Source organism: Flavobacterium sp. (assembly GCF_031422135.1).
Taxonomy (GTDB): domain Bacteria; phylum Bacteroidota; class Bacteroidia; order Flavobacteriales; family Flavobacteriaceae; genus Flavobacterium.
Window position 1 is genome coordinate 1 of sequence record NZ_JANOQD010000068.1, and the last position, 92,634, is coordinate 92,634.

General features: G+C 31.6%; 83 protein-coding genes. 17 read left to right on the plus strand and 66 right to left on the minus strand.

Annotated elements, in window-relative coordinates; translation table 11 throughout:
* The 6 genes from RMO70_RS09370 to RMO70_RS09395 form a co-directional block, all read left to right on the plus strand.
* The coding region (locus RMO70_RS09370) for a T9SS type A sorting domain-containing protein (protein WP_310556177.1) at positions 1 to 4,540 on the plus strand (4,540 nt) is incomplete at its 5' end.
* A 160-nt stretch (positions 4,541 to 4,700) separates the two neighbouring features.
* A complete protein-coding gene (locus RMO70_RS09375; RefSeq protein ID WP_310556178.1) occupies positions 4,701 to 7,163 on the plus strand; it encodes a LamG-like jellyroll fold domain-containing protein in 2,463 nt (820 codons plus the stop codon).
* A gap of 20 nt (positions 7,164 to 7,183) precedes the next feature.
* Positions 7,184 to 7,696 (plus strand): hypothetical protein, encoded by a 513-nt coding sequence (locus RMO70_RS09380; RefSeq protein ID WP_310556179.1) that lies wholly within the window; start codon positions 7,184 to 7,186, stop codon positions 7,694 to 7,696.
* Between the two features lie 30 nt (positions 7,697 to 7,726).
* The gene (locus RMO70_RS09385; RefSeq protein ID WP_310556180.1) at positions 7,727 to 9,979 is read left to right on the plus strand and encodes a T9SS type A sorting domain-containing protein; all 2,253 of its coding nucleotides are present in this window, start codon (positions 7,727 to 7,729) and stop codon (positions 9,977 to 9,979) included.
* A gap of 269 nt (positions 9,980 to 10,248) precedes the next feature.
* The gene (locus tag RMO70_RS09390) at positions 10,249 to 11,370 is read left to right on the plus strand and encodes an ATP-binding protein (RefSeq protein ID WP_310556181.1); all 1,122 of its coding nucleotides are present in this window, start codon (positions 10,249 to 10,251) and stop codon (positions 11,368 to 11,370) included.
* Between the two features lie 36 nt (positions 11,371 to 11,406).
* Entirely contained in the window at positions 11,407 to 11,649 is a 243-nt protein-coding gene (locus RMO70_RS09395; RefSeq protein WP_310556182.1) for a hypothetical protein, read from the plus strand.
* On the opposite strand, the gene RMO70_RS09400 is transcribed toward RMO70_RS09395, so the two are convergent.
* Together RMO70_RS09400 and recQ are read right to left on the minus strand one after the other, a co-directional pair.
* The gene (locus RMO70_RS09400) at positions 11,646 to 11,825 is read right to left on the minus strand and encodes a hypothetical protein (RefSeq protein ID WP_310556183.1); all 180 of its coding nucleotides are present in this window, start codon (positions 11,823 to 11,825) and stop codon (positions 11,646 to 11,648) included. The genes RMO70_RS09395 and RMO70_RS09400 overlap by 4 nt on opposite strands.
* A gap of 12 nt (positions 11,826 to 11,837) precedes the next feature.
* Complete coding sequence (gene recQ / locus RMO70_RS09405) at positions 11,838 to 14,033, minus strand: DNA helicase RecQ (RefSeq protein ID WP_310556184.1); 2,196 nt, start codon at positions 14,031 to 14,033, stop codon at positions 11,838 to 11,840.
* 85 nt (positions 14,034 to 14,118) lie between these two features.
* Between recQ and RMO70_RS09410 the strand changes: the two genes are divergently transcribed.
* The 4 genes from RMO70_RS09410 (at position 14,119) to lptB (ending at position 17,061) form a co-directional block, all read left to right on the plus strand.
* Positions 14,119 to 15,084: a KpsF/GutQ family sugar-phosphate isomerase gene (locus RMO70_RS09410; protein WP_310556185.1), complete on the plus strand. Its 966-nt coding sequence runs from the start codon at positions 14,119 to 14,121 to the stop codon at positions 15,082 to 15,084.
* On the plus strand, positions 15,084 to 15,896 hold the full coding sequence (gene tatC / locus RMO70_RS09415) for a twin-arginine translocase subunit TatC (protein WP_310556186.1): 813 nt from the start codon (positions 15,084 to 15,086) through the stop codon (positions 15,894 to 15,896). Before RMO70_RS09410 ends, tatC begins: the two co-directional genes overlap by 1 nt.
* Entirely contained in the window at positions 15,889 to 16,236 is a 348-nt protein-coding gene (locus RMO70_RS09420) for a carboxymuconolactone decarboxylase family protein (protein WP_310556187.1), read from the plus strand. The genes tatC and RMO70_RS09420 overlap by 8 nt, the downstream gene beginning before the upstream one ends.
* Before the next feature lie 84 nt (positions 16,237 to 16,320).
* On the plus strand, positions 16,321 to 17,061 hold the full coding sequence (gene lptB, locus RMO70_RS09425; protein WP_310556188.1) for an LPS export ABC transporter ATP-binding protein: 741 nt from the start codon (positions 16,321 to 16,323) through the stop codon (positions 17,059 to 17,061).
* A gap of 138 nt (positions 17,062 to 17,199) precedes the next feature.
* On the opposite strand, the gene RMO70_RS09430 is transcribed toward lptB, so the two are convergent.
* The gene (locus RMO70_RS09430; protein ID WP_310556189.1) at positions 17,200 to 18,024 is read right to left on the minus strand and encodes a glycoside hydrolase family 25 protein; all 825 of its coding nucleotides are present in this window, start codon (positions 18,022 to 18,024) and stop codon (positions 17,200 to 17,202) included.
* Positions 18,025 to 18,050: 26 nt separating this feature from the next.
* On the minus strand, positions 18,051 to 18,761 hold the full coding sequence (locus tag RMO70_RS09435; RefSeq protein WP_310556190.1) for a CDP-alcohol phosphatidyltransferase family protein: 711 nt from the start codon (positions 18,759 to 18,761) through the stop codon (positions 18,051 to 18,053).
* A 196-nt stretch (positions 18,762 to 18,957) separates the two neighbouring features.
* Between RMO70_RS09435 and RMO70_RS09440 the strand changes: the two genes are divergently transcribed.
* Both RMO70_RS09440 and RMO70_RS09445 read left to right on the plus strand, forming a co-directional pair.
* Positions 18,958 to 19,950: a PorV/PorQ family protein gene (locus tag RMO70_RS09440; protein ID WP_310556258.1), complete on the plus strand. Its 993-nt coding sequence runs from the start codon at positions 18,958 to 18,960 to the stop codon at positions 19,948 to 19,950.
* Positions 19,951 to 19,961: 11 nt separating this feature from the next.
* Positions 19,962 to 21,068, plus strand: coding sequence for a DUF4105 domain-containing protein (locus RMO70_RS09445; protein ID WP_310556191.1), 1,107 nt, complete (start codon positions 19,962 to 19,964; stop codon positions 21,066 to 21,068).
* Between the two features lie 10 nt (positions 21,069 to 21,078).
* On the opposite strand, the gene RMO70_RS09450 is transcribed toward RMO70_RS09445, so the two are convergent.
* From RMO70_RS09450 to RMO70_RS09565, 24 genes are all read right to left on the minus strand, one after another.
* The gene (locus RMO70_RS09450; RefSeq protein ID WP_310556192.1) at positions 21,079 to 22,473 is read right to left on the minus strand and encodes an exopolysaccharide biosynthesis polyprenyl glycosylphosphotransferase; all 1,395 of its coding nucleotides are present in this window, start codon (positions 22,471 to 22,473) and stop codon (positions 21,079 to 21,081) included.
* A gap of 32 nt (positions 22,474 to 22,505) precedes the next feature.
* The gene (locus tag RMO70_RS09455; RefSeq protein ID WP_310556193.1) at positions 22,506 to 23,441 is read right to left on the minus strand and encodes a glycosyltransferase; all 936 of its coding nucleotides are present in this window, start codon (positions 23,439 to 23,441) and stop codon (positions 22,506 to 22,508) included.
* Positions 23,441 to 24,847, minus strand: a complete 1,407-nt coding sequence (locus tag RMO70_RS09460) for a DUF6056 family protein (RefSeq protein WP_310556194.1) — start codon at positions 24,845 to 24,847, stop codon at positions 23,441 to 23,443. Before RMO70_RS09460 ends, RMO70_RS09455 begins: the two co-directional genes overlap by 1 nt.
* A gap of 15 nt (positions 24,848 to 24,862) precedes the next feature.
* Positions 24,863 to 26,206, minus strand: coding sequence for an O-antigen ligase family protein (locus RMO70_RS09465; protein ID WP_310556195.1), 1,344 nt, complete (start codon positions 26,204 to 26,206; stop codon positions 24,863 to 24,865).
* Entirely contained in the window at positions 26,203 to 27,279 is a 1,077-nt protein-coding gene (locus RMO70_RS09470) for a glycosyltransferase family 4 protein (protein ID WP_310556196.1), read from the minus strand. The genes RMO70_RS09465 and RMO70_RS09470 overlap by 4 nt, the downstream gene beginning before the upstream one ends.
* The gene (locus tag RMO70_RS09475; protein WP_310556197.1) at positions 27,276 to 28,394 is read right to left on the minus strand and encodes a glycosyltransferase; all 1,119 of its coding nucleotides are present in this window, start codon (positions 28,392 to 28,394) and stop codon (positions 27,276 to 27,278) included. Before RMO70_RS09475 ends, RMO70_RS09470 begins: the two co-directional genes overlap by 4 nt.
* 1 nt (position 28,395) lies before the next feature.
* Complete coding sequence (locus tag RMO70_RS09480) at positions 28,396 to 28,950, minus strand: serine acetyltransferase (protein ID WP_310556198.1); 555 nt, start codon at positions 28,948 to 28,950, stop codon at positions 28,396 to 28,398.
* A 103-nt stretch (positions 28,951 to 29,053) separates the two neighbouring features.
* Positions 29,054 to 30,196, minus strand: a complete 1,143-nt coding sequence (locus tag RMO70_RS09485) for a glycosyltransferase family 4 protein (protein WP_310556199.1) — start codon at positions 30,194 to 30,196, stop codon at positions 29,054 to 29,056.
* Between the two features lie 3 nt (positions 30,197 to 30,199).
* A complete protein-coding gene (locus tag RMO70_RS09490) occupies positions 30,200 to 31,585 on the minus strand; it encodes a CDP-glycerol glycerophosphotransferase family protein (protein ID WP_310556200.1) in 1,386 nt (461 codons plus the stop codon).
* 31 nt (positions 31,586 to 31,616) lie between these two features.
* The gene (gene rffA, locus RMO70_RS09495; RefSeq protein ID WP_310556201.1) at positions 31,617 to 32,732 is read right to left on the minus strand and encodes a dTDP-4-amino-4,6-dideoxygalactose transaminase; all 1,116 of its coding nucleotides are present in this window, start codon (positions 32,730 to 32,732) and stop codon (positions 31,617 to 31,619) included.
* Positions 32,732 to 33,529: a hypothetical protein gene (locus RMO70_RS09500; protein WP_310556202.1), complete on the minus strand. Its 798-nt coding sequence runs from the start codon at positions 33,527 to 33,529 to the stop codon at positions 32,732 to 32,734. Before RMO70_RS09500 ends, rffA begins: the two co-directional genes overlap by 1 nt.
* Positions 33,529 to 34,461, minus strand: coding sequence for a glycosyltransferase family 2 protein (locus tag RMO70_RS09505; RefSeq protein WP_310556203.1), 933 nt, complete (start codon positions 34,459 to 34,461; stop codon positions 33,529 to 33,531). The genes RMO70_RS09500 and RMO70_RS09505 overlap by 1 nt, the downstream gene beginning before the upstream one ends.
* Before the next feature lie 63 nt (positions 34,462 to 34,524).
* Entirely contained in the window at positions 34,525 to 35,739 is a 1,215-nt protein-coding gene (locus tag RMO70_RS09510) for a hypothetical protein (RefSeq protein WP_310556204.1), read from the minus strand.
* 42 nt (positions 35,740 to 35,781) lie between these two features.
* The gene (neuC, locus tag RMO70_RS09515; protein ID WP_310556205.1) at positions 35,782 to 36,903 is read right to left on the minus strand and encodes a UDP-N-acetylglucosamine 2-epimerase; all 1,122 of its coding nucleotides are present in this window, start codon (positions 36,901 to 36,903) and stop codon (positions 35,782 to 35,784) included.
* 166 nt (positions 36,904 to 37,069) lie between these two features.
* Positions 37,070 to 38,110 carry an N-acetylneuraminate synthase family protein gene (locus tag RMO70_RS09520; RefSeq protein ID WP_310556206.1) on the minus strand — a complete coding sequence of 347 codons (1,041 nt, stop codon included), beginning with the start codon at positions 38,108 to 38,110 and terminating at the stop codon, positions 37,070 to 37,072.
* 5 nt (positions 38,111 to 38,115) lie between these two features.
* Complete coding sequence (locus tag RMO70_RS09525; protein ID WP_310556207.1) at positions 38,116 to 38,772, minus strand: acylneuraminate cytidylyltransferase family protein; 657 nt, start codon at positions 38,770 to 38,772, stop codon at positions 38,116 to 38,118.
* Positions 38,773 to 38,778: 6 nt separating this feature from the next.
* Positions 38,779 to 40,158: a hypothetical protein gene (locus RMO70_RS09530; protein ID WP_310556208.1), complete on the minus strand. Its 1,380-nt coding sequence runs from the start codon at positions 40,156 to 40,158 to the stop codon at positions 38,779 to 38,781.
* A gap of 2 nt (positions 40,159 to 40,160) precedes the next feature.
* Positions 40,161 to 41,159, minus strand: a complete 999-nt coding sequence (locus RMO70_RS09535; RefSeq protein ID WP_310556209.1) for a glycosyltransferase family A protein — start codon at positions 41,157 to 41,159, stop codon at positions 40,161 to 40,163.
* Entirely contained in the window at positions 41,143 to 42,075 is a 933-nt protein-coding gene (locus RMO70_RS09540) for an NAD-dependent epimerase/dehydratase family protein (RefSeq protein WP_310556210.1), read from the minus strand. Before RMO70_RS09540 ends, RMO70_RS09535 begins: the two co-directional genes overlap by 17 nt.
* Positions 42,076 to 42,984, minus strand: a complete 909-nt coding sequence (locus RMO70_RS09545; RefSeq protein WP_310556211.1) for a glycosyltransferase family A protein — start codon at positions 42,982 to 42,984, stop codon at positions 42,076 to 42,078.
* Positions 42,975 to 43,907 carry a glycosyltransferase gene (locus RMO70_RS09550; RefSeq protein ID WP_310556212.1) on the minus strand — a complete coding sequence of 311 codons (933 nt, stop codon included), beginning with the start codon at positions 43,905 to 43,907 and terminating at the stop codon, positions 42,975 to 42,977. Before RMO70_RS09550 ends, RMO70_RS09545 begins: the two co-directional genes overlap by 10 nt.
* Positions 43,908 to 45,008 carry a glycosyltransferase gene (locus tag RMO70_RS09555; RefSeq protein ID WP_310556213.1) on the minus strand — a complete coding sequence of 367 codons (1,101 nt, stop codon included), beginning with the start codon at positions 45,006 to 45,008 and terminating at the stop codon, positions 43,908 to 43,910.
* Position 45,009: 1 nt separating this feature from the next.
* Entirely contained in the window at positions 45,010 to 46,272 is a 1,263-nt protein-coding gene (locus RMO70_RS09560; RefSeq protein ID WP_310556214.1) for an ABC transporter ATP-binding protein, read from the minus strand.
* Positions 46,273 to 46,274: 2 nt separating this feature from the next.
* Entirely contained in the window at positions 46,275 to 47,150 is an 876-nt protein-coding gene (locus tag RMO70_RS09565; RefSeq protein ID WP_310556215.1) for an ABC transporter permease, read from the minus strand.
* A 140-nt stretch (positions 47,151 to 47,290) separates the two neighbouring features.
* Between RMO70_RS09565 and RMO70_RS09570 the strand changes: the two genes are divergently transcribed.
* Entirely contained in the window at positions 47,291 to 48,028 is a 738-nt protein-coding gene (locus RMO70_RS09570; protein WP_310556216.1) for a CpsB/CapC family capsule biosynthesis tyrosine phosphatase, read from the plus strand.
* Between the two features lie 33 nt (positions 48,029 to 48,061).
* Here RMO70_RS09570 and RMO70_RS09575 read toward each other — a convergent pair whose 3' ends face one another.
* The 34 genes from RMO70_RS09575 to recR all read right to left on the minus strand — a co-directional run bounded on the left by RMO70_RS09575 (position 48,062) and on the right by recR (position 84,441).
* Positions 48,062 to 50,428: a polysaccharide biosynthesis tyrosine autokinase gene (locus RMO70_RS09575; RefSeq protein WP_310556217.1), complete on the minus strand. Its 2,367-nt coding sequence runs from the start codon at positions 50,426 to 50,428 to the stop codon at positions 48,062 to 48,064.
* A gap of 6 nt (positions 50,429 to 50,434) precedes the next feature.
* The gene (locus RMO70_RS09580) at positions 50,435 to 51,232 is read right to left on the minus strand and encodes a polysaccharide biosynthesis/export family protein (RefSeq protein WP_310556218.1); all 798 of its coding nucleotides are present in this window, start codon (positions 51,230 to 51,232) and stop codon (positions 50,435 to 50,437) included.
* A 60-nt stretch (positions 51,233 to 51,292) separates the two neighbouring features.
* Positions 51,293 to 53,206 (minus strand): nucleoside-diphosphate sugar epimerase/dehydratase, encoded by a 1,914-nt coding sequence (locus RMO70_RS09585; RefSeq protein ID WP_310556219.1) that lies wholly within the window; start codon positions 53,204 to 53,206, stop codon positions 51,293 to 51,295.
* A gap of 126 nt (positions 53,207 to 53,332) precedes the next feature.
* The gene (locus RMO70_RS09590; protein ID WP_310556220.1) at positions 53,333 to 54,469 is read right to left on the minus strand and encodes a DegT/DnrJ/EryC1/StrS family aminotransferase; all 1,137 of its coding nucleotides are present in this window, start codon (positions 54,467 to 54,469) and stop codon (positions 53,333 to 53,335) included.
* Between the two features lies 1 nt (position 54,470).
* On the minus strand, positions 54,471 to 55,121 hold the full coding sequence (locus RMO70_RS09595) for a NeuD/PglB/VioB family sugar acetyltransferase (RefSeq protein ID WP_310556221.1): 651 nt from the start codon (positions 55,119 to 55,121) through the stop codon (positions 54,471 to 54,473).
* Positions 55,099 to 55,827: an SDR family oxidoreductase gene (locus RMO70_RS09600; RefSeq protein WP_310556222.1), complete on the minus strand. Its 729-nt coding sequence runs from the start codon at positions 55,825 to 55,827 to the stop codon at positions 55,099 to 55,101. The genes RMO70_RS09595 and RMO70_RS09600 overlap by 23 nt, the downstream gene beginning before the upstream one ends.
* The gene (locus RMO70_RS09605; RefSeq protein WP_310556223.1) at positions 55,824 to 56,909 is read right to left on the minus strand and encodes an SRPBCC family protein; all 1,086 of its coding nucleotides are present in this window, start codon (positions 56,907 to 56,909) and stop codon (positions 55,824 to 55,826) included. The genes RMO70_RS09600 and RMO70_RS09605 overlap by 4 nt, the downstream gene beginning before the upstream one ends.
* 3 nt (positions 56,910 to 56,912) lie before the next feature.
* The gene (locus tag RMO70_RS09610) at positions 56,913 to 57,965 is read right to left on the minus strand and encodes a ketoacyl-ACP synthase III (RefSeq protein ID WP_310556224.1); all 1,053 of its coding nucleotides are present in this window, start codon (positions 57,963 to 57,965) and stop codon (positions 56,913 to 56,915) included.
* Between the two features lie 2 nt (positions 57,966 to 57,967).
* Positions 57,968 to 58,198 carry a phosphopantetheine-binding protein gene (locus RMO70_RS09615; RefSeq protein WP_310556225.1) on the minus strand — a complete coding sequence of 77 codons (231 nt, stop codon included), beginning with the start codon at positions 58,196 to 58,198 and terminating at the stop codon, positions 57,968 to 57,970.
* Positions 58,199 to 58,210: 12 nt separating this feature from the next.
* On the minus strand, positions 58,211 to 59,215 hold the full coding sequence (locus RMO70_RS09620; RefSeq protein ID WP_310556226.1) for a ketoacyl-ACP synthase III: 1,005 nt from the start codon (positions 59,213 to 59,215) through the stop codon (positions 58,211 to 58,213).
* Position 59,216: 1 nt separating this feature from the next.
* Positions 59,217 to 59,819: a sugar transferase gene (locus RMO70_RS09625; RefSeq protein ID WP_310556227.1), complete on the minus strand. Its 603-nt coding sequence runs from the start codon at positions 59,817 to 59,819 to the stop codon at positions 59,217 to 59,219.
* Positions 59,809 to 61,011 carry a glycosyltransferase family 4 protein gene (locus tag RMO70_RS09630; protein WP_310556228.1) on the minus strand — a complete coding sequence of 401 codons (1,203 nt, stop codon included), beginning with the start codon at positions 61,009 to 61,011 and terminating at the stop codon, positions 59,809 to 59,811. The genes RMO70_RS09625 and RMO70_RS09630 overlap by 11 nt, the downstream gene beginning before the upstream one ends.
* 2 nt (positions 61,012 to 61,013) lie before the next feature.
* Positions 61,014 to 62,153 carry a non-hydrolyzing UDP-N-acetylglucosamine 2-epimerase gene (wecB, locus tag RMO70_RS09635; protein ID WP_310556229.1) on the minus strand — a complete coding sequence of 380 codons (1,140 nt, stop codon included), beginning with the start codon at positions 62,151 to 62,153 and terminating at the stop codon, positions 61,014 to 61,016.
* A 6-nt stretch (positions 62,154 to 62,159) separates the two neighbouring features.
* Positions 62,160 to 63,278, minus strand: coding sequence for an NAD-dependent epimerase/dehydratase family protein (locus tag RMO70_RS09640; protein ID WP_310556230.1), 1,119 nt, complete (start codon positions 63,276 to 63,278; stop codon positions 62,160 to 62,162).
* A gap of 6 nt (positions 63,279 to 63,284) precedes the next feature.
* Positions 63,285 to 63,710 (minus strand): WxcM-like domain-containing protein, encoded by a 426-nt coding sequence (locus RMO70_RS09645; protein ID WP_310556231.1) that lies wholly within the window; start codon positions 63,708 to 63,710, stop codon positions 63,285 to 63,287.
* A gap of 2 nt (positions 63,711 to 63,712) precedes the next feature.
* Entirely contained in the window at positions 63,713 to 64,750 is a 1,038-nt protein-coding gene (locus RMO70_RS09650) for a polysaccharide biosynthesis protein (RefSeq protein ID WP_310556232.1), read from the minus strand.
* Positions 64,751 to 64,788: 38 nt separating this feature from the next.
* Entirely contained in the window at positions 64,789 to 65,793 is a 1,005-nt protein-coding gene (locus RMO70_RS09655) for a ketoacyl-ACP synthase III (protein ID WP_310556233.1), read from the minus strand.
* Positions 65,794 to 65,805: 12 nt separating this feature from the next.
* Positions 65,806 to 66,045: a hypothetical protein gene (locus RMO70_RS09660; protein ID WP_310556234.1), complete on the minus strand. Its 240-nt coding sequence runs from the start codon at positions 66,043 to 66,045 to the stop codon at positions 65,806 to 65,808.
* 4 nt (positions 66,046 to 66,049) lie between these two features.
* On the minus strand, positions 66,050 to 67,150 hold the full coding sequence (locus tag RMO70_RS09665; RefSeq protein ID WP_310556235.1) for a hypothetical protein: 1,101 nt from the start codon (positions 67,148 to 67,150) through the stop codon (positions 66,050 to 66,052).
* A complete protein-coding gene (locus RMO70_RS09670; protein WP_310556236.1) occupies positions 67,141 to 68,088 on the minus strand; it encodes an AAC(3) family N-acetyltransferase in 948 nt (315 codons plus the stop codon). The genes RMO70_RS09665 and RMO70_RS09670 overlap by 10 nt, the downstream gene beginning before the upstream one ends.
* Before the next feature lie 21 nt (positions 68,089 to 68,109).
* Positions 68,110 to 68,934, minus strand: a complete 825-nt coding sequence (locus tag RMO70_RS09675; protein ID WP_310556237.1) for a glycosyltransferase — start codon at positions 68,932 to 68,934, stop codon at positions 68,110 to 68,112.
* A gap of 3 nt (positions 68,935 to 68,937) precedes the next feature.
* On the minus strand, positions 68,938 to 70,218 hold the full coding sequence (locus RMO70_RS09680; protein ID WP_310556238.1) for a glycosyl hydrolase family 28-related protein: 1,281 nt from the start codon (positions 70,216 to 70,218) through the stop codon (positions 68,938 to 68,940).
* Positions 70,219 to 70,229: 11 nt separating this feature from the next.
* Entirely contained in the window at positions 70,230 to 71,030 is an 801-nt protein-coding gene (locus RMO70_RS09685) for a glycosyltransferase (protein ID WP_310556239.1), read from the minus strand.
* A complete protein-coding gene (locus tag RMO70_RS09690; RefSeq protein WP_310556240.1) occupies positions 70,990 to 72,183 on the minus strand; it encodes a hypothetical protein in 1,194 nt (397 codons plus the stop codon). The genes RMO70_RS09685 and RMO70_RS09690 overlap by 41 nt, the downstream gene beginning before the upstream one ends.
* 100 nt (positions 72,184 to 72,283) lie before the next feature.
* Positions 72,284 to 73,711, minus strand: coding sequence for a lipopolysaccharide biosynthesis protein (locus tag RMO70_RS09695; RefSeq protein WP_310556241.1), 1,428 nt, complete (start codon positions 73,709 to 73,711; stop codon positions 72,284 to 72,286).
* Between the two features lie 31 nt (positions 73,712 to 73,742).
* Positions 73,743 to 74,783, minus strand: coding sequence for an EpsG family protein (locus tag RMO70_RS16920; RefSeq protein WP_409025077.1), 1,041 nt, complete (start codon positions 74,781 to 74,783; stop codon positions 73,743 to 73,745).
* A 40-nt stretch (positions 74,784 to 74,823) separates the two neighbouring features.
* Positions 74,824 to 75,696 carry a glucose-1-phosphate thymidylyltransferase RfbA gene (rfbA, locus tag RMO70_RS09700; protein ID WP_310556242.1) on the minus strand — a complete coding sequence of 291 codons (873 nt, stop codon included), beginning with the start codon at positions 75,694 to 75,696 and terminating at the stop codon, positions 74,824 to 74,826.
* Positions 75,697 to 75,769: 73 nt separating this feature from the next.
* On the minus strand, positions 75,770 to 76,816 hold the full coding sequence (rfbB, locus tag RMO70_RS09705; RefSeq protein ID WP_310556243.1) for a dTDP-glucose 4,6-dehydratase: 1,047 nt from the start codon (positions 76,814 to 76,816) through the stop codon (positions 75,770 to 75,772).
* Between the two features lie 14 nt (positions 76,817 to 76,830).
* Positions 76,831 to 78,210: a UDP-glucose 6-dehydrogenase gene (locus RMO70_RS09710; protein WP_310556244.1), complete on the minus strand. Its 1,380-nt coding sequence runs from the start codon at positions 78,208 to 78,210 to the stop codon at positions 76,831 to 76,833.
* A gap of 29 nt (positions 78,211 to 78,239) precedes the next feature.
* Positions 78,240 to 79,511 (minus strand): nucleotide sugar dehydrogenase, encoded by a 1,272-nt coding sequence (locus RMO70_RS09715; RefSeq protein WP_310556245.1) that lies wholly within the window; start codon positions 79,509 to 79,511, stop codon positions 78,240 to 78,242.
* A gap of 4 nt (positions 79,512 to 79,515) precedes the next feature.
* On the minus strand, positions 79,516 to 80,496 hold the full coding sequence (locus RMO70_RS09720) for an SDR family oxidoreductase (RefSeq protein ID WP_310556246.1): 981 nt from the start codon (positions 80,494 to 80,496) through the stop codon (positions 79,516 to 79,518).
* Positions 80,496 to 82,946 carry a polysaccharide biosynthesis tyrosine autokinase gene (locus RMO70_RS09725; protein ID WP_310556247.1) on the minus strand — a complete coding sequence of 817 codons (2,451 nt, stop codon included), beginning with the start codon at positions 82,944 to 82,946 and terminating at the stop codon, positions 80,496 to 80,498. Before RMO70_RS09725 ends, RMO70_RS09720 begins: the two co-directional genes overlap by 1 nt.
* Before the next feature lie 8 nt (positions 82,947 to 82,954).
* A complete protein-coding gene (locus tag RMO70_RS09730; protein ID WP_310556248.1) occupies positions 82,955 to 83,746 on the minus strand; it encodes a polysaccharide biosynthesis/export family protein in 792 nt (263 codons plus the stop codon).
* Between the two features lie 74 nt (positions 83,747 to 83,820).
* Positions 83,821 to 84,441: a recombination mediator RecR gene (recR, locus tag RMO70_RS09735; protein ID WP_310556249.1), complete on the minus strand. Its 621-nt coding sequence runs from the start codon at positions 84,439 to 84,441 to the stop codon at positions 83,821 to 83,823.
* 146 nt (positions 84,442 to 84,587) lie between these two features.
* Here recR and RMO70_RS09740 point away from each other — a divergent pair, with 146 nt between their 5' ends.
* Positions 84,588 to 86,084, plus strand: coding sequence for a sodium:solute symporter (locus RMO70_RS09740; RefSeq protein WP_310556250.1), 1,497 nt, complete (start codon positions 84,588 to 84,590; stop codon positions 86,082 to 86,084).
* Positions 86,085 to 86,211: 127 nt separating this feature from the next.
* On the opposite strand, the gene RMO70_RS09745 is transcribed toward RMO70_RS09740, so the two are convergent.
* On the minus strand, positions 86,212 to 86,577 hold the full coding sequence (locus RMO70_RS09745; protein ID WP_310556251.1) for a CoA-binding protein: 366 nt from the start codon (positions 86,575 to 86,577) through the stop codon (positions 86,212 to 86,214).
* 106 nt (positions 86,578 to 86,683) lie between these two features.
* Here RMO70_RS09745 and RMO70_RS09750 point away from each other — a divergent pair, with 106 nt between their 5' ends.
* The 3 genes from RMO70_RS09750 to RMO70_RS09760 all read left to right on the plus strand — a co-directional run bounded on the left by RMO70_RS09750 (position 86,684) and on the right by RMO70_RS09760 (position 89,723).
* The gene (locus tag RMO70_RS09750) at positions 86,684 to 87,307 is read left to right on the plus strand and encodes a MarC family NAAT transporter (protein ID WP_310556252.1); all 624 of its coding nucleotides are present in this window, start codon (positions 86,684 to 86,686) and stop codon (positions 87,305 to 87,307) included.
* Positions 87,308 to 87,452: 145 nt separating this feature from the next.
* The gene (locus RMO70_RS09755) at positions 87,453 to 88,883 is read left to right on the plus strand and encodes an SDR family oxidoreductase (RefSeq protein WP_310556253.1); all 1,431 of its coding nucleotides are present in this window, start codon (positions 87,453 to 87,455) and stop codon (positions 88,881 to 88,883) included.
* 15 nt (positions 88,884 to 88,898) lie between these two features.
* Positions 88,899 to 89,723 carry a chromophore lyase CpcT/CpeT gene (locus RMO70_RS09760; RefSeq protein ID WP_310556254.1) on the plus strand — a complete coding sequence of 275 codons (825 nt, stop codon included), beginning with the start codon at positions 88,899 to 88,901 and terminating at the stop codon, positions 89,721 to 89,723.
* 34 nt (positions 89,724 to 89,757) lie between these two features.
* On the opposite strand, the gene ctlX is transcribed toward RMO70_RS09760, so the two are convergent.
* The 3 genes from ctlX to RMO70_RS09775 form a co-directional block, all read right to left on the minus strand.
* A complete protein-coding gene (gene ctlX, locus RMO70_RS09765) occupies positions 89,758 to 90,699 on the minus strand; it encodes a citrulline utilization hydrolase CtlX (RefSeq protein WP_310556255.1) in 942 nt (313 codons plus the stop codon).
* Between the two features lie 66 nt (positions 90,700 to 90,765).
* Positions 90,766 to 91,680: an arginine deiminase family protein gene (locus RMO70_RS09770; protein WP_310556256.1), complete on the minus strand. Its 915-nt coding sequence runs from the start codon at positions 91,678 to 91,680 to the stop codon at positions 90,766 to 90,768.
* An 80-nt stretch (positions 91,681 to 91,760) separates the two neighbouring features.
* Positions 91,761 to 92,634, minus strand: an 874-nt coding sequence (locus tag RMO70_RS09775; RefSeq protein WP_310556257.1) for a citrate/2-methylcitrate synthase, incomplete at its 5' end; no start/stop codon positions are given.

The window sequence follows — 92,634 nt, forward strand, 5'->3', positions numbered from 1 at the left end:
TGGAAACACAATCAGAGGTGGAATGCATGGTATGAATTTAACTGGATATGCCGACCTAACAGCCCCATATACTTTTGCTGATAAAGGTAATTTCATAGGTTTTTTTAATTATCCAAATATTATAGAAAATTTTGGAACCGATGGTGCTGCGAATCCAGTTTCCTATGGTATATTTGCTGGTAATCAACATGATGTTAAAATAGAATATAATAATATCAATAATAACAATGGAACGGGTGTTAATCACCTTTATAATTTATACGGAATTCAATTGCTTGGAAGTATATCAACGAATCCCTTAATTTCCAATAATCAAATTAAACTACAAAGCGGTAGTAATAATTTTCAATTACAAGGTATTGTTAATTCTTCCGGTACTAATAGCACAGTAAACATCAACAACAATAACATTCAGTTTGCTTATCCAAACGGCGTAACACCTGCAGCAGTAGGGATACGCGGTATAAATAATGCGTCAATTCCAACGACACTTAACATTAACAACAATATAATTGAAGGTATTACAGGTGTGCCCATTGCTGGAACTAGTGAAACCAATTTTATCATAAATAATACTACAACTGCAACAGCAAATGTGAATACAAATAACAATATCATTAGAAATTTTGAAAGAACAGGCGCAAGCGGTACTATGTACGGTATTAGAATTTTTGCAAACAACTGGACTGCGAATGGCAATACCATTGACAATTTAAAATGGTCAAATGTTACTGCCACTGGGGAAACAGTAGCCATTCTAAATTTTGGTGCTAGTACAGCCAATACTTATACTAATAATATAATAAACAATCTTACAACTGCTACCACAGGTGCAATAGTGGGTATTCGTGATTTTTTTGCTGGAGCGAAAACCGTTAATGGTAACACCATTTCAAATTTCACTAAAGTAGCAGGAACCGCCGATGGTGGAACCTTTGTAGGCATACTATTAGGTGGAACAACCAATTCTATATTTGGTAATAATATTTTTGGATTTACAGGTAACTTTATTAACGTATCTGGCATTCTTGCAACTTCGTCAGCTGGCGGTAACACAGGTATTCGTGAAAACAAAATTTATGATTTGTCAAGTACTGCAATAAATGCAATAGAAGTTATAGGTATTAGACAAGATGGTGATGCAACAGCAGCAATTTGGAATAATGTAATTTCTGGACTGACCGCTCCCAATGTAAATTCAACCGCTTTTACCCTAAATGGTATCTCTATATCTGCTAACACGCCAGCATTGGTTTATTATAACACTGTTTTAATTTCGGGTACAAGTTCAGGAGCCAATTTTAGTTCAAGCGCCTTTACCTCGGGAAGTATGGCCAATCTTGTTCTAAGAAACAATATTTTTATAAACAATGCTGTTCCAAAAGGTACTGGTCGTGCGGCTGCTTATTTTAGAAACGGTACAGCTTTAACCAGTTACGATGCTGTTTCTAATAATAATTTATTGGCAGGAACTAGTATTTTTTATGATGGTACAAACACTGATGCAACTCTAGCAGCCTTCAAAACCAGAATGGCAACGCGTGATCAAGCATCAGTTTCTGAAACATCAACACCTTTTACAAGTACTGTGGGATCTAGTTTAGATTTTTTACGTTTAGCAAATGGTGTAGTTTCAGTTGCTAACAATAATGCTTTGCCAATTACATCACCAGCTATTACATTGGATTATTTTGGTGTAACCAGAAGTACTACAACACCAGACATTGGAGCGTCAGAATTTAATGGTTTGGTTTGTACTGCACCAACTGTTTATGCAGTATCTGGTGGTGGTAATGGTTGCGGAACCACAGGTGTTCCTGTAGGATTGGTCAATTCTCAAACAGGTGTTAATTACCAATTAAAATTAAATGGTACAGCTACAGGCAGTTTGGTAGCGGGAACTGGAACCTCATTTTCTTTTGGAAATCAAACAGTTGCTGGAACGTATACTGTGGATGCAATAAGTAATGTGGCTGGTTGCACTACGCCAGTTGCTATGTCAGGAAGTGCTGTTGTGACTACTAGTCCAGCCGTAACGGCCACTATTAGCGGAACTAATGTTTCATGTTTTGGAGGTGCCAATGGTACAGCTACTATTGCAGCATCTGGCGGAACACCACCTTTTACCTATTCTTGGTCACCATCTGGAGGAACAAATGCTACAACAACTGCAAGAACAGCAGGAAACTACACCTGTACTATTACTGATGCGGTAGGTTGTTCTATAACAAGAAACATCACAATATCACAACCAACTTTACTAGCATTTGCAGGTGCATCGCAAAATAATGTTGCTTGCAACGGAGGCTCAACAGGGGCTGCAAGTATTACTGTAAATGGTGGAACAACGCCGTATACTTATCTATGGTCTAATGGTGCTACTACGCAATCCATAACAGGTTTAGTAGCTGGTGCATATACCGTTACCGTTACTGATGCGAATAGTTGTACTTTTACAAGAAATTTTACAATTTCACAACCAGCTTCGGCATTAAATGGAACTACTGTGGTGATCAATGTGGCTTGTAATGGCGGTTCAAACGGAGCAATAAATTTAACGCCATCTGGCGGAACTTCACCTTACACATTCAATTGGGGCGGAGGAATTACCACAGAAGACAGAACAGGATTAGCTGCTGGAACGTATTCGGTAACTATTACTGATGTTAATGGATGTCCTCGAACTGTAGGTGGTATTACGGTTACTCAACCTACAACCGCAGTAAACGGAACTACAGTGGTAAACAATGTATCTTGTAATGGCGGTTCAAACGGAGCTATTAACTTAACACCAACAGGTGGTACAGGACCTTACACTTATGTTTGGGCAGGTGGAGTTACGACCGAAGATAGAACGGGGCTTGTTGCCGGAACATATTCTGTCACTATTACGGATTCTAATGGATGTACAGGTACTGTAAGTGGTATTAGTGTTACGCAACCTACAACTGCACTTTCTGGAACAGCGACAATTACGGATGTTACCTGCAATGGTGGTAACAACGGAGCAATTAATTTGACACCCGCAGGTGGAACGGCACCTTATACATACTCTTGGATTGGGGGAATAACCACTGAAGATCGAACAGGCTTGGTTTCTGGAAATTATTTTGTAACAATTACTGATGCAAACGGTTGTCCGAGAGGACTCAATTTCTTTGTTCCACAACCAACAACACTTGGAGGTACATTAAATAGAACTAATGCAACTTGCTTTGGAGGTAATAACGGAACTCTGAATTTAACGCCAAGTGGAGGAACTGCACCTTACACATACCTCTGGGCTGATGGAGTTACTACTGAAGATAGAACAAACTTAATTGCAGGAAATTATTCGGTAGTAGTTACAGATTTAAATGGTTGCACAGTAACCTTAAATCAAATTGTATCGCAACCCGCATCAGCAGTGTCTGGAACAGCGACAATTACGACTGTTACCTGCAATGGTGGTAACAACGGAGCAATTAATTTGACACCAACAGGTGGTACAGGACCATACACTTATGTTTGGGCAGGTGGAGTCACCACCGAAGATAGAACTGGGCTTCCTGCTGGTGCATATTCTGTAACTATTACAGATGCTAATGGATGTACAGGTAATGTAACTATTGGTGTGTTTCAACCAGCAGCAGTAAACGGAACTACAGTGGTAAACAATGTATCTTGTAATGGCGGTTCAAACGGAGCTATTAACTTAACACCAACAGGTGGTACAGGACCTTACGCTTATGTTTGGGCAGGTGGAGTCACCACCGAAGATAGAACTGGGCTTCCTGCTGGTGCATATTCTGTAACTATTACAGATGCTAATGGATGTACAGGCACTGTAATTATTGGTGTGTTTCAACCCACAGTAATTTCTACTTCTGTAGGTTCACAAACTAATGTTTCTTGTTTTGGTGGTGCAACTGGTGCTGCGAGTGTTTCTTCATCTGGTGGAACTTCTCCATACACATATGCTTGGTCTAATGGCGCGGTAACGTCTTCAATAACTGGTTTATCTGCAAATACTTATACTTGCACTGTAACCGATGCAAATTTTTGTACTGCAACTCGTAGTTTTACAATTACGCAGCCAGCGGCTGTAAATAACGCAGTTTCACAAGCCTTAGGTGTTTTAACAGCTAATCAAAATGGTGCTACTTACCAATGGTTTCAATGTCCTAGTTCGTTACTTTCTGGAGAAACTAACCAGAATTATACACCAACAGCAGCTGGAGATTACAAAGTAGACGTCACACTTTTTGGTTGTACAGTAACTTCAAGTTGCGTTACTGTGACTACTTTAGGAAATCAAAGTTTTAGTTTTAATTCTAAACTATCAATATATCCAAATCCATCAAGAGATGTATTTTTTATAAATAGTGATTCTCGCGGTAGCTTGGTTGTTTACGATTTGATCGGAAAAATTATAAAAACTGAAAACATAGATTTAGGTACATCAAAATTAGATTTAAGTAACTATCCAAACGGAATTTATTTAATGAAAGTAACTAATGAGAATAATCAAACAAAAACCATAAAATTGATTAAACAATAGTTTTAAATGAATTAAGGCTTCCAAGATATCTTTGGAAGCCTTTTATATTTATAAAATGATGAGGTTTCCCTCGTACGATTTCATTTTCTAATTCGGTGACTTTTTAATCAATACTTAAATGATAAATTCAAAAACGAAATAATTTTAAAAACCAATTTTTATGAACAAACATTTACTCAAAAAACAGAACAATACCTTTACTAAAGGAAAATTTTGGACCAAAACACTAGCCACGCTACTATTTTTAACAATGCTAAGCGTTACAAAAACGCAAGCACAAAATCCTGATTTAAAATGGGCAAAAGCCATGGGTGGTGCGTTTTCAGACGATTCAAAAAGTGTTGTTGTAGATGCCGCAGGTAATATCTATACTACAGGTTCCTTTCAAGACACGGTAGATTTTGACCCCAACGCGGGGGTTTTCAACCTTACTTCTGCTGGAAGTTTTGATATTTTTGTTTCTAAACTAGACGCCACAGGTAACTTAGTTTGGGCAAAAGCCATGGGTGGTACTAGTGCGGAAATTGCATATAAAATATCATTAGATGCTACCGGCAACGTCTATACTGCAGGTTATTTTTCAGATACTGCAGATTTTGACCCCAATATCGGGGATTCGAATCTGACTAGTGCAGGTAGTACAGATATTTTTATTTCCAAACTGGATGCATCAGGCAATTTTGTTTGGGCAAAAAAAATGGGTGGTCTTAGCACAGATCTTGCATTTAGTATTTTCACAGATACTGCCGGGAATGTTTACACTACAGGTTATTTTCAAGGAATAGCAGATTTTGATCCCAGTACAAGTGTTTTAAATCTGACAAGTAATGGCGGAAGTTATGATATTTTTGTTTCCAAACTGGATACGTCAGGAAATTTGGTTTGGGCTAAAGCAATGGGTAGTACTGGTAATGATATTGGGTATGATGTCAGTGCAGATGCCGCTGGAAACGTACATACGACAGGTTATTTTAATGGAACAGTAGATTTTGACCCAAATATAGGTGTTTCAAATCTCACTTCTTCGGGTGGTCAAGATATTTTTGTTTCTAAATTGGACGCATCAGGTAATTTGGTTTGGGCAAAAAAAATGGGTGGTGGAACAGGAGATTTAGGATTATCAATTATTGTAGATAACGCTGGAAACGTTTATACTACTGGTTATTTTCAAGGAACTGCAGATTTTGACCCTAATGCAGCGGTTTCTAGTCTTACAGCTTCCGGAAGTGCAGATATTTTTATTTCCAAACTAGACACCACCGGTAACATAGTTTGGGCAAAAGCTATGGGCGGAACGCTTACAGACATTGGATACGACGTAGATGTCGATGCAACTGGCAATGTGTACACCACAGGTTATTTTCAAGGAACAGCAGATTTTAACCCCAGTGCGGGAATTACAAACCTAACTACGGCAGGCGGTCAAGATATTTTTGTTTCTAAACTTGACGTTGCTGGAAATTTGGTTTGGGCAAAAGCTATCGGTGGAAGTAGTAATGATGTTGGAAATGGCATCCGAGTTGATGCTTCTGGCAATGTTTACACCACTGGTTATTTTCAAGGAACTGTAGATTTTGACCCTAATTCAGGAACTTCTAACATAACATCTGTAGGTGGTCAAGATATTTTTGTACACAAAATGAATGTTGCAGGAGCTGCTCTAAATTTTGATGGAATTAACGATAGAGTCACTATTCCAACACAACCTCTTTCAAACCTTACAAATTTTACTATTGAAGCTTGGGTATATTCAACAAATACAAGTTCTTATCAAACTATATATGCAGAAGGTAATACATTAGACAATAACCCTATGTTTTCTTTAACTAAAATGGCAGGTACAACTGGTTTTGAGATTGTTTTGCGTAACAGTTCAAGCGTTGGTCTTGTCGTATCGAGTACTGCTGGTCTAGTACCATTGAATACTTGGACTCATGTTGCATTTTCAAGAACTAGTGCAACAGAAGCGAGATTATATATAAATGGATTAAATACAGACTATTTTGTATTTGCTAATCCAGGAAGTATTGCAGTAAATTCGGCCAACATTGGTGTGCGTCAACGAGTTAGTTTTGATGGTTTTTTTAACGGTTCTATAGACGAAGTTCGAATTTGGAACCGTGCTTTACCGCAAGCCGAAATTGCAAATAATATTTATTGCGAGTTGGCTGCTGGACAAACAGGTTTAGTTTCATATTACAAGTTTAACCAAGGAATAGATAGTGTCAATAATAGTGGTAATACTACTTTAATAGATGCTAGTGGCAATAGTAATACGGGAACATTAACGAATTTTTCACTTACAAGTACAACTTCTAATTGGGTCGCACCAGGTGGCGTAAATACAGGCAGTACTTGTGGAACATTTTTAAGCACTAGTAATTTCGATTTTTCATCAAAAATATCAGTGTATCCTAATCCGTCAAGAAATGTCTTTTCTATAAACTCTGATGCTAGCGGAACATTTGTGATTTATGACATAATGGGTAAAATAATTAAAACTGAAAGCTTGAGTTTAGGCACAACGAAATTAGATTTAAGTAAGTACCCAAGCGGAATTTATTTGTTTAAAGTGACTAACGATAGTAATCAAACTAAAATCATGAAGTTGATTAAGCAGTAATCTAATTACCCTTAAATAAAATGAAAACAAAAATCAAGAACAAAAACCTATTTTTTATCGCATTATCGCTTTGTTTATTTATGCAAAATGTGTCTTTAGCACAAGTTATCGGTACAGATTGGCAAAGTGTTGCACAAGGTCAAAATTTTGCATATCGATCCGTTGTTTACGGCAACGGTTTGTATGTTGCTGTGGCAAATGATGGAGTGGGAAAACGCGTTATAACGAGTCCCGATGGAATAACCTGGACAAACAGAAATTCTGCAGTAGATAATCTTTGGGAATCTATTACATACGGCAATGGTCTTTTTGTTGCTGTAGCACTTTCAGGAACGGGAAATCGCGTGATGACCAGTCCCGATGGGATTACTTGGACCAGTAGAACTTCAGTTTCTGATAATCAATGGAGCAGTGTAACATTCGGTAATGGAATATTTGTTGCGATTTCTTATTCAGGAATAGGAAATAGAGTAATGACCAGTTACGATGGAATTACTTGGACCAGTAGAACTTCTGCAGCCGATAATGCATAGCGGTCTGTAGTTTATTCTTATGATTATAATTTGTTTGTAGCTGTAGCATCTACTGGTATAGGAAATCAAATAATGACGAGTACTAACGGAATTACTTGGACTATTAGAACAACACCTGTTGATAATGCTTGGTTTGATATAACTTATGGTAATGGACTTTTTGTTGCTGTATCTATTTCAGGAACAGGTAATCGTGTGATGACAAGTCCTAACGGAATAAACTGGACTATTAGAACTTCTGCTAATGACAAATTTTGGCGTTCGGTAGTGTACGGCAATGGACTGTTTGTTGCGGTAGGGGAATCTGGAACAGGATCTATAATGACAAGTACCGATGGTATCACTTGGACAAGTAGAAACCCTGCTGCAAATAATGCATGGCAATCTGTTACCTTTGCCAATGGTTTATTTGTTGCAGTATCTGATTCAGGAACGGGAAATAGAGTCATGACAAGTCCCGATGGAATTACATGGACGAGTAGCACTTCACCATCAGACCAATCATGGCGATCTGTTGTATATGCTAATGGATTGTTCGTTGCTGTTTCAGCCACAACTGCAGGAAATCGAGTCATGACAACTCCTGATGGTATTAATTGGACAGATAGGGCTTCAGCAGCTAATAACACTTGGCGTTCCATAGTTTATGGTAATGGGTTGTTTGTAGCAGTATCAGATTCAGGAATTGGAAATCGCGTGATGACAAGTCCTGATGGTATTACTTGGTCCAGCAGAACTTCTGCATCAGATAATAATTGGTTTTCGGTAACCTACGGTAATGGACTTTTTGTAGCTGTTTCCTATTCAGGTGTAGGTAATCGTGTGATGACAAGTCCAGACGGTATTACTTGGACTAGTAGAACTTCTGCAATCGATAACTCTTGGAGTAGTATAACCTACGGCAATGGTCTATTTGTTGCAGTATCTCAAACAGGAACTGGAGATCGTGTGATGACGAGCCCTGACGGTATAATTTGGACCAGTAGAACTTCTCCTGCTGATAATCAATGGTTTTCAGTAACGTACGGCAAGGGTCTTTTTGTAGCCGTTTCATTTGATGGCGTTGGAAACCGAGTAATGACTAGTCCCGATGGAATTACCTGGACTATTAGAACTTCTGCCATTGATAATAATTGGCAATCTGTAACGTATGCAGACAATCAATTTGTTGCGGTTTCTCAAACAGGAGTCGGAAATCGGGTGATGACCAGTTTAGATGGTATAACATGGACTAGTAGAACTTCTGCAGCTAATAATCAATGGCGTTCTGTAACTTATGGTAATGGTATTTTTGTTGCAGTTGCGGTTTCAGGATTGGGAAATCGCGTTATGATATCTTTTTGTAACAGACCAAATGTTTCTAATCCCATAAGTGCCTCTCGATGCGGCGCAGGAAGTATTACTATCTCTGCAACCCCAAGTGTAGGTTCCATAAAATGGTATGACGCACTGGTAGATGGAAATGAAATTGTTACTGGTGGGAATTTCTCTGTAACGGGTAATAGCTTAGCTATTAATAATTTAGCCGCTACCACTACCTATTATGCGCAATCAGTTGATGGAACTTGTGCGAGCGTAAATAGAATTGCTGTAACGGCAAATATAAACACTGTAGCACCAACCGCAAACGCACAACAATTTTGCAACGCTGCAACAGTGGCAAATTTGGTAGCAACTGGAACAAATATTAAATGGTATGCTACAAATACAGGTGGAACAGCTTTGGCTTCTACAGCTTCTTTAGCTTCTGGAGATTATTTTGCCTCACAAACTATTAATGGATGTGAAAGTGTTTCTAGAACTTTAGCTACAGTAACAGTTCCAATTATTGACCAAAATATTACAGAAGCATTAGGAGTTATTGCTTCAAATCAAAATGGTGCATCTTACCAGTGGTTTCAATGTCCAAATACTTTACTTTCTGGAGAAACCAATCAAAACTTTACGCCAGTTGTGGCTGGTGATTATAAAGTGGATGTAACACTTTCAGGTTGTACGGTAACATCTAGCTGTATAACAGTGACTACTTTAGGGAATCAAAATTTTGCTTTTTCTTCTACATTATCGGTTTATCCTAATCCGTCAAGCGATGTGTTTTTTATAAATAGTGATGCTCGCGGAACAATTGTGATTTATGATATCATGGGTAAAATAATCAAAACGGAAACTATCGATTTAGGTATTACAAAATTAGATTTAAGTAACTATCCAAGTGGAATTTATTTAATGAAAGTAATTAACGAGAATAATGAAACTAAAACGATTAAAATTGTAAAACAGTAGTAGTAGATTTTTTTACAATTAACAAAAGTCGGTTTTGGTAAAACGAAATCGGCTTTTTTGTTTTTATTAGTAATTTTGCCTTATGAGACAAATAAAACTAATCTGGGATTTTCTTTTAAAATAAGGGTGAAATTTAAACTAATCTTATCAAAATAATTAAGCAATAAAAAGGTTTTTATATCACTTATTCTGATTGTATTCCAAAAAAAGAGTTGTTTTTTCATAATGCATTCCAAAAAAGTTGTATTTTTGATAAAAAAAATTAACTTATGGTTATTCGATTTTTAGAAAGCACAATTTCTTCCAGTTTGTTTAAAAACAAAGTGATTTTATTATTAGGAGCAAGACAAACTGGTAAAACTACTTTATTAAAAAAAATTGCATCACAAAATGAAAATGTTTTGTGGCTCAATGGCGATGAATATGACATACAAGAACGATTCAAAAATGCAACCTCAACACAACTAAAAGCTTTAATTGGCAATAACAAAATGCTGATAATTGATGAAGCGCAAAGAATAGAAAATATTGGTTTGAGTTTAAAAATCATACACGATACCTATCCAGAAATTCAAATTATTGCAACTGGCTCATCAGCATTTGAATTAAAAAATAAAACCAATGAACCCTTAACAGGACGCAAATTTGAGTACCAACTATTCCCTATTTCCTATGCAGAAATGGCAAATCATCATAGCGAACTAATAGAAACTCGGTATATAAAAACCCGTTTGATTTTTGGTTATTATCCAGAAATTATCAACAATGAAGGTAATGAAATTGATATACTAAAGTTTCTTGCAGACAGTTATCTTTTTAAAGATATATTAATGCTAGACACTATTAAAAAACCTGAAAAATTAGTTAAACTATTACAAGCATTAGCTTTTCAATTAGGCTCTGAAGTTTCGTATAATGAAATCGGAAATTTAATTGGTCTAGATAGCAAAACGGTAGAAACGTATATCAATTTACTAGAGAAATCATTTATTGTATTTAAACTCAATTCACTAAACAGAAATTTGAGAAATGAATTGAAAATGGCAAAAAAAATATATTTTTATGACAATGGTATTCGAAATGCACTAATTTCAAATTATCAAATTATTGAAGCAAGACAAGATGCGGGAGCATTATTTGAAAATTTGCTAGTTTCAGAGAGAATGAAACGCAATCATTATGCAAAAAATTATGCAAACACTTATTTTTGGCGCACCAAAGAACAACAAGAAATAGATTATATAGAAGATAAAGATGGTCAAATTGATGCTTTTGAATTTAAATGGAATAATAACAAAAAAGTGAAATTCACTAAAACATTTACAAATGCTTATCCAAATGCAACCACTCAATTAATAAATAGTGAGAATTTCGCATCATTTTTAATTTGATTTTCAAAAATAATCAACTTTAAACCTTTATAAATAATGGAGAGAAAAATAAAACTAATCTGGGATTTTCGTGGTCCAGCAGCTTCAAAAACGGCGGAACATCATGAAATTCATCTTAAAGAATTTATAATTTCAGAAAAATTACCATTAAACATTACTGGTTTTGAAATTCTAAACGATATGCACACCATTGCTTTTATGGTTGTAACTGATGATTACATGATTTCTGTAAGAGACGCATTGAAACCACATCGAGGGGAAGTTTACAGTATAGATTAGTTTCTGTTTTTAAACATAGTTACCATTTCTTTAATTAATAAAGCTGACAATGCTCCTATTGCAAAAATGGAAAGGAACTGAACTGTTCTGATATTTTCATTTCCAATTATTCTACTGTAATTTCCTATGCTTATGATTAGCAAAACAGCCAATAGTATTCTTTTTCTTTTTTCCATTTTTAAAATATTTTAATTTGCCACTTCGCTTATAAACTTTATACGCATCAATCGCAATTCTTCGGTATCATAATCACCATCAAATGCTGCAAGAGCATCCTCTATTCTATCTGATTCTGATTCCATAAAATAATCGTGAATTTCTTCTTGCTGATCCTCGTCCAACATATCGTCTACCCAGTATTTTATATTTAATTTGGTTCCAGCATATACAATTTGCTCCATTTCTTTGAGTAAAGTATCCATATCCAATCCTTTTCCTCTAGCTATATCTTTTAGAGACAATTTCTTGTCAATATTTTGAATAATATAAAGTTTATTAAGAGAATTTGCACCAGTAGATTTGACAACTAAATCGTCTGGACGAATAACATCGTTATCGTCAACATATCGAAAAATTAATTCGATAAAATCGGCTCCATATTTTTTAGCTTTTCCTTCCCCAACGCCGTGAATATTAGTCAATTCTTCAATAGAAATAGGATATTTCAATGCCATATCTTCGAGTGAAGGATCTTGAAAAACTACAAAAGGTGGAACATTGAGTTTCTTGGCTACTTTTTTGCGTAAATCACGCAGCATCGACATTAGAACCTCGTCAGCCGTTCCAGACGATTTTGCAGCAGTAACTATTGCTTCATCTTCGATTTCACTATATTCATGATCTTCAGACATTAGAAAAGATTGTGGATTTTTGATAAAATCCAATCCTTTTGGAGTCACTTTAATAATTCCATAAGTTTCTATGTCTTTTGACAACAATCCATCAACTAAAGCCAATCTTAAAACTGCCATCCAGTACCGTTCATCGTAATCTTTTCCAGATCCGAAAAGTTTTTGCGCGTCTGTTCTGTGCGCTTTAATCATTGCGTTTATTTTACCCATAAGAGTGTATACAACTTCTTTGGACTTATATATGTGCTTTGTATCACGAATAACCTCTATCAGCTTCACCACTTGATCTTTGGCTTCTACTTGTACTTTTGGGTTACGCATGTTGTCGTCCATATCGCCACCTTCTCCCGTTTCAGAGTCAAATTCCTCTCCAAAATAATGCAATAAAAACTTACGCCGTGACATTGACGTTTCTGCATAAGCAACAACTTCTTGAAGCAAAGCAAACCCTACTTCTTGCTCTGCAACAGGCTTTCCAGACATAAATTTTTCGAGTTTCTCAACGTCTTTATAGGAATAGTATGCTAAACAATGTCCTTCGCCTCCATCACGTCCAGCGCGACCTGTTTCTTGATAGTAGCTTTCTAATGATTTTGGAATATCGTGATGAATTACAAATCGAACGTCGGGCTTGTCAATTCCCATTCCGAAAGCTATTGTTGCCACCACAACCTCAACATCTTCCATAAGAAACATATCTTGATGTTTTGCTCTTGTCTTAGCATCTAAACCAGCGTGGTATGGAACTGCAGAAATACCATTTACTTGTAAAACTTGAGCGATTTCCTCTACTTTTTTTCGAGACAAACAATATATAATCCCAGATTTCCCTTTGTGTTGTTTTATAAAACGAATAATATCTGACTGAACATTCTTGGTTTTAGTTCGTACTTCGTAATATAGATTTGGTCGGTTGAACGATGCTTTAAAAGTATTAGCATCTGACATATCCAAATTTTTGAGAATGTCTTCTTGTACTTTTGGGGTTGCTGTAGCGGTTAATCCAATAATTGGAACATCTCCTAAAAGTTTAATAATATTTTTTAAATTTCGGTATTCAGGTCTAAAATCATGCCCCCATTCTGAAATACAATGCGCTTCATCGATAGCTACAAAAGAGATTTTTTCCTTTTTGAGAAACGTGATATACTCTTCTTTTGTCAGAGATTCTGGCGCAACATATAATAATTTTGTTAATCCCGAAGAAATATCTTTTTTAACTTGTGCTATTTCTGTTTTAGTGAGCGACGAATTTAAAACGTGAGCAATACCATATTCTGAAGACAAACTTCGAATAGCGTCTACTTGATTTTTCATCAAGGCTATTAGAGGCGAAACTACTATAGCAAAGCCATCTTGTATCAATGCAGGTAACTGATAGCACAAAGATTTGCCACCACCAGTAGGCATTATCACAAAACTATTGTGTTGTGTAATAATACTTTTTACGACCTGTTCCTGTAATCCTTTGAATTGATTGAATCCAAAATATTTTTTTAACTCTTTGTGTATATCTATTTCGTGTGAATTCATTCTTTATTAATAGTATTTTATCTAAATTTGCACAACATAAAGATACAAATTTCTTTTACAAATACAAATTTAAAAATATTCTGTTTTGATATCAAAAGAAAATATTTTGGCTTCGGCCAAAAAAACCATTCTTTCCGAAAGTGCTTCTATTGCAAAATTAAGCGATTTCCTAACGGATGATTTTGCAAAATCTGTTGAAATTATTTTTAATTGCAAAGGAAGATTAGTGGTTACAGGAATTGGCAAAAGTGCTATTATTGCTCAAAAAATGGTTGCAAGCTTCAACTCTACTGGAACTCCATCACTATTTTTACACGCAGCTGAAGCCATTCACGGCGATTTAGGAATGGTACAGCCTAACGATGTTACCATTTGCATTTCAAAAAGCGGCAATAGCCCAGAGATTAAAGCTCTGGTTCCATTACTAAAAAGATTCGGCAATCCATTAATTGGAATGACTGCAAACCTAACTTCTTATTTAGGTAAAGAATCCGATTATATTTTGAACGCACACGTGGACGAAGAATCGTGTCCAAACAATTTAGCTCCAACCAATAGTACAACAGCGCAATTGGTTTTGGGCGACGCATTAGCAGTTTGTTTGATGGAAATACGAGATTTTAAAAGTGAAGATTTTGCCAAATACCACCCTGGTGGCGCATTAGGGAAAAAATTATTACTACGTGTTGGCGATATGCTTGATATGAGCCACAAACCGATGGTTACATCAGACAGTTCAATCAAAAAAGTAATTTTTGAAATCTCTGAAAAACGTTTAGGAGTTACTGCTGTTATTGAAAATGAAAAACTAATTGGAATTATTACTGATGGTGATATTCGAAGAATGCTAAACAACAACGATACTTTTACACATTTATCTGCTAAGGACATAATGACTAAAAATCCGAAAACAATCGAATTAAAATCGATGGTAGTCGATGCATTTAATATCCTTGAAGACAATTCGATAACACAATTAGTAGTAGTAGACCAAGGGAAATATGCAGGAATATTACACTTACACGATATTTTAAAAGAAGGAATCATATAATGGCAAAAAAGAACAAATCTGAAATGTCATTTCTAGACCATCTGGAAGAATTGCGCTGGTTACTCGTAAGAAGTACTATTGCTATAATAGTTATGGCTTTTGTAGTTTATTTTGTGAGTGATTATGTTTTTGACACCATTATTTTCGGCCCTACCAATCCAGATTTTGTAACCTATCGGTTTTTTTGTGATGTTTCTAATTATTTAGGCTTCGCCGAAAATATTTGTATTACCGAACTCCCGTTTAGCATACAAAATACAAGTATGGAAGGACAAGTAAATGTATTTGTTTGGACGTGCATCACGGCTGGATTTATACTTTCGTTTCCTATAATATTATGGGAATTATGGAAATTTATTAGTCCCGCTTTATATGAAAACGAGCGCAAAAACGCTAAGCTATTTATTTCCGTAGCCTCAATATTGTTTTTTTTAGGTGTTTTGTTTGGGTATTTTGTTATTGTTCCAATGTCCATCAATTTTGTAGCGACATTCAAAGTAAGTGATATAGTAAAAAACGAATTCAATCTTGAATCCTATATTGGAATGATTAAAACTTCGGTTATTGCTTGTGGTCTATTTTTTGAATTGCCCATTTTAATTTATTTTTTAACCAAATTAGGATTGGTAACACCTACATTTTTAAGAAATTCAAGAAAGTATGCCATTGTAATTTTGCTAATACTTTCAGCTATTGTAACACCTCCCGATGTAATCAGTCAAATTACAGTGGCAATTCCAATGTTATTAATATACGAAGCCAGTATTTTCATATCGGCATTTGTACTAAAAAAAGAAAAGAAAAATGAGTAATTTAGTCAATGAATTCAACGATTATCGTTCGAAAATGAACGAAAAATTATTAAACGACAACAATAAAGTTATCAAGAGGATTTTTAATCTTGATACCAATACCTATGCAGAAGGCGCACTAGATGTTCGCACCAAAGAACTTTTAGGATTGGTCGCATCTGCCGTTTTGCGATGTGACGATTGTATCAAATACCATTTAGAAACGAGTTATAAACTAGGCGTTACTAAAGAGGAAATGATGGAAACAATGTCAGTTGCAACATTAGTTGGTGGAACGATAGTAATTCCGCATTTGCGAAGAGCTTACGAGTTTTGGGAAGCATTGGAAGAAACTAAATAATTGTTAATGTGTTGATCTGGTTATTTGTTTATTCGTTAATTTGTCGAATAATCGAATAACCGAATAACCGAATAACCGTAACGAATGATTTTAAGAGCAGAAAATTTAGTAAAAACCTATAAGGGACGTAGTGTTGTAAAAGGCATTTCGGTAGAAGTAAACCAAGGTGAAATTGTAGGGCTTTTGGGACCAAATGGCGCAGGAAAAACAACTTCTTTTTATATGATTGTAGGTTTGGTAAAACCAAATTCTGGAAACATATACCTAGACGATTTGAATATTACTGATTTTCCGATGTACAAAAGAGCTCAAAACGGAATAGGTTATCTGGCTCAAGAAGCATCGGTTTTTAGAAAATTGAGTATTGAAGACAACATTTTGAGTGTTTTACAATTGACCAATTTATCCAAAGCGGAGCAAGAAGCCAAAATGGAATCACTTATTGATGAGTTTAGCTTGCAACACATTCGTACCAATCGTGGTGATTTGTTGTCGGGTGGCGAGCGTCGAAGAACTGAAATTGCACGCTGTTTAGCAACTGATCCTAAATTTATATTGCTTGACGAACCGTTTGCAGGCGTTGATCCTGTTGCCGTAGAAGACATTCAAAGAATTGTAGCTCAATTAAAAAACAAAAATATTGGTATCTTAATTACCGATCATAATGTTCAAGAAACTTTAGCCATTACTGACAAAACGTATTTAATGTTTGAAGGCGGAATCCTAAAAGCAGGAATTCCTGAAGAATTAGTAGAAGACGAAATGGTTCGTAGGGTTTATTTGGGACAAAATTTTGAGTTAAGGAGAAAGAAGCTGGAGTTTTAGTAAAGCAATAAGTCAAAGTTAGAAAGCAAAATTAGTATATCTAGTATTTTTAATGCTATCGTTTGGCTACTAGAAGATCCTTCTACCTAAAGCTCAGGAGGACATCATCACTACCATTGTTTTTTAATACTTACAACATCATTTCATCAACAATTCTTTCAAATCCTTCGTAGTTCCATTGTAAACATTGACATCAACACAACCTCGAATGCCTTCTATTTTTCCATTTTCGGTAATTTGCCATAGCGACCAATCGGAATCAATATCGTGGTAAAAAGCAGTATAATTAGCAATCCAAAAAGGATAGTCTTCAAAATCGTTTTTTAGAAAATCATTGTAATAACTCTCGCTACTATAAATAATGGGTTTTACTCCATAATGCTTTTCAACTTTATCCAACCAGCGCTGCAAACCTACTTTCAAACTATCTATAGATTGATGACGTGGCAACTTCTCGATATCTAAAACAGGTGGAAAATCTCCTTTTTTGAGTTTTACCGTTTTTATATAATTATTGGCTTGATCGATAGAATTTTCGTTAGGTCGATAATAGTGATACGCTCCTTGATACATATTGGTTTCTCTGGCTTTACCCCAATACTTATGAAACTTACTATCCGTTTTATTGCTTCCAGCCGTGGCACGAATGAAAATAAACTCAATGGGGTTTCCTGTTTCTAAATCACTTAAAAGATCCCAATTGATTCGTTCTTGGTATTCCGAAACATCAAGACCAAAGGCTTTCTCATTATGGACCTTAATCACTTCTGACAAAGAAGCTTGTCTGGTTTCTAAAGGAACTCTATCGGTTTTGAAACTTAAATAATACGCCAATGCATCTCGTTTTGTATATAAAAAAACACTCAAAATGAAAACGATCACAATTACAATAAAGGGTTTACTCCAATAAAAAGGAGTGCTTTTTGAAGTTTTTGAATTTCTGCGAACCGGCTTTCTAGTCATAAATTAATTCGAAATGAGAAAAAATATTATTTTTTCTTTATAAAACTATTATTTATAACCGAAAGCAAGACATAAAAAACAATAATCATTGCTACACCTAGGTTCCTAAAAAACAAGATGAAAAACAAACACGATATTAAAAAGAAAATTTGAAGTGCATTTTTTTTCAACGAAAAATATTTAATTTTTAAGGAGAACAATGGAATTTCGGCATTCATTATAAAAGCACTTAAGAAACAAAGTGCAACATAAAACCATTTAGAAAATAAAATTGCAGGCAAGTAATTAATAGAATCTGGGGTTAACCACAATGGAATACTCAAAAAAAACAAAGCATTAGCAGGAGTTGGCAATCCAATAAAAGAATCCGTTTGACGTGTATCGATATTAAAATTTGCCAAACGATAACATGCTCCCAAAGTTATTACAAATCCCAAGTAGGAAAATATGCTATTTTGACCGAAGGCATACTCATTTGAAAACATTTGATACATCACATAACCAGGCACAACACCGCTTGTAACCATATCTGCTAATGAATCCAATTGTAATCCAAGCGGACTAGAAACTTTGAATAATCTGGCAAAAAAACCATCAAAAAAATCAAGGAAAATTCCCAAACAAACAAACAAAAAAGCGTTTTGAAAATCGAGTTTTGATACAAAAACTAAAGCGATACAACCACAAAATAGATTTAGGAGCGTAATACTATTTGGAATGTGTTTTTTAATATTCATTTTAAAAAAATTAGACTTGACAAATTAAGCAAATTTAACACAATAAGTTTATACATTGTGGAGTTTATTATATCAGATTTTTATTTAATCTTTGCAATCTAATTATAACGTGTTGAAAAAACTCGCCCTTTACTTATTTTTGTTCTTCTTTTGCCTACTCAAAGCACAAACCGTTCGTAAATATTCTAATGAATTTATGAATATTGGAGTTGATGCTCGTGCGTTTGGTATGGCTAACGCTATGGTTTCTCACACCAGCGATGTAAACTCTGGATACTGGAATCCAGCGGGTTTACTCAAAATTGAAGACCGTGAAGCATCGCTTATGCACGCTAGTTATTTTGCTAATATTGCCCAATATGATTATGCAGCTTTTGCTACTAAAATTGACGATCGTAGTGCTTGGGGAGCCTCCATAATACGTTTTGGTGTTGACGACATTTTGAATACCACACAACTTATTGATGCCAGCGGAAATATAGATTACAACCGAATAAGTCTGTTTTCAGCAGCAGATTACGGTGTGACTTTTTCATACGCAAGAAAATTGCCTGTACAAGGATTTCAGTATGGAGTGAATGCTAAAGTAATTCGTCGCATCATTGGGAAATTTGCCAATTCTTGGGGGTTTGGTTTTGATATAGGTTTCCAATTTGAACGTAAAAATTGGCAATTTGGATTGATGTTACGTGATATCACAACCACATACAATATATGGAATATTGACGAAGAGGAGTTTAAAAAAATAAAAGATGCACAAACTTTGAACCCATTGCAAAATCAAGATTTACCTGAAACTTCCGAGATAACATTGCCAAAAGCACAATTTGGTATGGCAAAAAAAATTGTGTTTCATAACGATATGACTTTATTGGCCTCAGCCAATTTGAATATGCAATTTCAACAAACAAACGATATTATTTCGTCAAGTTTTGTGAGTATTGATCCTGCTTTAGGTTTTGAATTTGGCTATAATAATCTGGCTTTTTTGAGAGCAGGTGCTGGAAATTTTCAACGAATTCAGCAACTTGACGGCTCAAAAAATGTAGGATTCCAACCCAATATTGGTTTAGGATTTCAATACAAAGGCATTTCGATAGATTATGCTTTGACAGATTTAGGCGACCAAAGTGCTTCGCTATACTCCAATGTTTTTTCGGTAAAAGTAGACTTGGGTATTTTTAGATAAATTACAATTCGATGTTAAAAAAAATACTTGTTTTAGTACACTTCTTTATCTTTCTATTTGGTTTTGCCCAAACATCTCCAATTACTACAAACACTAAAATTAGCATTTTAACGGTTGGTACTGCTAATGCTTCGCATTCTTTTTATGGACATACGGCTTTGCGAATTTACGATTCTAAATCCAATATCGATGTCGTTTACAATTATGGAATGTTCGATTTTAGAACCGAAAATTTTATGTTCAAATTTGTAAAAGGTGATTTGCAATATTATGCTGAAGCTTATCCGTATAAAGATTTTGAATACAGTTATCACCAAGAAAACAGATCTATTTATGAGCAGCTTTTGAATCTTTCGCTTGACGAAAAACAGCGATTATTTAACAACCTAAATTCCTCATTGTCTTCTAACGATAAATATTACACCTACAAATTTATTGACAGAAATTGCACTACCAAAGTCATCGATGCATTAAATGTTGTTTTAAAATCGAAGGTAATTGTTAAAAAGAATGTTGATTCTAAAACCTATCGTGACGTTCTGTATCCGTATGTTGAAAATCAATTTTATCAGAAATTAGGCATCAATATTATTTTTGGGACTAAAGTCGACAATCAAGCTACCTATCTTTTTCTTCCGTTTGATTTGATGGAAAATTTGAATCAAACAAAACACCAAGGCAAACCATTGGTTTTAGAAAACAAAACCCTTTTTGAAGCCCAAAAAAATGAAACTGGATTTTCGTTTTTTGATAGTATTTACTCTTTAATTACGGCTTTATTAATCATCGTGGTTTTAAATAAAAAAGCACTAAATATTATTTATTTTTCCATTTTGGGATTAATAGGATTGTTGTTTTCTGTAATTGGTTTGTATTCTTTCCATCAAGAAGTGTTATGGAATTATAACATCTTATTACTAAATCCTTTGTTGCTCGTTTTAGTGTTCTTTATGATGAGAAACAATCAAAAATGGATTAAACGGATTAGCCTTGTTAGCTTACTACTACTTGGAAGTTATACCATTTATATGCTTAACAAAATCCATCTTTGGATTGTATTGCCTATCATTATTACAAATGCAATAATTCTTATACGACTTTATTTAAAAAAAGAATAAATGTAAATTATTATTGACCACGATAAAACAAAATAGTACTTAACGTTTTTATAGTGATGTTTATATCTAGAAAGACACTTCGATGCTTGATGTAGTATAAATCATATTGCAATTTTATCAAACTATCTTCCATTGATTCTCCATAAGCATAATTTACTTGAGCCCAGCCTGTAAGACCAGGTTTCACAACGTGTCTGGTTTCATAAAAAGGCATAATTGTAGCAATTTCTTTAACAAATATGGGTCTTTCTGGTCTAGGTCCAATAATAGCCATATCGCCTTTCAAAACATTTATAAATTGAGGAACTTCGTCCAAACGAGACTTTCTTAAAAATTTCCCAAACGGAGTAATTCTTGAATCATTGATTGTTGCAAAAACAGCTCCTGCAACTTCTGCATTAAGAATCATTGAACGTAATTTGTATATTTTAAATACATTTCCGTTCTGTCCCACGCGTTCTTGTGTGTATAAAAATGGACCTTGATTGCCAATTGCATTACCTATAATAACTAATGGAGACAATAAAACCCCAACGAGTAGTCCAATTAAAGATATTATAACTTCGATACATCGTGCAAATATTAAATACAACTTGTTGTGATTGCTTCTTGAGAAAGGAAAATATTTATAAAAATCACGAGCTACATATTGAACCGGAATTCGTTGTGTAATACTTTCATAAACTTGTGTATATTCTCTGACTACTGTTCCGTTTTCGAGTAATTTTATTAATTTATTGTACAATTCAACAGTTATTCCATCCGTTTTTTGAGAGGCAATTACAATTTCAGAAATACCGTTTTTATCAATAAAGTCTTCAATGTTCTGTAATTTAATTTGTTGTATGAAATTATATTGAAACGATTTTTCGTTACTCGCATCTGAATTAATATATCCTTCGATTTTATAATGCGGATCAACACTTTGCAACCCAATTACAAGTTCTTCAAGCTCTTCTTGATCACAAATTAGAATTACCTTTTTGATAAATCGAGTTGATGCAAAAAATTTGACATACATTATTCGCCAAAACCATAATGCAGAGAATATTGCAAAGTAAAACAGTACAATTTGCAACCTGTTTTCTGGTAAAGTTGGTGTTATTAATGGTGTTAGCAGATAAAATAACACTGTTGTTGAACTTGCTAAAATGATACTTTTTGTGATTTGATTTTGATTGCTGGCTACCTGCAAATTATACATTTCAAACACCGTTGCGAAAAATGAGATGTATATGGATAAAATTATAGTCCAATAAAAATTAGTTTGTGAGATTTTAAAATAATTAAAATCGAAGATAATTCCTAGCAGATGCAATACGGTCAAAACGAAAACAATATCAAAAACACGAAGTAGAATTTTTCGTTCAGAAATTTCGAAATGTATTTTAGATTTTGAGGTCATTTTAATAAAAAATTTATACTTTTTTAAACAGTTTAAGAATACTCTTCAATTATATATCTCGGACGTTTCTTTGTTTCTGTATATATTTTTCCAATGTATTCTCCTAAAACACCAATGGCAATCAAAATAATAGATCCTAAAAACCATATTGATAAAATTAAAGAAGACCAGCCAGCAACTGTTTTTCCAGTAAAGTAAGAAAACAAAATATAGAAAAGCATAAAAAAAGAAATAACAAGTATGGTTATTCCTGAAAGAAAAATTAATCGGAGTGGTTTGATACTCATTGATGTTATCCCATCTAAAGCAAAATTTAACATCTTTATGAACGGATATTTAGTTTCGCCTGCAAAACGAGCTTTTCGCTGATAATATACTGTTGTAGTTGAAAAACCTAACAACGGCACCAAGCCTCTTAAAAATAAATTACTCTCTTCAAATTTTGAAAACTCATCTAGTGATCGTTTACTCATTAATCTATAATCAGCGTGATTATAGATTGTTTGAGCTCCTAAAAAATTCATTAATTTATAAAAAAATAATGCAGTTTGTTTCTTAAAAACACTATCAAAATCCCTTGCTTGTCTCACACCATACACAATTTCAAAACCATTTGAGTGTTTTTCGACCATTTTTGGAATAACAGCAATATCATCTTGCAAATCGGCATCAATCGAAATTACTATATCGTTATCTAATTTAGCCGTTAACAAACCAGCCAATAATGCATTTTGATGTCCAGCGTTTTTGGCTAATTTTAAACACTTTACATTTTCATAATTAGATTTTATTTCCTGAATATTATTCCATGTATTATCAACACTGCCATCATCAACAAATAACAAACCACTTTTATCAGATATCTTATTTTCTTTAACTAAATCATAAATAATATTTTGCAATTGAGAATTGGTCTCAAATATCATTTTTTCTTCGTTAAAACAGGGGATCACAATTGTTAATTTCATTATTTAAAATTGGATTTCATTACTATTTTTTTATGAAAATATTTTTCAAGCTCATCATTAACCAGTCTATTATAATGCTCTGGCCAACGAATAGGCAACGTATTTGGTTTTGCATATAAAGGTAATACATATATTGTATCTCTATCGGAAGATTGCATCTCTTCGTATGTTTTACTTATTTGATTATTGTAATTCACGACTCTCAAAGACACAATATCAATGTAAGCATTCATAATATTATGTTTGTTACTAAACCCAATTAATAATACCAAAAGAAGAAGACCACTAAAGGAGTTTTTATTTGGTGATAATTTTGATATTAAAGAAGTTAAATACGAATAATAATAAATAATTATTCCGAAATAAAGAATTAAAAAAACAATAAATATAGGAGCAACAGTTCTAGGAGCATTCCAACCCGTAGAAATCAAACTCGGGAAAAAACCTGCAAATATTATAATTAAAAACAAACTAAATACTATCCTTCTTTCATTCAATTTCACTTCCCGTGAAGTCATATGTTTTTTAGCAATTTTACCTATTTGTTTCCAACACATAACTGTTACTAAAATAGCAGATGGAAGCCAAAACAGTAAGTAAAAAAAACCTCTTATTATAGATTCTACTATAGCTTTTGGGAAATTTTGAAAAACCCCTCCAGTTTCTTTCGCTCTTACTAAATTTCCTGGTGCCGTTATAGAAATGTAAGTTGCTAAACAAACTATTAGAAATAAAAATATCCAAATTAAAATAAGATTAGTTTTAGCTTTTCTTTGATGAATTAAAAATAAAATAGAAAATCCAAACATATAAGCCATTGAAACTTCATTAGTTCCTGCAATTAACATAATTAAAACTGCGGCAAGCACTATTAGAACTAATGTTTTCAAAGAGCTATTATTTTTGAACAAATTTATAATTATAGCTATTAACAAAACCAGAAAAACGTTACCTGTTTGAAATGTATAGGCTCCTGAAATCCAGTAAATTGTTTCCCCAATTTGAGGCATTAAATTAAACACTAAAAACAATAGCGCTGAGAATAAAATTAACAAATCCTTACTTGAAACTTGAGGATTGCTTATCGATTTTAATAAAACAAAAAAAGAAGTTGATATACTAAAAATTATAAATAATGGTGGCAACCAAAAAAAGCGTAACGAACCATATGTAGCTGGATTAAGTATTGTTAAAAACAATTCTTGAGTATATCTACCACCCCAATTGTTATACCAAAATGAAACAGCCCCAAAAGTTGTTTTATCACGACCTACTTGTCCGAAATAAAGATCATCTCCCATTGGCAAATTGAAAAATGCAATGGTTACAAATGGAAGTAATGTATAGATTAGTATACATATCCATATGCTTTTTTCTAGTTTAAAGTTATTTTTTAAAAAAACCATATTGTTGAAACTTTGTTAATCGAAATATTCTTTATGCAAAACCGAAATATACAAACTAGTGATAACACAAAACAAACCCAGTAGACCAAATAAGGCTCTATAAATGTATAATTGTTCTCCAAAAAATGCTGTAACAAGCACCGAAATTATTAATCCTTTTAATCCAATTGAAAATCCTCTACTCACTTTCAAATTAACTAATAAATATTGTAACAACCAACCAAAATAAAGAAAGAAACCTACTAAACCTAGTTCTTTTATAACTTGTAGGTACATATTATGTGCTGTGTCACCTGCAACAACAATTAGCCTGTTATTAAAACCCATGCCAAATGGTAAAACTATAGGGTTTTCGAGCAAAAAATAGGCATTGCGTTTTGATAATGATTTTCTACCAGAACCTAAATCTTCGTATAAATTTCCTACATTGGCATTTTCAAAATCATCTATATTTTTAACTTTTTTAATGACTCGCCCATCAATAACTCTTTCTGCTGTTTCATATAGTTTATCGTTTATAAGTAAAACAACAAAAAACAAAGATGCAAAAACTAAAAGATAAGATAGAAATTTTCCAAAACTATGATATGCAAAAAAACCTATAAATACAAAAAAACCAACATATGATGTTCTAGAACCTGAAATAACTAATGCATAAAAACTCAATAATATAGTAAACGCAGTTAAAAAGAAGTTCACTTTTATTCTTCTTTCCAACACTACAGAAGTAGAAAAAATAAAGATGTATAAAAATGTCATTCCCAAAACAATTTTATTAGGTCCTAAAGTCCCAGATAAAAAACCACTATAACTTTTCTTATAAGAATCACTCCAAAGAAAGGGAATAAGTTCAAAGTTTTGAAAAATCACGACTAAACTTGTTACAATTGACAATTGGAAGAGCCAAGTTATATACTTTTCGCCACGTTTCTTCTTTAAACATAATATGTAAACGAAAACTCCTGAAATAAAGAAAACATACAAATGGAATAAGTACAAAAGTGTTTGTACAAAAAACATAATTTTATCATTATAAATACTTACGAATAATGTAATAATTAAAGTTGTAGAAGCCCATTTAAATAAATTCCAAAACCATCTAAAAATTTGAATTTTAGCCAAAACACCTTTTAAGATTACATTATACTTAAAATGAAACATTAGCAAAAATACTCCCACAATGTCATACAAACGAAACTCATTATCTCCAATTATCGAATACTTAACAATAGGCAAATTATAAAAGTAGGACAAAATAATCGCCAAAGTACTTAAATACAACAATCTATCATTTACTATTTTATAAAATAATAAGTACGCGTTATTTTGTTGATCACCATCCTTTTGTAATTCTATCATTCTGTTTTTATTAACCAATTCATATAACAATCTAATATTGAGTCTTGGGAAAAATTTTGAATAATTGTTGCTTGAAGTGAGGAACTAAACTCCAATCGAATAGATTCGTTTTCTATCAGTTCTACTATTCTTTTGTAAAAAGTATTCTCATCTTTAAAATCTACTACAAACCCATTTTTACAATCATCAATTATATTAGGTATTTCACCCACATTTGTTACAACCACTGGCAATTTATGCAACCCATATTCCAAAAGTGCTAACGGCAATCCTTCAGAATTTGAAGTCAAGACGGCAATAGTTGATTGATCTAATATGTTCTTGACATCTTCTCTTGATCCATAAAAAAAAACATTTTTGGTCAAATTTAGAGATACAATTAAGTCTTTTATTTCATTTGAATAAAGGTCATTAAAATCTTTACCTACAAGATGAAAAGTCCATTCCGAATTATATAATTTAATTTTTTGAGCTACTTGAAGCAATAAATGATGGTTTTTTTGGGCTCTCAAGTTTGCCAAACAAACCACCCGTTTTCCTTGAATACCTTCTAGTAGTGTGAGTTCCGAATTTTCTTTATCCAGTGATGGAAAATTAGGTAAATAAATAACATTCTCGAATTTAAGCTTCTTTTTTGACCAATCTTTTAAGGTATGATTTACCGAAATAATTCCATTAAAAAATGGCATCATTAATTTCAAACTTGAAGTGGGTCTTTTTTCCAAAAATTCACTATCTCCATAGTGATCGTGCCAAATTAATTTTATTGAAGGCAAACTTAATTTGAGTAAAAAAGCTAAAAAAAAGGAAGTACTGTGAGCGTGAATATAATCAATCTTATTTTTTTTGACAAACTTACGTAAAGTTGTTAAGGCTTTTAAATCAAACGTGTTTTTCTTGTTCAGAAACAAATAATCCACTTTATCGTCGATTTGATTTTCAAGAGGTCCTTTAGCTCTGGTAGATACTAATCCTGAAAATTCAATTTTATGAGACAGTGCATTGGCATAATTGACAGCCATACGCTCTGCACCACCTGCACTTAATGAATCTATGATTTGTAAAATCCTCATAATTGCAAAAGTAACTTTATTTCTTGTTCAAAATAATCTAAAGTATATTTTCTAGACCATTTCACTGCATTAACAACCTTTTTTTGATACAATTCTTCATTATTAATTAATTCTTGAATTGTCTTGACGTCTTTTTCTAAATTTATTTGCAATAGCAAACCTCTATTGCCATAATCCAACATATATGGGACACATGATACAGACGTAGCAATAGGTATGCAACCCCAAAACATTCCTTCAGCTATCACTTTAGGCCAACCTTCGCTTTGTGATGGCAGCAGTACAAAATGGCTGTTTTGATAGACTTTTTGAACTACTTCTAAATTTTGATTTCCCTTTAAAATTATATTTTTCTGAAGTTTTTTATCCAAAATATAGTTTTGCAATAGTTCCCTCTGATTGCCTTCGCCAAAAATAGACAACTCAACATTACAATTGTTTTCTAAAAGTTTTTCGACTATTTGAATTGCAAATAAAGGCCGTTTACCTGACGATAAAGTTCCCACAAAAACACATTTTATACCGTTATCAAAATTTCTAGACGAAATTTCCGTTTTGTCTGATTCGTTGTATGTTGCGGTAAAAAATGGTTTTATATTCTTAGTTTGATTTTTCCATTGACCATAAACCAAAACTTGCATTTTTTTTGTTAAGAAAGTGTTGCTTAAAATATATTTCTGCAATCGATAGGTAATAGGTTGCTTCGATTTTGGATCCCAATTTCCAGCATATTTGGCTGTTTTTATTTTGTGGGGGAAGAAAACCTGAACTATACATGCTAACAATCCGACATTTCCTGGGCAACGAAGGTGAATATGATCTGCCCAAAACATTGCTTTTAATATTATTTTAAAATTATAGATTACCTGAAAAAAAGCTTTGAAACCATTAGAAAAAGTTTTTACATTAAAATCGGAAAGTAAAAATATCTTAGAAATTTGAAATGGAATTTTAGAAACCAACAATCCGTTATCTATTTTCCAAGTTGGACAACAAAATGCAACTTGATCGGTATACTTCGCCCAAATCTCCATTTCTTTTATATAAGGACTATAGGCAAACCAATTATTTTCCTTTTGAATTAATGGTGCGTTGGAAACAATTAACATTTTCATTTTATATATATCCTTTAGAACCTTCGTTAGAAATTACTTGTACTGGAACACCCGAAACTACTGCGTTTTCCTCAATAGTTCTGTTTACGAGGGAACAAGCACCTATCAAAACGTTATCTCCAATTGATATTTTTCCTGCAATCACGGAATTAGCACCAATATAAACATTATTACCAATACTAGGAACACCTCTTCTATTGTTTAATCCCGAAATTCCAATTGTAACTCCTTGTGAAACATTACAATTGTTTCCAATAACTGTATTTGCATTGAAAATTATACCCCCGAAATGTCCGATGTAAAAAGAATGCCCAATTTTTGCAGATGCTGGTATGGAAATCCCTGTGATAATTTCAATGTGTTTTTGCCACAAAATGAGAGGAATTTTAACCAAAAAATTAAACGGAAATAAAGTGATTTTGGAATAACAAAAACTTGCTATTCGATATTGAAAAATTGCCCAAAAACCTTGCGTAAAAAAAACTATGGTAAAAAAATTTCCACCATATTTTTTGTATTTCTTAAAATCTGAAACAATAAGGTTTATTGTATTCATTATTTTTTATTAATATTAATTGTTGTGTATACATCTAAACAATGTCTTGTAGGATATCGGATTTTACGAATCCTACTGATGCAATTTGTTTCCTTTTTATTATTTATAAAATGGATTGATAAAATTCGATATTTTTCTGAACAATTTTTTTTAAATCGTACTTTCCCATTACAAATTCTCTTGCCTTTTTTTCTATTTGGGATACTTTTTCTTGGTTCTGAAAGACCCAAATAATTTTTTCGGCAATATCGTTAGAATCTTTCGGATTGCATAATAACCCCGTTTCATAATCAACAATGGTTTCTGGACCCGGTCCCAATTTAGTAAAAATAACCATTTTTTCCATTGCCATAGCTTCTGGCGCAACCAAACCTTGCGTTTCCATATGCGATGGAAACACACAGACTTGAGCTTCGGCATATTTTAACGGAATTTGTTCGTAAGGAATTATTCCTTTAAAACAAATAGATTCAGAAACTTCGTTAATTTTTGTGAGTTCTGTATCTTTTAGCATTTCAATATAAGAACTACCGTCAGGGAAAAACCAATCACGACCATAAATATCTAACGTTGCATTAGGAAATGCTTGAATTACTTTTGGAAATGCTTGTATTAATTGACGTACTCCTTTTTTCTCGCAAACTGTTCCTGCAAAGACTATTTTATTTGGAATAACTTTGGCATTTAATGATTTGAATAAATTTGTGTTTATGGGATAATTAATTCTTTCAACCCTTTTATTATGATAACTTAAATATTTTTCGGTGTGAGATTTTACATAATGGGATACTGCGACGAAGGCATCTGCTTTTATGAAAGAGCGTTTTTCTTGAAATCCTTTCCATTTATTGATGCTTCTATTTTCAGATTCTGCAAAAAAATGATGTCCACCGTGCAATCGAATTAGGTATTTGATTGCTTTATTTTTTTTGATAAATGCCAATCCTAATTCTGATGTCTCCACAATATCGATAGCGTTTTTATTGTGAATTTCTTTGATTTTTTTTTGAATTTCTTTGGAGTTAAAATACCAAGCTAGTCCTTTTACATTACTTTTCTTTAGTCGGTATATGTCAATTCCATCTTCCGAATATTCTTCATAATTGTTTGCATAATTAATGCCTACTACACTCACTTTGACTCCGTTTTCCACCAACTCTTGCGAAATTGTTTTCACAAAACTTCCTATTCCACCGTGTGGAAATCCAGTTTTAGGATACTCGTTAGTTATAAAACAGATGTGCATTTTTTAGCTTATTTGAAGATTTTCTTTAATTTTTTTGGAAGCATTTTTATAATCTCCTAGTACAATTTGCTTCCAATTGTCCATATAGACCGTGTTGTTTTCTGTTAATGCTTGTTGCACAACATTCATTATTTCTTTATTATTTTTCAGCCAATAAACCGCATTGGAATCTGACATACTTCTAAAATGCTGAAAATTATATATGGTTTTTGTTGACCATTTTTGTTCTTGTTTATCTTCCTGATCGTAATTAATAAAAATACAAGGTTTGTTATACATTGCAAAATCGAAAGCCATTGTAGAACCAACATTGATCACCACATCAGAATAATAGGCTGTACTTGCCAACAATTTTATATCTTCAAAATCTGGGTAAATAGTAGTCCACTTTTTAGTATCATTAAAATGCCAAATAGGTGGCGCTTCCTTAATTAAACTTTGGTGTTTTTTTACAATTTGATCAAATCGCCCTGACAAATCGACTGGGCAACGTCGAAACAAAATCTGATATTTCTCTTGCAAATTATCCTTGAAAATTGTTTGAACAATGTCTTCTAAATATTTAGGATCATCAGGAGATGTTTTTTCATCATCACCTGAGAAACAGATAATTTTTTTGTTTAAATCTAAATTGTATTTTTTGTAAAAAACTTCTTTATCAATTACATTATTTGAATTGGAGTAAAACTCAAATTGTGGTGTTCCAGTAATTATTATATTGTCTTGACTAATTTCAGGATAATACAATTTCATTTCATTTTTCATATATTCTGACCAAACCAAATAGGTATCGGCTCGAAGCGCCAATCTAGCTTTGGGCAGATTATCCCAAGAATAAATCACCGTAGTTGTCGAAATGCCTAAATCGGTGGCAGCAGCAAAAATAGTTGCCATTTTCAAACCTCGCTGGTGCGAACAAAAAACACTTTGGGGCTTTACTTCTTGCAAAATATTTTTTACTTGTGTGTAAAATACGTTTTTACGAATTGCTTTTTGATACTTAACCTCTAAAGTTAAAATTGTTGGATATTTTTTATAAAAAAAAGCAGTAGTTTGAATTGTTTTGTAAAATATTTTTTTAAAAATGCCTTTTTGATTCCAATTCCAGTTGGTTAGCAAACTCAAATTATCGACTTTCTTTGCATTGAAATATAACCTAGACAGACAAATTAATTCCCGCAAAAATTTTTCTTTCAAACCTTCTTTATAATCAGGAATGGTTATAAAATCATTAATTTTTACTGTCTTTATTATGCAATCGATGGTTTGATGGTCAAAATTGCTCATCAATACTAAATCATCACTTATTCCTTTAAAAATATCAGAATACAGATAATTTTTAATGCCAACTCCATCAGGGAATAGTAGTAAAATTTTATTTTTTTTCATTGCGCTTTAAAAATCCCAACCTATTTTGGGTTTAATTCCCAAATGTAATTATTTTATTTACAATGAATTCCACGTCAAGCTCATAATACATAGGTAATCGGAGCAATTTATTGGTAAAACTATCACTATTTAATAAGTCACGTCCATCGTGTTTGCTCTCGTAATAAGGACTGGAATGCAAACTGATATAATGAAAAACAGCTAGAATATTATTCTCCTTGAGGTCATTTATCAATGCTGTTCTTTGAATTAGAGAATCACAAACTAGGTAAAACATATGCCCATTATTAGTGGCGTAGTCTGGAATTTTCATTATTTGAATCCCGTTTTTAGTTGCCCAATGATTCAAATTGTTATAATAATAATCCCAATGTTGCAGTCTCTTTTCTTGTATTTTGTCTAAATTTTCAATTTGTGCCCACAAAAATGCGGCAATTACTTCTGATGGCAAAAACGACGAACCAATGTCTACCCAACCGTATTTATTGACTTCGCCTCTAAAAAATTCGGCTCTGTTGGTTCCTTTTTCCCAAATAATTTCTGCTCGAGGAATAAATTTATCGTCATTTATGGATATCATTCCTCCTTCGCCAGCAATAATATTTTTGGTTTCGTGAAATGAAAAAGCTGCCATATGACCAATAGATCCTAATGGTTTTCCTTTATAAAAGGAATCAATGGCTTGTGCGGCATCTTCAATAACTATCAAATTGTATTTTTCGGCGAGTTGCATTATTTTGTCCATATCGCAAGCTACACCTGCATAATGTACTGGCACAATTGCTCTAGTTTTAGGTGTTATAAGTGCTTCTATTTTTTCGACGTCAATATTTGGATTATTGGAATAGGAATCGGCAAAAACGATTTTGGCACCTTGACGCACAAAGGCAATTGCAGTTGATACAAAAGTAAAACTTGGCACAATTACCTCATCGCCTTCTTTAATATTGGCTAAAATAGCCGCCATTTCTAATGCATCGGTGCAAGATGTAGTGAGCAAACATTTTTTGAAACTATACTTTTGTTCAAAAAAATGCTGGCATTTCTGGGTAAACATTCCGTTGCCTGAAATCTTACCAGAGTTTACAGCTTGCTCAATGTATTTGGTTTCGTTTCCTGATAGGTATGGTTTGTTGAAAGGAATCATTAGATTGAAATTGGTGTGAATTTAGCTTTGGCAGGTAATAAGAATTTCATAAAATTTTGTTCGTCTTCATTTCCACGCTTTGTATAGGTCCTGTTGCTAATGTTAAAAAATGAAATTGCATTGTTTTCAAAATCAATTTCTGAAACATCAGCCACTATTTTTATATGATTTTGATTCAAATTTGATTCAATCAAATATTGCTTCATTTTATCAATTTTTTCATCCAAATTTACTTCATTAAACTGGAATCCTATTTTATCGGATATGGATTTTGCTGGAGAACCAGCATATATTTCGTTATAATTCATGTCTTTTGTGATTACAGAACCTACCATTGCCATCGATTTGTCTTGTGCTGTAATTGGAGAAACGATACAATGTCCTACAAACCAAACATCATTGCCAATAACCATTGGTTTTTCAGATAAGAATCTACATCCTTCTAAAGTGTCACCAAATTTGATATGGCTCCAAATTTGCGAATGCGCACCAATTCCGCAATTGTTTCCAATACTAGTTCCACCTATGGAATCGATTATTGTGTATTGCCCTATCCAAGCATTATGTCCAATATGACAAGGTAAATATCCGTGAACATTGGTATTATGTTGTATTTTGGAATAATCGCCAATCGAAAAATCGTCGCAAATAATCTGGACATTCTGTCCAATATAGCAGTTGTCTCCTATCTGAATTTTTTTTGCATTACCATTGACACCTCTTATAATTGCCGATGGATGAATTATGGTGTTTGTACCCAGTATTAACTCGTCTGTTTGAATATTGCTCTGTGTCATTAATTCAAAATTTTATCAATAATGAAAGGTTTTCTGTTTTTGGTCTGATCAAAGATTTTACCAATGTAAACTCCTAATAATCCTATAGTTGTAATTATCGTTCCTGACAAAAACCAAATGGATAATATTAACGAGCTATATCCTAATACTTCTATTTCTCCTCTGAAATATTGCACAATGGTAACTAATCCTATTATTACAGTTGCAATGGATATTATCAGTCCAAATTTAATGCAAAGTTTGAGTGGTTTGTTGGAAAAAGAAATAATAGTATTGAAAGCCAAACTTACCAATTTTGAAATAGTATAGGATGATTTTCCAGATTCCCGTTCAGCGTGTTCCACGTTTACTGAAGTATTTTTAAACCCTACCCAATTTACAAAAAGTGGAAATGATTTTATATAATCGTTCATTTCTAAAACCTCTGAAACTACTTTTCGATTGTAAATTCCAAAATTTGCAATTGAGTTATCAAACTTTGTTTCGGTTAAAAAACGATATAGTATTCCAAATAATTTTGATGATAAACGCTTTAAAAATCGATCTTTTCTGTCCACTCTGTTCGCAAAAACAACATCGTAACCTTCTAAAGCTTTATTATATAATTTTAAAACTTCTTTGGGTTGATCTTGCAAATCACAATCCATAACAACAACCCATTCGCCTTTTGCTTGAGACAATCCCGCCATTATTGCTGGATGTTGACCAAAATTTCTACTGAGTCGGATGCTTTTTACTTCAGGAAATTGTTGTGAAATATTTTGCATAATTTCCCAACTATTATCTGGACTACGATCGTCAACAAGGATAATTTCATAAGTAGCATTAATCCCTACCATTACAGTTTGAATTTCGGCAACCAATTTATGCAGCATTTTTTCTGCTTTATAAACTGGACTTACAAATGAAATTGTTGGTTTCGTTTTTTGCATATACAACTATTGTAGCTTTAATTTGTTTCTGATCATAGCGTTTATAAAATATTTTTCCGAATTTTATAATTTATGCATTACCCTGTATAATCCATAAAATAGGACTAATATAGTCATTAAATTGTTTAGCAAAAAAATGTTTTTATTAATTTTTTTATTCGACTCTAAATCACTGTAATATACTAATGCAATTATAAACAAAGGGGTTAACCATCTTATTTCTACAAATGATATTATGATGAAAGAAAAAATGGCTATCATCAAAAAAAGAATAAATGGGATGTATAAATTTGTTTCTATTTTGTTTTTGAGAACATTGTACATTAAAAACATTATTAATATAATAACTATTAATCCTGTTTGTCTTATAGATTGCAAAATAACTTTTGAGAAATCTTTAAAAAACTCTTTGACTGTTAGTTTAAAATCAAATAAAACTCCTTCAGAAATGGTACTTGGCAATGAGTTTTTGCCATTTTTTAATAAATAATCATCTGTTTCTTGCCAACTAGGATGTTGCTCGTCATTCAGTTTACCATCATTAACCATTAACTGGGCTAAGTATTGTCTTTGTGCCCAATTTGATTTTACACCAACAGGTGGCTTTTTATTATCATAAGAAAAAGAGTGGTTGGTTATAATTGAGGGACTATTTATTAAAAAAAACAACCCTAACAATCCTATTGGGATTGCGATTTTATTAAGCAAATTCACTTTAGCATTAATTAATAATACAAATGATATTATAATAACTGGTATATAAACATATACTAGTTCTCTAGTAAAAAAAGCTACTATTAATGAGCACCATAATAATGGGATACTAGTATTCTTTTTGTTTTCTAAAAACTTATATACTTCATTAAAAAATATAAATAATGACACTATAAAAAGGGTATCATTAGTTCCTAGTAAAAACCAACCATTTGAACTGTAAAATAAAAAATAAAAATAAAACATTTTATTTTTTATTTCTCCAATTTTCCTACAATACAATAAAAGTAAAAGAAATAATAAAACATTAACCAGTCGCAAAGCCAGATAGTCCTTGATTATAAAAGATATTGGATAAGCTAAAATTAAATAAGCGATAGCCATTTTTTTAGAAATAGCTTCAAACCAATTATTTAGTTTTAAAAATTTTAAATCATTTAGAAATAAATGTTCATCCCCAGTACCTTCTACCTTTAAAGAGAAATAATAACAAAAAATTAAAAAAGAAATAATGATTAAAATTTTTAAAAGTGGACTTATGAGATTGTTGAATTTAAATTTCATTATGTATGTTATGTAAAGTAAAAAAAGTAATTACTACCTTTTTTAAATATCTCTAAATTGTTTTTGATGATTGAGTTCCCAAATATCGTTTTTTTCTAAAGATTCAAGAAACAATTCGGCAGAATTTCCTTGTCCAAAATCGTTTTCAGAAACGATAATTTTATGATTGTCAATACTTTTTAATGCTCTTGAAATATTATTTTCAAGATAATCAACATTAATTATATCCGTATGAACAGCACGATTTTGTTGACGTGTTCCTATGTTTATTATTGGAATTCCATAATATGGTGCTTCGCGAATGCCTGCGCTGCTATTGCCAATAATGAATTGGGCGTTTTTCAGTAATGTCAAAAAATATTCGAATCGCAAGGATGGAAAAACTCTAAATCTTGGATTTTCTTTCAATTTTTGATATGCATCGATAATGAATTGGCTTCCTAAATCGTTGTTTGGATAAATAACTACGTAATTGTGATTGTCGTTTTCTAGACTTTTCACAAAATCTTTTGTATAGGTTTGCATTTCTGCAACTTCGGTAGTTACTGGGTGAAACATTACGATTGCAAACTGATCAAAATCAATGTTATAATACTGTTTTACAGTTCCTAAATTAGGTAAATTATCCGAGAACATTATATCTAAATCGGGGGAACCAATGGTAAAAATCGATTCCGATATTTCGCCCATTTGTATTAAACGGTTTTTTGCCAACTCGTTAGAAACAAAATGAATGTGACTCATTTTACTGGTTGAATGTCTGATTAATTCGTCGATTGTGCCTGAAACTTCGCCTCCTTCGATGTGTGCAACCAAAATATTGTTGAGTGAACCTACAATTGCTCCTGCCAATGCTTCGACTCGATCGCCGTGAATAACTATCATATCTGGATTGCAATTTTTGACATATTCAGACAAGCCTTGAATGGTTTTTGCCAATGTCAAATCCATAGTGGTTTCGTGCGTGTGATTTTCGAATGTATGAATGTTTTTGAAATTGCAACGTTCAATTTCTAGCAAAGTATATCCGTATTCGTGTTGCAGGTGCATTCCGGTTACAAACACAAAAACTTCAAATTTAGATTTATCATCTAAAATTGAAATTAGCGATTTTATTTTGCCAAAATCGGCTCTTGTGCCTGTTAGAAATAGGATTTTTTTCATTATATGGGTTTTTGCCCCAGATGGAAATGGAAAGCCTTTTGAAATGGAAAACTAATTTTTGTTTTTTCAAAAAAGCGACCAAAGGAAGCTCTTTTTGGAAATTACAAAAATAGTTTGCGATGAAAAAGCTTGTAATGTACAGCTGGAATTGGCTCAAATAAATATTTTAAATTATATCTTCTAATGTTAATTGTTCGTCATTTTCGATATCTCGAGTTGCTTTTTTTCCTAAAATATCATTGAATTTTTCGGCTAGAATTTTTCCTGTTCCTGGTCGTTTTACCCAAATGTTTTCTCTGGTAAATTTATCGCCTTTTTTAATATTGGCAATGCTGCAAACGGTTGCAAATGCAAAATCGATGGTTACTTGTTCTTCAATGGCTGGTTTTTTGGTGCCACCACGCATTTGCCAGATTTCGTTGCTTGAAATAATGAGTTCTTTGGTTGCGTTTTCGTCCATACTGCACACAATATCTGGTCCTTGACGTTGCATTGTGTCGGTAAAATGTCGCTCGAGAATACTTGCTCCCAAAGCTACTGCTCCTAGACAAGCATTGTTGTTTAATGTATGATCTGACAGCCCAAAAACCTTGTCTGGAAAGGCATTTTGCAATTCGATCATCGCTCCGAATCGCACCAAGTGTATGGGAGTTGGATACAAATTTGTGGTGTGCAAAATCGCTACTGGTATGTTGTGTTTGTCGAAAATGGCAACGGCTTTTTGCACCGATTCGATGGTGTTCATTCCGGTGCTCAAAATTACTGGTTTTCCGAAACTGGCAATGTGTTCCAATAATGGATAATTGTTGCATTCGCCTGAACCAATTTTGTAGGCTGGAATGTCGAATTTTTTTAATCGTTCGGCTGCTGCTCTCGAAAACGGTGTGGATATGAAAATCATACCGAGACTTTCGACGTAGTTTTTTAGTTCGAGTTCATCGGCTTCGTTGAGCGAACAGCGTTCCATAATTTCATAAATCGAAACGGTGGCGTTGCCTGGAATTACTTTTTTGGCTTCTTTGTTCATTTCATCGGCAACGATGTGGGTTTGGTGTTTCACGACTTCAACTCCTGCCCGTTTGGCTGCATCAACCATTTGTTTGGCGACTTCTAGCGAACCTTCGTGGTTGATTCCGATTTCTGCAATGACAAGTGGCGGATAATCTGGTCCGATTTTTCTGCCTGATATTGTTATGTATGGATTCATTTTAATTAGAATTTATGTAGTAAATATTCGGCATAATCAAAATCTTCTTGCGTGTCTATATCGACATTGGCAAAAATATGATTTACTTGCAATGGAAAGGCGTTTTCGGAAATAATTGTATCTTCTAGAATTAATTTTGCTTTTGTAATGTACAACAACCCATTTTCAAAATAAAGTGGTTCTAAATCTTGGCTTCGTTGACCGATTTTATAATTAAAAGGAATGAATATATTGTCAATGATTTTTCCAAATTTTTGATGATTCCTGGAAACAGTAAATAAACTATTGAGATTTTGATTTTGAAATATTTCGAAAGCTTCGTTTAATAGATTTTCTGGGCGTAACGGACTAGTAGGTTGCAATAAAATTACGTTTTCAACTTCTTCTATATTTTGCAAAACGTGCTTGAGTGCTGAAACTGTTGGTTCGAAATCGCCAGAAATATTTTCAGGACGATTGATGACTTTGGCTCCGAATTGTAAGGCTATTTCTTTGATTTTTGGATCATCGGTAGAAACATAAATATCGTTTATACAATCTGAATTGGCTTTCGCAAATAAAATACTATGTGCAATAAGTGGCAATCCGTCTAATAATTTGATGTTTTTTTCTGGGAGTCTTTTAGAACCGCCACGAGCTGGTATTATGGCAATGGTTTTCATAATTATTTAGTTAACGCTAATTTCCCAAAGTCCTATTCCATCGCTTCGTCCTTTGAAAGCTAAAATTCCTTTGACGGGTTTGTGAATTTGACGAATTATTACTTTTTTTTGATAGATGACGGAAGCCATTTTTTCCTTAAAACTTTCCAATTGTTTTTGTCTAAAAAAATAGATTTTATCCTTTTGGTTTAAATTTATTTTAGGCGATCCGTTGTAATAATCACTGTATTCGTTCAAATACAATCTAGCATTTTTGTTATTGGAAATACCCATTATCAGTTCTTTTTCAACATAAATCCTTTGATTTGGAAACATTTTTTGTGATATTTTTGTCAAATACTCCACATTATTACGCATTGTTTTGCCATATTCAGGATTCTCATAGGATTTATAAACTGGAAAAATAAAAAACAATACTCCAAAAACTAGTAAATGAATGTAAAATCCTATTTTGAATATAGGATGTATTGTAATTTCATTTCTTTTGTAATACAACAAAAGTATGATATGTAAAAGCAGGTAAGGATAATAATAACTTTTTTTGAAAATCAAATATACCATAATATTCAATCCCACAAATACTACTGAGACTATTGAAGTTTTTCTGATTAAGACAATAATTCCCCAGACAAAAACTCCAGACAGTGTTAACCATTTGATAATGTTTTCTGGGCGTATTACTAGAAATCGTTGTTTTAATTCTGGTCTTACAAAAATGGGATCTAATAAATTATTAATGTCAAATCCTAAGAGAAGAAATACAAAAAAAACAAAAACCATCAGATACAAACCAATGGTTTTATAATCTAAGAGTTTTTTTTCAAGATACAAATAATGACCTATTACAAAAAATAAGGCCACAAATGTTGCTGGATGTATTAATGCCGCCCAAGAAAATAAGAAGAAAGCAAGGTAAATCCACTTGCCTTTTTTGAAAATAAAATACAATCCCCAAACCATAAATACAATAGCCAAAGCCTCAAATCTAAAATTATAGGTATAGACACTAGATACAAAAAACATACTTACAAAAAATTGCAGAAATGAATTTCCTTTAAAAATTTTATAAATGCCTATAAGCGTTAGGATTAAATAAAAAAAATAGGCAGATAAATAACTGTAATGCGATACTCCAAAAAGTTTAAATGGAATATAAAATAGTATAGCATAGGAATAATTCTGATATATTTGTCCGTCAGGTTCGTGAGCAAATCGACTCCAGCCCCATTCATTATTCAACATAGATAGTGTTTGACTCAAACTCCAAGGTCCATCACCATTAAAAATATATAAATTACCAATTTCAATATACTTGAAAAATAAAAACAAGAAAACAATGCCTAGAAATAGGTATTTGACCTGTTGATTATTTGAATTTATTACCATAGTTATTTTATAGCTTTAATTTTTTTGATAATACCAACTACTTTTGATTTAAGTGGATTAGGAATCCAATTTGACACTAAAAATTTTGAGTATGACATACAGGAATGGAAGCTGAAATTTTCTTCCTTGAAGCTTGAAATACTTTCTAATTTTTTAGTTGACCATTCTTTTTCTAAAACATTACCCATATGCCAAACGTATGATTTTGTTGACGAAAGCTTCCACAAGCCTGTTTTTTCAAAAGGCAAATCTAAATATATGGTTTCAGAACCTCCAGATACTGCAATGTTTGATTTTTTAATAGGGACATATTTAAGTGTTGGTGTTTTTCTAATCGTGCAACAAAAATGTCCAGCTCCTACTAAAGTGCTTACATCATTTTTAGTAAAATAAATAATTTGTTTATCGTATAGTTCCTCTGTTGCTTGATGGTCTCTACCAATACTTTTGTGAAAATGCTCTAAATCTTGAAAGTCACAAACTGTGCTTGACTGAGAGATTTTTATATTGCCCGAAAAAAAAGCATCTATTATTGCCGAAGAAGCATACCCATAGCTTCCTGGCATTGGATTCATAGAAACAAAACCCGCTTTTGAGAAATTTTTAAAAATAGAAAACGTTTCTTTTAGCCATCCTTTATCAAAAAAAACATCCGCATCGGAATAGGTTATGAATTCTTCGAAACTGGCACGAGTTTCGGCAATAATGGCATTCATTTTCCCTACATTTTCTTTATTGAATACTGCTTTATCAATTTTTTTATCTTTCCAAAGTTGATAAATGTATTGGTTCACTTCATCAGATGATGCATTAGATATTAATGTGATAACTGTATCTTCATTTATTGTTTTTAGCAAAGAGGCAATACAAACTTTAAAAACAGCAAAAGCATCAGTAAAATATCCTTCCGCATTTGGTATGTATACAGGAATAATAACTCTATGTGATTTACTTGATAAATCAATAGTTTTATGAATATTTGGATTACTTCCTATTCTCATAATGGTTTATAAGTTTTGTAATTCCATCTTCTAATGAAATTAATTCTCGCCCAAGTATTGCTTTCATTTTGTTTGTATCAGGACACCTTCTGGTCATATCGCCTTCTTCTAATGGTGGCAAATGAATTAGTTTCGATTTGGATTTGGAAATAGCGATTATCCTTTGCGCTAAATCTAGAATCGTCATTTCGATGTCACTTCCTACATTTAACACTTCATTTTTGCAATTTTCATCGTTCATTGCTTTGATACACGTATCAATATTATCGTCTACATAACAAAAAGAACGGGTTTGCAAACCGTCTCCGTACAAGTATATTGGCTCGTTTTTGAGTGCTGCTTTAATAAATCGTGGCACCACAAAATCTTCACTTTGATTAGGCCCATAGGTGTTGAAAAATCTAAAAATAGTATATTCTAAACCGTACTCTTGATAATAGGATTTAAAGAATGCTTCTCCAACATTTTTAACTATGGCATAGGGCAATCTTGAATTTAGCGGTGTTGTTTTTTCGTTTTGAGGAATCTCGAATGGTTCACCATATACTTCTGAGGAACTGGAATAAAAAACCCGTTTAACTCCTGAATTTTTTGATAAGGATAGGACATTTTTAATCCCTTCAATATCTTCTAGAACCATCATTGGATTTTCAAGCGTCCTTTTTACTCCAACTGTTGCTGCATAATGAAATACATAGTCAAAATTGTATCGTCCAAAAATAGGAACTATATCATTATAGTTATTAGCATTGGCTTTAATAAATTTTACGTTCGGCTTTTGAGGGATTTTTGATGCGCTTCCTGTGGAGAGATTGTCCACAATAACAATAAAATTGTTTGGATTTTCTGATAGTTTATTTGCAATGGCACTTCCTACATTGCCTGCTCCGCCTGTTATGAGTATTGTTGAGTTCATTTAATGTGTGTTTTTTATAAAAAGAATATATATCATCATTTTAATATTATTGAATTTGAAAATCCAAAAAAAGTCTAATATAAATAAATATTTAATTGTTTTAAAAAAACTAGTTTTTATTGTTCTAATTTGCATTTTACACAAATTATTAAAAAGTAACTGAAATTGTTTTTTATCAATTCTTTTTAACTCCAATTGTTGTTTTAAAACAAATTTCAAATATAATGGTAATTGCAAGTATTTTGCCTTTTCGTTTGAAATATTATTACTATGTACCCGATATTGAACTAATGGTTCAACAAGATAATAAAATTTAGTATAAAACGAAGTTCTTGTCCAATATTCTACATCCTCTCCTGCTGGCGGCATTTCTTCGTTAAAAAAACCTACTTTATCTAGTACTTCTTTCCTTACTAATGGTGTTGGCATCATAACCGTCCAATTTCCCATCATTCTCATCGAAACATCGCCGTGTTTGACATCTGGCGTTCCAGGTCTTCCTATTATTTCATTTTTTGTAATACCCTTTTCATCAATAAGTTCGCAACAGGAATGCACTAATCCAAAGTCAGGATTTTGTTCCAAAATGGCGACTTGTTTTTCTAGCTTTGTGGGCAACCATATATCATCATCGTCAACAAAAGCAATGTATTTGCCTTTAGCGGCTTTGATTCCAATATTTCTTGGTTTTGCTGGACCACCGCTGTTTTTGATTTTTATGTATTTAATTTTAGCATATTGCGAACAAATCTTTTCGTTCTCATCAGTTGGTGAGCCATCATCTACCACTATAATTTCAAAACTCTGAAAAGTTTGATTTAAAACACTTTGAAGCGTTAGTTTCAAATAATCTGTTCTTTTATAGGTTGGGATTATTATAGATATTACAATTTTTTCAATTATATCCATACTCTTTTCATCATTTTATGAATAAAAAACTTGACTAAATAAAAGTAATATTTTGTTTTTATTTGAGGAACATTCTCTAGGTTATTTAAAAATTTTGTATCGGAAACTTTACGCTTATTCTGCCATACATAATTCTCAAAATAGTGTTTCAAAAAAAGAGGGAATTTATGAGTTTGATTGAAAAAATTGAGATACTTAATTTTTTCAATGTAAATGTTTTTTTGTTCTACCAAATTCATCTTGGTTGTTGTTGAATCTGAATGTCTTCTGAAATAATTTAACGCTTTATTTAAAAAAATAAAATCAGCATTTTGAAGTAAAAAAGTCCAAAAAAATAAATCTGACGTTTGTCTATTATTAAAAATAGCTTTAGGAATTGGGTTTAAAGGTTTTCTAAAAACTACAGCGCTTCCATTGGTAATGTAGGTATTGAAAGGCATTCTGTCGATGAACACCTTTCCATTAAAAACTTTATTTTCTCCATCTATTACATTCAAATCTTTGGTGCGTTTTGTTGAATCGTACCTGATTTTTCCATCTTCAACATAATTACTGACACAAAAACTCAAGGCAGCATTTTTATTTTGTTCTAAAACTGAAATTTGTTCTTCTAAAAACGTTGGTTCAGAATAATCATCGGTTTCTGCAATCCAGATATAATCAGTCTCAGCTAGTTCTATTCCTTTTTCCCAAGAAGTATAACCACTTCCAGAATTTTGGGTATTTATAATAAAATGTTTTACTTTAAAACTTGGATTTTTTTCTATAAATTTTTCAATAATCGCTACACTGTTGTCCGTAGATTTATCGTCAATAACAATAGCTTCCCAGTCTTTATAAGTCTGACTAACAATTGTTTCTAATCGATCAATTAAAAACGCATTGTGGTTATAACTAGGAATAATTATTGTGACTTTTGGCATTTAATTTAGTATTTCTCTCCAACTATCTACAATCGTTTTCTGTTCCATTTCCATACTGTATTCTGAAAGAATAAATTCTGACGCTTTTTTTCCTTTTTCTAAAAATGGTTTATCATCAAATTCATATTCTTTAATAACTTTTTCAAGTGTTTTCGCAAAAGCAATTACATCACGATCTTCTATTGGATAACAAAAATCTTCTTTAAAAAACTCTTTTCCTCCTTTTCCGGCGTAACCAACCACAACACAACCGCACGCCATAGCTTCTGCTGGTGGCATTCCAAATCCTTCATTTATGCTAAAACTCAAGAAAAACGCACAGTTTTTTAAATTGTTTGCTACTTCGATTTCATTCATATTATGAATTTCAATAAGCTCCCAATTTTCCAAAACTCCTCTAAATTTTAGAATATTAATCACTTGAAGCAAATCTGGACGCAGACGTCTTGGCATAAAAGCAATTTTTCTTTTTTTGTTTTCGTTAAAACAAAAGTTTTTAGCATCTATACCATAACGCACTCTATTCACTTTCATTTTTGGAAAAGCATAGTTCATATATTCTTTTGCATTTTCAGAATTGACTATAGTTGCTATTAATTTTTCATTTAAATAGGGTGATTTTTTATTTTTTAAATCTAATCCGTAGTGAAAAAAGGTTTGATATGCACCTTGATTATAAATTATTTTAGAGTTATTTAATATTAAATCAGCAACGTTTGGTCCGAATACTTCAGGAAAAACAAAAATATCATCCTGTTTTATTGAAATGTTTTTTGATTTATTTTTTATTTTTAAAACATTCTCTTTAATACCTTTTGTGTAGATTTTTTTAATTTTTAACAGTAAATTTAAAAATCCTTTTTGATTGGATTTGATTCCAAGTAGTCTATCTATACTTTCAAACAATGGAAAATAGTAGGCAATTTTAGTTTCGTTTTTAAACCAAGTACATCTAAACCCAAACCATCTGTGTAGTACAAACGCATTGAAACCATTATTATTTAATACATCCACTTGCCTGTATATTTGCTTTATACCACCAGTAGGAGTATTCAAATCACCACATACAAAAAAAATTCTTGATTCTTGATTGTGCTTCATCTTAATAAAAATTTACATCAAAATCGAACAATACTCTACTTTCGGATACAGGAACATCTCGTCCAGTATTGTAATATTCCCCGTCTATAACTTCAAAATAGATAGCACTTTGAAGCCAGTCAGCTCTTTTTCTATCTACATAAACATCTGTACTTATATAATAACCTCCGTGATTTAGATTTAGTTTATCTATCTTGAAGATTATTTTACATACGTTATTTTGCAGTTCTTTATTAAATATAGTGTTACTGAGCCAAGCTATTCTTTGTCCCATTTGATCGTCTATTTTTAAATCAAAGAAAATTTGAGAAGAATTGATTTCTTGAGGATTTTCAATATCCAATTCAATATGAAATGATCTCCCAACTTGTGGTTTTAAATTTTTACTTTCGCCATATATTGATGCTCCAATTACTTTTATAACTCCAGAACCAATTCTATTATCATAACTTGATAAAGTTTCAAAAGTTGAATTGTCTTTTAAATAATTTTGTATTGAATCTTCTATATTTCCCTGAAAAAAGACTTTTCCATTTCTCATTACAATTCCTCTTTGACACAAATTTTGAACTGCTGCCATATTATGACTTACAAACAAAACTGTACGACCACCATCTTGAGACATGTCTTGCATTTTTCCAATGGCTTTTTTCTGAAACTCAGCATCTCCGACTGCCAAAACCTCATCGACTACCAAAATTTCTGGATCAAGATGTGCCGCTACGGCAAATGCTAAACGAACTGTCATCCCACTACTATACCTTTTTACTGGAGTATCAATATAGCGCTCGCAACCCGAAAACTCGATAATTTCATCTATTTTTGATGTTATTTCTTTTTTGGTCATTCCCAAAATGGCTCCGTTGAGATAGATGTTTTCTCGACCTGTCATTTCTGGATGAAATCCTGTACCTACTTCTAGCAAAGAGGCAATTCTACCTCTCGTTTTTATACTTCCCGTCGTTGGAGAAGTAACTCGTGAAAGAATTTTGAGCAAGGTAGATTTTCCTGCCCCATTCTTGCCAATTATTCCTACAACTTCTCCTCGATTGACTTCAAAATTGATATCTTGTAATGCCCAAACATAATCGGAACTGCCTTTCTTACTTCGATCATTGGTTTCTCCAATTTTCAAAAAAGGATCTTCTTTTCTTCTTATTTTTGCCCACCAACGGTTTAAATCATGTGAAATAGTTCCTGTTCCTACTTCTCCCAATCGGTATTGTTTGGATATATTTTCGACTTTTAGAATTACTTCATTCATATTTAAATAACGTCTATAAAGTTTTTTTCTGTTTTGTTAAAAACAAAAACCCCTGTTAAAAAAACCAACACCGAAAATAGAAAGGAATACAAAACTCCAAAAAAGTTTAATGTTCCACTTCCTAAAAAAGCATACTTAAAAAAATCAAAAATACTCGTTAGCGGATTTAAATATACTAAATAATGTAGCGATTCTGGCAATTTCTCCAATGCTAATGAAGTGGGATATACAATAGGCGTAACATACATATATAAGGATATTCCAAAAGTTATAACAAAAGTTAAATCACGATATTTAGTGGTTAATGAGGTTATAATCATTCCCAATCCTAAGGATAAAAGAATCATTACTAAAAGCAATATGGGCAGAAGCAACACATATATGTTTGGGTCTACATTATATCCTCTATACATACAATACCCTAAAACCAATAAAAAAAATACAAATTGAATTCCAAACTTGATTAAATTAGAAAACACTATTGCAAATGGCATTATCAGTCTAGGAAAATACACTTTCCCAAATAAATTTTGATTGGTTTTAAATACTTCGGAAGTGGCTTTGAAACAATCAGAGAAATAAAACCAAAGCACATTTCCTGCTAGAACAAATAAAAAATAAGGAACACCATCTGAAGGTATGTTTGAAATTTTACTAAATATTACAAACTGTATTAATGAGGTAATTAGAGGTTGAATAATAAACCACAATGGTCCTAGAATTGTCTGCTTGTAAAAAGTTACAATATCTCGTTTCACAAAAAGAAAAAGCAAATCTCTATAACGCCACAATTCCTTTACATCGAGTTCAAATAAACCTCTTTCAGATGTGATTTCAAACAGCCAGTTTTCTTTATTCTTTTTATTTTTTTGCACCATTAATCGCACTACATATTAGCACCGTAAATCTATAAATTAAATTTCATATAGAGTATAAAAAATGCTAAAAGTATCGTAATGAATTGCGATTGTAGGAATATTAATTATACTTTTGCACTCTAATTTTTAAATGAAAAAAATTGTTTTTTTTAAAGAAAAATAAAACGCTACTAAAGGATTTAATTCCAACTGATTATATTGACATTCATTCTCATTTATTACCAGGAATTGATGACGGTGCCAAAACGACTGATGATACTTTTTTTTTAATTTCTGAATTACAAAAAATAGGAATTGCAAGTATAATCACTACACCACATATTTATAGTGGCTTGTGGGACAATACTAGAGATGGAATTCAAAATCTCGAAGTTGACACCAAAAACATTTTAAGTGCAAAAGACATTTCTATACCGATTAAAGCAGCTGCTGAATACTTAATGAATGATCATTTTGTAGCATTGGTTAAAAAAGGAGAAATTCTAACATTGAAAGACAATATTGTTTTGGTTGAAATGTCCTATTTAAATGCTCCAATTCAACTTTATGATATTATTTTTGATTTGCAAGTGGCTGGATACAAACCTTTGTTAGCGCATCCTGAACGTTATTTGTTTTATCACAACAACTTCAACGAATATTTGAAACTAAAAAATGCGGGTTGTTTGTTTCAATTGAACTTACTCTCAACAGTAGGCTATTATGGAGAATCTGTCACAGAAACCGCCAAAAAACTTCTCGAAAAAGGTTTAATTGATTATGTAGGATCTGATGTGCACCATAAAAACCACATTGATTCTTTTTACAAAAATGTTTTGATTAAGGACACGAAACCACTAGAAGAAGCGATTGCTAATAATCAGTTTTTTAATCAATAAAAAAGAGGCGAATGCCTCTTTTTTATTTGAAAATTATCCGAAAAATGAAAAATTAAATATTTTTTTGTACCACGGTATTTTAATAATCTCTTGACCATATCCGTATCCATATCCGTTTGTGGTATCAGTATCATTTAGTAATACTGACATATTAGGAAGTTTCTTTTCAAGGTATAAAGTCTCTGGTATTCTTAACAATTCTTTTTCTAAATAGTTTGATCGCACAACGTAAACAAAGGCATCTGCATTTTTAGAAATTAATAGCGTATCTGTAACCAAACTAACTGGTGCGGTATCAACTACAATATAATCGTATTGTGTTTTCAAATCATTAAATAATACTTCTACTTTTTTACTCATTAACAATTCTGCTGGATTTGGTGGAATGACGCCCGCTGGAAGTATGTCAAAGTTTTCATATCCTTTTTGGTTTACAATAAAATCTTTAATATTAGCATCGTTTGATGACAAATAGTTTGTAAGTCCACGGGTTGGTAGTTTAATATACTCATCCAGTTTAGGATTTCTAATATCCATTCCTATGAGCAATACTTTCTTACCAGAAATAGCAATTGTTGCGGCAAGATTTACTGCAATAAATGTTTTTCCTTCTTTTGGCAATGTTGATGTCAAAAATATTGTTTTAGCCTTATTATCATCAATATCGTTGAGAATAAATTCTAAATTGGTTCTGACAATTCGTATGGCCTCAGCGGTACTTGTTCTACTTGAAGACTGCATTATTTCATTATTGTGTTCAGAATGAGGTACATCACCTATGAATGGAATTGTTAAATGAGTATTGATATCATGTCGGTCTTTTACTTTTGTATCCAATAAATTTGAAAGATATATTATTGAAAAAGGAATCAAAAGGCCTAAAGCAAATGCCATCATATAAATTAATTCTCTCTTTGGAGAAATAGGTGATTTTTTAGAATATGCCTCATCCACAACTTTAGATATTGGAGCACTTGCCGCAAGTGTAATTGCGGTTTCTTCTCGCTTTTTAAATAGATATAAATACAGTTCTTCTTTTATTTGTTGTTGTCTAAAAATACCTCTAAACTCACGTTCTTGTAGTGGAATTTTTGAAATTCGACTTCCAATAGCATTTGATAAATCTCCAATATCTTTAGTCTTTACAGATAAAGATGCTTTTTGTTTTGACAAACTTTCTATAATACTTGATTTATAGGCACGTATCTGTTCACTAAGCCGAATTACAGTTGGGTTTTCGGATGTCGAACTTTTTAAAATTCTTTCTTTTTCTATAATTAATTTGTTATATTCGTTTATAAGAGATCCTGAATTATTGTCGTCAGGAACTATGTTTGCTGGAATTATATCTGAATCTTTACTCTTCTTCATATAATTAAGCATCATATCTACCACTTGAGATTGCGTATTGACTGCTAAAGAATTTGTTTTAAATTCGTTTTCGCTTTTTAAATAAATTTCGGATTCCGAAACTATGTCTGTAATATCATTTCTCTTTTTGTATGTCTCTACTTGCTTTTCTACGCTACCTAACTCTCCTGTTATAATTTCTAACCTTTCGTTTATAAATTTTGCTGTTTTTTCAGATATCATATTCTTATCTGCAATTGCATCCCTATTGTAGATAGCCACTAATAAATCTAAAAAATCTTCCGCTTTTTCACTCACTTCATCCACACAGGTTATTTGCAAAATATTAGAGTACTTCGTTAGTGATGCAATACTTAATTTACCAATCATTACATCCGTTATAATTTCTATTGAATTTAGACTTACAGAAATTCGAGCTGGCTTGATTTTTTGCAAACGATTGTATTGGTCATACACATCCCTTTTTGATACCATAAAATCTCCTAAAACTTCTGACGTTATAGTTTGTCCAAATTTATAAAAGCCTAATGAAACATTTTTTTCATTTAACAATTCAAACTTTACAGGTGAAACTATTTCGACATTTATTATTGTATCTCTTTTATAAAAAGTATCGTTTTTTTCTTTAAAATCAACTTTAATAGGATTATTATTATATGCATCTGATGATTTTATTCGCCCTTCGGCTATATAATATATATTAAACTCTCCTTCTTTTATAGTTTTTCCGACAAGACTTCTTGATTTTAAAATCTCTATTTCATCTTCGATATTGTTATCATTACTAGAAAACATATCTAAATCTTTAAAAGCAGAAAGCTCTGAAAGGTTTGAACCAGAATTGTCACTTTTTACCAAAAGCGTTGTAGTCGCTTTGTATATTGATTTGGAATATCTTAGATAAAATTTTGCAATAATTAGACATAATAATAGACTTAATAGAAACCATTTCCAATGTTTGCTGAATTTTAAAAACTTATCTTTTAAATTAAAAGACAGCTCATCATTATTGGCTAATATATTATTCATAAATTATTATTTTTGATTTATTGCAATGATTGAAAATATTGCTGAAGTTACAAGACTTAATACAGCTATTATCACTGGAATATTTTGATTAAACCCAGTGGAAGTATTTTTTTTTGCTTTATTAGGCTCTACATATATTAGGTCATTTTGTGACATGTAGTAAAAAGGCGAATTGATAAAATCAGGTTTGGTTATATCAATAATATTATAAGATTTTTTTCCGTTAGTTTCCCTAATTAAAATGATATTATCTCTTTTACCATATATTGTTAAATCTCCAGCTAAACTTAAAGCCTCAGGAAGTGTGATTCTTTCACTACTTATTGGATAACTTCCAGGACGTAAAACTTCTCCTTGAATTGTGACTTTATAATTCATAATTCTAATGTTCACAATTGGATTTTTAATATAAGTACTTAGCTTTTGTTTAAGTAATATAATAATTTCTGATTTCGTTTTATTTTTAATATTTATTGACCCTAAAACTGGAAATTCAATATTACCTAAATTATCCACTAAATACAATTGTTGTTGTCTCTGGGCTAATTGTCCTTGTCCAATGGGCGTTGGAACAACAATAGTTTCTAAGTTAAAAGCTGCTGCAGCTTCCTGATCCATTGCAGATACCACTATCATTAACAAATCGTCAGACTGAATTGTAGATTCGAAGTTAACCTGAGTGTTGCTTGTATTTAGGCTCTCTAAATTTTGGTAGTACGCAATTTTTTTTGTGGACTTACATGAAGTAAAACAAAAAATTAAAATTAGTACTACAAAAAATTTATAAAAAATACTTTTTTCCATATTTTGAAAGTTTCGGCAAAGATACATTTTTAAAATAAAATGCTATTTTTTTAGGTGAATTTAATTGTCTAAGATTTCGAATGTAGAGTTCATACTTTTGAACTCTGGTACTATTTTTTTCATTTTCACAACTATTTCATTATCCTCATAGTTGTTAGTAGCTATTAGGATATCGTCTATTGCAGATTTAATTTCAGGAAAATCGTCAATTACTTCTTGAGCTACCATTATTTTTTCATGATGAGTTGGCAATGTCTTTGAATTGTTGTTTAACAATTCTTCATACAATTTTTCTCCTGGACGAAGCCCAATAACTTTTATTTTAATATCCTTTTCAGGCACAAAACCTGCTAAACGTATCATTTTTTTTGCTAAGTCATAAATTTTGACTGGTTTTCCCATATCAAAGATATAAATCTCACCACCACACCCCATAGCACCTGCTTCAAGAACCAGTTGACACGCTTCTGGAATAGTCATAAAGTATCTTATTATGTCTTCGTGTGTTATTGTTAGTGGGCCACCTTCGGCAATTTGTTTCGAGAATAACGGTACTACTGAGCCGTTTGAACCTAATACATTTCCAAAACGTGTTGTTATGAATTTTGTTGTGTCGGCATTTTTCTTTAATTCATTAAAATATAGTGATTGCACATACTTTTCAGCGATACGCTTGCTTGCTCCCATAACATTGCTTGGGTTTACAGCCTTATCGGTAGAAACCATAACAAATTTTTCTACTCCAAACTGAATGGCTAAATCGGCTAAATTTTTTGTTCCTAATACATTTACAAATATGGCTTGAGATGGATTTTCTTCCATTAAAGGCACATGTTTGTATGCCGCTGCATGGTATATTAAATTAGGCTTATAGTTGTTAAAAATTTTTTCTAACCCAGTTTTATCTCTAATATCTGCAATGATTGAAATAATTTTTACTTTACAATCAATTTTTTGAATTTCAAGTGTTAAATTATGCAATGGTGTTTCTGCTTGATCAAGAATTAAAATCAAGTTTGGATTAAAATCTATTACCTGTCTTACAATCTCACTTCCTATTGATCCTGCTGCTCCAGTAATCAAAACAGTTTTGTTTTTTAACTGAGAGGATATCGATTTATTATCTAAAACTATCGGTTTCCGGTCTAGTAAATCTTCAATTTGAAAACTTTTAATTTTTCGGGATATTTCTTTTTGATTTTCCCAATCGGTTATAAGCGGAACGGTATACACTTTTAGATTGTATTCTAGACATTCATCAACAATAGCGAGTTGTTCATCTTTAGACAATCCTTTGTCAGCTATAATAAGTGCCTCAGCATCCATAGAACGCATAATAACCGAAATTTTCTTTTTCAGATTAACAATAGGTAAATCTAATATTCGTTTAGATGCATTATTACTATACTTATCTACAAATCCAACAAGTTTAAATCGTGTTGGTCTTTCAGAAATTAAAGCATTGGATACTGATATAGCGTTTGCATCTGCTCCGTAAACCAATGCATTTACTAGCTTTCCGTTTTGAATTCCTTTGAAATAGACTTCAAATATTTGTTTTACAAGAACGCGATATAGAAATAAAAGACAAAATGAAAAAATTATATTAATCAACAATGCCGTTGTTATGAATAAATTTTCCTTTAAAATAACAGAATATCCTATGTTTACTATGATCAAAACTAGTAAAGTCCCAGTTTGTGAAAAAACGATTTTTATAGCATCTATAAATGAGGAGTGTCGAATAATTCCAGAATAGGTTTTAAACCACCAAAAGAAAAATATATTTGTTACAAAATATAATAGTATTTTCCATCCTTCATCTGTGGCTTTATAATATTGTAAACCAAGACCTCTAAATAAAAAAAAAGTAACTATTCCTGAAGAAAAAATAGCAAAAACATCAATTAACAGAATAACCCATCTAGGCAAATACCCTAAATTTTTTAAACTAAATTCAGATCTACTTGACATTAGTATATGATGTATAAAAGATTTTATTTTATTTTTTTCTTCAATCTCCAAAGTAATCTATTTTAATTTTGAGGTAATTTATTTGACTTTTTTACTTGAGACTAATACAAATTAAGGCACAAGATACTAAAAAAAACATTGAAGTCTTTTGTATATCCTGTTTTTTTCCTCAACAGTTGTATTGGATCCTGATGGTAAACACAATCCGTTTTCGAATAATTGACCTGCAATTCCATTTCCATAAAATGGATATTTCTCAAAAACGGGTTGCAAGTGCATTGGTTTCCATAACGGTCTTGTTTCTATGTTTTCTTTTTCAAGAAACAACCTCAAGTCGTCTCTGGTTTTTCCGTTCGTTTTGGTTGGATCAATTAATATTGCAGAAAGCCAATGGTTAGAAAAATAATCAGCATTTGGTTCCGTTAAAATACTTACGCCTTCATTATTTTTAAACAGATCAGTATAAAAATGATGCATATCCCTTCTTAAACCAACGTGTTTATCTAAGACTTGCATTTGTCCACGACCTATTCCTGCACAAATATTACTCATTCTATAATTGTAACCCACTTCACTATGTTGATAATGCGGTGCATTGTCTCTTGCTTGTGTTGATAGAAAAATTGCTTTCTCCTTTATCTTTTTGTTTTTTGTAACTAATGCTCCACCACCCGATGTTGTTATGATTTTATTACCATTGAAAGATAAAATACCAATATCACCAAAAGTACCACATTTTTGTCCTTTGTAGGAACTTCCTAAAGCTTCTGCACTATCTTCAATAATAGGTATTTCATATTTTACAGCTATTGCTTTTATCTCGTCAACTTTGCAAGGCATTCCGTATAAATGTACCGCTATAATTGCTTTTGGTTTTTTGCTTATTGAAATTCTATCTAAAATTGCTTCTTCTAAAAATTTTGGACACATATTCCAAGTATCAACCTCACTATCAATAAAAACCGGAGTTGCTCCAAGATACATAATAGGATTTGCCGAAGCAGAAAATGTAAAACTTTGACAAATTACCTCGTCTCCAGCCTGAACTCCTAACAAAATAAGTCCTAGATGTATTGCTGCGGTTCCTGAACTTAAAGCAGCCACACAACTATCTTGACCTATATAATCCTGTAAATCGTTTTCAAAACCATTTACATTAGGTCCTAAAGGCGCTACCCAGTTAGTATCGAATGCTTCGTTTACAAAGCTTTGTTCTGCTCCACCCATATGTGGAGAGGAAAGCCATATTTTAGTGTTATTCATATTAAAATATTTTTTTTGCTGGGTTGCCAAAATAACTGCCTGATTGTTTAATAGATTTAACAACCACAGAACCTGCTCCAACTACAGTATTTTCGGGTATTTTTACACCTGGAAGTATTACAGCATTTGAACCTATTAATACATTTTTTCCTATTTGGGCACCACCTCCAATATCTACATTAGCCATAATACTACAATAATCACCAATAATTACATCGTGCCCTATTTGCGAACCATTATTTATAAACACTAAATCACCAATTATTGCATCGCACGATACTATAGAGTAGGGCAACATCACTATTCCTGTACCCAAAGTTGTACGTGATCCAATTAATGACGTATTATGAATATAGGATTCGAATTTAATCCCATATTTTTTTGCTTCAATAGATAGTTTTTCTTTAAAAACACAATCCGCAATTCCAACTAGAAAAAAATTTTCATTTGAAATTATTGAAAAATCAATTTTATTAATAATCGGATGTAGTAGCCCAACATGTTTTAGTTCAAGATCGTCATTTAAATATCCAATTATATTACAGCTCTCTTTAGTTTCTTGATCAGAACTAATCCAACTTTCTAGCTCTCTTGCTAATCCACCAGCCCCAATAATTATTATTTTTCTATTATTGTATTGAGTATCCTCCATCTATTTTTATATTTTGACCTGTTATCCAGCGACTATTATTTGACAATAAAAAAGCTAAAAGCGGAATTACATCTTCTACCTCACCAATGTCTAATGGATGCATATTTTTTATTCTTTGTATATTATCTTGGTCAATTTGTGAAAATAATTTCTGAGTCATAGGTGTGTTTACTACACCTGGCGAGATAGCATTTACTCTGAATTTTCGTTTGGCTAGTTCTAATGCTGATGCTTTGACCAAACCTAAAATTGCTGATTTTGTAGCACAATATCCCACTTTACCAGGTTGCCCTAATTCTCCCATTACTGACGATATAAAAACAACACTTGAACCATCATTAGAATATTTTTTCTTAGAAAAAAATCGCAACAATTCAATGCCTGAGAAAACATTAATATTAAATATATTTTGAATTTTTTCAGGCGTATAAAGTGTTATTGGCAGGGTTTCTTCCATTCCAGCACAATGCACAAAACCATCTAGTTTTTCTCCGTTTAATGCTTCATCAAATATTTTTGAGTATTCAGAAAACTCATTTAAATCTAGTTTTACAAATGTAAAATTGTCTGATTTTAAATTCTTAATTTTATCTTCATTACGACCTACTGCAATAACTTTACAATTATTTTCTAGTAGATATTCGCACAAAGACAATCCTATTCCTGAGGTTGCACCAGTAATTAGTATTTGTTTATTAGTTATCATAATACCTCAGGAATATATTGTTTGTATTTTTCTTGAAAATAACCTACTCGTCTTTCTTCGTCGCTTAACTGTCCGTCATAATTTGAGTACTGCACTCCTTTTTGAACTTCTTGACAAATCACTTTATCTTCATCAAAAACTTTTCTGTTAAAATGAATTAGTGAATCTTCAAACATTTTTTCGATAATTTCATTTTTATCTTCGTCATCTTTTTTTGTTACAAAAACATAACTTTTAAATAGTGATATTCCTTCACTAACAGGAATTATATGTGATAAATTGAATGAAATGCCATAAGTTGATGATATTAAAATATTTGGAAAAACTATCAAATGTTTGTACCCGTCTATTTTATAATCTCGTTTTTGATACGGTTTGTATATCTTTGCTTGCTTGCCTTCGTTTTCCTTTACTAAAACTGGCGCGTCCCATAAAGAGTTGTTTTTATCAAAAACAAAATCTAATCCTTGAGCACCTAATTTTTGAAATGTTTCAGAATGTATTAAAGCAACATGGTAACTTTCGAGTGTGTTTTCGACTATGATTTTCCAATTGGCTTTGATTTCTATTTCATTTACATCTATTAATTTACCAAAATTAGTAGACATTTTTTCAATCTCAGGATAAAAATTACCCAAAAAATCTTTTAATGAAATCTTATTTTTTGTTGTTCTAACAAATACCAATGACCCACAAACTTCAATTTCATATTCTTCAAGTTTTAAACATTCTAATTCTTCATTAGTAAAACTAAATAATGGTTTTTTGGGAATGCCAAATGGAATTCCTTTTTCATTATAAGCCCAACCGTGATAAGGACACATTAATGGCCTATTGCCTTTTTGTGTAGTTTGAATAATAGAATGTCTGTGAGAACATACATTTTTAAAAGCTCTAATAGTTCCCTTTAAATTTTGAACAACAACTGGAGTTCCTGAAACATTTGAAACTACAAAATCATTAACTTGATTAAAATCTGAAATAAATCCTACAAAATTCCATATCTGAGAGAAAAGTTTTGATTTTTCTTCTTCATAAGTACTTTTTTGAAAATATTCATTTGGTTTTATTAATGCTTTCATATTTTATATCTCAATTATCGGAAATATCGTTGCTTTTGCTATATTTAGCATACAATTTCCCCAGTTTAATCCTGAACCATATCCACTCATTAAAATCATTTTGCTTTTTTCTAATTTTTCATAATTTGAGCATATTAATAATGGGATTGACACACCACTAGTATTACCAAAATTACCTATGTTTAGTAGCATTTTTTCTGCTTCAACATCTAGTTTTGCCCCAATTTGCTTGATTATAAATTGATTGGATTGATGTAACAAAAAATAATCAATATCACTTTTTTGAGTATTAGAATATCTAAGGATAGATTCAATACTAGGGGCAATTTCTCTTAAAGTAAAGTCAAAAACTCTTGGTCCATCCATAGCAAGGTTAAGTTTGCTTTTAGAATTCCCTTTTTCGTCCTCATTTTTCAATAAACTTTCAGATGTTATTCCATTTCTGTAACCTCCATCTGGAATCTGAATTGCATCAGCATTGTTGCCATCCGAGAAGAAATTAAAAAATGATTTACTTTCTAAATTTTCAGTATTTTCTATCAATACTGCCGCTGCTCCATCGCCAAAAAGCATAGTTGTACTTCGATCTTTGTTTGATAGTATTTTAGATAAGGTTTCGGCAACTATAAAAAGTACTTTACCTTTTTTTATTGTTTTTGCTAATGCAAATGAGGTACTTAAACCTTGAATAAAACCAGCACAACCAGCGTTTATATCTAAGCACAATGTAGCTTGTTTGAGTCCTAGTTTGTGTTGTAAAATATTTGATGTAAACGGAATTTTATAATCTGGTGTTTGACTCAAAAAAATCAAACAATCTATTTCGTTTTTATTTATTTTATATTTTTCAAACAAATTCTCAGCAGCTTTGAGTCCTAAATCCGATGCTGTTGTGGCATTATCAGCCCATCTTCTTTCTAAAATTCCAACGGTTTTCTCGAATACTCTAATTTCCTTTGGTGATAATAAATCAACAAAAGAATCATTTCCTATTTTATTTTTAGGAACACAAGCACTTATTGCTTTTATTTCAAGACCTTCGAAAACTTGTGTCATAGTTAATTAAATTTGTCTGCGCCTATTCTTTCTATTAATGTATCTATCGTTGATAATGCTTCTAAATCCTTTGCAGTAAGCGTTACATTAAACTCATTAGAAACATATCCTATAAGTAGCATTGCGGTCATAGAATCCCACTCGTCCAAGTCTTTTATATTTGTTGTGTTTTCTAAATTGTTTTCGATTTCTAGCTCTTCTTGTAATCCTACTATAAATTCTTGAATTGTCATATTATACTGCTTTTATAATTTGTTATTTATATTTATTAGCCCACCTGACCAGGACAAACCTACACCAAAACCTATAATTATTATATTTTGGGAGGTCTTTATTGATTGGCTATATTTTTTTAGAGCAATAGGTATAGTACATGAAACCGTATTCCCTCCATCTTCTAAATTTATATAAAATTTTTCTGGATTAATTTTTAGTTTTTTTCTCATAAAATTTAGCATAAATTTATTAGCTTGATGAAACACATATTGACTTGCATTATCTGTTTCTATATTATTTTTAGCTAAAACTTCTTTTGTGAAATCTGGAATCACTTCATTTGTAAAGTTGAAAACTTCTGGCCCATTCATATACAAATGATTGTTTGTATACTTGTTTTCGGTGCCATATTCAATTTCCGATGGGTTTTCTTCTAATGGAAATTTACTAGCTCCATTTCTTACAATCAATTTATCATAACCAGATCCATCAGTACCAAAGAGAAATTCTCCTATATTTTCTTCTTCAGAAAACGAAATTAAAGTTGCCGCAGCTGCATCTCCAAAAATGGCTCTATTAGACCGATCTTTAGGATGTAAGTATTTTGAATAGGTTTCGGCAGTAACTAAAAGTATATTTTTGGCTTGACCAGAATTTATTAATGCTTTAGCAAAACTAACTCCATAAGTAAATCCAGAGCATCCTAAATTAAAATCAAAGGCTCCTATATTTTTTCTTAAACCAAGTTCACCCTGCAAGATACAAGCTGTTGTAGGTAAAAAATATTCTGGACTTTGTGTACAATACAAAATATAGTCTATATCATTTTTGTTACAGTTTTCAAATAATTTTGAGCATGCTTTTTTTGCTAAATCGAAAGCAGTTTCATTTTCTTCAACCCAATATCTATTTTTTATGCCAACTTTATCTTCAAATTTAGCAAAATCGTAATCGGGGAATTGTTTTTGCAAATCGTCATTTGAGATTTTCTGCTTTGGAAAAACATATTCTATTGCCTTTATTGTTGCTCCCATATTAGTTCCCAATAAACGGTTCAGTTAAACTTACATCATTTGGATTTATTCCATCTGATTTCAATACTTTAATAATCGTCAAATATATAATTTTAAAATCTATCTTAAAAGAAATATTTTCTACATACCAAACGTCATATTCAAATTTTTTTTCCCAAGATATTGCATTACGTCCATTCACTTGTGCCCAACCTGTTATTCCTGGCTTGACTTCATGCCGTCTATTCTGAAAATTGCTATACAAATGTAGGTATTGTGGTAATAAAGGGCGAGGTCCTACTAGACTCATATCTCCCTTCAAAACATTAATTAATTGTGGAATTTCATCAAGTGATGTTTTACGAACAAAGCTTCCTATATTTGTTAACCTTTCAGCATCTGACAATAAATTTCCAAAAGAATCTTTTTTGTCATTCATAGTTTTGAACTTAATAATCTTAAAAATTTTACCTTTTTTACCCGGTCTTTCTTGAAAAAAAAATGGTTTTCCTTGGTTGGCAAAAAACAAGGCAATTGTTACAAAAATAAATATTGAAGAAAAAATCACAATAGCTATAATTGAGGCAAAAATATCAAATATCCTTTTAAAAAACTTACTGTACATTATCTAATCGATTAGTTATTTTTTTATATGAAACTTCTATGTGATATTCTTCTAGTAGTAATTTTTTGGCATTTTCTCCCATCATATCAGTGTTTGCAATGCAATTTTGAATTGCTGTTTTCATCTCATCAATAGCGCCAGTGGCTACCCATACGCCACAGTTCGCTTCTTCAATCACTTTGCCAATATCTGAATTCACATCCGTGGCTGCAATTACTGGCATTTTCATTTCAAGATACGATAGCAATCGTGATGGAAAATTAGGTATAATAAAATCTTTATGCAAAAAAATAAGTCCAATATCGCAAGCGCCTAATAATAAATCATAATCCTTTTTAGGAAGTGATTGAATCAATTTTGCATTTCTAGGATCGTTGTTTGAAAACCATTTTTCAACTTTATCAAATTCCGTCCCATTTCCAACAATTAAATAAAAAATGTTTTCAATAGCAATTTTTTCAATAGTTTCTAATAAAAATTCTAGTCCTTGCGGTTTCCCTAGATTTCCACCATAGACCAAAATCTTTTTATCTAACGGCAAATCGTATTTTGCACGAATTTCCTTTTTTTCATTATCAGAATACTCTATAAACTTAGGCTCTATGGAATTGGGATTTACTTCTACTTTTTCAGCTTTTATTTCTTGATTGTGTTGCAATACAAAATCAACATTTGCTTGCGACATACACCCTATAGCGTCCGATATTTGATATAATTTCTTTTCTTTTTTAACAAACATTTTATGCAAAAGGCTTCCTGCTTTTATCATTTTCATATCCACTGCATTTTGCGGAAAAATATCTTTTAGCAACAAATAGGCGAAAGCATTATCTCGTTTTTTAATAAAATGAATCACTTTATAAAAAGTAATTGGCGGAGTTGAATACAGGACTAAATCGAATTTAGAATCACTTAAATACTTTTTTATAGCAGCTAAATACTGGTATTCAATAGCTAAAGTGCCTATTCCTTTTTCAAGAACATTTGTCTTTTGTATATTCAGCGTTTTTACTTGTAATAGCTTTACATTGCCAACTTCTTTCAAATTTGTGGCTACTTTTTTTCTTCTCTCCATGGGAGTAACAATAGTCACATTATGACCTTCATTTACAAATTTTCTTAGTAAATCTTGATAAATCCCTCTTTCTTGAATGGAATTTATTTCGACTAATGTCAAAAATAATACATTCATTCTTAGTTGTTTTTACTCCAAACTACCCTGTTTACATAATCAGTATAACTCAAAATGATTCGTACCATTTTTTGAGAAACATTAGGCATCGAATAATCTGCTACGCTTCTGAAATTTCTATTTTTACCTACTTCTTGTTGCTGTAATTGTACTAATCCTTGCATAATTCTTTCAGGCGACAATCCTACCATCATAACCGATGCCTCTTCCATAGCTTCTGGTCTTTCGTGAGCATCACGAATGTTTAACGCTCTGAAATTAAGTGTAGAGCTTTCTTCAGAAATGGTACCACTATCAGATAAAACAGCATACGATCGCATTTGCAATGCATTATAATCGTGAAACCCTAGTGGTTTTAAAAACTGAACTTCAGGTCGCACTTGGATTTGCATTTTATCAATCATATTTCTAGTTCTTGGATGTGTAGAAACGATTATTGGATAGCCAAATTTTTCGGCTATTTGATTCAAACTTTCCATTAAACCTCTAAAATTTTTCTCAGAATTGATATTTTCTTCTCTATGTGAGGATACTACAAAATATTTTCCTTCTTCAAGATTCAATCTTGACAACACATCGGATTTTTCAATTTGTGGTAAATAATGATGTAGCACTTCAAACATAGGCGAACCTGTTTTGATAATTCTATCGGCTGGCAAACCTTCCCGCAATAAATATTCTCTAGCTATGTCGCTGTAAGTCAAATTAATGTCTGAGGTGTGGTCTACAATTTTACGATTGGTTTCTTCTGGAACTCGCTGGTCAAAACAACGGTTTCCTGCTTCCATGTGAAAAATGGGGATTTGTCTTTTTTTGGCAGGAATAGCGCACAAACAACTGTTGGTATCTCCTAAAACTAAAAATGCATCGGGTAGGATATCTTCTAGCAATGGATCAATTTTTATTAAAATATTACCAACCGTTTCAGTCGCTGTTTTTCCAGCAGCTTCCAAGAAATAATCTGGTTTTCTAAGTCCTAAATCATCAAAGAAAATTTGATTGAGTTCGTAATCATAATTTTGACCTGTATGAACAATAATATGTTCAATTGCTTCAGATTCGTCTAATGCCATAAGCACTCTAGACAAACGTATTATTTCTGGACGGGTTCCAACGACCGTCATTACTTTTAATTTTTTCATATTGTTTTATACGTTTTCAAAATAGGTATCGGCATCTTCAGGATTATAAGGTTCGTTTATCCAAAAAATGGTAAACAATTCTTCGTTGCCAATATTCTTAATATTGTGTGTGTACCAAATGGGCATATCTACAAATGCAGGATTTTCTCCATCTAGATAAAAATCCAATACTTCAGAAGTTCCAATTTTTCGAAGTTGAATTAATGCTTTACCTTTTATAACTGCGAAACGCTCAATTTTTCGAGTGTGGTAATGATTGCCTCTTGTAATTCCTGGCACTGTTGTAGAGTAGGAAACTTGCCCACCCATTCCTAATCTAATTACTTCAACAAAAGCACCACGTGGGTCAATATTTTGAGTAAATAAAACTGGATAATGATTTTTTAAATCGAAATAGCAACGAAATGTATTAAACAAATTAAAATCGAAAATACTATTAAGCGCTGGCACTTCACTTTTATCTAAATATGTCGATTTAAAATGATTCAATTTTGATAAAACTTCAGACACTTTATTGGTTGAAGTATGAGCAACTTCATATATCTCGTTAGTTTCCGCTACTTTTATTTGACTTATAATTTCTTTAACTAATTCGCCAACATAAATCAATTTTACTTCACCATCATTATCAATTACTGGTGTTTCTCCGTGCGTGAGTTTGTGACAGAATGTGGCAATGAATGAATTGTAATTAGGCATTCCAAATGGACCAAAAACATTAGTAATAATCATTCCTGTGAATTTACCATTATTGTTTTTTGCCCAATTGGCTAATATTTCTCGTCCTTCTTTTTTAGATTTTCCGTACCAATTTTCTTTTTCTTCTTGTGATGATGATGAAAATAAAACGTGTGCCTTAGAATCAGTTCGTTCTAAAGAAGCGGCTAGTCGTTTTACTAGTTCGATATTGGTTTCGTAGATAAATTCTTGGCTTTCGTGACGGTTCATTGCCGCTAAATGCACAATAACATCGCATTGTTGCACAAAAGAGTCCAGTAAATTTGGTTCATCAAAAAACTCTTTTTTAAATTCGATTCGTTCAAAATCATTTGGCGCTAGACCAAGAGTGTTGTATAAGTAATTACCTACAAATCCATTTTGCCCAGTGATTCCAATTTTTTTCATTTTAATTTATATTTTTGAACATTCAAACTGCTCTAGAGCAAATTTATATTCGTCATTGATTTCTCCTACATTATAATCCGCCATAACTAATAATTTCGAGCCCAATTCTTGAGACTGAATACAGGTAACATAGCCTGAAGGAATATGAAGCGCATCCAATGTTTCTGATGTTAATTCAAAAAGTAATGGTTTCAAATTTTCTGAAGGGTTTTCCCAATTGTCAATTTCTAAAAGCATTATTTCAAATTTTCCGGAAATTACTGAAAACCAACGTTGTTCTATTTTATGCCCTTGCCATCCTCTTTTCAATTGATTATCTGCATTTTCGATAATGTAAACTCGTTTAATTTCCGATAAATCGAAGTCGTTATTGTACTTCAAATTTCCTCGAACATCTTTATGAATATTTCCTTTAATTAGTTTTGGCAACATAATTATTCTGGATATTGTCTTATATCTTCTTCTCCCAAAGCTTCTTTTCTGATGAGTGGAAGTTTTAAAAGTAATTTTTTCATTCCTTCCACATCTTCTTGTTTGGTGTTATGGGAATGATAATCTTCAATTTTCGAAATATCTACTTCGCCTTCAGAAAAATATTGAGCATAGTTTAAATCTCGGTTATCGGCAGGAATTCTATAAAAATCGCCCATATCTTCTGCTTTGACCATTTCTTCTCTTGTACAAAGCGTTTCATAAAGTTTTTCGCCGTGACGTGTGCCTATTATTTTGATTGCAGTATCTGCTTTAAACATTTCTTTTAAGGCTTGAGCTAAATCGCCAATGGTTCCTGCTGGTGCTTTGTTGACAAATAAATCTCCTGAATTTCCGTGTTCGAAAGCAAAAAGAACCAAATCTACTGCTTCTTCTAATGACATTAGAAAACGAGTCATGTTGGGATCTGTAATTGTAATATCCTGTCCGCTTTTAATTTGTTTGACAAACAAAGGAATCACAGATCCACGAGAAGCCATAACGTTACCATATCTGGTCAAACAAACAGTTGTTTTGTCTAAATTTCTGGAGGCCGCAACAGCCACTTTTTCCATCATTGCTTTAGAAATTCCCATAGCATTAATAGGGTATGCAGCTTTGTCTGTACTCAAACAGATTACTTTTTTGACTTCGTGTTTTACTGCGGCATCAATCACGTTTTGGGTTCCCATCACATTAGTCCTAACGGCTTCCATTGGGAAAAATTCGCATGAAGGCACTTGCTTGAGTGCTGCTGCGTGAAAAACAAAATCTACTCCTCGCATCGCTCTTTCGATACTGCTTGAATCTCTTACATCGCCAATGTAAAACTTAAGTTTTTCATTTTTATAAAGGGTTCGCATATCATCTTGCTTTTTTTCATCGCGAGAAAAAATACGTATTTCTTTGAAATGATCTGTGTTTAAAAACCTATTAAGAACTGCTGTTCCGAAAGAACCCGTTCCTCCAGTTATGAGAAGTGTTTTGTTTTTTATATCCATTTTTTTTGTAAAATAAAATTGGTGTTTACCTTTTATTATTAAAATTCTAGCACTGTAGCACCATAAGAATATCCTACACCAAACCCTGCAATAAGAACCTTAGACCCTTTAATTATTTTTTTGGTTTTTAAAGCCTCAGACATTGCTATTGGTATTGTTGAAGAAACGGTATTGCCAATGTTTTCAAAATGCATAAAAAATTTATCTATGGGAATATTGATTTTTCTTCGAATATAATCTAACATAAATTTATTTGCTTGATGAAAAATAAACAAATCGATATCATCTAAGGACAATTCGTTTTTAGTAAGACAATCTTGAACTAAAACTGGAACTGATGCTGTAGTAAATTTGAAAATTTCTTGCCCATTCATATAAAGGTTATTGTCATTACTTTCAAATACATTATCAGAATACACATTTATTGCATTGCGTTCAGGGAATCTGACAGCTCCATTTTTTACTATAAGATTTTCTGCACCCGCTCCATCTGTTCCAAAAATAAATTTACCAATTGAACCAGAACTTGCATCTGAAGAAATTAAACAAGCTGCAGCGGCATCTCCAAAAATAGTTCTATTTGATTTATCTTCTTTATTTATAAATTTAGTATATGTTTCTGAGGTTATTAAAAGAATGTTTTTAGCAGTACCACCAGCAATCAAACCATTGGCTAATGCTAAACCATACACAAACCCAGAACATCCTAAATTAAAATCTAAAGCACCACAACTTGTTGGCAGCCCTAACTTATCTTGAACTATACATGCTGTTGTGGGTAAAAAATAATCAGGGCTTTGTGTACATAAAAGCACAAAATCTATTTTATTTTTGTCTATAGAATGTTCTTTGAATAAATTTTGGGCTGCTTGAATAGCTAAATCGCTCACAAACTGATCGTCTGAAGAAATTCTTCTTTCAAAAATACCTGTTTTAGTTGATATTTTCTCGGCACTCCATTCAGGAAATTCATCATTCAAATTCTCATTTGTTAATTTATTTTCTGGTAGATAAATTGAAACTGCACTGATATATGAATTCATTATCAATTAGTATTAAGATTTATCTTTATTAGCAATTATATAGTCAAATAGAGCTAACGGAGATTCTAATTTATCTAAATCCTCTTTCTTTAATGTAATTTTATATTCGTCTTCAACAAAGGCAATAATTGAAAATCTTGTAAGAGAATCCCATGTATCAAGACCTTTGAAATTTGTTTCCATTGTCAATTTTATCGCATCTGATTCTTCAAATTGTATTTTAAGTCCTGTTAAAAAAATATCTTCTTTCATATAATTATGTATTAATTTTATAGATTTCTGTATCTAAATTATTCTTTTTTAAACTGATATTAAATGTAAATAAAAAATTTGTATCATTTATTCCTGTTGGAAAAGTTATTGCACCAAACTGAAATAAAATAAAAGGGTAAATATCTTTTTTGTTTTTGGATAAAACACTAAATCCTTTTTGTAAATTTCCGCCAACAATGTGAGAATAAGCTTCTTTTATTCCAGGACCAGGCACTTTGTCTAAAAATTGCATAAATTTCCCTTTAGAAATACTATCTCCTTCAACTGAAGTGGAAAAAAACAAATCATTTTTAACTTTACAACCATAAATCGCTGGACCATTTATCTCGCAAATAAAATCAGAAACCCATTGAGAATCTTTTTCGTGTAAAATCCGTATTGAATTGGTTTCAAATTGACTATCGGTTGCATATATAATTCCTTTCTCTTCTGGAAATGCAACACAAGATCTAAAGATTTGCTCTCCAATAAGGATTGATTTTACATCTTGAAAATTATTTTTCGCCATCCAAATACCCGAAGCTTTATCAAAATCCCCCGTTAATATCCATAAACAATCTCTAAATTTATCTGGAACTATTGCATGAATATGCTCAATGGTGCCCTCAGGAAAGGTATAAACAATTTCCCAATTAGTGCTTTCTTGTCTTTTGTAAATATGTACAGATTTACGTTCAAAATTAGCAAAATATTCCCCAAAATAAAGTGCGTTTTCAAAATTATTTATAGCTTCTACTTTTGCAATATTTAGCGGTCTATTTCCTCTTGGAATATTGAATGTTACTTGATGTGTTTTTTCTAGAATGTTTATTTCATAAAATTTTTTATCAAAAACAACCAACAATTTGTTTTCTGAAATAGGCAAAGCATAACGAACACCAAGCCTTAAAACCCTTGAAACTATCCCTACTTTTGAAAAAAGGGTTAAAACAGGAGAGTATGGAAGTGTAATTAACAACTTTTTTTGGTTAGTTGATACATCATAAATGTAAAGTTTGTTACTTTTTGAAATAAGCATTTCGTTTTCATTTATAAAAGTCAACGTAATAAAATTTTTCAATTTTAAACTAAATTCTAATTCCATAATTTTTTTAAATTAAAATAAGGATAACCGTTTTTGTTTTTTGAGTTTAAAAAATCTATAAGTTCTTTAGAATTAATTACTTCTACTAAAACTCCGTCTACAGTTGTGGTTTTTAATATTCCAGCTCTTAAAAGATCTCTACACAGTGTCCTTTCTGCAAAATGCAAAGTTCCCCATTTTGGTTTTCGTTCATTTACTTTAATGATCTTTTGAAAATCATTGTCTATAACTTGGAATTGTCTTTCTCGATACCAATCTTTAATAGGCCATTTGCTCCCCATAATTTCTTCGGCAACGTGCATAATTGTTAGGCTATGTGTTAGATCTGTTCCTAAACCTACAATAATGGCATTATTATCAACACAGTATTTCCAAGAAGAATTAACACCGCAACTTGAATTTAATTCGTTAACAATGTTGTTTTCAATCATTTTATCAGCGTGAAAACCAATGGCTACAATTGGATTAATAGGAAATCTACTAATTTTGGCTTCTTTGTGTTTTAACATAAAGAAAGGCAAAACGCCTGTCCAAACTCTTGATTTATGAACATTATAATTAACTATTTGATTGCTATAATCAGCCGTTAGATAATTATCTTTTACCTTTTCTTCTGGAAAAATCCTTGAAGAATTCATAGCAAGAGTACCATCTTTTCCTACTAAGTCTAGTAATTCATCAATTATTTTTTTTGGCGAGTTACCTGTTCCCTCAAGCACTTCGTATGAACCGTGTAAAACCAAAATACTGCCTGTATGTATACCAAATTTTTGCAATTGATCCTTTATCTTATCAAAATCTCTTAATTGATTAAATTGGGGTTTTGTTTTTTTAAATTTTGAAATTAAATCCCTATTACTCCAATAAAACTTTCTAATTAAAAGTTCTAAATAAGGTGACATTGATAAAATTTTATTTGTAATACCTGTATTTGCCATTATATATTTTATTTCAAAACATTATTGAATATGTTTTAAATTTTTTAAATAGTATTTAAATGAATCTTGAGAAAATTTATAAAGTGTTTTAGAAGGAACTTTGCCTATTGAGGAATGATCGTGGTGATTTACTATTAAATCAGGACAATATAATGTTACTCCATTTCCACTTAACACTTGATTAGCTAGGATACCTTCTTCCCCCATTAAAAATACTGGAGCATCTAATTCATTGAAAATATTAAAAAAAGACTTTGTTAAAATATAACAAGCTCCATAGCCCATTAAAATTTCTTGCTCTTTATCGTTATTAACTCGATCTTCCTTAACAAGTTTTGTTCTCAATTTATTGTAAACAAACTGAACAAAAATGCCAATGTAATAATTACTAAAAAATATTTTTCGATATAAATTTTGAATTGGTGAAAATTTTGTAACAATGTGTGGGTTCTGATGAACACCGTCTAATCTTATTATGTTGGGAGCAATAACAAAAACTTCATTTTTTATTTTTTTAGATTTTAAGTTGTTTATAAAATTCTCATCAAAAATAAGATCATTATTTCCAATTACAAAATAGTCGAATTCTGATTTTTCTAGATAATTCATTCCTAAATTAAGTCCTTTGAAATAGCCTAAATTAGAATTTGATTTTAATAAAATAACATTGTCGTTTTTTAAACAATTTATATATACGCTTAATCCGTTAACATCGTTTTCTTCTGAGGCATTATCAACCACTATTATTTTTACATCGTAGTTCTTTTTTATATCAAGAACATTGACAATATAATCTTGGGTTATTTTTGAATTGTTGTAGTTAACACAAACAAAGGCTGTTTTCATATTCTAATTATTTTGGGTAACGAGTTTGTTATTAACTGAAAGTCCTTTTTCTAAGAAATTACTCCTTATATGATTGTTATAGTTTGAATTAATTATTTTAATATCTAAGGTGTTAAAATTAGTAAATGAGTTTTCGCAAATAATAATCCTGTCATACTCACCTATGGTTAGAATGCCATAATTACATTTGGCATCTTTATATGCTAGGATATCTACATTACTAATTTTAACACCTCTAATTTGATTGTGATATATACTGTTATTGATTTTTACAGCTGCTTCTCCATGAGTAGTACTCATAGCTATATAACCTCCAGATATCTGCCAGTTAGTAGATGGTCCGTTACCTGTTTCTAATAAAATAGCGTTTTTTCCAATAAAATCTAAAATATTTGAACAAAGATAGATATTATTAGTATATATCGCATGAATTGCAATTTCTGCCCCAAAAATTAGATTATTAGTAATCATAAAGCCTTCTGTTGGATAATTGGAATCGCTAAAAAATATTCCTTTTGAATCCTCTCCTTCAACATTTATACTTGAATTTATTATATTGTTATTTACTGATGTTCCCAATATTTCAATTCCTCTATTTGAAAATATAGTTTTGACATTATCAAATAATGAATCCCACATCCAGAAAACTCTTATTGATATATAAAATCCATCTATTAGCAAATCTCTGAAAATGTTTGTGTAAGCACGATTACTGTTTGTTCCTAATATATCTATTGCTACAAAATTATTTTTCTTATTAGAGAATCTTGTTGCTTGGTTAATACTAATTTTTTCTATAATTATATTTTTGGGGTTCTCTTTTAAAACAAACCCATTACAATTTAAAAAATTAATTCCGCATGATCCCATACCATCCCCATATATGTATAATGGTCCATTTATATACAATTCTTTGGTTGACAAATAAGACCGCTCAGGTCTTGAAAGGTATAGTGTTTTTTTGTGTTCTACGCATAAATCTAAGGCAGTTTGTAAGGCTAAACTATCGTTGGTAATTCCATCACCTATTGCACCAAAATCTTTTATATCTAATCTTGTTGCTTTATTGTAATAGTATGAGTTGTTTTGTTTTATATATATTAAACCATCGCACATATCATCAATTATGGATTCGCCATTTGGTTTTTTTGTGCATTTTATATAATCATTACCCAACAAAATGGTTTTGGAGTTTAGTTCTTTACTTTTTTTGAATTTTGTTACATTTACAAATGGTAAGGCTAGAAATGATGCTACTGAATATAAAAATAATTTTCTGTCCATTTTTTTAAAATTTAATTACTGAACAAACCTTTAAAGAAAAACTTAATTTTTTTAAAATCTCTTTCTAATGCAATTAGTTTTAGTAAATGAAGGACAAAAAAAAGATTTTTTTTTGCGATAAAAAAAGGAAAACTTTTAAGGTATTTTAATGTTATTTTTTTATGATTCCTTGCAATATAATAATTTCTAAAAGCGTTGTGAGAAACATAATTAATATAACCTATTTGCTTCTGGGTTCCTAATTCATGATTTATTTCTATACCATCGTAAATTGCAACTTTGTACCCGTTTTTAAGTATTCGCAAACAATATTCAAAATCGACTGAGTCTATAAAATATTCTTCATTAAACCCTCCTATATCTTTATATAGTTGCATTCTAAATATGGCACAACTTTGAATAATTACATATTTAAATTGAATTTTTCCACTTTGTTTAATTGATTGGTTGTTTCTTGAAAAAACTGGCCCGATTACTCCAATTTCTTTATTAACCAAAAGTAATTCTCTTAATTTAAAAATTGTGCTATCAGGTATTAAGGTATCTTGATCAAATGTAACAAAGAATTCAAAGTTAATTTTTTCGCATTCTAGCACAATATTATATGCTTTACCAAGTCCTAAATTAAGATTACTTTTTATCAGCACAATAGAATTATCGAGGACACTTTCAATCTGAGATATATTATTAGAATTATTATCAAAAATATATAATTTTGAAACCTGAGCTAAGATTAGTTCAATGTTTTTTTTTAGCGTTAAGAGATCAGGATTATATGTTACTAATATACCCAAAACTTTGTTTTGCATCATCTTGTGAAAGTCTTATTAAAATTGCTAATGGTATCGTATAATCAAAACTACTTAACCAGTATGGGTTTGTACTACTGGCTAATAATAAAGAAATTATCCCTAATAAAATACCTTTTTTCTTTATTTCATCATTTACTGTTAAAGTTAGCGATTTATATAGAAGGTATAAATGATATAGTATAAAAAAAAACGCAAAAGGTATACCCATAACAAAGAATAGGTAATAATATGATTTCTCATAGGCAGTTTCAAAATCAACATTCCTAATATAATCATTCATATAAGCTCCTAAACCATGACCAAAAATTGGCTTTTGATAAATATGCGTCTCAAAATAATAAACTTGTTCTTCGCGTACTTCAGAATCTCCAGATGAACTAATCGCTTCTTGAAATCTAATGATAACAGCGCTAGGATCAAAATTTTCAAATTTTGTAGTATCGAGTACAAAATAAGCAATTAAGGTAATTACAATTAAATATTTATAAAAACGTCTAAAATGATATAATATTAATAATATAAAAGGCAAAACAAGAATTCTTCTACCGCTAATTAATGAAAAAATGAATAAAAAAATAAAAAAATAAAAAGACAATTTATTGAATTTTAATTTATTAAGATTTATAAAGCATATTGGAACAATAAAAATAAGATAGGAAAGAGACGAATTAATAAGATGTATAAAACCTTCATACACCCCAACCTCCTCTTCATCGGCATAAAAAACGGTATTAATATTAAATGATATCATTCCAAATCCATATAATAATGATAATACTCCATTAATGGCGATTAATATTATTGCAATCCATGAAGAATTATAAATAATTTCTATTAGGTCATCTTTTTTAAAAATTTGTAAAATTAATACTATAAGCAAAGGAAATAAAAAGTAAATCTTAATCCCTTCAAAAACATAGGAAACATTGTTACCATAAATACCTGCTGTAAAAAGTGGAATTAAAAAAAAAAGTAAGTATGATAATATTCTATTTGCAAAATCCTTTTTAATTTTTAATTGAAACAAAAATAATAATATCATAACAGCCAGAACAACTATTTTTATCCCTTGAATTGTTCTTGGAAATGAAAATACCAAAACCAATAATAAATATAAAACATAATGATGTGTCTTTAATTTTAGTTTGTTCAATTTGTTTGTTTTTTAATGAATCATTTGAATTTAATAAGCAACTATAGAACTAGCTTATTACTATTTGTGATTGAAAATATTTCTACTTAGTAATATTATTTTATTTTTTAAATTTTAATATTTCTCTTATTTCTGGTGTGCTTAACAATATAAACAAAGTAAAGCATGCAAAAATAACAATTTTATATGTGTAAAAAGTTTCTTGGTACAAAAAATAATGTGTGATCAAATAAGTAAAAAAGATAACTAAAATGTTTTTCATCACAAAAAAATAAGAAATCTTTAGTAAGAATATTTTTCTTGAAAAATTATACACAACAAAACAATATAAAAATTGAGAAAAAACAGATATAATACAAGAGGCCTTAACACCATAGCGAGGAATAAAAATAATATTTAAAATCAAACTAACGATAGCTACTCCTAATGCAATTTTTGTCATTAACATAGTTTTTCCTTTTGCCTCTAATCCTTTATGTAAAAACATTGAAACAGCACTAAAAAAAACAGACAAAACAACCAAAAACATTAATGAATTTTCTAGCATATATTTTTTTTCAACTATCTTGCTTAAAAACCAATCTCCTAATAACAATACGGCAATAAAAATTGGAGTAAAAAAAGTAATTAACAAAACAATGTTTTTTACAATAATCTTTTCAATTATACTCTTATCCGCATTGCTACTAGACAAACTCATTATCACAGGATGTGATGCCATTAATAAAGGATTCGTTATAAATGCAGATAATCCAAGTGACAAATCTCGAAAAGAAGCATAATTCCCAACTAGATTTGTAACGTTAAAATATTTAAATAAAATCCTATCTCCAATTGAAAAAAATTGAAATAAAAAAAACCATAAACATACTGGTAATCCATAAAAAAGGATTTTTCTTGCTGTTTCTAAATTAACAGAATTGTAATTCGCTTTTTTCAATAACATAATGTATATTTTGTCAGAATACACTATATACAGCACTGGAATCATATAACTTATAAAATAAATAAATAAAACTATCTCTATATTTTCTCTAAAATGTAAAAAACAGTATAAAAAACCCAACAATTGAATTACACTTTGAATAATAGAGGCTTTAATTTGAATTAAAATACGCCTTTCAGCTTGTAAAAAACTGTAAAGCAAGCCTATAAAAGTCTGGGAAAACAACATTAAAATCCCTATAAATATTTGCGAAATACTTTCTAAACCTATATAGCAAACTATAAAAAAGCCAATAACTCCTAAGAAATATAAAATTAGTTGTATGACAATCATATTCATTTTTAACACATCAATTTTGTTATTCAAGTTATACTCAGGATAAAAATATATCACAGAACTATTTATCCAACCACTAATCAATTGTCCAAACAACAAAATTGTTGCCATTACAAAAGCGTAGTTAGAAAATAACCCTAAGGATAGGGTTCTTGTTAAAAAAAAAATAGTTAGCACCCCAGATAGAGCTGTAAATATCTTTACAATCAAATATTTTAGAACATCGTTATTTAAGCTTTTTTTCATATTTTATTTATTTTATAAAAATTGAACCAATCTAATTCAATAAAAAATTATTTTTAAAAAGTGGAAAAAGAGTTATCTCTTTTACTAAAAAAATGAAAATGAAAAACAAGATTAACAAATAACAAAAATATGCCAATTTTAATTTTATTTTAGAATTGTTCACAAATAAGATATTAATAATAAAAACTGCATTTACGATAGATATATTAAAAAGTATTCTAACAAAGACACCCAATTCATAAAACACTACTATTAGAAACAACATTAGAATGTTACAATTTAAAATTAGAATGTTGTTTCTTTTACCTTCTTCAATTTGAGTGCAATTAACGCTTTTAAAAATATAAAAAACCAAAATTAAATTTATAATTAGTAGTGAAGAATATAAAAAAAACAAAGGAAATCCAGTGGCATAAAACAAAACTTTTTCTTTTGAATATAGCGATAAAATATAGAAAATAAAATGATGAGAGATAGAAACTAATAGTAATAAACAAACTACTATTAATGAGATAGTTTTAATTTTTAATTCTTTTTCTCTAAATGCCAATAAAAAAATTAAATAAAAAATTGAAGAAATATGTATGGTTGAAGCCAAGATAACAAAAAAAATAAATTTTAATTTATAGTGTCTTTCATTCTTTAAAACACAATGCAGCCCTTGTAACACAATTGCAAATGCTAAAAAATTTCTTAAAATTACATATTCAAAAGGAAAAAAAAACCAAAAAAAACAAACTGCTAAAAGAGCTGGAAAATGAGAAAATACAAAAAAAAATCGAAACACTAAAAGCAATATAATACCAGAAATAGATATTAAAAATTGTTGAAAATTTAAATCTAATGCTTTAAAAAAATACATCAAAAAACAATAACCTCCTTCAAATTTAAAAAAAACCAATTCATCTATTGGAACATTATATAGTCTTTGATACATAGGATAATCAGCATTCCAAAAATTAAATCCAAAAAGCAACCACATCAAAACAAATACAATAACCAATAAAACCTTTGATTTTTTATAAAAGAAAGAAGCAACGGAAAAAATTAAACTTATTAAAAATGCTAACATTAAATGATCATTAATATAAAAAAATCCAACTTTCTTAAATCTACTTCGCTATTTTTCTTAAATAATCTGCATAACTACTTTTACCTAAATTAGTGGCTGTTGCTGCAAATTTTTCTTTATCAATAAATCCTTTTCTATAGGCAACTTCTTCAATACACGCAATTTTAAGTCCTGTCCGTTTTTCGACAGCCTTTACAAATTCCGTAGCTTCTGTAAGTGATTCGTGTGTTCCTGTATCTAACCATGCAAAACCACGACCCATTAATTGAAGATTTAATTTTTTATCTTCTAGATATTCTTGGTTCACGGTTGTGATTTCTAATTCTCCTCGGTGTGATGGTTTTACATTTTTGGCAATATTGACTACTGAATTTGGATAGAAATACAAGCCAATAACTGCAAAATTAGATTTTGGATTTTCTGGTTTTTCTTCAATACTCAAAACTTTTCCATCTTCAGAAAATTCTGCTACACCATAACGTTCAGGATCATCAACATAATACCCAAAAACAACAGCTTCTTTCTTTTCGCTTACAATAGTCACTGCATTGTTTAACAACGTTTGTAAACCAGCTCCGTAAAAAATGTTATCTCCAAGAACAAGACAAACATCATCATTACCTATAAAATCTTCGCCAAGAATAAAGGCTTGTGCTAATCCATCGGGCGAAGGCTGCTCGACATAAGACAACTTCAAACCAATCTGGCTTCCATCACCAAAAAGACGTCTAAAATTTGGCAAATCTTGTGGAGTAGATATAATTAAAATTTCTTTTATTCCTGCTAGCATTAATACCGATAGCGGGTAATAAATCATTGGTTTATCGTAAATTGGCAACAATTGTTTTGAAACCACTTGTGTTAATGGATGCAAACGTGTTCCTGATCCTCCTGCTAATATTATTCCTTTCATAAGTTTTATTTTTACCACGAATTACACAAATTATCACGAATTCTGCTCGCTAATTCATTAATATGGTTAATTTCTATTTATATTGTTTTTCGTAATATTTTGAATATTCTCCTGATGTAACATTATTTAACCAATCTGTATTGGCCAAATACCAATCGATAGTTTGCTCTAGTCCTTCTTCAAAAGTTACTGAAGGCTTCCAACCCAATTCTTTATTAATCTTAGAAGCATCGATTGCATAACGCAAATCGTGACCTGGACGGTCTTTTACATAAGTAATCAAATTTGCAGATTCTCCTGCTGGTCGTCCTAATTTTTCGTCCATTACTTTACAAAGTAATTTCACTAAATCGATATTTTTCCATTCGTTGAAACCACCTATATTATAGGTTTCGTGATTTTTACCTTCGTGAAAAACCAAATCAATTGCCACCGCATGGTCTTTTACAAAAAGCCAATCACGTGTGTAGTTTCCGTCACCATAAACTGGTAAAGGTTTATTATTGATAATATTATTGATAAACAATGGTATTAGTTTTTCAGGAAAATGAAAAGGACCATAATTATTAGAACAATTTGTCAATACATAAGGTAAACCATAGGTTTCGCCATAGGCTCTCACAAAGTGGTCTGAACTGGCCTTTGAAGCTGAATATGGGGAATTAGGATCGTAAGAAGTAGTTTCCGTAAACAATCCTTCAGAGCCAAGTGATCCATAAACCTCATCCGTAGAGATATGATAAAAACGCTTGCCTTGCATATTGTCTTTCCACTGCTTGCGAGCTGCGTTTAACAAATTCATAGTTCCAATAACGTTTGTTTTCACAAATGATAATGGATCTTCGATAGATCTGTCTACGTGAGATTCGGCTGCAAGGTGCAATACTCCGTCAAAATTATGTTTAGAAAACAAATCGTTAATATATTCTTCGTTTACAATATCACCTTTGAGAAAAGTATAATTGGATTCGTTTTCGATGTCTTTTATATTTTCTAGATTCCCGGCATAGGTTAATGCATCAAGATTGAAAATATGATAGTTAGGGTAGTTTTGAACAAATCGTCTTACTACGTGTGAACCAATAAAACCTGCTCCACCTGTTATTAATATTTTTTTCATAATTGTAATTATTTTTAACTTCCTACTGCTATGTATCTAAACCCTATTTTTTTAATTTCTTCCTTGTTAAGGATATTTCTTCCATCGAAAATGAAAGCTGGTTTGAGCATACTATCATAAATTCGTCTCCAATCGTAGGTATTAAACTCATCCCATTCTGTTAAAATTGCAATAGCATGCGAATCTTTACAAGCTTCATAAGGATTTGAAATTACTTTTAGTTTTTGCAACTCATCAGCGTCCAAAGATACTAAATCTGATACGATTTGTTTCTCAGAAACTTTTGGGTCATAAACAAAAACATCGGCTTGTTCAGCAAGTAAATTTGACGCCACAGAAATAGCTGCTGATTCCCTTGTATCATTGGTGTCTTTTTTGAATGCCCATCCTAAAAGTGTTATTTTTTTACCAGAAACGGTATTGTATAATGTTTTGACTATTTTTTTTGAAAATCTATTTTTTTGATGGTCATTCATTATAACCACTTGTTCCCAATAGTCTGCTACTTCATTTAAACCGTATGATTTTGCAATATAGACTAAATTGAGAATGTCCTTCTGAAAACAAGAACCCCCAAAACCCACAGACGCTTTTAGAAATTTTGATCCTATACGAGCATCCATTCCTATCGCTTTGGATACTTCCGATACATCAGCACCCGTTTTTTCGCATAATTCCGAAATAGCATTTATGGAGGAAACTCTTTGGGCTAAAAAAGCATTTGCTGTTAGTTTTGATAATTCTGATGACCAAACGTTAGTGGTTAGAATTTTTTCTTTTGAAACCCAATTGGAGTATATTTCAACAAGCGACTGAATAGCGTCTTTTCCGGTTTCAGTGCTATCACCACCAATTAAGACCCGATCGGGGTTGTGCAAATCTTGAACTGCTGTTCCTTCAGCAAGAAATTCTGGATTGGAGAGTATTTGAAACTGAACTCCATTTCCAGTATTGTCCAATATATTTTTTATGGCTTCAGCGGTTCTAACAGGTAAAGTTGATTTTTCGACTACAATTTTATCTTGTTTTGACACACGTGCAATTTGCCTTGCACACAATTCAATATATTTTAAATCTGCTGCCATTCCTTTGCCAGCTCCATAATTTTTAGTGGGTGTATTTACCGAAATAAATATCATTTGAGCTTCATCGATTGCTTTATCAACATCTGTCGAAAAAAATAAATTTCTACCTCGAGCTTCACCAACTACTTTATCTAACCCAGGTTCATAAACTGGTAGATTTTCTAAATCAGTATCGTTCCAAGCTGCAATTCTAGATTCGTTAAGATCTACCACAGTGACTTTTATGTGTGGACATTTTTGGGCAATAACTGCCATAGTAGGACCACCTACATATCCAGCTCCAATACAACAAATTGAATTAATTTTCATTTATAACATTCTATCTATTAACTGCAAATTTATAATTTTCCATCCACTTTACTTCTTAAAACCCCTTTTACATCATACAAAACACTGTTTTCATTTTGCAATAATTTATAATCTAATGCTAAAAATTCTTTATGGGCTACTCCTAAAACCACTGCGTCAAATTTTGTTTTTGGCAGTGTCTTTAAAGTAATAAAACCATAGTGATGGTGCACTTCTTTTGGATTTACCCAAGGGTCATATATTGTAGTATTTATTCCGTATTCTTTTAATGACATAATTACATCTACAATCTTAGTGTTTCGAACATCAGGACAATTTTCCTTGAAAGCTATTCCTAACATTAGCAATTCGGCACCATTTATAGTTATTCCTTTTTTAATCATTAGTTTCACTACTTGCGAGGCTACATATTCGCCCATACTATCATTTAGCCTTCTTCCAGCGAGAATAATTTCAGGATGGTATCCCATTTCTTGTGCTTTTTGAGCTAGATAATAGGGGTCAACTCCTATACAATGTCCTCCAACTAATCCGGGTTTGAAAGGTAAAAAATTCCATTTTGTTCCTGCTGCTTCGAGCACATCTTGTGTATCTATATCTAAAATATTAAATATTTTAGACAACTCATTTACAAAAGCAATATTGATATCTCGTTGCGAATTTTCAATAACTTTTGCTGCTTCAGCCACTTTAATAGTTGGTGCAAGATGCGTTCCTGCAGTAATTACTGATTTATAAAGTTCATTGACTTTAAGACCAATTTCTGGGGTTGAACCTGATGTAACTTTAAGAATTTTTTCAACTGTATGTTCTTTGTCACCTGGGTTTATTCTTTCTGGAGAATACCCTGCAAAGAAATCAATATTAAATTTTAATCCACTTACGCGTTCTAAAACTGGAACACATTCTTCCTCAGTAACGCCTGGATAAACTGTGGATTCATAAATCACAATATCCCCTTTTTTAAGCACATTTCCAATGGTCTCGCTTGATTGATATAAAGGCGTTAAATCGGGTTTATTATTTTTATCAACTGGTGTTGGCACAGTAACTATATAATAATTACAGGTTTTAATATCATCGACATTAGTAGAACAATAAAGCCCTATTTGATTAGTGTTTTCAATTTTTAAAACGGATTTCAGTAATTCACTGCTGATTTCTAAGGTGTTATCTATTCCGGAATTTAATTCTGTAATTCTTTTATTATTAATATCAAAACCAACTACATCATATTTTGTAGCAAATAATCTTGCCAAAGGCAATCCTACATAACCTAAACCTATGACTCCTATTTTCATTTTTTTATTTTAAATTTTCCCAATACCATTGTACAGCTTGATCTAATCCTTGCTTAAAGGAAAACTTGGGATTGTATCCTAATATCTTTTTTGCTTTGTCGATACTTGCTAATGAATGAGGGATATCACCTGCACGATTTGGTCCATATACTATTTTAACAGCTGCAATTTTCGGGTCAAATTTAGACAATGATTCTTGCAAATATTTAATTAAATCGTTTAATGTTGTTCTGTCTCCAAATGCAGTATTAAAAACAGTATTTATTCCTTCTGGATTATTCGTTTTAATAGCCAATTCATTCATCTGAATTACATTGTCAATATATGTAAAATCCCTAGAATATTCTCCGTTTCCGTTAACAACTGGACTTTCATATTTCATAAATTGCATTACAAACTTTGGAATTACAGCTGCATAAGCGCCATTAGGGTCTTGTTTTCTTCCAAAAACATTAAAATAACGCAGCCCAATTGTTTCTATTCCATAGGTTTTACTAAAAATTTCAGCGTACAACTCGTTCATATATTTTGTAGCTGCATAAAGCGAAAGTGGTTTACCTATAACATCTTCAACTTTTGGCAAACTTTCTGAATCCCCATAAGTAGAAGAACTTGCTGCATATACAAAACGCTTAACACCTGCTACTTTTGAAGCCATTAATACATTTAAAAACCCTGAAACGTTTATACTATTTGTCGTAATTGGGTCTGTAATGGATCTTGGAACCGAGCCTAATCCTGCCTGATGCAATACATAATCGACACCACTCATTGCATCCTGACAATTTGAATAGTTACAAATATCTCCTTCTATAATTTCAAAGTTATGATTATTTAATAAATGCTCCACATTGTGTCGATATCCTGTTGAAAAATTGTCAAGACATACCACTTGATATCCTTGACTCACAAAATATTCGCATAGATTAGAACCTATAAATCCAGCACCACCAGTTATTAATATTTTATATTTTTTTTCTAACATTATTTATTAAATGTTTTTTTAATAAATTTAACAAATCCATTTGGTGACTTCTCATTTTCGTGATATCCATTGGCATAATTCCCATAACCGTAGCCATAACCATAGCCGTTATCAAAGCCATATTTCGCTTTGTTTTCAAAACCATTAAACACAATACTAATGTTATTTAATTCTCCTCGTTTGTGTTTATTATTCACTAGAGTAAGCATGTCTTTTTTAGTTACATTTTGTCTTACAATATATAGTGTTGCATCGCAAAACGGTGTTAACTCTAACGCATCTGAAACCAATCCTATCGGTGGGGTATCTAAAATAATATAATCGTATTTGAGTTTTAATTCCTCCAGCATTTCATTCATACTTTCACTCATAATAAGCTCCGCAGGATTAGGAGGTATAGGTCCTGAGGAAATAAAATCTAAAAATGGTATCGGAGTTACTTGTGTTATTTCGGCTAGTGTTTTCTGACCAATTAGATAATTTACAGCACCTATTGTATTGTCCGTATGGAAATCTTGAAAAATTTTAGGTTTTCTTAAATCAAGTCCAACAATGACTGTTTTTTTCTCACTGAGCGCAAAAACAGTGGCAATATTAATGGAACAAAATGTTTTCCCCTCACCACTTATAGATGATGTTACCATTAATATTTTAGAACCAGATTGCTGTCTTTTATACAAAAACTGAAGCGAGGATCGAACGGCTCTAAAGCTTTCAGCCAATCCAGATTTTGGTTTTTCAAAAACGGCTAAATTTGTTTTGTATGTATTTTTTCCAACCACCCCAAGTATTGGAATTTTGGTCATTTTAGTAATATCATCCGTGTTTTTAATGGAGTTGTCTATAATTGTAATTCCAAAAATTAAAGCAAGTGGTAATAGAAGTCCTAAAAACAGGGCTAAAATATAATTTATACTGGTTTTCGGCCCTAACAAACCACCTCCTGTATCTTTTGCAGGATCAATAAATTGGATGTCAGACAAATTAGCTGCTTTAACAATGTTTGCTTCGCTTCTTTTTTCTAAGAAAGAGTTGTACACATTTTTATTCAAATCGTACTTCCTATTAATTTTGACTAATTCTTGTTGTTGTCCTGGCAGCTTTTTAATAGTGCTTTCTGCAAAACTAATTTTCCTATTTACTGATGATAAATCGTACTGAATAGAAGCTTTTGCTGAGGATATATTTTCTAACAAAACTCGTTTTAAGGCATCCATTTGAACATCAAAATCTTTGAACTTCTTATCGTTTTTTACTGCATACGACATTTCTGCCCTTTCGGCAGATAATGTGGTGAGTTTAGAAACATTAGTCAAAATATTCGGATCATCAATACCTGCAACAGATGGCGCTGGAAGTTTTGAATAATCTACACTATTATTCAAATAATTTTTTAGAGAATTATAGTACGATAGTTTCCGACTTATCAAATCTCTTTCTACATCAAATGCTGTGATTTGATCTGTAAATTTTTGTCCTCCAAGCTCTACTTCAAATATATTTTTGTCTTGACTGAAGCTTTTTAATTCATCTTCTGTATTTTTTAATTGACTTTCCATTGCTACAAGCGTGCTGTCAATAAATGCAATTGTATTCGTAGCAAATTGATTTTTAGCCATCAACTGCCTGTTTATAAGCGTGTTTATTGTCCCGTTGAGATAATCAACCATTCTTGGCTTGTTAGTTCCTTGCAAGTTTAATTGCAAAATTGCACCACCTTTAGTATCCGAATCAATATCAATATTTTTGTATTGATTTACGACACTATTAAAATCAGCAAATCGAACCATATGTGATGACCCATCATAAAAACCTGGATTGTCAGTTAATTCTAGTTTCCAATGCAAAAATGGAAGTGTGACTTGTTCACCTATTTTATATCGCTTTTTGAAATCTCCAACTTGAACATTTGTTTCACTTGAAACTTCTGTTGTATAATTCATTAAGGAAGCTCTTGGGTTTTCAAAATTGATACTAATTTCATATTCCGTAGGACTTACGAACTTTATAGTAATGAGTTGATTAGCCAGCTGAGGGAGGTTTTTGTTTATTTTTACATAAAACGGAACTTGACCATAAGCATCTTCAATATTGTATTTCCCTTGTCGTAAATATTCTATAAAATAATTGAGGTTTTTAACAACAATTTCGTTATGAGAACGAGATTTTATAGTCGTTAACAGGGTTTGAACCTGATCCGAAGTTCCTCCCCAATTAAAAACCAAGCTTGTGTTTGCTGTAAAAAAAGGATTGTTTTCTTCCTTATAAGCTATTGTAGTAGAAACTCCATAAATTTTTTCTTTTCTAACATTTACTTGGTAGGCAACCGTAAAAGCGATTAGCAAACTAACAAGAAACCAGCTCCAATGCCCTAGTATTTTTGTAAAAAAGGACTTGAAATCAAAATTATTTTGTGTTTCAAAAAAAGAAAAGTCTTTAGTATCAAGCATTTTGATAATTATCTTTTAAATAGTAAAAATGTGGTCAACAATAGTGAAACAGCTCCTAATATTGTTGTGAAAGACTGCAATCCATTTGTTCCAGTTCCCCACGATTTCTGTTTTAATGGTTTTATATAGATAAAATCATTAGGCTGTACATAATAATAAGGCGATTTGAGTACCTCAACAGACGTTAAATCTATGGTATGCATTTCCGTACCTTGAGGATATTGCCTTACAACCAGAACTTCTTTTCTATTTCCAGTTATTGTAATATCACCGCTATTTGCAATAGCTTCAAGCAGATTTACCTTTTCTTGATATAGAATTTTTGATCCAGGATTTGTAATTTCTCCATTTACGGTATATCTTAATCCTGCTAATTTTACTGAAACAAAAATATCAGCTTCTTTATTAAAATATTCAGCTAACAATTGCTTTTCAATTTTAATTCTAATTTCGTCAAGTGTTAGTCCGATAACTGCAACTTCTCCTAAAACCGGAATTCTTATTTCTCCATGATCATTTACTGTAAATCCGTCAAAATATAAAGCTTCTGAAGAGTTGGACTGCATACCTTCTATTGATGATGTATTAAACATATTCACTAGTTTTTGATCTAATGCTTTAATCCTAACACTCACAACGTCATTTATTTGAATGCGATAAGGCTTTAAAACAGCAGGAACTATAGTAGCTTCAGGGTTTGACTTGTTTGTTTTTTGAAGATATTCTAAATCTTTGATTGGGATACAAGAAGTAAACATCAAAAGAAATAAAATTAGTATAAAACTGTATATTTTAGGCATTTTTTTGAACCATTTGGTATAACAAATATAGTTTTTCATTTGCAAAAAAGAAATATATCTTATTTTTAATTCCATTAATTGTTGTTAAATGAATTTTCAAACGGAACTCTATTGACTATACTTCTCCCCAAAGTCACTTCATCAGCATATTCTAGTTCATCACCAACTGAAATTCCTCTAGCGATTGATGATGTAATTATTTGACACTCTTTGATCTGTTTGTAAATATAAAAATTAGTCGTATCACCTTCCATTGTGGAACTTAAAGCGAAAATTATTTCAGAAATATTTCCAGATTTTACTTTTTCAACAAGAGGCACAATGTTGAGTTGACTTGGACCAACACCATCAATAGGAGATATTTTTCCGCCCAGAACGTGATAAACGCCACGAAATTGCCCAGTGTTTTCAATTGCCATTACATCTCTAATGTCTTCAACTACACATACAATTTGATGATTTCGTTTTTGGTTGGAACAAATTTCACAAATAGCAACATCAGAAATATTAAAACAGTTCTTGCAAAACTGAATTTCGTCACGCATTTTCACTAATGCTTGCGACAAAAAACTGGTTTGCTCTTTTGGTTGTTTTAGCAAATGCAAAACTAACCGAAGTGCCGTTCGTTTTCCAATTCCTGGCAACTGCGACATTTCATTGACTGCTTTTTCTAATAGTTTTGAAGAAAATTCCATTTTGCAAAAGTAATGTTTTTTGTTAATTTTTTTATTTGATTATTTTTTTAAAAGCTACAAATTTTCATCAAAATCTAAAAAAAAGAATAAACAATTAAACGATTAAACAAAAAATTGTATTTTGCCATTAAATTAAAACCTGACTTATGACTCCATTTGCAATTTTGACTTTAATAATCGTTTATTTTGGCATATTATTTATTATTTCGCATTATATGAGTAAAAATGATACTGGAAACGAAGCTTTTTTTAAAGCCAACAAAAATTCCAAATGGTATCTTGTCGCTTTTGGTATGATAGGAACGGCGCTTTCTGGAGTTACATTCATTTCAGTTCCAGGAGAAGTAGGAAATCCTGATTTACAATTCAAATATTTTCAGTTCGTAATAGGAAATGCTTTAGGATTCATCATTATTGCTAAAGTTTTGCTCCCGTTGTATTATAGAATGAATCTGACTTCTATATACAGTTACATTGAACAACGCTTAGGAGTTGTAAGCTACAAAACTGCTGCCACTATTTTTTTAATAAGTCGTACTATTGGGTCTGCTTTCAGACTATATCTAGTGGTTATAGTTTTACAACGTTATGTGTTTGATTATTATGGCGTTCCATTTACGGCGACTGTTTTAATTTCATTGCTTTTGATATTTGCTTATACGTATCGTGGCGGCCTAAAAACCATTATTATTACCGACACTTTGCAAACATTTTTTCTTGTTTCTTCTGTTTTTCTAACTATTATTTTTATTTGCAGAAGTCTTGATTTAAGTTTTGTGACTGCATTTGAAGAAGTCAAAAACAGCAATTATTCCAAAATATTTTTCTTTGATGATTTTATGAAAGGAAATTATTTCTGGAAACAAATCCTAGGTGGAATGTTTGTAACTATTGCTATGGTTGGGCTGGATCAAGACTTAATGCAGAAAAATTTGAGTTGTAAAAACATTGGCGAAGCCCAAAAAAACATGTTCACTTTTACTGGAATATTTGTGGTAATCAATATTTTCTTTTTGAGTGTTGGTGCGTTATTATACCTTTTTGCAGAAAAAAATGGAATTCAAATTCCTATGGTTGATGGTGTTGCCAGAACAGACTTTCTGTTTCCTGAAATTGCATTAAAATCATTAGGATTAATTCCCGCCATTGTGTTTTTGTTGGGATTAACCGCTGCTACATTTGCAACGACCGATTCTGCTCTTACCGCTTTAACAACCTCATTTTGTGTCGATTTTCTTGGAATGGATAAAGCCGAAAACCTGAACAAACCTAATATTGTGAGAACACGCCATTTTGTTCATATTGGTTTTTCGTTATTGATGTTTTTGGTAATCGTAATTTTCAATTCGGTGAATGATGCTTCGGTAGTAAAAATGATTTTCAAAATCGCATCCTATACCTATGGTCCTCTTTTAGGATTGTATGCTTTTGGGTTGTTTGTAAAATCGAAAACCGTTAACGACAAATTGGTGCCATTTATTTGCGTGATTTCGCCAGCAATTTGCTTTTTTATTAGTACAAATTCTGCAAAACTATTTGGAAATTATGTGCTTGATAACGAATTGATTATTGTAAATGGTTTGATAACTTTTATAGGATTGCTTCTAATAAGCAAACCAGCTACTTCGGAAACAAAATTTTAATTTTGAATGGTGTTTTCATTGTACGGAAATTTTGATAATAGCCCTGATAGTAGTGAAAATCCTTTTGTGCCGATTTTTTTCGGCACAAAAGATTGGAACGAATAGCAGGAAATAGCTCCAAAAAAAACTAATATTGATTAGTTGCCAACAACACTAAAGTGCAAGCTACTTCAACTTTAATCTTATTCAATTCTAACAGTTGATAGAATTCTGGATTCTCGGTTCCAGGGTTAAAAATAACACGTTTAGGTTTGGCTTCCACAATATAATTGTAATAATCACGCTGTCTGGTTGGGTTTAGATACAACGAAACGGTGTTTATATTTGCTAATGGAATATTTTTAGTTCTAATATTGATTCCAGCAACTTCGCCTACATTTTGCCCAATAGCAATAACCGAATGCCCTTTTTCGACCAACATAGTAATTGCCTTAAAAGCATAACGATCTGGTTTTGCAGAAGCACCTAAAACTAAGGTTTTTTTATTTTTCATTTTGCAAAAATACAAAAATAGACGGTTTTAATTCTAATTTTTAACGTTAGCTTGTTTTTAATTTTAACTTTGCAGAAAGGAGTTGAACTAATTTTACACAAAAACTATGGAACTTTTTATTTATCTTTTTTTTGCCTTATTTTCCGTTTTAAATCCCATAGGAACAGTCCCTATTTTTGTTGGCCTTACGCAAGACGATAGTAAAGACGAGCGTTCCCGAATTTCTCTCTGGACAGCCATAGATGTTTTTATTATTTTAATTATTTCATTTTTTGTAGGTCAATATGTCTTATCTTTTTTCGGAATAACCATCAATGCCCTTCGAATTACAGGCGGAATCATTATCGCTAGTTCTGGGTTTTCGTTACTTTCAGGAAAATTCAGTAAAAAACGAGGCATTAATAAAAAAGTACAAACTGATGTTCAAACTCGAAATGATATTGCCCTAACGCCACTTGCTATGCCTATGCTTGCTGGACCAGGCTCTATATCGCTACTCATCGCTTTTTATCAAGAACACCACGAACCCAATCAAATGATTATCTCTTCATTTGCCATTTTAGCTGTTTCTATTGTAATCTATCTGGTGTTACGAAGCGCACATTATTTGTCCAAAATACTAGGAGCATCAGGCATTGTAGCCATTTCTAGAATTATAGGGTTTTTGACAATTGCCATCGGTGTGCAATATATCATTAGCTCTATTTTGAGTATTGTGAGAGGTATTTAATTTTTATTTGGAGCTATTTCCCGCTATCCGCTCTATCTTTTGCTTTAAAAAAAAGCAAAAGGATGCCGCTTCTATCGGGGCTAATAAATCAACATTCCATTATAATTCAAATAATTTTCTGTAACTTTATGGAAATTATTTTAGTATGAAAATACTTTTAACTGGAGCAAACGGCTATGTAGGTCGTAGGCTATTGCCAGAATTATTAGAACAAGGTCACGAAGTAGTATGTTGTGTTCGAGATAAACTTCGTCTTGGACTTGATGCTGTAACATTAGCAAGAGTTACCGTTTGGGAAGTTGATTTTCTTAAAACTCCAGTTTTAGATAGTTGTCCAGAAGGAATCGATGTGGCTTATTTCTTGATTCATTCTATGTCGTCCTCTATAAAAAAATTTGATGAAATGGAAGCTACTTCGGCTCACAATTTCAATAGCTATATGGATATTATGAAAGTCAATCAAGTCATTTACTTGAGTGGTATAGTCAATGATCCTAACTTATCAAAACACATGCGATCTAGAAGTAATGTGGAACAAATTTTGCAAAAAGGGAAGTACAACACTACCGTTTTAAAAGCAGGTATTATAGTAGGCTCTGGAAGTTCTTCGTTTGAAATTATTAGAGATTTATGTGAAAAACTACCCATAATGATAACTCCAAAATGGGTTTTAACAAAATCGCAACCCATTGCCATTCGTGATGTGATACAATACCTAACAGGTGTCATAAATCGAGAGGATTGTTTCAACCAATCATTTGATATTGGTGGCCCAAACGTAATAACCTACAAACAAATGATGCAATTGTATGCCAAAACGCGTGGCATAAAACTAGCCATCATTACAATTCCTGTTTTCACACCTAAGTTATCTTCCTATTGGTTGTATTTTGTCACATCAACTTCCTACAAACTAGCAATGAACTTGGTGGATAGTATGAAGATGGAAGTAATTTGTAGCGACAATAGATTACAAAAAATGTTAGGAATAAAACCTATTTCCTATGTGGATGCCATAAAATTAGCCTTTAAAAAAATAGAACAAAATTTAGTTATTTCCAGTTGGAAAGATAGTTTAGCAAGCAGTCGATTTAAAGAAAACCTATCCGCCTATATTCAAGTTCCAACTTATGGCTGTCTAAAAGACAGTAAAAAACTTCAATTAACAAATCCTGATTTAGCTTTAGAAAACATTTGGACCATTGGTGGCGAAAAAGGATGGTATTACGGCAACTGGATGTGGCAATTGCGCGGTTCGATAGACAAAATTTTTGGAGGCGTTGGAATGCGTCGTGGCAGAACAAGCCCTACACATCTTGACAATGGTGATGCCTTAGACTTTTGGAGAGTTTTACTTGCCGATAAAAAAGAAAAAAGATTATTACTTTTTGCAGAAATGCGTGTTCCTGGTGAGGCATGGCTTGAATTCAGGATAGATAAAGACAATATTTTGCACCAAATTGCTACTTTTAGACCTACTGGAATTCCAGGAAGATTGTATTGGTATGCAATGATTCCATTTCATTTTTTTATATTTGACGGAATGTTAAAAAATATTGCAAATTCAAATAATTAAAATAGTTAAAAAGTTATGAGCAGAATCATCTTTTCTTTAGTCGTTGCAGTTCTTTTTTTTAGTTGCAAAACTGACAGCACTTCCATTTCAATTCCCAATTCAAGCGGCCCGTCCAAAACGGCTACAAAAACTAAATCAGAAGTATATAATCCAAAATATTTAAGCCAATTAATGTCTACAATGCAAGGATATTACACTTCTGAAAAACAATCAAAAGTAGACAAAACCTACTACTACATTACATTAAGAATGACCCCTATTTGGAAAAGCAAAGGAAGCTATTTGTATATCGAACAAGCATTGGCTAATAAACAATATAAACCGTATCGAGTTCGTATTTACAAACTTTCACAAAAAAATAATTCCGAATTTTTAAATGAAATTTATAGTATTAAGGAGGAGCAAAAATGGATTGGAAAATATAAAACTCCAAAATCATTTGATGCTCTTTTAGAAAGCGATTTGGAACTAAAAAAGGGTTGTGAAGTAGTTTTCAAGCGCCAAAACGATAGTAGTTTTGTTGGAAAAAGCGGAAGAAAATCCTGTCCAAGTGAGTTGCGTGGCGCACAATATGCCACTTCAAAAATAAATATTGACAAAAACAGAATGATCGCTTGGGATCAAGGTTTTGATAAAAATGACAAGCAAGTTTGGGGTGCAACGAAGGGTGGTTATATTCTTGAAAAAGTAATTATTACAACTAAACCTAAGGCTGATACAAAACCAATTGTTAAACCAATTGCTAAAACAAACACGAAACCTGTAACAAATTCAAAACCTGTAGCAAAAACTACAACTAAAATAGCAACAAAAACACCACAAAAAAAGGTAGTAAAATAAATACTCATTTACTACCTATGTGAAATTATTTTAATTATTCATTCTTTGGCAAGAAAATTTCGGCCATCATACATCGAGCACTACCACCACCACAAGCTTCAATTGTATCTAATGAAGAGCTTAAAATAGTAATGTGTTCCTCTAGTTGTGCTATTTGTTTTTTAGTCAAACTTTTGTGAGCAGAAGCACTCATTATCAAATAACGTCTTTCGTCAGAACCCACTAATTCTAACATATTTCCTGCAAAATTATTCATTTGATCTTCAGAGATTAAAATAATTTCTTTTTGATCCGCTTTCAAGCTGTCTAAAACCATTTTACGTTCTTTCTTATCATCAATACAATCTGCACAAATAACTGCAAAAGTATCGGCAATACACATCATTACATTCGTGTGATAAATCAATTTACGTTCACCATCAACGGTTTGAAAAGCTTCAAAAATAACTGGTGTAAATTCAAAATCTTCACAGAATTCGATAAACAATTCTTCGTCAGCACGAGGCGAAAGCGCACAATAGGCTTTTCCGTTTTCGCGATCTAAAACAATACTTCCAGTGCCTTCAAGATAAAAACCATCTTCTTCAGCTGAAGTATAATCTGTTAATTCATCACTAATTTGAAACCCTTTGTCTTCAAGAACATCTAAAATATCATCTCTACGTTCTAGTCTTCTGTTTTCTGCAAACATTGGATACAAAACCACATCTCCATTTTCGTGAAAAGAAATCCAATTATTTGGGAATATGGAATCTGGTGTGCTAGGTTCTAATGTATCATCGATCACAGTTACATCGACACCTACCATTCGCAATTTATTTACGAAAGTGTCGAACTCTTCTTGTGCTTTAGCATTAACTGATTCAGGTGATAAACCATCTAATACTTTTTGGTAATAGTTATTTACAGCTGTTTGTTCGTTCATACGAAACGCCACTGGGCGAATCATTAATATGGAATTGGTTGTTTGGTTCATTTCTTTTGTATTTTAGGTATTGAGTTTTTGGGTTTGTAAAACAAACTTAATACTCAAAATATTTTATTAATCTCTTATTAATGGTAGTGTTGAACAACGTAATAACCCCTCTTGCTTGGCGATTTCAGCGTACGGTATTTCTTCTACAATAAATCCGTTTTCACAAAGCCAATTGTTTAATCTGATAAAGTTTTTTTCAGAAACTACAACATTTGGAGCAATCGAAAATACATTAGAATTCATTTCGTACATTTCATCACGAGTGATATGAAATAGATTTTCTTTTCCTATTAAATTCACTAAAAACATATAATCAGCTTCCTCACGAAAACCACTTTTGTAAATAATTCCTTTGCCTTGACCGAGAGGTTGAAAACAACAATCTAAGTGTAAAGCGTTGTCGCGGGCTTCTATTTTTGATTTAACCAAATCAAATTCTTTGACAATTTTATTTGGGAATAATTTTTTGATATATGCTACACCTTGAATATTAGTTCTTGCTGTTATATAATCCTTATAATCAGACCCTTTATATGTTCCTATAAAAATATAGTCGTCCCAAAGAATCACATCACCACCTTCTATATGCACTTCCTCAGGCGGACGAACAACTTTTGCAGGATTTATTTGGTCAATAATGTATTGAATTGCATCAAGTTCTCGCTCGCGATCTGGCAAGATATTAGCTTTAATAAAAGTATCATCAATCACAAAACCTATATCACGAGTGAATATCTGATTATAATTTTCTATCATTTCAGGACGATACACTTTGACATCATACTTCTGAAAAACTTGATTAAAAGCTTCCATTTCGTTAATCATATCTGCTTCTACAGGATAGGTTCCTGCAAGTAAGTGTTCTAAAGATTTTGGGTCATAAGCTTCCTCAGCAGTTGGCGTTGGCCCATTATTAATAGCTGAACCTAGTACAACTGCTCTTAATCGTGACCATTCATTTTTAACATTAATTTGTAACATAAAATAGCTTTAGGCTTATTGGCAAATATAGAAAAAGCTTCCCGATTAAGAGAAGCTTTTAGGTTTAAATTATTGAGTTATTATCTTTTTTCTATAGCGACAAAACCACGCAATGGTTCACCAGTATAAACTTGACGAGGACGACCAATAGGTTCTTTGTTTTCACGCATTTCTTTCCATTGGGCAATCCAACCTGGAAGTCGACCAATAGCGAATAATACGGTAAACATATCTGTAGGAATTCCTAAAGCTCTGTATATAATTCCTGAATAGAAATCTACGTTTGGATATAATTTTCTTGAAACAAAATATTCATCTACTAATGCTGATTCTTCTAATTTTTTGGCAATTTGAAGAATTGGATCATTTACTCCTAAAGTTGCCAACACTTCATCAGCTGCTTTTTTTATGATTTTTGCTCTTGGATCAAAATTCTTGTACACTCTGTGTCCGAAGCCCATTAAACGGAATTCGTCATTTTTGTCTTTGGCTTTAGCCAAATATTTTTCGGCATCGCCACCGTCTTTTTGAATGTCTTCTAACATTTCAAGAACAGCTTGATTTGCACCACCGTGAAGTGGTCCCCAAAGTGCAGAAACACCTGCAGAAATTGAAGCAAATAATCCCGCGTGAGAAGATCCAACCATTCGCACTGTTGATGTAGAACAGTTTTGTTCGTGATCTGCGTGAAGGATAAATAATTTATCTAATGCTGCAACAATAACTGGTTTAATAGTATATGGTTCTGTAGGCAATTTAAACATTAATTGCATAAAGTTTTCTACGTAACCAATTGTGTTGTCATAATAATTCAACGGATAACCCATAGATTTTCTGTAGGTCCAAGTAGCCAAAACAAGAAATTTACCCATTGTTTTACAAATGGCTTCGTACATTTCCTTTTCGTTATCTACATTGACCGTTTTTGGATTAAATGCAGTCAAAGCACTTGTC

Bases quoted from the DNA above. Each gene is read 5' to 3' on its own strand.
- RMO70_RS09590 (WP_310556220.1), bottom strand. From the start codon at position 54,469: ATGAATAACACTAAAATATGGCTTTCCTCTCCACATATGGGTGGAGCA.
- RMO70_RS09435 (WP_310556190.1), bottom strand. From the start codon at position 18,761: ATGAATATTAAAAAACACATTCCAAATAGTATTACGCTCCTAAATCTA.
- RMO70_RS09580 (WP_310556218.1), bottom strand. From the start codon at position 51,232: ATGGAAAAAAGTATTTTTTATAAATTTTTTGTAGTACTAATTTTAATT.
- rfbB (WP_310556243.1), bottom strand. From the start codon at position 76,816: ATGAAAAAAATATTAATAACAGGTGGAGCAGGTTTTATTGGTTCACAC.
- RMO70_RS09695 (WP_310556241.1), bottom strand. From the start codon at position 73,711: ATGAAAAAAAGCTTAAATAACGATGTTCTAAAATATTTGATTGTAAAG.
- RMO70_RS09380 (WP_310556179.1), top strand. From the start codon at position 7,184: ATGAAAACAAAAATCAAGAACAAAAACCTATTTTTTATCGCATTATCG.
- recQ (WP_310556184.1), bottom strand. From the start codon at position 14,033: ATGAATTCACACGAAATAGATATACACAAAGAGTTAAAAAAATATTTT.
- RMO70_RS09680 (WP_310556238.1), bottom strand. From the start codon at position 70,218: ATGGACAGAAAATTATTTTTATATTCAGTAGCATCATTTCTAGCCTTA.
- RMO70_RS09530 (WP_310556208.1), bottom strand. From the start codon at position 40,158: ATGGTAATAAATTCAAATAATCAACAGGTCAAATACCTATTTCTAGGC.
- RMO70_RS09740 (WP_310556250.1), top strand. From the start codon at position 84,588: ATGACTCCATTTGCAATTTTGACTTTAATAATCGTTTATTTTGGCATA.
- RMO70_RS09540 (WP_310556210.1), bottom strand. From the start codon at position 42,075: ATGAACTCAACAATACTCATAACAGGCGGAGCAGGCAATGTAGGAAGT.
- RMO70_RS09770 (WP_310556256.1), bottom strand. From the start codon at position 91,680: ATGTTACAAATTAATGTTAAAAATGAATGGTCACGATTAAGAGCAGTT.
- RMO70_RS09500 (WP_310556202.1), bottom strand. From the start codon at position 33,529: ATGACACAGAGCAATATTCAAACAGACGAGTTAATACTGGGTACAAAC.
- rfbA (WP_310556242.1), bottom strand. From the start codon at position 75,696: ATGAAAGGAATAATATTAGCAGGAGGATCAGGAACACGTTTGCATCCA.
- RMO70_RS09670 (WP_310556236.1), bottom strand. From the start codon at position 68,088: ATGGCAAATACAGGTATTACAAATAAAATTTTATCAATGTCACCTTAT.
- RMO70_RS09465 (WP_310556195.1), bottom strand. From the start codon at position 26,206: ATGATAGAATTACAAAAGGATGGTGATCAACAAAATAACGCGTACTTA.
- RMO70_RS09755 (WP_310556253.1), top strand. From the start codon at position 87,453: ATGAAAATACTTTTAACTGGAGCAAACGGCTATGTAGGTCGTAGGCTA.
- RMO70_RS09560 (WP_310556214.1), bottom strand. From the start codon at position 46,272: ATGAATGAAGTAATTCTAAAAGTCGAAAATATATCCAAACAATACCGA.
- RMO70_RS09420 (WP_310556187.1), top strand. From the start codon at position 15,889: ATGAGTAATTTAGTCAATGAATTCAACGATTATCGTTCGAAAATGAAC.
- RMO70_RS09510 (WP_310556204.1), bottom strand. From the start codon at position 35,739: ATGAAATTTAAATTCAACAATCTCATAAGTCCACTTTTAAAAATTTTA.
- RMO70_RS09710 (WP_310556244.1), bottom strand. From the start codon at position 78,210: ATGAAAATTAATTCAATTTGTTGTATTGGAGCTGGATATGTAGGTGGT.
- RMO70_RS09400 (WP_310556183.1), bottom strand. From the start codon at position 11,825: ATGGAAAAAAGAAAAAGAATACTATTGGCTGTTTTGCTAATCATAAGC.
- RMO70_RS09445 (WP_310556191.1), top strand. From the start codon at position 19,962: ATGTTAAAAAAAATACTTGTTTTAGTACACTTCTTTATCTTTCTATTT.
- recR (WP_310556249.1), bottom strand. From the start codon at position 84,441: ATGGAATTTTCTTCAAAACTATTAGAAAAAGCAGTCAATGAAATGTCG.
- RMO70_RS09675 (WP_310556237.1), bottom strand. From the start codon at position 68,934: ATGAAAACAGCCTTTGTTTGTGTTAACTACAACAATTCAAAAATAACC.
- RMO70_RS09665 (WP_310556235.1), bottom strand. From the start codon at position 67,150: ATGGAATTAGAATTTAGTTTAAAATTGAAAAATTTTATTACGTTGACT.
- RMO70_RS09660 (WP_310556234.1), bottom strand. From the start codon at position 66,045: ATGAAAGAAGATATTTTTTTAACAGGACTTAAAATACAATTTGAAGAA.
- rffA (WP_310556201.1), bottom strand. From the start codon at position 32,732: ATGATTCCTTTCAACAAACCATACCTATCAGGAAACGAAACCAAATAC.
- RMO70_RS09600 (WP_310556222.1), bottom strand. From the start codon at position 55,827: ATGATAACTAATAAACAAATACTAATTACTGGTGCAACCTCAGGAATA.
- ctlX (WP_310556255.1), bottom strand. From the start codon at position 90,699: ATGAACCAAACAACCAATTCCATATTAATGATTCGCCCAGTGGCGTTT.
- RMO70_RS09485 (WP_310556199.1), bottom strand. From the start codon at position 30,196: ATGCACATCTGTTTTATAACTAACGAGTATCCTAAAACTGGATTTCCA.
- RMO70_RS09615 (WP_310556225.1), bottom strand. From the start codon at position 58,198: ATGACAATTCAAGAATTTATAGTAGGATTACAAGAAGAGCTAGAAATC.
- RMO70_RS09645 (WP_310556231.1), bottom strand. From the start codon at position 63,710: ATGTTGCCAAAACTAATTAAAGGAAATATTCATAAAGATGTTCGAGGA.
- RMO70_RS09440 (WP_310556258.1), top strand. From the start codon at position 18,958: ATGAATATTGGAGTTGATGCTCGTGCGTTTGGTATGGCTAACGCTATG.
- RMO70_RS09575 (WP_310556217.1), bottom strand. From the start codon at position 50,428: ATGAATAATATATTAGCCAATAATGATGAGCTGTCTTTTAATTTAAAA.
- tatC (WP_310556186.1), top strand. From the start codon at position 15,084: ATGGCAAAAAAGAACAAATCTGAAATGTCATTTCTAGACCATCTGGAA.
- RMO70_RS09525 (WP_310556207.1), bottom strand. From the start codon at position 38,772: ATGAAAACCATTGCCATAATACCAGCTCGTGGCGGTTCTAAAAGACTC.
- RMO70_RS09620 (WP_310556226.1), bottom strand. From the start codon at position 59,215: ATGGGAGCAACAATAAAGGCAATAGAATATGTTTTTCCAAAGCAGAAA.
- lptB (WP_310556188.1), top strand. From the start codon at position 16,321: ATGATTTTAAGAGCAGAAAATTTAGTAAAAACCTATAAGGGACGTAGT.
- RMO70_RS09375 (WP_310556178.1), top strand. From the start codon at position 4,701: ATGAACAAACATTTACTCAAAAAACAGAACAATACCTTTACTAAAGGA.
- RMO70_RS09630 (WP_310556228.1), bottom strand. From the start codon at position 61,011: ATGAATGTATTATTTTTGACATTAGTCGAAATAAATTCCATTCAAGAA.
- RMO70_RS09475 (WP_310556197.1), bottom strand. From the start codon at position 28,394: ATGAAAATGTTAATTGTTTCCAACGCACCATTAATTCAAAAGGAAAAT.
- RMO70_RS09655 (WP_310556233.1), bottom strand. From the start codon at position 65,793: ATGAATTCATATATCAGTGCAGTTTCAATTTATCTACCAGAAAATAAA.
- RMO70_RS09470 (WP_310556196.1), bottom strand. From the start codon at position 27,279: ATGAGGATTTTACAAATCATAGATTCATTAAGTGCAGGTGGTGCAGAG.
- RMO70_RS09625 (WP_310556227.1), bottom strand. From the start codon at position 59,819: ATGTACAGTAAGTTTTTTAAAAGGATATTTGATATTTTTGCCTCAATT.
- RMO70_RS16920 (WP_409025077.1), bottom strand. From the start codon at position 74,783: ATGTTAGCATTTTTAATAAGTTTAATTTTTTCCGTTGCTTCTTTCTTT.
- RMO70_RS09480 (WP_310556198.1), bottom strand. From the start codon at position 28,950: ATGAATACAATAAACCTTATTGTTTCAGATTTTAAGAAATACAAAAAA.
- RMO70_RS09460 (WP_310556194.1), bottom strand. From the start codon at position 24,847: ATGGTTTTTTTAAAAAATAACTTTAAACTAGAAAAAAGCATATGGATA.
- RMO70_RS09750 (WP_310556252.1), top strand. From the start codon at position 86,684: ATGGAACTTTTTATTTATCTTTTTTTTGCCTTATTTTCCGTTTTAAAT.
- RMO70_RS09595 (WP_310556221.1), bottom strand. From the start codon at position 55,121: ATGGAGGATACTCAATACAATAATAGAAAAATAATAATTATTGGGGCT.
- RMO70_RS09505 (WP_310556203.1), bottom strand. From the start codon at position 34,461: ATGCAAAAAACGAAACCAACAATTTCATTTGTAAGTCCAGTTTATAAA.
- RMO70_RS09390 (WP_310556181.1), top strand. From the start codon at position 10,249: ATGGTTATTCGATTTTTAGAAAGCACAATTTCTTCCAGTTTGTTTAAA.
- RMO70_RS09685 (WP_310556239.1), bottom strand. From the start codon at position 71,030: ATGATGCAAAACAAAGTTTTGGGTATATTAGTAACATATAATCCTGAT.
- RMO70_RS09585 (WP_310556219.1), bottom strand. From the start codon at position 53,206: ATGTCAAGTAGATCTGAATTTAGTTTAAAAAATTTAGGGTATTTGCCT.
- RMO70_RS09545 (WP_310556211.1), bottom strand. From the start codon at position 42,984: ATGGATATAATTGAAAAAATTGTAATATCTATAATAATCCCAACCTAT.
- RMO70_RS09730 (WP_310556248.1), bottom strand. From the start codon at position 83,746: ATGCCTAAAATATACAGTTTTATACTAATTTTATTTCTTTTGATGTTT.
- RMO70_RS09640 (WP_310556230.1), bottom strand. From the start codon at position 63,278: ATGAAAAAAATTGGAATCACTGGGCAAAATGGATTTGTAGGTAATTAC.
- RMO70_RS09450 (WP_310556192.1), bottom strand. From the start codon at position 22,473: ATGACCTCAAAATCTAAAATACATTTCGAAATTTCTGAACGAAAAATT.
- RMO70_RS09720 (WP_310556246.1), bottom strand. From the start codon at position 80,496: ATGTTAGAAAAAAAATATAAAATATTAATAACTGGTGGTGCTGGATTT.
- RMO70_RS09760 (WP_310556254.1), top strand. From the start codon at position 88,899: ATGAGCAGAATCATCTTTTCTTTAGTCGTTGCAGTTCTTTTTTTTAGT.
- RMO70_RS09565 (WP_310556215.1), bottom strand. From the start codon at position 47,150: ATGGTGCAAAAAAATAAAAAGAATAAAGAAAACTGGCTGTTTGAAATC.
- RMO70_RS09650 (WP_310556232.1), bottom strand. From the start codon at position 64,750: ATGGATATAAAAAACAAAACACTTCTCATAACTGGAGGAACGGGTTCT.
- RMO70_RS09490 (WP_310556200.1), bottom strand. From the start codon at position 31,585: ATGAAAAAAAATAAAATTTTACTACTATTCCCTGATGGAGTTGGCATT.
- RMO70_RS09550 (WP_310556212.1), bottom strand. From the start codon at position 43,907: ATGCCAAAAGTCACAATAATTATTCCTAGTTATAACCACAATGCGTTT.
- RMO70_RS09535 (WP_310556209.1), bottom strand. From the start codon at position 41,159: ATGAGAATAGGAAGTAATCCAAATATTCATAAAACTATTGATTTATCA.
- RMO70_RS09725 (WP_310556247.1), bottom strand. From the start codon at position 82,946: ATGCTTGATACTAAAGACTTTTCTTTTTTTGAAACACAAAATAATTTT.
- neuC (WP_310556205.1), bottom strand. From the start codon at position 36,903: ATGAAAAAAATCCTATTTCTAACAGGCACAAGAGCCGATTTTGGCAAA.
- RMO70_RS09555 (WP_310556213.1), bottom strand. From the start codon at position 45,008: ATGAAGCACAATCAAGAATCAAGAATTTTTTTTGTATGTGGTGATTTG.
- RMO70_RS09745 (WP_310556251.1), bottom strand. From the start codon at position 86,577: ATGAAAAATAAAAAAACCTTAGTTTTAGGTGCTTCTGCAAAACCAGAT.
- RMO70_RS09455 (WP_310556193.1), bottom strand. From the start codon at position 23,441: ATGAAATTAACAATTGTGATCCCCTGTTTTAACGAAGAAAAAATGATA.
- RMO70_RS09715 (WP_310556245.1), bottom strand. From the start codon at position 79,511: ATGAAAATAGGAGTCATAGGTTTAGGTTATGTAGGATTGCCTTTGGCA.
- RMO70_RS09395 (WP_310556182.1), top strand. From the start codon at position 11,407: ATGGAGAGAAAAATAAAACTAATCTGGGATTTTCGTGGTCCAGCAGCT.
- RMO70_RS09520 (WP_310556206.1), bottom strand. From the start codon at position 38,110: ATGAATCCATACATAACAATATCAGGCAGAAAAATCGGACCAGATTAT.
- RMO70_RS09430 (WP_310556189.1), bottom strand. From the start codon at position 18,024: ATGACTAGAAAGCCGGTTCGCAGAAATTCAAAAACTTCAAAAAGCACT.
- wecB (WP_310556229.1), bottom strand. From the start codon at position 62,153: ATGAAAAAATTAAAAGTAATGACGGTCGTTGGAACCCGTCCAGAAATA.
- RMO70_RS09605 (WP_310556223.1), bottom strand. From the start codon at position 56,909: ATGAAAGCATTAATAAAACCAAATGAATATTTTCAAAAAAGTACTTAT.
- RMO70_RS09610 (WP_310556224.1), bottom strand. From the start codon at position 57,965: ATGACACAAGTTTTCGAAGGTCTTGAAATAAAAGCAATAAGTGCTTGT.